The 115,343-nt window shown below is 45.7% G+C and carries 89 protein-coding genes, 13 tRNA genes, 12 rRNA genes, 1 other RNA gene and 3 other annotated features (1 of these 118 running past the window's edge); of the genes, 8 read left to right on the top strand and 107 right to left on the bottom strand.

Annotated elements, in window-relative coordinates; genetic code table 11:
• From rplJ to tilS, 50 genes are all read right to left on the bottom strand, one after another.
• On the bottom strand, nucleotides 1-247 hold the 5' end (the start) of the coding sequence (rplJ, locus tag QWY16_RS00575; protein ID WP_300990939.1) for a 50S ribosomal protein L10. Its footprint begins 254 nt before the window's first position; the window shows 247 of its 501 coding nt (coding positions 1-247); its start codon is at nucleotides 245-247; its stop codon lies beyond the left edge, outside the window.
• A 36-nt stretch (nucleotides 248-283) separates the two neighbouring features.
• Nucleotides 284-433, bottom strand: a sequence feature (ribosomal protein L10 leader region).
• A 42-nt stretch (nucleotides 434-475) separates the two neighbouring features.
• Entirely contained in the window at nucleotides 476-1,171 is a 696-nt protein-coding gene (gene rplA, locus QWY16_RS00570) for a 50S ribosomal protein L1 (protein WP_300990938.1), read from the bottom strand.
• A 105-nt stretch (nucleotides 1,172-1,276) separates the two neighbouring features.
• Nucleotides 1,277-1,702, bottom strand: coding sequence for a 50S ribosomal protein L11 (rplK, locus tag QWY16_RS00565; RefSeq protein WP_033542812.1), 426 nt, complete (start codon nucleotides 1,700-1,702; stop codon nucleotides 1,277-1,279).
• 162 nt (nucleotides 1,703-1,864) lie between these two features.
• Nucleotides 1,865-2,398, bottom strand: a complete 534-nt coding sequence (gene nusG / locus QWY16_RS00560; RefSeq protein ID WP_300990937.1) for a transcription termination/antitermination protein NusG — start codon at nucleotides 2,396-2,398, stop codon at nucleotides 1,865-1,867.
• 103 nt (nucleotides 2,399-2,501) lie between these two features.
• On the bottom strand, nucleotides 2,502-2,687 hold the full coding sequence (gene secE / locus QWY16_RS00555; protein ID WP_300990936.1) for a preprotein translocase subunit SecE: 186 nt from the start codon (nucleotides 2,685-2,687) through the stop codon (nucleotides 2,502-2,504).
• A gap of 59 nt (nucleotides 2,688-2,746) precedes the next feature.
• The gene (rpmG, locus tag QWY16_RS00550) at nucleotides 2,747-2,893 is read right to left on the bottom strand and encodes a 50S ribosomal protein L33 (RefSeq protein WP_300990935.1); all 147 of its coding nucleotides are present in this window, start codon (nucleotides 2,891-2,893) and stop codon (nucleotides 2,747-2,749) included.
• A 70-nt stretch (nucleotides 2,894-2,963) separates the two neighbouring features.
• On the bottom strand, nucleotides 2,964-3,614 hold the full coding sequence (gene sigH / locus QWY16_RS00545) for an RNA polymerase sporulation sigma factor SigH (RefSeq protein WP_300990934.1): 651 nt from the start codon (nucleotides 3,612-3,614) through the stop codon (nucleotides 2,964-2,966).
• A 70-nt stretch (nucleotides 3,615-3,684) separates the two neighbouring features.
• Nucleotides 3,685-4,194 carry an NYN domain-containing protein gene (locus tag QWY16_RS00540; protein WP_300993210.1) on the bottom strand — a complete coding sequence of 170 codons (510 nt, stop codon included), beginning with the start codon at nucleotides 4,192-4,194 and terminating at the stop codon, nucleotides 3,685-3,687.
• 4 nt (nucleotides 4,195-4,198) lie between these two features.
• Nucleotides 4,199-4,951, bottom strand: coding sequence for a 23S rRNA (guanosine(2251)-2'-O)-methyltransferase RlmB (gene rlmB / locus QWY16_RS00535; RefSeq protein WP_300990933.1), 753 nt, complete (start codon nucleotides 4,949-4,951; stop codon nucleotides 4,199-4,201).
• Nucleotides 4,948-5,367, bottom strand: a complete 420-nt coding sequence (locus QWY16_RS00530; RefSeq protein WP_300990932.1) for a Mini-ribonuclease 3 — start codon at nucleotides 5,365-5,367, stop codon at nucleotides 4,948-4,950. Before QWY16_RS00530 ends, rlmB begins: the two co-directional genes overlap by 4 nt.
• A 4-nt stretch (nucleotides 5,368-5,371) precedes the next feature.
• On the bottom strand, nucleotides 5,372-6,772 hold the full coding sequence (gene cysS, locus QWY16_RS00525) for a cysteine--tRNA ligase (protein ID WP_300990931.1): 1,401 nt from the start codon (nucleotides 6,770-6,772) through the stop codon (nucleotides 5,372-5,374).
• Nucleotides 6,769-7,431, bottom strand: a complete 663-nt coding sequence (cysE, locus tag QWY16_RS00520) for a serine O-acetyltransferase (protein WP_300990930.1) — start codon at nucleotides 7,429-7,431, stop codon at nucleotides 6,769-6,771. The genes cysS and cysE overlap by 4 nt, the downstream gene beginning before the upstream one ends.
• 52 nt (nucleotides 7,432-7,483) lie before the next feature.
• Nucleotides 7,484-7,701: a binding site (T-box leader), on the bottom strand.
• A gap of 73 nt (nucleotides 7,702-7,774) precedes the next feature.
• On the bottom strand, nucleotides 7,775-9,238 hold the full coding sequence (gene gltX, locus QWY16_RS00515) for a glutamate--tRNA ligase (RefSeq protein WP_300990929.1): 1,464 nt from the start codon (nucleotides 9,236-9,238) through the stop codon (nucleotides 7,775-7,777).
• Nucleotides 9,239-9,278: 40 nt separating this feature from the next.
• Complete coding sequence (ispF, locus tag QWY16_RS00510; protein WP_300990928.1) at nucleotides 9,279-9,779, bottom strand: 2-C-methyl-D-erythritol 2,4-cyclodiphosphate synthase; 501 nt, start codon at nucleotides 9,777-9,779, stop codon at nucleotides 9,279-9,281.
• Nucleotides 9,776-10,471: a 2-C-methyl-D-erythritol 4-phosphate cytidylyltransferase gene (gene ispD / locus QWY16_RS00505; RefSeq protein ID WP_300990927.1), complete on the bottom strand. Its 696-nt coding sequence runs from the start codon at nucleotides 10,469-10,471 to the stop codon at nucleotides 9,776-9,778. The genes ispF and ispD overlap by 4 nt, the downstream gene beginning before the upstream one ends.
• Nucleotides 10,472-10,484: 13 nt before the next feature.
• Nucleotides 10,485-11,585, bottom strand: coding sequence for a PIN/TRAM domain-containing protein (locus QWY16_RS00500; RefSeq protein ID WP_300990926.1), 1,101 nt, complete (start codon nucleotides 11,583-11,585; stop codon nucleotides 10,485-10,487).
• Between the two features lie 103 nt (nucleotides 11,586-11,688).
• Nucleotides 11,689-13,065: a DNA repair protein RadA gene (gene radA, locus QWY16_RS00495; RefSeq protein WP_300990925.1), complete on the bottom strand. Its 1,377-nt coding sequence runs from the start codon at nucleotides 13,063-13,065 to the stop codon at nucleotides 11,689-11,691.
• Between the two features lie 61 nt (nucleotides 13,066-13,126).
• Complete coding sequence (clpC, locus tag QWY16_RS00490; RefSeq protein WP_300990924.1) at nucleotides 13,127-15,574, bottom strand: ATP-dependent protease ATP-binding subunit ClpC; 2,448 nt, start codon at nucleotides 15,572-15,574, stop codon at nucleotides 13,127-13,129.
• Nucleotides 15,571-16,662, bottom strand: coding sequence for a protein-arginine kinase McsB (gene mcsB / locus QWY16_RS00485; protein WP_300990923.1), 1,092 nt, complete (start codon nucleotides 16,660-16,662; stop codon nucleotides 15,571-15,573). The genes clpC and mcsB overlap by 4 nt, the downstream gene beginning before the upstream one ends.
• Nucleotides 16,652-17,185, bottom strand: a complete 534-nt coding sequence (locus QWY16_RS00480) for a UvrB/UvrC motif-containing protein (RefSeq protein WP_300990921.1) — start codon at nucleotides 17,183-17,185, stop codon at nucleotides 16,652-16,654. The genes mcsB and QWY16_RS00480 overlap by 11 nt, the downstream gene beginning before the upstream one ends.
• Before the next feature lie 11 nt (nucleotides 17,186-17,196).
• The gene (locus QWY16_RS00475; RefSeq protein WP_300990920.1) at nucleotides 17,197-17,667 is read right to left on the bottom strand and encodes a CtsR family transcriptional regulator; all 471 of its coding nucleotides are present in this window, start codon (nucleotides 17,665-17,667) and stop codon (nucleotides 17,197-17,199) included.
• A 159-nt stretch (nucleotides 17,668-17,826) separates the two neighbouring features.
• Entirely contained in the window at nucleotides 17,827-18,072 is a 246-nt protein-coding gene (locus QWY16_RS00470; RefSeq protein ID WP_300990919.1) for a hypothetical protein, read from the bottom strand.
• 174 nt (nucleotides 18,073-18,246) lie between these two features.
• Nucleotides 18,247-18,362: ribosomal RNA gene (rrf, locus tag QWY16_RS00465) — 5S ribosomal RNA — on the bottom strand.
• 123 nt (nucleotides 18,363-18,485) lie between these two features.
• Nucleotides 18,486-21,418: ribosomal RNA gene (locus tag QWY16_RS00460) — 23S ribosomal RNA — on the bottom strand.
• Between the two features lie 125 nt (nucleotides 21,419-21,543).
• A tRNA-Ala gene (locus tag QWY16_RS00455) sits at nucleotides 21,544-21,619 on the bottom strand.
• Between the two features lie 9 nt (nucleotides 21,620-21,628).
• Nucleotides 21,629-21,705, bottom strand: a tRNA-Ile gene (locus tag QWY16_RS00450).
• 103 nt (nucleotides 21,706-21,808) lie between these two features.
• Nucleotides 21,809-23,359, bottom strand: a 16S ribosomal RNA gene (locus tag QWY16_RS00445).
• 174 nt (nucleotides 23,360-23,533) lie between these two features.
• Nucleotides 23,534-23,609 (bottom strand) — tRNA-Ala (locus QWY16_RS00440).
• A gap of 6 nt (nucleotides 23,610-23,615) precedes the next feature.
• Nucleotides 23,616-23,692, bottom strand: a tRNA-Pro gene (locus QWY16_RS00435).
• A 28-nt stretch (nucleotides 23,693-23,720) separates the two neighbouring features.
• Nucleotides 23,721-23,797, bottom strand: a tRNA-Arg gene (locus tag QWY16_RS00430).
• Between the two features lie 35 nt (nucleotides 23,798-23,832).
• Nucleotides 23,833-23,921: transfer RNA gene (locus tag QWY16_RS00425), tRNA-Leu, on the bottom strand.
• Between the two features lie 28 nt (nucleotides 23,922-23,949).
• Nucleotides 23,950-24,024, bottom strand: a tRNA-Gly gene (locus QWY16_RS00420).
• A 6-nt stretch (nucleotides 24,025-24,030) separates the two neighbouring features.
• Nucleotides 24,031-24,115 (bottom strand) — tRNA-Leu (locus QWY16_RS00415).
• 23 nt (nucleotides 24,116-24,138) lie between these two features.
• A tRNA-Lys gene (locus QWY16_RS00410) sits at nucleotides 24,139-24,214 on the bottom strand.
• Nucleotides 24,215-24,223: 9 nt separating this feature from the next.
• Nucleotides 24,224-24,299, bottom strand: a tRNA-Thr gene (locus QWY16_RS00405).
• 12 nt (nucleotides 24,300-24,311) lie between these two features.
• Nucleotides 24,312-24,387: transfer RNA gene (locus QWY16_RS00400), tRNA-Val, on the bottom strand.
• A 9-nt stretch (nucleotides 24,388-24,396) separates the two neighbouring features.
• A 5S ribosomal RNA gene (rrf, locus tag QWY16_RS00395) occupies nucleotides 24,397-24,512 on the bottom strand.
• A gap of 123 nt (nucleotides 24,513-24,635) precedes the next feature.
• Nucleotides 24,636-27,569 (bottom strand): 23S ribosomal RNA (locus tag QWY16_RS00390).
• 210 nt (nucleotides 27,570-27,779) lie between these two features.
• Nucleotides 27,780-29,332: ribosomal RNA gene (locus tag QWY16_RS00385) — 16S ribosomal RNA — on the bottom strand.
• The 16S, 23S and 5S rRNA genes sit together here with 11 tRNA genes alongside, the layout of an rRNA operon.
• A 398-nt stretch (nucleotides 29,333-29,730) precedes the next feature.
• On the bottom strand, nucleotides 29,731-31,215 hold the full coding sequence (lysS, locus tag QWY16_RS00380) for a lysine--tRNA ligase (protein ID WP_300990918.1): 1,485 nt from the start codon (nucleotides 31,213-31,215) through the stop codon (nucleotides 29,731-29,733).
• Between the two features lie 151 nt (nucleotides 31,216-31,366).
• Complete coding sequence (gene folK, locus QWY16_RS00375; RefSeq protein ID WP_300990917.1) at nucleotides 31,367-31,855, bottom strand: 2-amino-4-hydroxy-6-hydroxymethyldihydropteridine diphosphokinase; 489 nt, start codon at nucleotides 31,853-31,855, stop codon at nucleotides 31,367-31,369.
• Nucleotides 31,852-32,217: a dihydroneopterin aldolase gene (gene folB, locus QWY16_RS00370; protein ID WP_300990916.1), complete on the bottom strand. Its 366-nt coding sequence runs from the start codon at nucleotides 32,215-32,217 to the stop codon at nucleotides 31,852-31,854. Before folB ends, folK begins: the two co-directional genes overlap by 4 nt.
• Nucleotides 32,217-33,029 carry a dihydropteroate synthase gene (gene folP / locus QWY16_RS00365; RefSeq protein ID WP_300990915.1) on the bottom strand — a complete coding sequence of 271 codons (813 nt, stop codon included), beginning with the start codon at nucleotides 33,027-33,029 and terminating at the stop codon, nucleotides 32,217-32,219. Before folP ends, folB begins: the two co-directional genes overlap by 1 nt.
• A 156-nt stretch (nucleotides 33,030-33,185) precedes the next feature.
• Complete coding sequence (gene cysK / locus QWY16_RS00360) at nucleotides 33,186-34,127, bottom strand: cysteine synthase A (RefSeq protein WP_300990914.1); 942 nt, start codon at nucleotides 34,125-34,127, stop codon at nucleotides 33,186-33,188.
• Between the two features lie 131 nt (nucleotides 34,128-34,258).
• On the bottom strand, nucleotides 34,259-34,987 hold the full coding sequence (locus QWY16_RS00355; RefSeq protein WP_367281326.1) for a peptidyl-prolyl cis-trans isomerase: 729 nt from the start codon (nucleotides 34,985-34,987) through the stop codon (nucleotides 34,259-34,261).
• Nucleotides 34,988-35,186: 199 nt separating this feature from the next.
• A complete protein-coding gene (gene hslO, locus QWY16_RS00350) occupies nucleotides 35,187-36,068 on the bottom strand; it encodes an Hsp33 family molecular chaperone HslO (protein WP_300993208.1) in 882 nt (293 codons plus the stop codon).
• Between the two features lie 17 nt (nucleotides 36,069-36,085).
• On the bottom strand, nucleotides 36,086-36,853 hold the full coding sequence (locus tag QWY16_RS00345; protein WP_300990912.1) for a type III pantothenate kinase: 768 nt from the start codon (nucleotides 36,851-36,853) through the stop codon (nucleotides 36,086-36,088).
• Between the two features lie 179 nt (nucleotides 36,854-37,032).
• Nucleotides 37,033-39,042 carry an ATP-dependent zinc metalloprotease FtsH gene (gene ftsH, locus QWY16_RS00340; protein WP_300990911.1) on the bottom strand — a complete coding sequence of 670 codons (2,010 nt, stop codon included), beginning with the start codon at nucleotides 39,040-39,042 and terminating at the stop codon, nucleotides 37,033-37,035.
• Between the two features lie 120 nt (nucleotides 39,043-39,162).
• Nucleotides 39,163-39,714, bottom strand: a complete 552-nt coding sequence (hpt, locus tag QWY16_RS00335) for a hypoxanthine phosphoribosyltransferase (protein ID WP_300990910.1) — start codon at nucleotides 39,712-39,714, stop codon at nucleotides 39,163-39,165.
• Between the two features lie 31 nt (nucleotides 39,715-39,745).
• A complete protein-coding gene (gene tilS, locus QWY16_RS00330) occupies nucleotides 39,746-41,137 on the bottom strand; it encodes a tRNA lysidine(34) synthetase TilS (RefSeq protein ID WP_300990909.1) in 1,392 nt (463 codons plus the stop codon).
• Between the two features lie 203 nt (nucleotides 41,138-41,340).
• On the opposite strand from tilS, the gene QWY16_RS00325 reads away from it, so the two are divergent.
• Nucleotides 41,341-41,414 (top strand) — tRNA-Met (locus tag QWY16_RS00325).
• A gap of 375 nt (nucleotides 41,415-41,789) precedes the next feature.
• Here QWY16_RS00325 and QWY16_RS00320 read toward each other — a convergent pair.
• Together QWY16_RS00320 and QWY16_RS00315 are read right to left on the bottom strand one after the other, a co-directional pair.
• Nucleotides 41,790-42,221, bottom strand: coding sequence for a S1 domain-containing RNA-binding protein (locus QWY16_RS00320; protein ID WP_300990908.1), 432 nt, complete (start codon nucleotides 42,219-42,221; stop codon nucleotides 41,790-41,792).
• A gap of 113 nt (nucleotides 42,222-42,334) precedes the next feature.
• On the bottom strand, nucleotides 42,335-42,757 hold the full coding sequence (locus tag QWY16_RS00315; RefSeq protein WP_300990907.1) for an FtsB family cell division protein: 423 nt from the start codon (nucleotides 42,755-42,757) through the stop codon (nucleotides 42,335-42,337).
• A gap of 299 nt (nucleotides 42,758-43,056) precedes the next feature.
• Here QWY16_RS00315 and QWY16_RS00310 point away from each other — a divergent pair, with 299 nt between their 5' ends.
• From QWY16_RS00310 to argF, 3 genes are read left to right on the top strand one after another with little or no spacing between them, the layout of a single operon-like run.
• On the top strand, nucleotides 43,057-44,127 hold the full coding sequence (locus QWY16_RS00310) for a carbamoyl phosphate synthase small subunit (protein ID WP_300990906.1): 1,071 nt from the start codon (nucleotides 43,057-43,059) through the stop codon (nucleotides 44,125-44,127).
• Entirely contained in the window at nucleotides 44,120-47,215 is a 3,096-nt protein-coding gene (gene carB, locus QWY16_RS00305; RefSeq protein WP_300990905.1) for a carbamoyl-phosphate synthase (glutamine-hydrolyzing) large subunit, read from the top strand. Before QWY16_RS00310 ends, carB begins: the two co-directional genes overlap by 8 nt.
• Complete coding sequence (argF, locus tag QWY16_RS00300; protein ID WP_300990904.1) at nucleotides 47,212-48,162, top strand: ornithine carbamoyltransferase; 951 nt, start codon at nucleotides 47,212-47,214, stop codon at nucleotides 48,160-48,162. The genes carB and argF overlap by 4 nt, the downstream gene beginning before the upstream one ends.
• A gap of 65 nt (nucleotides 48,163-48,227) precedes the next feature.
• On the opposite strand, the gene QWY16_RS00295 is transcribed toward argF, so the two are convergent.
• The 18 genes from QWY16_RS00295 to metG form a co-directional block, all read right to left on the bottom strand.
• Nucleotides 48,228-48,518 carry an RNA-binding S4 domain-containing protein gene (locus QWY16_RS00295; protein WP_300990903.1) on the bottom strand — a complete coding sequence of 97 codons (291 nt, stop codon included), beginning with the start codon at nucleotides 48,516-48,518 and terminating at the stop codon, nucleotides 48,228-48,230.
• A 3-nt stretch (nucleotides 48,519-48,521) separates the two neighbouring features.
• Nucleotides 48,522-49,985, bottom strand: a complete 1,464-nt coding sequence (gene yabN, locus QWY16_RS00290) for a bifunctional methyltransferase/pyrophosphohydrolase YabN (protein ID WP_300990902.1) — start codon at nucleotides 49,983-49,985, stop codon at nucleotides 48,522-48,524.
• Nucleotides 49,986-49,987: 2 nt separating this feature from the next.
• Nucleotides 49,988-51,583: a putative polysaccharide biosynthesis protein gene (locus QWY16_RS00285; RefSeq protein ID WP_300990901.1), complete on the bottom strand. Its 1,596-nt coding sequence runs from the start codon at nucleotides 51,581-51,583 to the stop codon at nucleotides 49,988-49,990.
• Between the two features lie 27 nt (nucleotides 51,584-51,610).
• Nucleotides 51,611-55,144: a transcription-repair coupling factor gene (gene mfd / locus QWY16_RS00280; RefSeq protein WP_300990900.1), complete on the bottom strand. Its 3,534-nt coding sequence runs from the start codon at nucleotides 55,142-55,144 to the stop codon at nucleotides 51,611-51,613.
• Between the two features lie 95 nt (nucleotides 55,145-55,239).
• Complete coding sequence (gene pth, locus QWY16_RS00275) at nucleotides 55,240-55,803, bottom strand: aminoacyl-tRNA hydrolase (protein WP_300990899.1); 564 nt, start codon at nucleotides 55,801-55,803, stop codon at nucleotides 55,240-55,242.
• A gap of 103 nt (nucleotides 55,804-55,906) precedes the next feature.
• Nucleotides 55,907-56,554, bottom strand: a complete 648-nt coding sequence (locus tag QWY16_RS00270; protein WP_300990898.1) for a 50S ribosomal protein L25/general stress protein Ctc — start codon at nucleotides 56,552-56,554, stop codon at nucleotides 55,907-55,909.
• A 92-nt stretch (nucleotides 56,555-56,646) separates the two neighbouring features.
• Nucleotides 56,647-57,582, bottom strand: coding sequence for a ribose-phosphate diphosphokinase (locus QWY16_RS00265; RefSeq protein ID WP_300993206.1), 936 nt, complete (start codon nucleotides 57,580-57,582; stop codon nucleotides 56,647-56,649).
• A 51-nt stretch (nucleotides 57,583-57,633) separates the two neighbouring features.
• Nucleotides 57,634-59,007 (bottom strand): bifunctional UDP-N-acetylglucosamine diphosphorylase/glucosamine-1-phosphate N-acetyltransferase GlmU, encoded by a 1,374-nt coding sequence (glmU, locus tag QWY16_RS00260; protein ID WP_300990897.1) that lies wholly within the window; start codon nucleotides 59,005-59,007, stop codon nucleotides 57,634-57,636.
• A 194-nt stretch (nucleotides 59,008-59,201) separates the two neighbouring features.
• Nucleotides 59,202-59,486, bottom strand: coding sequence for a septation regulator SpoVG (gene spoVG, locus QWY16_RS00255; RefSeq protein ID WP_300990896.1), 285 nt, complete (start codon nucleotides 59,484-59,486; stop codon nucleotides 59,202-59,204).
• Between the two features lie 269 nt (nucleotides 59,487-59,755).
• Complete coding sequence (locus QWY16_RS00250; protein ID WP_300990895.1) at nucleotides 59,756-60,133, bottom strand: RidA family protein; 378 nt, start codon at nucleotides 60,131-60,133, stop codon at nucleotides 59,756-59,758.
• Between the two features lies 1 nt (nucleotide 60,134).
• On the bottom strand, nucleotides 60,135-60,962 hold the full coding sequence (purR, locus tag QWY16_RS00245) for a pur operon repressor (RefSeq protein ID WP_300990894.1): 828 nt from the start codon (nucleotides 60,960-60,962) through the stop codon (nucleotides 60,135-60,137).
• Nucleotides 60,963-61,018: 56 nt separating this feature from the next.
• Complete coding sequence (gene ispE / locus QWY16_RS00240; protein ID WP_300990893.1) at nucleotides 61,019-61,882, bottom strand: 4-(cytidine 5'-diphospho)-2-C-methyl-D-erythritol kinase; 864 nt, start codon at nucleotides 61,880-61,882, stop codon at nucleotides 61,019-61,021.
• Nucleotides 61,883-62,027: 145 nt separating this feature from the next.
• Nucleotides 62,028-62,291 carry a biofilm formation stimulator Veg gene (gene veg / locus QWY16_RS00235; protein WP_300990892.1) on the bottom strand — a complete coding sequence of 88 codons (264 nt, stop codon included), beginning with the start codon at nucleotides 62,289-62,291 and terminating at the stop codon, nucleotides 62,028-62,030.
• A gap of 162 nt (nucleotides 62,292-62,453) precedes the next feature.
• A complete protein-coding gene (rsmA, locus tag QWY16_RS00230) occupies nucleotides 62,454-63,332 on the bottom strand; it encodes a 16S rRNA (adenine(1518)-N(6)/adenine(1519)-N(6))-dimethyltransferase RsmA (protein WP_300990891.1) in 879 nt (292 codons plus the stop codon).
• Nucleotides 63,329-63,889, bottom strand: coding sequence for a ribonuclease M5 (rnmV, locus tag QWY16_RS00225; RefSeq protein ID WP_300990890.1), 561 nt, complete (start codon nucleotides 63,887-63,889; stop codon nucleotides 63,329-63,331). The genes rsmA and rnmV overlap by 4 nt, the downstream gene beginning before the upstream one ends.
• Nucleotides 63,890-64,094: 205 nt before the next feature.
• On the bottom strand, nucleotides 64,095-65,444 hold the full coding sequence (locus QWY16_RS00220) for a G5 and 3D domain-containing protein (RefSeq protein ID WP_300990889.1): 1,350 nt from the start codon (nucleotides 65,442-65,444) through the stop codon (nucleotides 64,095-64,097).
• 73 nt (nucleotides 65,445-65,517) lie between these two features.
• Nucleotides 65,518-66,300 (bottom strand): TatD family hydrolase, encoded by a 783-nt coding sequence (locus tag QWY16_RS00215; protein ID WP_300990888.1) that lies wholly within the window; start codon nucleotides 66,298-66,300, stop codon nucleotides 65,518-65,520.
• A 240-nt stretch (nucleotides 66,301-66,540) separates the two neighbouring features.
• Nucleotides 66,541-68,511 (bottom strand): methionine--tRNA ligase, encoded by a 1,971-nt coding sequence (gene metG / locus QWY16_RS00210; RefSeq protein WP_300990887.1) that lies wholly within the window; start codon nucleotides 68,509-68,511, stop codon nucleotides 66,541-66,543.
• 336 nt (nucleotides 68,512-68,847) lie between these two features.
• Between metG and abrB the strand changes: the two genes are divergently transcribed.
• Nucleotides 68,848-69,126, top strand: a complete 279-nt coding sequence (abrB, locus tag QWY16_RS00205) for a transition state genes transcriptional regulator AbrB (protein ID WP_036802110.1) — start codon at nucleotides 68,848-68,850, stop codon at nucleotides 69,124-69,126.
• Nucleotides 69,127-69,170: 44 nt separating this feature from the next.
• Here abrB and rsmI read toward each other — a convergent pair whose 3' ends face one another.
• The 19 genes from rsmI to ffs all read right to left on the bottom strand — a co-directional run bounded on the left by rsmI (nucleotide 69,171) and on the right by ffs (nucleotide 88,756).
• Nucleotides 69,171-70,040, bottom strand: coding sequence for a 16S rRNA (cytidine(1402)-2'-O)-methyltransferase (gene rsmI / locus QWY16_RS00200; RefSeq protein ID WP_300990886.1), 870 nt, complete (start codon nucleotides 70,038-70,040; stop codon nucleotides 69,171-69,173).
• Entirely contained in the window at nucleotides 70,037-70,306 is a 270-nt protein-coding gene (locus tag QWY16_RS00195) for a GIY-YIG nuclease family protein (protein ID WP_300990885.1), read from the bottom strand. The genes rsmI and QWY16_RS00195 overlap by 4 nt, the downstream gene beginning before the upstream one ends.
• Nucleotides 70,293-71,030 carry a tRNA1(Val) (adenine(37)-N6)-methyltransferase gene (locus QWY16_RS00190; protein WP_300990884.1) on the bottom strand — a complete coding sequence of 246 codons (738 nt, stop codon included), beginning with the start codon at nucleotides 71,028-71,030 and terminating at the stop codon, nucleotides 70,293-70,295. The genes QWY16_RS00195 and QWY16_RS00190 overlap by 14 nt, the downstream gene beginning before the upstream one ends.
• Nucleotides 71,031-71,215: 185 nt before the next feature.
• Complete coding sequence (yabA, locus tag QWY16_RS00185; protein WP_300990883.1) at nucleotides 71,216-71,575, bottom strand: DNA replication initiation control protein YabA; 360 nt, start codon at nucleotides 71,573-71,575, stop codon at nucleotides 71,216-71,218.
• 12 nt (nucleotides 71,576-71,587) lie between these two features.
• Entirely contained in the window at nucleotides 71,588-72,400 is an 813-nt protein-coding gene (locus tag QWY16_RS00180) for a PSP1 domain-containing protein (RefSeq protein ID WP_300990882.1), read from the bottom strand.
• 4 nt (nucleotides 72,401-72,404) lie between these two features.
• Nucleotides 72,405-73,397 (bottom strand): DNA polymerase III subunit delta', encoded by a 993-nt coding sequence (holB, locus tag QWY16_RS00175; protein ID WP_300990881.1) that lies wholly within the window; start codon nucleotides 73,395-73,397, stop codon nucleotides 72,405-72,407.
• Between the two features lie 106 nt (nucleotides 73,398-73,503).
• Nucleotides 73,504-73,833, bottom strand: coding sequence for a cyclic di-AMP receptor DarA (gene darA / locus QWY16_RS00170; protein ID WP_052649532.1), 330 nt, complete (start codon nucleotides 73,831-73,833; stop codon nucleotides 73,504-73,506).
• Nucleotides 73,834-73,915: 82 nt separating this feature from the next.
• On the bottom strand, nucleotides 73,916-74,551 hold the full coding sequence (gene tmk / locus QWY16_RS00165; RefSeq protein ID WP_300990880.1) for a dTMP kinase: 636 nt from the start codon (nucleotides 74,549-74,551) through the stop codon (nucleotides 73,916-73,918).
• A gap of 118 nt (nucleotides 74,552-74,669) precedes the next feature.
• Nucleotides 74,670-76,793: an RNA degradosome polyphosphate kinase gene (locus QWY16_RS00160; protein ID WP_300990879.1), complete on the bottom strand. Its 2,124-nt coding sequence runs from the start codon at nucleotides 76,791-76,793 to the stop codon at nucleotides 74,670-74,672.
• A gap of 37 nt (nucleotides 76,794-76,830) precedes the next feature.
• Entirely contained in the window at nucleotides 76,831-78,384 is a 1,554-nt protein-coding gene (ppx, locus tag QWY16_RS00155; protein WP_300993202.1) for an exopolyphosphatase, read from the bottom strand.
• 66 nt (nucleotides 78,385-78,450) lie between these two features.
• Entirely contained in the window at nucleotides 78,451-79,875 is a 1,425-nt protein-coding gene (locus QWY16_RS00150) for an aminotransferase class I/II-fold pyridoxal phosphate-dependent enzyme (RefSeq protein WP_300990878.1), read from the bottom strand.
• Nucleotides 79,876-80,031: 156 nt separating this feature from the next.
• A 5S ribosomal RNA gene (rrf, locus tag QWY16_RS00145) occupies nucleotides 80,032-80,147 on the bottom strand.
• A gap of 52 nt (nucleotides 80,148-80,199) precedes the next feature.
• Nucleotides 80,200-83,132: ribosomal RNA gene (locus QWY16_RS00140) — 23S ribosomal RNA — on the bottom strand.
• Between the two features lie 207 nt (nucleotides 83,133-83,339).
• Nucleotides 83,340-84,890: ribosomal RNA gene (locus tag QWY16_RS00135) — 16S ribosomal RNA — on the bottom strand.
• 556 nt (nucleotides 84,891-85,446) lie between these two features.
• Nucleotides 85,447-85,647, bottom strand: a complete 201-nt coding sequence (locus QWY16_RS00130; RefSeq protein ID WP_300990877.1) for a hypothetical protein — start codon at nucleotides 85,645-85,647, stop codon at nucleotides 85,447-85,449.
• Nucleotides 85,637-86,233, bottom strand: coding sequence for a recombination mediator RecR (recR, locus tag QWY16_RS00125; RefSeq protein WP_300990876.1), 597 nt, complete (start codon nucleotides 86,231-86,233; stop codon nucleotides 85,637-85,639). Before recR ends, QWY16_RS00130 begins: the two co-directional genes overlap by 11 nt.
• A 12-nt stretch (nucleotides 86,234-86,245) precedes the next feature.
• The gene (locus tag QWY16_RS00120) at nucleotides 86,246-86,566 is read right to left on the bottom strand and encodes a YbaB/EbfC family nucleoid-associated protein (protein WP_300990875.1); all 321 of its coding nucleotides are present in this window, start codon (nucleotides 86,564-86,566) and stop codon (nucleotides 86,246-86,248) included.
• Nucleotides 86,567-86,592: 26 nt separating this feature from the next.
• Nucleotides 86,593-88,326, bottom strand: coding sequence for a DNA polymerase III subunit gamma/tau (gene dnaX / locus QWY16_RS00115; RefSeq protein WP_300990874.1), 1,734 nt, complete (start codon nucleotides 88,324-88,326; stop codon nucleotides 86,593-86,595).
• Between the two features lie 164 nt (nucleotides 88,327-88,490).
• Nucleotides 88,491-88,756: signal recognition particle sRNA large type (ffs, locus tag QWY16_RS00110), an RNA gene on the bottom strand.
• 359 nt (nucleotides 88,757-89,115) lie between these two features.
• Between ffs and QWY16_RS00105 the strand changes: the two genes are divergently transcribed.
• Nucleotides 89,116-89,208, top strand: a tRNA-Ser gene (locus QWY16_RS00105).
• A gap of 207 nt (nucleotides 89,209-89,415) precedes the next feature.
• Here QWY16_RS00105 and QWY16_RS00100 read toward each other — a convergent pair.
• Both QWY16_RS00100 and QWY16_RS00095 read right to left on the bottom strand, forming a co-directional pair.
• Nucleotides 89,416-90,084, bottom strand: coding sequence for a deoxynucleoside kinase (locus tag QWY16_RS00100; protein WP_300990873.1), 669 nt, complete (start codon nucleotides 90,082-90,084; stop codon nucleotides 89,416-89,418).
• Nucleotides 90,081-90,719 carry a deoxynucleoside kinase gene (locus tag QWY16_RS00095; protein ID WP_300990872.1) on the bottom strand — a complete coding sequence of 213 codons (639 nt, stop codon included), beginning with the start codon at nucleotides 90,717-90,719 and terminating at the stop codon, nucleotides 90,081-90,083. Before QWY16_RS00095 ends, QWY16_RS00100 begins: the two co-directional genes overlap by 4 nt.
• Before the next feature lie 246 nt (nucleotides 90,720-90,965).
• Between QWY16_RS00095 and tadA the strand changes: the two genes are divergently transcribed.
• Nucleotides 90,966-91,457, top strand: coding sequence for a tRNA adenosine(34) deaminase TadA (gene tadA / locus QWY16_RS00090; RefSeq protein WP_300993201.1), 492 nt, complete (start codon nucleotides 90,966-90,968; stop codon nucleotides 91,455-91,457).
• On the opposite strand, the gene QWY16_RS00085 is transcribed toward tadA, so the two are convergent.
• From QWY16_RS00085 to pdxS, 4 genes are all read right to left on the bottom strand, one after another.
• Nucleotides 91,452-92,330: an alpha/beta fold hydrolase gene (locus QWY16_RS00085; RefSeq protein ID WP_300990871.1), complete on the bottom strand. Its 879-nt coding sequence runs from the start codon at nucleotides 92,328-92,330 to the stop codon at nucleotides 91,452-91,454. The genes tadA and QWY16_RS00085 overlap by 6 nt on opposite strands.
• 97 nt (nucleotides 92,331-92,427) lie before the next feature.
• On the bottom strand, nucleotides 92,428-93,702 hold the full coding sequence (gene serS / locus QWY16_RS00080) for a serine--tRNA ligase (RefSeq protein ID WP_300990870.1): 1,275 nt from the start codon (nucleotides 93,700-93,702) through the stop codon (nucleotides 92,428-92,430).
• Nucleotides 93,703-93,767: 65 nt separating this feature from the next.
• Nucleotides 93,768-93,974 (bottom strand) — a binding site (T-box leader).
• Nucleotides 93,975-94,006: 32 nt separating this feature from the next.
• Nucleotides 94,007-94,600, bottom strand: coding sequence for a pyridoxal 5'-phosphate synthase glutaminase subunit PdxT (pdxT, locus tag QWY16_RS00075; RefSeq protein ID WP_300990869.1), 594 nt, complete (start codon nucleotides 94,598-94,600; stop codon nucleotides 94,007-94,009).
• Nucleotide 94,601: 1 nt separating this feature from the next.
• On the bottom strand, nucleotides 94,602-95,486 hold the full coding sequence (pdxS, locus tag QWY16_RS00070; RefSeq protein ID WP_300990868.1) for a pyridoxal 5'-phosphate synthase lyase subunit PdxS: 885 nt from the start codon (nucleotides 95,484-95,486) through the stop codon (nucleotides 94,602-94,604).
• A gap of 103 nt (nucleotides 95,487-95,589) precedes the next feature.
• Between pdxS and pdxR the strand changes: the two genes are divergently transcribed.
• Nucleotides 95,590-97,011: a MocR-like pyridoxine biosynthesis transcription factor PdxR gene (gene pdxR / locus QWY16_RS00065; protein WP_300993199.1), complete on the top strand. Its 1,422-nt coding sequence runs from the start codon at nucleotides 95,590-95,592 to the stop codon at nucleotides 97,009-97,011.
• Nucleotides 97,012-97,023: 12 nt separating this feature from the next.
• On the opposite strand, the gene QWY16_RS00060 is transcribed toward pdxR, so the two are convergent.
• From QWY16_RS00060 to dnaA, 12 genes are all read right to left on the bottom strand, one after another.
• A complete protein-coding gene (locus tag QWY16_RS00060; RefSeq protein WP_367281337.1) occupies nucleotides 97,024-98,322 on the bottom strand; it encodes a D-alanyl-D-alanine carboxypeptidase family protein in 1,299 nt (432 codons plus the stop codon).
• A gap of 253 nt (nucleotides 98,323-98,575) precedes the next feature.
• Nucleotides 98,576-100,042 (bottom strand): IMP dehydrogenase, encoded by a 1,467-nt coding sequence (guaB, locus tag QWY16_RS00055; RefSeq protein WP_300990866.1) that lies wholly within the window; start codon nucleotides 100,040-100,042, stop codon nucleotides 98,576-98,578.
• 105 nt (nucleotides 100,043-100,147) lie between these two features.
• A complete protein-coding gene (locus QWY16_RS00050) occupies nucleotides 100,148-100,624 on the bottom strand; it encodes a glutathione peroxidase (RefSeq protein WP_300990865.1) in 477 nt (158 codons plus the stop codon).
• Nucleotides 100,625-100,805: 181 nt separating this feature from the next.
• Nucleotides 100,806-100,921 (bottom strand): 5S ribosomal RNA (gene rrf, locus QWY16_RS00045).
• Nucleotides 100,922-100,974: 53 nt separating this feature from the next.
• Nucleotides 100,975-103,907, bottom strand: a 23S ribosomal RNA gene (locus tag QWY16_RS00040).
• Nucleotides 103,908-104,114: 207 nt separating this feature from the next.
• Nucleotides 104,115-105,667, bottom strand: a 16S ribosomal RNA gene (locus tag QWY16_RS00035).
• 667 nt (nucleotides 105,668-106,334) lie between these two features.
• The gene (gyrA, locus tag QWY16_RS00030) at nucleotides 106,335-108,917 is read right to left on the bottom strand and encodes a DNA gyrase subunit A (protein ID WP_300990864.1); all 2,583 of its coding nucleotides are present in this window, start codon (nucleotides 108,915-108,917) and stop codon (nucleotides 106,335-106,337) included.
• Nucleotides 108,918-108,947: 30 nt separating this feature from the next.
• On the bottom strand, nucleotides 108,948-110,876 hold the full coding sequence (gyrB, locus tag QWY16_RS00025) for a DNA topoisomerase (ATP-hydrolyzing) subunit B (protein ID WP_436837157.1): 1,929 nt from the start codon (nucleotides 110,874-110,876) through the stop codon (nucleotides 108,948-108,950).
• Between the two features lie 263 nt (nucleotides 110,877-111,139).
• Nucleotides 111,140-112,252, bottom strand: coding sequence for a DNA replication/repair protein RecF (gene recF / locus QWY16_RS00020; protein ID WP_300990863.1), 1,113 nt, complete (start codon nucleotides 112,250-112,252; stop codon nucleotides 111,140-111,142).
• Nucleotides 112,242-112,481, bottom strand: a complete 240-nt coding sequence (gene yaaA / locus QWY16_RS00015; protein ID WP_300990862.1) for a S4 domain-containing protein YaaA — start codon at nucleotides 112,479-112,481, stop codon at nucleotides 112,242-112,244. Before yaaA ends, recF begins: the two co-directional genes overlap by 11 nt.
• Before the next feature lie 107 nt (nucleotides 112,482-112,588).
• Nucleotides 112,589-113,725 (bottom strand): DNA polymerase III subunit beta, encoded by a 1,137-nt coding sequence (gene dnaN / locus QWY16_RS00010; protein WP_300990861.1) that lies wholly within the window; start codon nucleotides 113,723-113,725, stop codon nucleotides 112,589-112,591.
• 171 nt (nucleotides 113,726-113,896) lie between these two features.
• Nucleotides 113,897-115,243 carry a chromosomal replication initiator protein DnaA gene (gene dnaA, locus QWY16_RS00005; RefSeq protein ID WP_300990860.1) on the bottom strand — a complete coding sequence of 449 codons (1,347 nt, stop codon included), beginning with the start codon at nucleotides 115,241-115,243 and terminating at the stop codon, nucleotides 113,897-113,899.
• Between the last annotated feature and the right edge of the window lie 100 nt (nucleotides 115,244-115,343).

The raw sequence follows: 115,343 nt of genomic DNA, 5'->3' as shown, positions 1-115,343 counted from the left end.
CAATCGCGTTTGGTCCTGTAAAGTGTTCGTTGATTGCTTCAAGTCCGTGCATTTCTGTTGCACGGCGAGTCATTGAGTTTTTGTAAACTTTGAACTCAACGCCTGCTTCACGAAGCTGTTTACGAAGTTCTGTCAATTGAGCAACATTCAAACCACGGTAATCAACAACTACAACAGAAGCTGCAGCGTTAAATTTATCAGCGATCGTTTGCACAACTACTTTTTTCGTTTCAACTGCTTTAGTCATGTGGGCACCTCCTATAGATATTTTCATTCATACCGTCCGTCCATAAGAAAAGCCTCTGGTCTTTTAACAGACACAGAGGCATAAAGTCAGCATCAAAAAGATGTTCACTGATTTCATCATGTCCTCGGCAGGGATAAATTAAGCGGCTGGCGCCCCTGCTGTCTGCGGTACAAATATACATTTCACAACTTCGCTATTATAGTGAAGCTAGAACGATTTGTCAACCTTTTATTTACCTACAGTGTTAGCATCTACTTTTACAGCAGGTCCCATTGTAGTTGTTACGTTAAGTGATTTGATATAAGTTCCTTTAGCAGCAGATGGCTTAGCTTTAAGAACTACATCGTAAATCGCTTCTAAGTTTTCGGCAAGTTTGCTGTCATCGAATGAAACTTTTCCGATTGGAGCATGGATAATACCTGTTTTGTCTGCACGGTATTCCACTTTACCTGCTTTGATTTCTTGAACAGCTTTTGTCACATCAAATGTAACCGTGCCTGTTTTAGGGTTTGGCATTAAGCCTTTTGGTCCTAAAACGCGTCCAAGTTTACCAACTTCACCCATCATGTCAGGTGTTGCTACGATCACGTCGAAGTCAAACCATCCTTGTTGGATTTTTTGGATAAATTCAGCATCGCCAACGTAATCTGCGCCAGCTGCTTCAGCTTCTTTAATTTTATCGCCTTTTGCGAAAACCAATACGCTTTGAGTTTTACCAGTTCCGTTTGGAAGCACTACTGCTCCGCGGATTTGCTGGTCGTTCTTACGAGTATCGATTCCTAGACGGAAAGCTACTTCTACTGTTGCGTCAAAGTTAACTGTGCTAGCTTTTTTCGCAAGTTCGATTGCTTCTTTTGCTTCATATAATTTTGAACGGTCAATTAGTTTTGCTGCTTCTTGCAGCTTTTTGCCTGTTTTAGCCATTTTAAAACGTCCTCCTTGTTGTGGTCTAACGGAATGAACCTCCCACGATTAAAGGCTGCGTGGTTCATGTGAACTCACGCAACCCATCCAAAAACAACTGCTGTATTAGTCTTCGATTGTAATGCCCATGCTGCGAGCAGTACCTTCAACCATCAACATTGCAGCTTCTACTGAAGCAGCATTTAGATCTGGCATTTTAGTTTCTGCGATTTCGCGAACTTTATCGCGTTTTACAGTCGCTACTTTATTGCGGTTCGGTTCGCCTGAACCTGATTCAATACCGGCTGCCACTTTAAGTAGAACAGCTGCGGGTGGAGTTTTCGTAATGAAAGTAAATGAACGGTCTTCAAATACCGAAATCTCAACTGGAATGATCAGTCCTGCTTGATCTGCCGTACGCGCGTTGAACTCTTTACAGAAGCCCATGATGTTAACACCTGCTTGACCCAATGCTGGACCAACTGGTGGCGCTGGATTAGCTTTTGCTGCAGGGATCTGCAATTTTACAACTTTAATCACTTTTTTAGCCACGAAACACACCTCCTTAAGTCCGTGATGTGGTAATAGGGTTTCCCCTCCCACTCAATATCTCTGTCAACTATGTTGATAGAATTAGTTATCTTGCACAAATTGTCCTATGACAGTCTGACCTATGAAATAATACCACTTCCACGCTGGAATAGCAAGTGGCTTTTATACTTTTTGTACTTGCTCGAAATCCAGTTCCATTTTTGTTTCGCGCCCAAAGATATCAATCGATACTTTGACTTTGCCTTTGGTCTCGTCGATTTCTTCCACTTTTCCTTGGAAGTTCGCGAATGGCCCTTCCATCACTTCCACTGTATCACTAACCGCAAAGTTGATTTCCACCTTGCGTGAAGTCATACCCATCTGTTTCAAAATGAATTCGACTTCTTCATCCAGTAGAGGCGTCGGTTTCGCGCCACCGCCTGATGACCCGATAAAGCCGGTTACACCCGGAGTGTTTCTGACCACATACCAAGACTCATCTGTCATAATTAATTCAACTAAAACATAGCCTGGGAAAGTTTTGCGCATGACTGTGCGTTTTTTGCCATCTTTAAAATCTGTTTCCTGCTCTTCTGGAATGATGACGCGGAAGATAAGATCTTCCATACCCATTGTTTCAACACGCTTTTCCAAGTTCGCTTTAACTTTGTTTTCGTAACCGGAATACGTATGGACCACATACCAATTTTTCTCCATAATCGTGCGGACTGTACGTCCATCCCTCCTTTTTTTACAAATGAAAAAACCCGTTCTCAAAAACTGACGGGCTATTTTTTACGCGATATTCTTATTGACCGCATTAAAGCGCTAAGAACCATCGGAATAATTCCGAAATAACTGTATCAATCAATGCGAAGAAAAGAGCCATGAAGATTACAGTTGAAAGAACAACGATCGTATAACGAGTCAATTCTTTCCTTTTAGGCCAGCTTACTTTTCTCATTTCCGAAACGACGTTCTTAAAGAAACTGCCAATGTTGCCCATTGTTTAAAAAACCTCCGAAATTCAAAATTACTCTATATCGTTCGGCTTTCACTTAAAATTCATAACGTTTGTTTATGCACGGTATGCCCATTGCAATGAGCACAGAATTTTTTAAGTTCCAAACGTGTGCCAGATTCCTTTTTAGCCGGAATCGTATAATTGCGGGATGCACATTTCGAGCAGCTTAAAACGATTTTTTTAGCCATTTTTCTCACCCTATTCGAGTTTCCAGCTTTTTCAAGGGTATCACCTTAAAAGTCAACTGTCAACTGCACTCTAAGACATACGCGTCTCATCAAATTGCAGGTGCCGTTCCAACTTTCGCTTCACCCGCTGCAAGGCATTGTCGATTGATTTCACATGGCGTTCCAGCTTCATGGAAATTTCCTGATAAGACTGACCATCCAAATAAAGGGCCAATACTTCCCGCTCAAGGTCGCTCAGAACTTCTCCCATTTTAGCTTCCATATACAAAAATTCTTCATTATTGATCATCATCTCTTCTGGATCATCAGCACCATTGCCAGTCAGTACATCCATTAAAGTCCGATCCGATTCTTCATCGTAAATCGGCTTATCAAGAGACACATAGGAATTTAGCGGAATGTGTTTTTGCCTGGTGGCAGTTTTAATAGCTGTAATGATTTGGCGAATGATGCATAGTTCAGCAAATGCCCGGAAAGAAGATAATTTTTCACTTCTAAAATCCCGGATGGCTTTATATAAGCCAATCATTCCTTCTTGGATAATATCTTCTTTATCAGCACCAATCAAAAAATAGGAACGGGCTTTCATACGGACAAAATGCCGAAACTTCGTAATTAAAAAATCCAAGGCTTCAGTATTTCCGCTGTGGACTAAACTAACAAGTTCTTCATCTGTCATTTCTGTGAATCGCTGGGCTTGAACTTGCTCATGATTTACCACGGCTATCCCTCCGGTTGCGCGAGCCTCGATACCAACAGTATACAGGAAGGAAAAATTGAGCGTCAACCTATCATTTCTGTCCTCGACGCCATTTTTCGAAAATTTCAGCTATTTCGTCCGAAAGTGAAATCTTGGAAAATGCACGCTCCTCCTGGATTTCTTTCACTTTTTTTGAAATATTCTGTTGAATTTCATCCATTTCAATTTTTAATTCTCTGGCGGAAATTCGTAACGCTCCTTTTCCGAAAATTACTCTTTGTTCTGTCATGTCAGATGTAGCTACATGAATCTGATCCCGCCGGTTGCTCAGGCTAGTTGCCAATTTTTCAATTCGTTCATCTGCCGTTTCGCTTTCTTTGGTATAAATCACTTCAATGTCATGCCGCATATTTTTCGCTTCGATTCCGGGAACCAAATGGGCATCAAATACAATAATGACACGCCAGCCCTTGTAGCTTTGATATTCGGCCATTTGTTCAATCAGCCGGTCCCTGGCATCTGCAAGCTTCTCTTTTTTCAGTTCTTTTAGTTCCGACCAGTCTCCAATGATGTTATATCCATCAACCAGTAGAATGTCCATGGCATCAACCGAGGGGATTGCGCTTCCGATAGACTTCATACATCAGAAGACTTGCTGCAACGGATGCATTTAATGATGTCACATGGCCAATCATCGGCAACTGGTAAAGAAAATCGCATTTATCACGTAGAATTCGGCTCATGCCTTTTCCTTCACTGCCAATAATAATAGCGAGTGGCAAGCCGGCATCCATATTCCGGTAATCCATTGATTCCTTAGCGTCTGTTCCGGCAATCCACACTCCGCGTTTTTTCAACTCATCAACAGTTTGCGACAAATTATTAACCCGGACGACTGGCACATGTTCAATTGCTCCAGTTGAAGACTTTGCCACAACGGCTGTCAGGCCAACCGCCCGCCGCCTTGGGATAATCAAGCCATGAACCCCAATGGCATCTGCTGTTCTCATAATGGAACCCAGGTTATGCGGATCTTCCAATTCGTCCAGTATTAAAAAGAACGGATCTTCCGAGCGCGCTGCTGCAGCGTTGAACAAATCATTCAATTCCGCATAGTTATAAGCCGCCACCGCAGCTGCGATGCCCTGGTGATTTGAATCCGTCAAGCCGTCAATTTTCTTTTTTGGTACAAATTGGACTAAAACACCTTTTTCTTTTGCCAACTGCAATAATTCTGTTATTCCTTTTTTCTGGACACCTTCAGCTACCCAGATTTTATTAACATCCCGGTCGGCGCGCAATGCTTCCAGTACGGGGTTTTTGCCGCCAATAATTTCCGGTGTTAAATCCTCGCTCATTTGATCACTCCTCTCAGCTCTTCTACGATATTGATGGCATACGTAATAATTTCATCCACTCGCTCTTGCTGCTCTTTTAAATACAGCCAGCCAAGAACCGCTTCAAATGCGGTACTGAAATTATACGTTTGGACATCGGTATTTTTTGGCACCGAACCCGACTTCGCGTTACGGCCTCTTCTCATAACAGCCAGTTCCGCTTCCGTCAAAAATTCCTCTTCCGTCAACCGCTTCAGTACCATCGCCTGCGCTTTAGCAGAAACGAATGCCGTCGACTGGCGATGAAGAATGTTCGGTTTGACGCGGCCTGAGCGCAAGAGATGCTCACGCACAGCCTGTTCATAAACCGCATCTCCCATATATGCGAGAGCCAACGCGTTCAATTGGTCAACGTCGCTGTTTCGTAAAACGTACACGCCGTTACCCCCTTTTCCAACGCGTGCCTTGCGCTGTATCTTCTAAAAGAATATTCTTTTCCTTAAATAAGTCGCGGATTTCATCCGCTCTTGCGAAATCACGGTTCTTGCGCGCTTCAATTCGTTCGGCCATCAGCGCTTCCACTTCCGCATCCAGCAATTCCTCTTCCCGCTTGAACGGCAAACCTAATACGCCAGCCAGTTCATCAAACATCGAAATGAACGCTTCCAGCACTTCCGTTGCTGTCTGCTTTTCCAATAGATAGGTATTAGACAATCGCGACAAATCGAATATCTTTGAAATGCCGGCTGCTGTATTAAAGTCATCGTCCATCGTTTCAATAAAAGCTTCTTTGATTTCGTTGATTTTTGACAGCCAAATATCCGAATGGTCACCTAAATCAGCAGACGTTTCCAGACGATGCTTCAAATTCGCATAAGCCGTGCGCAAACGTTCAAGGCCTGCAATCGCGTCTTCCACTAAGTTCTGTGAATAATTGATCGGATGGCGATAATGCACTGACAGCATAAACATGCGAAGAACTTGCGGATCCAGCTCTTTCAGAATGTCATTGACCAATACGAAATTATTCAACGACTTAGACATTTTCTCATTGTCGATATTGATATAACCGTTATGCATCCAGTAGCGGGCAAACGTCTTTCCAGTCAGCGCTTCGGATTGCGCAATTTCATTTTCATGATGCGGGAATGTTAAATCTTGTCCGCCTGCATGAATGTCAATCGTATCACCCAAATGCTCTCGTGCCATGACGGAACATTCAATATGCCAACCCGGACGACCTGCTCCCCACGGGCTTTCCCATGAAATCTCACCCGGTTTTGCCGATTTCCACAAAGCGAAATCCAATGCATCTTCTTTCTTGTCGCCAGTTTCAATACGCGCACCAACTTTTAGTTCATCAACCGATTGATGCGACAATTTTCCATAGCCTTCGAATTTACGGGTCCGGTAATAGACATCTCCTTGCGATTCATAGGCATAGCCTTTTTCAATCAGCACTTCGATAAACTCGATGATTTGCGGAATATGGTCCATCACACGTGGATGAATATCCGCTTCTGCACAGCCAAGCGCTTTCGTATCTTCAAAATAAGCTTTGATAAAACGTTCGGCGATTTGCGGAACTTCTTCGCCCAGTTCATTTGCCGCACGAATCAATTTGTCATCCACATCTGTAAAATTCGAAACGTAAGTCACATCATATCCGCGGTACATCAAATAACGGCGTACCGTGTCATAAACAATTACCGGTCGTGCATTGCCGATATGGATATAGTTATAGACCGTAGGCCCACATACATACATTTTTACTTTTCCCTCTTCTAACGGGATAAACTCCTCTTTTTGGCGCGTTAACGAATTAAAAACTTGAATCGTCATTTCGGGCATCCTTCTTTCTTCTGAGCATTTTTCAATTGTTCAATTTCATGCTGCAGCGCAGCGATTTTCAATTCCATCGACTCGCATTTATCCATGACCGGGTCCGGCATATTTTGGTGATTCAAATCCGGCTTCACTTTAATCCCGTCCTGGATGACCACTTTCCCTGGAACACCGACGACTGTTGCATTTGCGGGAACATTTTTCAAGACCACTGAACCGGCTCCCACTTTCGAATTGGCCCCAATAACAATGGATCCAAGAACTTTCGCTCCTGTTGCCACCAGCACATTATCTTCCAAGGTCGGATGGCGCTTCCCGCGTTCTTTGCCTGTCCCACCGAGCGTCACTCCTTGATACAGCGTTACGTTGTCACCGATGATACATGTCTCGCCAATGACAACCCCCATGCCGTGATCAATAAAAAAACGTCGGCCAATGACTGCGCCCGGATGAATTTCAATTCCGGTGAAAAAGCGGCTAATTTGCGAAATGACCCGTGCAATAAAGAATAATTTTTTCTTGAAAAAGAAATGCGCCAGCCGGTGTCCCCAAATGGCATGCAGACCAGAATACGTCAGGATAACTTCTAAATAGCTCCGGGCCGCAGGATCTTGTTCGAAGATGACATCGACATCATCTTTTAGTAATTTCCACACAATTTCCGACTCCTTTCTTGGGCAAAATAAAAAGCGCCCCTGTCAACTTAATGACAGAGACGCATCGTTGCGCGGTTCCACTCTGATTAGAAAGGCACAAAAGCCTTTCTCTCTTGACACCTTTAACGCAGGCAATACGTCTGGTCTACTTGATTCGACTCAGCACTCGGAGAGGCATTTCGATGCAGCAGCGGCCCGGATCACTTTCAGCCGGTGATGATCCTCTCTTTAGAGCTTGCTGCATGTACTTCTTCTCGTCAACGATTTCCTAATAGTAAGTCCATTTTACACTTTTGGACCGATAAGTCAATTTATCTCACTTTACTCTGCAAGAACACTCGGCTTACGCTTTTACGAATTGAGAAACGCGGGCAATCGTTTTCTCTTTCCCCAGCAAAGCAATCGAATCCGGCAATTCAGGGCCGTGTGTCTGGCCTGTCGTTACAACCCGAATCGGCATGAACAAATTCTTTCCTTTATGCCCCGTTGCTTTTTGTACCGCTTTGATAGCCGCTTTGATTTCTGCCGGTTCAAAAGCTTCCAGCGCCTCAAGCTGCTCCTTGAATGAAGCCATCACTTCCGGCACTTGCTCTCCTGCAAGCACTTCTTTTTCCGCTTCGCCGTAAGACAGTTCATCGGCGAAGAATAAATCAGACAGTTCCACAATTTCAGCACCAAAGCTCATTTGGTCGTGGTACAACGCAATCAGTTTTTCTGCCCATACGGACTGTTCTTCTGATAAAGTTTCAGGCAGTTTGCCCGCTTTCTGCAGATGAGGCAGTGACAATTTCACTACTTCTTCAAGCGGCAATTGCTTAATGTATTGGTTATTCATCCACATTAATTTCTGCTTATCAAACATGGATGGTGATTTTGACAAACGTTTCACGTCAAAAATACGAATCAGCTCTTCTTTTGAAAAAATTTCTTCTTCGCCTTCCGGAGACCAACCTAAGAGTGCAAAGAAATTAAACAAAGCTTCTGGAATATAACCCAGGTCTTTGTATTGAGAGATGAACTGCAAAATTGATTCATCACGTTTTGACAGTTTCTTGCGATCTTCATTAATGATTAATGTCATGTGGCCAAAAGTAGGATACTCCCAACCGAAAGCATCAAACACCATCAATTGTTTCGGAGTATTCGACAAATGCTCTTCGCCTCGGAAAACATGAGAAATCTTCATCAAATGATCGTCCACTACAACCGCAAAGTTATATGTGGGAATGCCGTTTGTTTTAACTAGCACCCAGTCACCAACGTCTTTCGATTCGAATGAAACCGTGCCGCGCACCAAATCTTCAAACTCATACGTTACGTCAGTTGGCACTTTCATACGGAGCGTATACGGCAAACCAGCCGCTTCTTTTTCTGCAACTTCTTCAGCCGTCAGATTACGGCAAGTGCCAGCGTATTGCGGAGCGGCAATACCAGCCGCTTTTTGTTCTTCACGTTCTGCTTCCAGTTTTTCCGGTGTACAGAAGCATTTATAAGCCGTCCCGTTTTCAAGCATTTCCTCTGCATAGCCTTTATAAAGATCCAAACGTTCCATTTGGCGATAAGGGCCATACTCGCCGCCGATATCCACTGATTCATCATAATCAATGCCCAGCCATTTTAGATTATCCAGCTGCGACAGCTCACCTGCTTCAATGTTCCGGGCAATGTCAGTATCCTCGATGCGGACGATGAATTTGCCGTTATGATGGCGGGCAAACAAATAATTGAAAAGCGCAGTGCGGGCACCGCCGATATGTAAATGGCCAGTTGGGCTCGGTGCATAGCGTACTCGTACTTCTTGTGTCATCTTTTTTCCTCCTAAGTGAATAACAGTATCTCTTATTCTATCACTCTGGTACATCCAGCGAAAGCGGACGTTGTACCAATAAAATCACAGCAAGCGCTGCAATTCCTTCTTCGCGTCCTACAAACCCAAGATGTTCAGATGTCGTTGCTTTGACATTGACTTGGGAAACATCAGCTTCTAATAACTTGGCAATTGACTCACGCATTTCTTCAATATAAGGAGCCAGTTTCGGTTTTTGGGCAATCACTGTGCAATCCACGTTGCCTAATTCATAGCCTTGCTCCTTTACGTATTGCCAAATATGCGTCAATAATTTTTTTGAATCCGCATCTTTAAACTCAGGATCGGTGTCCGGGAAATGTTTGCCGATATCGCCGCCGCAAATCGCTCCGAGTGCAGCATCCGTAATCGTATGAAGCAGGACATCTGCATCCGAATGACCAAGCAACCCGCGGTCATGAGGAATTTCAATCCCCCCTAAAATGAAAGGTCTCCCTTTCGCTAATTGATGTACGTCATATCCTTGTCCAATTCTAATCATCTTTGCCCCTCCTGTATCTGGCTTTCCAAAATAGCTTTGCCATAAATCAAATCTTCCGGCGTTGTCATTTTTACATTTTCATAGGTGCTTTCTACAATTTGCACCGGATGGCCCAAGCGTTCCACAAGCATGGCTTCGTCTGTCCCAAGGAAATCATCTTCAACTGCCGATTTCGCAGCTTTTAAAATTAAGTTATAATCAAACGCTTGTGGGGTTTGAACCATCCACAATTGGTTGCGGTCCACCGTTTCGGTAATAATGCCATTTGCCGCTTTTTTAATTGTGTCTTTTACCGGTACTGCTGCAATCGCTGCACCGCAAGTTTTCGCGGTTTCAACTAGTCGCGTAATAACATCACGTGAAATGAATGGCCGTGCCGCGTCGTGCACCAGCACAACGCCACAAGGCGGAATCGCTTCAAGACAAGCTCTTACACTGTCTTGCCGCTCCATTCCACCGTCTGCGTAGCCATGAACTTTGGTGATGCGATATTTAGTAACATAATGATCGATGATCGAACGTTCTTCTTCTTTTACCGCAAGCCAAATAGCCTCACACTGTGGGTCTTGCTGAAATACTTCCAAAGTGTAAAGGAAAATTGGCTTGTCAAAAAGCTCAAGCAATAATTTATTTTTATTTGCTTTCATCCGTTTCCCGCTGCCCGCAGCAGGCAAGACGACTGTATATTTCATATTGTTACATCCTTTATCCATTCATTGAGGCTTGGCGGCCTTCCCGAGGCTTGGCAAAAATCATCCGTCCTGCAGAAGTTTGCAGCACGCTAGTAACCGTAACATCAATTGCCTGCCCAATAAAGCCTTTGCCATCTTCGATGACAATCATTGTACCATCATCTAAATACGCAACGCCTTGATTTTGCTCTTTGCCGTCTTTGATGACGACAACATGCATATCTTCACCAGGTATAACTACTGGCTTCACTGCATTTGCTAAATCATTAATATTCAAAACAGGGACATTGTGCAGTTCACAGACTTTATTCAAGTTAAAGTCATTGGTCACCACTTGGCCTCCCATTTTCTTAGCAGCGCGCATTAATTTCAAATCCACTTCACTGACTTCATCAAAACTTTCTTCTGTAATCATAATAGCACCTTCGCGTTCACTTTGGAGACGTTTTAAAATATCCAAACCTCTTCGGCCGCGCGTCCGCTTTAATGTGTCGGATGAATCGGCAATATGCTGCAATTCAGACAAAACAAATTGTGGAACTACAAATGTACCTTCCATGAAACCAGTGGCTGAAATATCAGCGATTCGTCCATCGATAATAACGCTCGTATCCAGTAATTTATACGACACTTTTTCAACCGGCGCTTCAATCTCCGGCTTTTTATTGGCCACAGCCAGCCTTTGGGGAACCAGCATGGAGATAATTTCTTCCCGCTTTTGAAAGCCTACCGCAAAACCTAAGTAACCAAGCACTACCGACAGAATAATAGGTGCAGCTGTAGCAACAATCGGAATTTCAATGGTATTTAAGGCAAACCCAATAAGGAACGCTACCACTAATCCGATGATCAACCCGATCGTTCCGAACAACAAATCCGGCGTCGGGGCATGGAGCAGTTTTTCTTCCATCCATTTCATAAACTTAACAATTAAATCAGCAAATAATAGAGATAATAAAAAGAAAATAATTGCGCCAATAACAGCTGATACGATTGCATTATTGACCCATGGGCTGTCGAGAATAGGGATAAGTTCAAATACGTAAGGTAAAAATATGATTCCAACTGCAGCGCCAATTAGTAAAAACAAAATTTGGATAATCTTCTTTAACATATACTCCACCTCCTTTTTTATAATTATACACATTTTGCATGAGAAACGCTTTTATGACCCCTGTTATAATTAGGAAAACAAAAAGGAAGCACCAAGTGCCTCCTCATTGTGGAAAAATTTCTTTTAATGCATCATTTACACTTTCAACACCAATTACCCGTATTCCTTCTGGGTAATCCCAGCCTCCTAAATTAGAAGCTGGCACTATTGCCCGTTTAAACCCTAACTTAGCCGCTTCCTGGACGCGTTGTTCAATCCTCGATACACGGCGAACTTCACCAGTCAGCCCAACTTCACCGATAATGCAATCATAGACATTCGGCGCTTTATCCCGGTAACTTGAAACAATGCTTGCGAGCACTGCCAAATCAATTGCCGGTTCATCAAGCTTTACCCCACCCGCGACTTTGATATAGGCATCTTGGGCCTGTAACAACATGCCGACTCGTTTCTCTAGCACCGCCATCAACAGCGATACGCGGTTTTGATCAATTCCTGTCGCCATCCGTTTTGGATAGTTAAAGCTCGAAGGCGTGACGAGCGCCTGGATTTCCACCAAAATTGGGCGTGTCCCTTCCATTGAAGCCACTACCGTTGATCCGGCTGCTCCGCTCGAACGTTCCTGCAAAAACAATTCAGATGGGTTCAGCACTTCCTTCAACCCGCCTTGTAGCATTTCAAAGATTGCAATTTCGTTGGTTGAACCAAAGCGGTTTTTCACACTTCGCAAAATGCGGTAAGTATGATGGCGTTCCCCTTCAAAATACAGTACCGTATCCACCATATGCTCGAGAATACGTGGTCCCGCAATTTGTCCTTCTTTAGTTACGTGCCCTACCAAGAAGATCGCGATATTTTTTGTTTTTGCAATGCGCATCAATTCCGCTGTGCTTTCCCGGACCTGTGTCACGCTTCCCGGAGCTGAAGTCACTTCTGGATGGTGAACTGTTTGAATCGAATCCACAATAACAAAATCAGGTGCAACATCTTCAATTGTATGATGAATCAATTCCAGATTGGTCTCTGCATAGATGAACAATTCTGAAGAAGAAGCATTTAAACGCTCTGCCCGTAATTTAGTTTGGCGAATAGACTCTTCTCCGGAGATATACAATACGCGGCTGCCGCTATTGGCAAGCATGGCAGACACTTGGAGAAGCAAGGTGGACTTCCCGATTCCCGGGTCTCCTCCAATCAAAACGAGAGAACCTGGTACAATACCGCCGCCCAGCACCCGGTTCAACTCGCCCATCTCAGTCTCTACGCGTGGTTCTTCCTCTGTTTTAATGGAATTAATCGGCGTCGCTTTTTGGGAAACAGCAGCGGAATGCTGAAACGCACCACGTGTCCCTTTAGGCGCCGCTACTTCCACTTCTTCTACCATCTGATTCCATTCTCCGCATCCTGGGCATTTCCCCATCCATTTTGCAGATTCATAACCGCACGACTGACAAATAAACTTCGTCTTTTTCTTAGCCATGGGGGCCTCCTTTTTCAAATAAAAACGCCCGCCGGAGTCCGGCGAGCGGATTTTTATATAGTTATTTTACTTCGGTTGTAATTGGTTCATTTGTCCGGATGACAAATTCATCATCTTCTACATCAAAAACAATCCGTTGGCCGGCAATCGCTGTGCCTTTTAATAATTCTTCAGACAAACGGTCTTCTACGTGTTTTTGAAGAGAACGACGAAGTGGACGTGCTCCGTATTCCGGATCATACCCTTCTTTTGCTACTTTTTCAAGCGCAGCTTCTGTCAATTCCAACTCGATATTTTGCTCTTTCAAGCGATCTGTCAATTGTTTTGACATCAAGTTGACGATCTCTCTTAAGTTTTCTCTTTCAAGTGAATGGAACACAATCATGTCATCGATACGGTTCAAGAACTCAGGGCGGAAGGCTTTCTTCAACTCAGCCAACATTTTGCTCTTCATGTCTTTATAATCTGTTTTCGAATCATCCAAGTTGAAACCAACATATTTATTGTATTTCAGCTCTTCAGCACCAACGTTCGAAGTCATAATGATAACCGTATTGCGGAAATCAACTCTGCGTCCTTTAGAATCTGTTAAACGTCCGTCTTCAAGCACTTGCAAAAGGATGTTGAAAACATCTGGATGCGCTTTTTCAATTTCATCTAGAAGTACAACAGAGTAAGGTTTTCTGCGGACTTTCTCAGTCAACTGGCCGCCTTCTTCATACCCCACATAACCTGGAGGTGAACCTACAAGACGTGAAGTTGAATGTCTTTCCATGTACTCAGACATATCAATACGGATCATTGCATCTTCATCACCAAACATCGATTCAGCAAGCGCACGTGCAAGTTCCGTTTTACCAACTCCAGTAGGACCAAGGAAGATAAATGATCCAATCGGACGTTTTGGATCTTTCAATCCTGCACGTGCACGGCGAATGGCTTTAGAAATCGATGTGACTGCTTCTTCTTGGCCAATTACACGGTTGTGAAGAATTTCTTCTAAGTTCAACAGTTTTTCAGACTCAGTTTGCGCTAGTTTAGAAACTGGAATTCCAGTCCACATAGATACCACTTTCGCAATGTCTTCAACAGTTACTTCGGATTCTTCTTTACCTTGTTTTTCTTTCCATTCTTTTTTCGTTTTATCTAATTGATCTTTTAATTTTTGTTCTGCATCACGTAAAGAAGCTGCTTTTTCAAACTCTTGGCTTTGAACCGCTTCATTTTTCTCAGAACGCGCTGCTTCTAATCTTGTTTCAAGCTCTTTCAAATCTGGCGGAGTTGTATATGAACGAAGTCTTACTTTTGAACCCGCCTCATCTATCAAATCAATCGCTTTGTCCGGCAAGAAACGGTCAGAAATATAACGATCCGACATTTTTGCTGCCGCTTCAATCGCTTCATCTGTAATTTTTACCCGGTGATGCGCCTCGTACCGGTCTCGCAATCCTCTGATGATAAGAATTGTTTCATCAACAGATGGCTCATCTACTTGAATTGGCTGGAAGCGGCGTTCAAGTGCAGCGTCTTTTTCAATATATTTCCGATATTCATCTAGCGTTGTAGCTCCGATACATTGCAACTCACCACGCGAAAGAGAAGGTTTTAAAATATTTGAAGCATCAATTGCTCCTTCAGCTCCACCTGCTCCAATTAATGTATGGAGTTCATCGATAAAGAGAATGACATTGCCAGCTTGGCGAATTTCATCCATTACTTTTTTCAAACGATCTTCAAACTCACCGCGGTATTTAGTGCCCGCTACAACGGTTCCCATATCCAAGACCATAACGCGTTTATCGCGCAATGTTTCCGGAACTTCATTATTTACAATTTGTTGTGCCAAACCTTCAGCAATAGCTGTTTTACCAACGCCTGGCTCCCCAATCAAAACAGGGTTGTTCTTAGTCCGGCGGCTTAATACTTCGATAACACGAGTAATTTCCTGGCTTCTTCCAATAACCGGATCCAGGCTGCCTTCACGCGCTACTTGAGTTAAATCTCGTGCCAAACCATCAAGTGTTGGTGTATTTGCAGAAGCGTTCGGGCTGCTTCCAGTAGAAGCTTGCTCATTGCTTCCTAATAGCTGCAAAACTTGCTGACGTGCTTTATTTAAACTAACACCTGCATTTCCTAAAACACGGGCAGCTACGCCTTCTCCTTCACGGATTAGTGCAAGCAGCAAATGCTCTGTTCCGATATAGGAATGTCCTAATTTACGTGACTCATCAACAGATAATTCAATGACTTTTTTCGCTCTTGGCGTATAATGAACGATTGGACCGACATCTTTTTCACCTACCCCAACAAGTTCTTTAACACCTTCTTCGATTAATTGAGTATTTACTTCGATAGCTTCTAAAGCCTTTGCAGCAATTCCGCCACCTTCACGAATCAATCCAAGCAAAATATGCTCCGTTCCTATTGATTCATGTTTCATACGAATAGCCTCTTCTTGAGCTAATTGAAGCACTTTCTGTGCGCGTTGTGTAAATCGATTAAACATCATGCGAATTCCTCTCCTTCATTAGTTGCATTTTCTTTATTTAAACGCTCACGGAATAATTTCGCGCGGGCAAAATCACGTTCTTTTGGTTGCAGCGGTTTTCCAGCATATTGCTGAAGAAAGGCCGGCTGCATAAAAATCATCAATTCATTCAGAATCGACATATCCATATGGGCAATCATTTTTAAATCAATACCTAACCGAACATCCGATAAACAAGTTGCCGCTTCTTCTGTAGTTAACAATCGGGAGTGAGTCAGCGTACCAAGTGAACGGTAAATACGGTCCTCTAAAACGATAGGAGAATTATTTAAAATCGCTTCTCGTGCCAGGCGCTCTTGTTGAATGATCTGTTCCGTCATATTCTGTAAATCTTGTAAAATATCATATTCTGACTTTCCAAGAGTCATTTGATTAGAAATTTGATACACATTGCCAAGTGCTTCACTACCTTCTCCGTAAATACCTCTTACAACCATTCCTAAACGTGAGATCGCTGGAATGATACGAGCAATTTGATGTGACATCGTAAGTGCAGGCAAATGAAGCATGACTGAGGCTCTCATTCCTGTCCCTGTATTAGTAGGGCAACTAGTTAAATAACCAAACTTTTCGTGGAAAGCATATGAAAGATTTTTTTCAAGCAATGAATCCAATTGGTTGGCTACTTGATAAGCTTCTTGTAGATGAAAACCTGATTGCAGACTTTGGATCCGCAGATGATCTTCTTCATTAACCATAACACTGAGCTCTTCGTTCTCTGACAATAGCACTGATCCCGAATGAGTGCCTTTCGCTAAATAAGGGCTGATCAAATGCTTCTCAACCAATACCTCTCTTTGCAGCTTAGGGGTTTCCTGTATATTAATATGGGTGAACGAATGATTCAACTCATGACCCTTATCAAGCAATGCAGAGGAAACTTCTTTATCTACTTTTAGTGCTTCATCTTCCGAAAACGAATAAGGAAATTGAAAATCACTCAAATTGCGAGCAAGCCGGATACGCGTACTCATAGCAATATCGACATTTTCGCCATCATTCGCCATCCAACTACTGGCTCTAGGTTGAAGAAAACGTTCAATTGCCATCAGAAGCACCCCCTTCAAGCTGCAGATTTAATTCTTTTATTTCATCTCGAAATTTTGCAGCTTCTTCAAAATTCTCATCCTCTATAGAAACTTGCATTTGTTTACGTAATTCTTCTATTTCTTTTCTTATTTTCAGAGTGCTTCCATAAGATGCAGGTATTTTTCCTGCATGTTCGAAATTCCCATTATGCAGTCTCTTAAAAATATTTTCTAACTGTGAATCAAAAGCGTCATAGCAAGTTGCACATCCGAATTTACCTAATTCCAAAAACTTAGTAAATGTAAATCCGCAAGAAGGGCAAACGGCCACTTCTTTTTTAACTGGACTCATTGATGTTTGTTGCTTAGGGAACCAATTAGATAACAATTGATGAATGGCTAAAGGATCTTGCTCGAAAACGAAATTTAAATTGTGGTTTTCAGCGGCACAGACGTGACATAAATGACGTTCCGTCATTTGTCCTTGCACTTTTTGTTTTACTATTACCGATGCAGGACGTTCTCCGCATTGATCGCAAATCATTTTATCACCCCTTATGTGTTCGACTGATACTTTAAAGTAAAGAGCATAGCAATAAGAATTCTTGCTCTTACTTCATCGCGTACCGGTAATGGCAAAAGTAAAGTTGAGCGGTCGATTGCGCTAAAAATTAATTTCGCTTCTCGTTTAGAAATAATTTCTTCATCTAAAAGCCGAAAAATAATATCTTCAGCCATACTTTGAGTAGCTCCATTTTCTAAACGGCCAATTACTTCTGAAATCACATCAGACTTCTTATGAAGCCTAATACGCTTGATGCGAATATAGCCGCCCCCACCTCTTTTGCTTTCTACCAAATAGCCTCGATCTACAGTAAACCTTGTGTTAATTACGTAATTTATTTGAGAAGGCACACATTGAAATTTTTCTGCCACTTCGTTTCGCTTAATTTCAATATGGTCTCTCTCGCTTAATTCGATAACCTCTTTTAAATAACCTTCAATCACATCTGAAATATTCCGCATCGCCTTCACCTCTTCGATACATAATACGTCAAAAGCTGACTTTGACTATATTTGACTTAATTATACACCATGCTTTTTAAGGATTTCAAATAGTACGATTTGGAAAAGGCGTTCTATAAAAAAAGCCTCGAGAAAGAACTCCCGAGACATTCATACATATTACTCTTGTTCCATTATTCTTTTTAAAAAGTCTTTTGCATGACTCGAGATTGATTTAGTTTCCTCTTCCCGGTATTTAGTCATCCATTTTGTTCCTTCCCGCCATACCTCTACAACATCACCTTCTGTTACATCATGCGTAAAGTCAGATACCGGAAAAGTGTACTGATCACGATCTTCATTGAGAGGTATTAATAAAGCGGTTCTTTTATCAATGGTTTCTACTTTATACAATCCAGGTTTCATACTTAATCACCTCTTTATAGCTTTTCCCTTAAACAAGAACGTTCAATCCTTTAAAGAAAATTTTTCGAAAATGATTACTTCGGCTTATATAGATATTTTTCTCTCTAGAACTTATTTAACGAAAACACAAAAAAGCCGTTGCCGGATAAACCGGCAACGGCTTCTTCTTACAGGGCCCAGCAATGTCCTACTCTCGCAGGGGGAAACCCCCAACTACCATTGGCGCAAAAGAGCTTAACTGCCGTGTTCGGGATGGGAACGGGTGTGGCCTCTTTGCCATCATCACTGGACTGTTTGGTTTTTAAAAGACAAGGTTTATTATACCAATCCCCGATGGGATTGCAAGCTTTTTTTGAAAAAAACTTGTGCCTTGCGCCTTCAAAACCGGATATGCGACAGTTGAAACAAACAGTTTGGTTAAGTCCTCGATCGATTAGTATTCGTCAGCTGCACGCGTCGCCGCGCTTCCACCCCGAACCTATCTACCTCATCGTCTTTGAGGGATCTTACTTGCTTGCGCAATGGGAAATCTCATCTTGAGGGGGGCTTCGTGCTTAGATGCTTTCAGCACTTATCCCGGCCACACATAGCTACCCAGCGATGCCCCTGGCGGAACAACTGGTACACCAGCGGTGTGTCCATCCCGGTCCTCTCGTACTAAGGACAGCTCCTCTCAAATTTCCTGCGCCCGCGACGGATAGGGACCGAACTGTCTCACGACGTTCTGAACCCAGCTCGCGTACCGCTTTAATGGGCGAACAGCCCAACCCTTGGGACCGACTACAGCCCCAGGATGCGATGAGCCGACATCGAGGTGCCAAACCTCCCCGTCGATGTGGACTCTTGGGGGAGATAAGCCTGTTATCCCCGGGGTAGCTTTTATCCGTTGAGCGATGGCCCTTCCATGCGGAACCACCGGATCACTAAGCCCGTCTTTCGACCCTGCTCGACCTGTCCGTCTCGCAGTCAAGCTCCCTTGTGCCTTTACACTCTGCGAATGATTTCCAACCATTCTGAGGGAACCTTTGGGCGCCTCCGTTACTCTTTAGGAGGCGACCGCCCCAGTCAAACTGCCCGCCTGACACTGTCTCCCACCCCGATCAGGGGTGCGGGTTAGAATTTCAATACAACCAGGGTAGTATCCCACCGACGCCTCCCCCGAAGCTGGCGCTCCGGGCTCAAAGGCTCCTACCTATCCTGTACAAGTTGCACCAAAAGTCAATATCAGGCTACAGTAAAGCTCCACGGGGTCTTTCCGTCCTGTCGCGGGTAACCTGCATCTTCACAGGTACTATAATTTCACCGAGTCTCTCGTTGAGACAGTGCCCAGATCGTTACGCCTTTCGTGCGGGTCGGAACTTACCCGACAAGGAATTTCGCTACCTTAGGACCGTTATAGTTACGGCCGCCGTTTACTGGGGCTTCAGTTCGCACCTTCGCTTGCGCTAAGCACTCCCCTTAACCTTCCAGCACCGGGCAGGCGTCAGCCCCTATACGTCACCTTACGGTTTGGCAGAGACCTGTGTTTTTGCTAAACAGTCGCCTGGGCCTATTCACTGCGGCTCTCTCGGGCTTTTCACCCTACCAGAGCACCCCTTCTCCCGAAGTTACGGGGTCATTTTGCCGAGTTCCTTAACGAGAGTTCACTCGCTCACCTTAGAATTCTCTTCTCGCCTACCTGTGTCGGTTTGCGGTACGGGCACCTCCCGCCTCGCTAGAGGCTTTTCTTGGCAGTGTGAAATCAGGGACTCCAGGGCATACGCCCCTTGCCGTCACCGCTCAACGTTATGGAAATGGGATTTGCCTCATTTCCCGCCTCACGGCTTGGACGCGCTCAACCAACGGCGCGCTCGCCTTATCCTTCTGCGTCCCCCCATTGCTCAAACGGCGGGGAGGTGGTACAGGAATATCAACCTGTTGTCCATCGTCTACGCCTATCGGCCTCGACTTAGGTCCCGACTGACCCTGAGCGGACGAGCCTTCCTCAGGAAACCTTGGGCATTCGGTGGACGGGATTCTCACCCGTCTTTCGTTACTCATACCGGCATTCTCACTTCTAAGCGCTCCACGAATCCTTCCGGTTCCGCTTCAACGCCCTTAGAACGCTCTCCTACCACGGACATCGTTGATGTCCATCCACAGCTTCGGTAATCCGTTTAGCCCCGGTACATTTTCGGCGCAGTGTCACTCGACCAGTGAGCTATTACGCACTCTTTAAATGATGGCTGCTTCTAAGCCAACATCCTGGTTGTCTAAGCAACGCCACATCCTTTTCCACTTAACGGATATTTGGGGACCTTAGCTGGTGGTCTGGGCTGTTTCCCTCTTGACTACGGATCTTATCACTCGCAGTCTGACTCCCAAGCATAAATCACTGGCATTCGGAGTTTGTCTGAATTCGGTAACCCGGGATGGGCCCCTAGTCCAAACAGTGCTCTACCTCCAGGATTCTCAATCTTGAGGCTAGCCCTAAAGCTATTTCGGAGAGAACCAGCTATCTCCAGGTTCGATTGGAATTTCTCCGCTACCCACACCTCATCCCCGCACTTTTCAACGTGCGTGGGTTCGGGCCTCCAGTAAGTGTTACCTTACCTTCACCCTGGACATGGGTAGATCACCTGGTTTCGGGTCTACAACTGCATACTCATTCGCCCTGTTCAGACTCGCTTTCGCTGCGGCTCCGACTTCTCATCTTAACCTTGCATGCAATCGTAACTCGCCGGTTCATTCTACAAAAGGCACGCCATCACCCATGAACGGGCTTTGACTAGTTGTAGGCACACGGTTTCAGGATCTGTTTCACTCCCCTTCCGGGGTGCTTTTCACCTTTCCCTCACGGTACTGGTTCACTATCGGTCACTAGGGAGTATTTAGCCTTGGGAGATGGTCCTCCCGGATTCCGACGGAATTTCACGTGTTCCGCCGTACTCAGGATCCACTCAGGAGGGCACGCCTTTTCGGCTACGGGGCTGTTACCCAGTGTCGCGGACCGTTCCAGGTCGCTTCGCCTAACGCGTGCTTTTGTAACTCCGTATTGAGTGTCCTACAACCCCAAGAGGCAAGCCTCTTGGTTTGGGCTGTTCCCGTTTCGCTCGCCGCTACTCAGGGAATCGCATTTGCTTTCTGTTCCTCCAGGTACTTAGATGTTTCAGTTCCCTGGGTCTGCCTTCTCATGTGCTATGAATTCACACATGGATCCTGCCCCATTACGGGCAGGGGGTTCCCCCATTCGGAAATCTCCGGATCAATGCTCACTTACAGCTCCCCGGAGCATATCGGTGTTAGTGCCGTCCTTCTTCGGCTCCTAGTGCCAAGGCATCCACCGTGCGCCCTTTCTAACTTAACCAAGTTGGTTACATAGAAAGTCGACCGATCACTCGGTCTCATCACTTGTGTTGCTTGTTTCGTTTGTTTCAATGTCGTCATATCCAGTTTTCAAAGAACAAGGTCATTCCAACGGTATGGAATGATTGGTGGAGCCTAGCGGGATCGAACCGCTGACCTCCTGCGTGCAAGGCAGGCGCTCTCCCAGCTGAGCTAAGGCCCCAAGAAGGTATGGTGGGCCTAAATGGACTCGAACCATCGACCTCACGCTTATCAGGCGTGCGCTCTAACCAGCTGAGCTATAGGCCCTCTTGGGAATTCAATTGAGATAAAGAAGGGTTCAACGAACCTTCAAAACCGAACGCAAAACGTCAACCGGAACCCGCAGGTTCCGTTCCGAAGTAATCCTTAGAAAGGAGGTGATCCAGCCGCACCTTCCGATACGGCTACCTTGTTACGACTTCACCCCAATCATCTGTCCCACCTTCGGCGGCTGGCTCCACAAGGGTTACCTCACCGACTTCGGGTGTTACAAACTCTCGTGGTGTGACGGGCGGTGTGTACAAGGCCCGGGAACGTATTCACCGTGGCATGCTGATCCACGATTACTAGCGATTCCGGCTTCATGCAGGCGAGTTGCAGCCTGCAATCCGAACTGAGAACGGTTTTCTGGGATTGGCTCCCCCTCGCGGGTTGGCGACCCTTTGTACCGTCCATTGTAGCACGTGTGTAGCCCAGGTCATAAGGGGCATGATGATTTGACGTCATCCCCACCTTCCTCCGGTTTGTCACCGGCAGTCACCTTAGAGTGCCCAACTGAATGCTGGCAACTAAGATCAAGGGTTGCGCTCGTTGCGGGACTTAACCCAACATCTCACGACACGAGCTGACGACAACCATGCACCACCTGTCACCGCTGTCCCCGAAGGGAAAGCCTTGTCTCCAAGGCGGGCAGCGGGATGTCAAGACCTGGTAAGGTTCTTCGCGTTGCTTCGAATTAAACCACATGCTCCACCGCTTGTGCGGGCCCCCGTCAATTCCTTTGAGTTTCAGCCTTGCGGCCGTACTCCCCAGGCGGAGTGCTTAATGCGTTAGCTGCAGCACTAAGGGGCGGAAACCCCCTAACACTTAGCACTCATCGTTTACGGCGTGGACTACCAGGGTATCTAATCCTGTTTGCTCCCCACGCTTTCGCGCCTCAGCGTCAGTTACAGACCAGAAAGTCGCCTTCGCCACTGGTGTTCCTCCACATCTCTACGCATTTCACCGCTACACATGGAATTCCACTTTCCTCTTCTGCACTCAAGTCCCCCAGTTTCCAATGACCCTCCACGGTTGAGCCGTGGGCTTTCACATCGGACTTAAAGGACCGCCTGCGCGCGCTTTACGCCCAATAATTCCGGACAACGCTTGCCACCTACGTATTACCGCGGCTGCTGGCACGTAGTTAGCCGTGGCTTTCTGGTAAGGTACCGTCAAGGTGCCGGCAGTTACTCCGGCACGGTTTCTTCCCTTACAACAGAGTTTTACGATCCGAAAACCTTCATCACTCACGCGGCGTTGCTCCGTCAGACTTGCGTCCATTGCGGAAGATTCCCTACTGCTGCCTCCCGTAGGAGTCTGGGCCGTGTCTCAGTCCCAGTGTGGCCGATCACCCTCTCAGGTCGGCTACGCATCGTGGCCTTGGGAGGCCGTTACCCCCCCAACTAGCTAATGCGCCGCGGGCCCATCCAGCAGCGACAGCGTGAGCCGTCTTTCCGTCGGCTCCCAGGCGGGAGCCGAACCTATCCGGTATTAGCCCCGGTTTCCCGGAGTTATCCCGAACTGCAGGGCAGGTTGCCCACGTGTTACTCACCCGTCCGCCGCTGAAAACTTGGAGCAAGCTCCAAATTTTCCGCTCGACTTGCATGTATTAGGCACGCCGCCAGCGTTCGTCCTGAGCCAGGATCAAACTCTCCATTATAGAAGAAATTGATTGCTCAATGTTCTGCTGGCGTCTCGCCATTCCGAAGAATGCGCGAGTCGCTTTGATCTAGCACGCTTGATCAGTAAATTTTTGCGCGGGCCGTTTTGCGCGGCCGTTGCGATTTCGTTGACGTTTTGCTGTTCAGTTTTCAAGGTTCATTGAATATATAGTTGGTGGAGCCTAGCGGGATCGAACCGCTGACCTCCTGCGTGCAAGGCAGGCGCTCTCCCAGCTGAGCTAAGGCCCCATTGAATGGTCGGGAAGACAGGATTCGAACCTGCGACCCCTTGGTCCCAAACCAAGTGCTCTACCAAGCTGAGCTACTTCCCGAACTGAATTGCTGAGTGGTGAAAAAATATGGCGCGCCCGAGAGGACTCGAACCTCTAACCGCTTGATTCGTAGTCAAGTACTCTATCCAATTGAGCTACGGGCGCATATGATGAAAACCTACGGTTTTTGCAAAACCAAATGGTGCCGAGGACCGGAATCGAACCGGTACGGTAGTCACCTACCGCAGGATTTTAAGTCCTGTGCGTCTGCCAGTTCCGCCACCCCGGCATAGGGTCGGCTATTGGTGCAAAAAAATTGGAGCGGAAGACGAGGTTCGAACTCGCGACCTCCACCTTGGCAAGGTGGCGTTCTACCACTGAACTACTTCCGCAAAAAATGGTGCGGGTGAAGGGAGTCGAACCCCCACGCCCGAAGGCGCTAGATCCTAAGTCTAGTGCGTCTGCCAGTTCCGCCACACCCGCGTGGCAATGAAATTGTGAAAAAATGGTGAGCCATGAAGGATTCGAACCTTCGACCCTCTGATTAAAAGTCAGATGCTCTACCAACTGAGCTAATGGCTCGAACAGGAATGGTGCCGGAGAAAGGACTTGAACCCTCAACCTACTGATTACAAGTCAGTTGCTCTACCAGTTGAGCTACTCCGGCGACAGAGAAAAATGGTGGAGGATGACGGGATCGAACCGCCGACCCTCTGCTTGTAAGGCAGATGCTCTCCCAGCTGAGCTAATCCTCCGTTATGTATGCCCAGCAATGTCCTACTCTCGCAGGGGGAAACCCCCAACTACCATCGGCGCAAAAGAGCTTAACTGCCGTGTTCGGGATGGGAACGGGTGTGGCCTCTTTGCCATCATCACTGGACTGTTTGGTTTTTAAAAGACAAGGTTTATTATACCAATCCCCGATGGGATTGCAAGCTTTTTTTGAAAAAACTTGTGCCTTGCGCCTTCAAAACCGGATATGCGACAGTTGAAACAAACGTATTTGGTTAAGTCCTCGATCGATTAGTATTCGTCAGCTGCACGCGTCGCCGCGCTTCCACCCCGAACCTATCTACCTCATCGTCTTTGAGGGATCTTACTTGCTTGCGCAATGGGAAATCTCATCTTGAGGGGGGCTTCGTGCTTAGATGCTTTCAGCACTTATCCCGGCCACACATAGCTACCCAGCGATGCCCCTGGCGGAACAACTGGTACACCAGCGGTGTGTCCATCCCGGTCCTCTCGTACTAAGGACAGCTCCTCTCAAATTTCCTGCGCCCGCGACGGATAGGGACCGAACTGTCTCACGACGTTCTGAACCCAGCTCGCGTACCGCTTTAATGGGCGAACAGCCCAACCCTTGGGACCGACTACAGCCCCAGGATGCGATGAGCCGACATCGAGGTGCCAAACCTCCCCGTCGATGTGGACTCTTGGGGGAGATAAGCCTGTTATCCCCGGGGTAGCTTTTATCCGTTGAGCGATGGCCCTTCCATGCGGAACCACCGGATCACTAAGCCCGTCTTTCGACCCTGCTCGACCTGTCCGTCTCGCAGTCAAGCTCCCTTGTGCCTTTACACTCTGCGAATGATTTCCAACCATTCTGAGGGAACCTTTGGGCGCCTCCGTTACTCTTTAGGAGGCGACCGCCCCAGTCAAACTGCCCGCCTGACACTGTCTCCCACCCCGATCAGGGGTGCGGGTTAGAATTTCAATACAACCAGGGTAGTATCCCACCGACGCCTCCCCCGAAGCTGGCGCTCCGGGCTCAAAGGCTCCTACCTATCCTGTACAAGTTGCACCAAAAGTCAATATCAGGCTACAGTAAAGCTCCACGGGGTCTTTCCGTCCTGTCGCGGGTAACCTGCATCTTCACAGGTACTATAATTTCACCGAGTCTCTCGTTGAGACAGTGCCCAGATCGTTACGCCTTTCGTGCGGGTCGGAACTTACCCGACAAGGAATTTCGCTACCTTAGGACCGTTATAGTTACGGCCGCCGTTTACTGGGGCTTCAGTTCGCACCTTCGCTTGCGCTAAGCACTCCCCTTAACCTTCCAGCACCGGGCAGGCGTCAGCCCCTATACGTCACCTTACGGTTTGGCAGAGACCTGTGTTTTTGCTAAACAGTCGCCTGGGCCTATTCACTGCGGCTCTCTCGGGCTGTAACACCCTACCAGAGCACCCCTTCTCCCGAAGTTACGGGGTCATTTTGCCGAGTTCCTTAACGAGAGTTCACTCGCTCACCTTAGAATTCTCTTCTCGCCTACCTGTGTCGGTTTGCGGTACGGGCACCTCCCGCCTCGCTAGAGGCTTTTCTTGGCAGTGTGAAATCAGGGACTCCAGGGCATACGCCCCTTGCCGTCACCGCTCAACGTTATGGAAATGGGATTTGCCTCATTTCCCGCCTCACGGCTTGGACGCGCTCAACCAACGGCGCGCTCGCCTTATCCTTCTGCGTCCCCCCATTGCTCAAACGGCGGGGAGGTGGTACAGGAATATCAACCTGTTGTCCATCGTCTACGCCTATCGGCCTCGACTTAGGTCCCGACTGACCCTGAGCGGACGAGCCTTCCTCAGGAAACCTTGGGCATTCGGTGGACGGGATTCTCACCCGTCTTTCGTTACTCATACCGGCATTCTCACTTCTAAGCGCTCCACGAATCCTTCCGGTTCCGCTTCAACGCCCTTAGAACGCTCTCCTACCACGGACATCGTTGATGTCCATCCACAGCTTCGGTAATCCGTTTAGCCCCGGTACATTTTCGGCGCAGTGTCACTCGACCAGTGAGCTATTACGCACTCTTTAAATGATGGCTGCTTCTAAGCCAACATCCTGGTTGTCTAAGCAACGCCACATCCTTTTCCACTTAACGGATATTTGGGGACCTTAGCTGGTGGTCTGGGCTGTTTCCCTCTTGACTACGGATCTTATCACTCGCAGTCTGACTCCCAAGCATAAATCACTGGCATTCGGAGTTTGTCTGAATTCGGTAACCCGGGATGGGCCCCTAGTCCAAACAGTGCTCTACCTCCAGGATTCTCAATCTTGAGGCTAGCCCTAAAGCTATTTCGGAGAGAACCAGCTATCTCCAGGTTCGATTGGAATTTCTCCGCTACCCACACCTCATCCCCGCACTTTTCAACGTGCGTGGGTTCGGGCCTCCAGTAAGTGTTACCTTACCTTCACCCTGGACATGGGTAGATCACCTGGTTTCGGGTCTACAACTGCATACTCATTCGCCCTGTTCAGACTCGCTTTCGCTGCGGCTCCGACTTCTCATCTTAACCTTGCATGCAATCGTAACTCGCCGGTTCATTCTACAAAAGGCACGCCATCACCCATGAACGGGCTTTGACTAGTTGTAGGCACACGGTTTCAGGATCTGTTTCACTCCCCTTCCGGGGTGCTTTTCACCTTTCCCTCACGGTACTGGTTCACTATCGGTCACTAGGGAGTATTTAGCCTTGGGAGATGGTCCTCCCGGATTCCGACGGAATTTCACGTGTTCCGCCGTACTCAGGATCCACTCAGGAGGGCACGCCTTTTCGGCTACGGGGCTGTTACCCAGTGTCGCGGACCGTTCCAGGTCGCTTCGCCTAACGCGTGCTTTTGTAACTCCGTATTGAGTGTCCTACAACCCCAAGAGGCAAGCCTCTTGGTTTGGGCTGTTCCCGTTTCGCTCGCCGCTACTCAGGGAATCGCATTTGCTTTCTGTTCCTCCAGGTACTTAGATGTTTCAGTTCCCTGGGTCTGCCTTCTCATGTGCTATGAATTCACACATGGATCCTGCCCCATTACGGGCAGGGGGTTCCCCCATTCGGAAATCTCCGGATCAATGCTCACTTACAGCTCCCCGGAGCATATCGGTGTTAGTGCCGTCCTTCTTCGGCTCCTAGTGCCAAGGCATCCACCGTGCGCCCTTTCTAACTTAACCAAGTTGGTTACATAGAAAGTCGACCGATCACTCGGTCTCATCACTTGTGTTGCGTTGTTTCGTTTGTTTCAATGTCGTCATATCCAGTTTTCAAAGAACAAGTTGCTTGAAAGTCACAAAAAAAGGCATCGCTGCCAAGGTGTGAACCTTCAAAACCGAACGCAAAACGTCAACCGGAACCGTGAGGTTCCGTTCCGAAATAATCCTTAGAAAGGAGGTGATCCAGCCGCACCTTCCGATACGGCTACCTTGTTACGACTTCACCCCAATCATCTGTCCCACCTTCGGCGGCTGGCTCCCACAAGGGGTTACCTCACCGACTTCGGGTGTTACAAACTCTCGTGGTGTGACGGGCGGTGTGTACAAGGCCCGGGAACGTATTCACCGTGGCATGCTGATCCACGATTACTAGCGATTCCGGCTTCATGCAGGCGAGTTGCAGCCTGCAATCCGAACTGAGAACGGTTTTCTGGGATTGGCTCCCCCTCGCGGGTTGGCGACCCTTTGTACCGTCCATTGTAGCACGTGTGTAGCCCAGGTCATAAGGGGCATGATGATTTGACGTCATCCCCACCTTCCTCCGGTTTGTCACCGGCAGTCACCTTAGAGTGCCCAACTGAATGCTGGCAACTAAGATCAAGGGTTGCGCTCGTTGCGGGACTTAACCCAACATCTCACGACACGAGCTGACGACAACCATGCACCACCTGTCACCGCTGTCCCCGAAGGGAAAGCCTTGTCTCCAAGGCGGGCAGCGGGATGTCAAGACCTGGTAAGGTTCTTCGCGTTGCTTCGAATTAAACCACATGCTCCACCGCTTGTGCGGGCCCCCGTCAATTCCTTTGAGTTTCAGCCTTGCGGCCGTACTCCCCAGGCGGAGTGCTTAATGCGTTAGCTGCAGCACTAAGGGGCGGAAACCCCCTAACACTTAGCACTCATCGTTTACGGCGTGGACTACCAGGGTATCTAATCCTGTTTGCTCCCCACGCTTTCGCGCCTCAGCGTCAGTTACAGACCAGAAAGTCGCCTTCGCCACTGGTGTTCCTCCACATCTCTACGCATTTCACCGCTACACATGGAATTCCACTTTCCTCTTCTGCACTCAAGTCCCCCAGTTTCCAATGACCCTCCACGGTTGAGCCGTGGGCTTTCACATCGGACTTAAAGGACCGCCTGCGCGCGCTTTACGCCCAATAATTCCGGACAACGCTTGCCACCTACGTATTACCGCGGCTGCTGGCACGTAGTTAGCCGTGGCTTTCTGGTAAGGTACCGTCAAGGTGCCGGCAGTTACTCCGGCACGGTTTCTTCCCTTACAACAGAGTTTTACGATCCGAAAACCTTCATCACTCACGCGGCGTTGCTCCGTCAGACTTGCGTCCATTGCGGAAGATTCCCTACTGCTGCCTCCCGTAGGAGTCTGGGCCGTGTCTCAGTCCCAGTGTGGCCGATCACCCTCTCAGGTCGGCTACGCATCGTGGCCTTGGGAGGCCGTTACCCCCCCAACTAGCTAATGCGCCGCGGGCCCATCCAGCAGCGACAGCGTGAGCCGTCTTTCCGTCGGCTCCCAGGCGGGAGCCGAACCTATCCGGTATTAGCCCCGGTTTCCCGGAGTTATCCCGAACTGCAGGGCAGGTTGCCCACGTGTTACTCACCCGTCCGCCGCTGAAAACTTGGAGCAAGCTCCAAATTTTCCGCTCGACTTGCATGTATTAGGCACGCCGCCAGCGTTCGTCCTGAGCCAGGATCAAACTCTCCATTATAGAAGAAATTGATTGCTCAATGTTCTGCTGGCGTCTCGCCATCCCGAAAGATGCACGAGTCGCTTTGATCTAGCACGCTTGATCAGTAATTTTTTGCGCGGGCCGTTTTGCGCGGCCGTTGCGATTTCGTTGACGTTTTGCTGTTCAGTTTTCAAGGTTCAGGTTTTCTTTTGTGAACGCCGCGCTCATTGGCGACTTTTCAATATTACCAACTTCTCATTTAAAAGTCAATAACAAATTTAATATTTCTTTTTGTGCGTTTCACTTACGAAAAACACGACATCAATTATTGTATCACCACTTCATAGGTTATGCAACACTTTATTAATAAAAATTAAATCGACTCAAAACTAAATTAGTTTTGAGTCGATAGTTTCTTCCATAGAACTAATTTGCAATCAATCACGCGGACGCATTTGAGGGAATAAAAGAACGTCTCTGATGGAAGCAGAATTAGTTAACAGCATTATCAAGCGGTCAATGCCGATTCCAAGACCACCCGTAGGAGGCATTCCATATTCTAACGCTTCAATAAAGTCATCATCCATTTCATGGGCTTCATCATTACCTTCAGCTTTCTCGACAAGTTGTGCTTCAAAGCGCTGTCGCTGATCAATCGGATCATTTAACTCTGTGAAAGCATTCGCATGTTCACGGCGTACAATAAATAACTCAAAGCGATCAGTAAAACGTTCATCCTCTGGATTTTTCTTTGCCAAAGGAGAAATTTCTACAGGGTGTCCGTAAACAAAAGTAGGCTGCACTAATTCCTCTTCTACTTTTTGCTCGAAAAATTCGTTTAAAATATGTCCTGTTTCCATAGTAGGTTTAATTTCAACGTTATGTTCTTTGGCTAACGCTTGTGCTTGTTCTTTTGTAAGCTGCTGCCAGAAATCTACACCTGTGTACTCTTTTACTGCATCTGCCATATGAAGACGTCTCCAGCCTGGAGCTAAATTGATTTCATCTTCTCCATATTGAACAGTAGTTGTGCCAAAGACTTCCTGGGCAACATGTGCAATCAGATTTTCTGTTAAAGCCATAATGTCATTATAATCTGCATAGGCTTCATACAGTTCAAGCATGGTAAATTCCGGATTATGCCGAGTAGAAATTCCTTCGTTGCGGAAAACACGGCCAATTTCATAGACTTTCTCCAATCCGCCGACAATTAATCTCTTCAAATGGAGTTCAATTGCAATACGGATATATAACTCCATATCAAGAGCATTATGATGAGTAACGAAAGGACGCGCTGCCGCTCCCCCTGGAATTGAATGCAACATCGGGGTTTCAACTTCTAAGAATCCCTGGTTATCCAAGTAGCGGCGCATTGATTGAATGATGCGGCTGCGAAGAATGAACGTTTCTTTGCTGGACTCACTCGTGATCAAATCCAAATAACGCTGACGGTAGCGCTGTTCAATATCTTTTAAGCCGTGGAATTTTTCAGGCAGCGGCCGAAGAGCTTTAGTTAAAAACGCTACTTCTTTCGCTTTAACCGACAATTCGCCTACATTGGTTTTGAAGACAGTCCCTCTTATTCCAAGAATATCTCCTAAATCCACAGTGTTGTAAAACTCATAAGCTTCGTCACCAATTGCATCTTTGCGAACGTAAATTTGAATTTGCCCTTTTAAATCTTGTACGTGCGCAAATCCAGCTTTTCCTTTTCCTCGTTTCGTCATAATACGGCCAGCAATTACAACTTCATGAGGATTTTCTTCAAGCTCTTCTTTTGATAAGTCTCCATATTGGTTGATAATTTCTTCTGAAGAATGAGTTCGTTCGAAACGAGCGCCAAATGGATCTATTCCTTGATCACGGAAAGCTTGCATTTTTTGACGTCTCACCAATATTTGATCATTTAACTCTTCTGACATGTCCTACACTCCTTTATCTATAAAAACCATTCTCGTTCGTGTATTTCTCTATTGTACACAATTTCTGTTGGCTCTACATAAAAAAGCTGCCACAAATTTGTGACAGCCTGTCTATCTAATTAAACTGCACTGCTCACAGCCTCATGTTAAATCAATTTTGTCGCAAAAATGTGTCGACTCCGTCGTAGGATTTCCAAAGCTGGACGCCTTGTGGATCCGGAAGATTAAAACCTTTTAGTGACGGGTTCACTTCCAATAATGGAATGAGAACAAAAGCCCGTTCGTGCATCCGTGGATGCGGAACGATTAGTCTCTCTGTTTCCATAGCGTCTTGATTATACAGCAAAATGTCAAGATCTATTGTCCGGGGACCCCACCGCACGAGTCGTTCGCGATGCAGTTCCAGTTCTATCTCTTGGCACACATCCAATAATTCAAGTGCAGATAATGTAGTACGGATACGGACGACCATATTGAGGAAGGGATCCTGTTTGGTAAATCCCACAGGTTCCGTTTCGTATAAAGAAGAAATCGCCACTACTTCAATCGACGTGTGTTCCGCAAGTATTCGGACAGCTTGCTTCAACATTTCTAAACGATTTCCCATATTGGATCCCAGCGACAAATAACTTTCGTTCATGCAAATTCTCCTCGCGTCAGTTCAATAGCAACTGACTTGTAATGGCCAGGGATTGGCGGATCAGGTTTGATCAGTTGCACCCGGACACCTTTCACAAGCGGAAATTGAGTTAAGAGGCGCGCAGTTACTTCTTCAGCGACTGCTTCCACTAGTTTTTTCGGTTCTCCTTCCACGATCGCCTTACACGCTTCATAGACTTCTCCATAGTGGACAGTGTGCTTCAAGTCATCCGTTTCTCCAGCAATCTTCAAATCGACCGCGAGTGAAACAGTCATACGGAAACGCTGGCCTAATTTTGTTTCTTCCGGAAATACCCCGTGGTACCCGTAGAACTCCATATCATTTACATGAATAAAATCCATTACTCCACCCCTTTATAAATTTGCTTGCCAGTCAAGATGTCCATCATACGGACAGCGCGGCTTGTTTCTTTCACATCATGAACACGGACAATATGGCAGCCTTTTTCCAATCCATAACATACAGTCGCAAGAGACCCTTCCAATCGTTCGTTGACCGGGACATCAAGGACTTTGCCGATTAACGACTTTCTCGAAGTACCGAGGAGGACCGGGTAACCAAGTGCCACAAATTGATCTAAGTGCTGCATCATCTCGATATTCTGAGAAGTTGTTTTCCCAAAGCCAATACCCGGATCCAACCAGATCTGTTCACGGCTAACGCCTGCATTTAACGCAATTTTAATACTTTCATCCATATCCCGCTTGAAATCTTCCCAAAAACTCGTGTATGACGTATCGTTACGGTTATGCATCAAAATAATAGGAACATTCCACTTTGCTGCTACTGCGGCAATTTCCGGCTCGTACTTCGCTCCCCAAATGTCATTAATAATATGCGCACCCGCTTCAACCGCTGCTTCAGCAACAGCTGCTTTATATGTATCAATTGAAATCAAGGCACCCACTTCTTCCACGAGCGCCTTTATCACAGGAACAATCCGCGCGATTTCTTCTTGATCTGAAATTAACGAGTAACCCGGCCGAGTTGATTCACCGCCTACATCGATGATATTTGCTCCATCTTCAACCATTTTCTTAGCATGAACCACTGCCTGCTCGACCGTAGTATAGCTTCCGCCATCCGAGAAAGAATCCGGCGTGACATTCAAGATGCCCATTATCCATGTTTTTTCATTAAAGTTGATTTTCATCAGGTACACTCTCCGTTCTTTGTTCTGGCTGCTAACAAACTATTTCCCAGGAAATAGTGCAGCTTTGTAATTAGACTGCCTATATCTTAACGCGTATTAATGGTTTCTTGCCACAATAAAAGAGTATGCACGAGGCATACTCTTTTAAAAAACCATTTAGTTGTTTTCTTCAAACTGATAAAGTGGTGTGCTGAGGTAGCGCTCTCCGTTTGAAGGGATAATCGCTAATACTTTTTTGCCTTTTCCAAGGCGTTTCGCTACTTGTAATGCAGCATAAATAGCCGCTCCTGATGAAATGCCGCCTAAAATTCCTTCTTCCCGCGCCGCTTTGCGGGCTGTTTCGAAAGATTGATCATTGGTCACTTGAATAATTTCATTGTAAATTTCCGTATTTAAGATTTCCGGAACAAATCCAGCGCCAATTCCTTGAATTTTATGAGGCCCTGGCTTTCCTCCAGAAAGCACTGGGGAGTCGGTCGGCTCCACTGCGACAATATGGATATCCGGATATTTTTCTTTCAGCACTTGTCCGGCTCCTGTAATTGTGCCTCCTGTACCAATCCCGGAAATAAAAGCATCCAGTTGATCTCCCATCGCTTCTACGATTTCAGGCCCTGTAGTTAAACGGTGCACTTCTGGGTTCGCTTCATTTTTAAACTGCTGTGGCATGAACCAGCCGTTTTCAGCAGCTAGTTTCTCAGCGGTTTTGATGGCGCCGTTCGGACCGTTCATGCCGTCTGGTCCTGGAGTCAATACAAGCTCTGCCCCGTAAGCACGCAGCAGATTGCGGCGTTCTGTACTCATTGTTTCCGGCATAACAAGGACTGATTTATAGCCTTTTGCAGCTGCAATCATAGCAAGCCCGATTCCAGTATTTCCGCTAGTAGGCTCGATAATGGTGTCGCCTTCTTTTAAATCCCCCGCTTTTTCCGCAGCTTCGACCATCGCTAAGGCAATACGGTCCTTTACACTGCTGCCAGGGTTAAAGTATTCCAATTTCAAATAAACTTCAGCATCTTCAGCACCGGTCATACGGTTCAACTTTACAATAGGTGTTTGCCCGATTAAATCAATTACGGAATTTCCAATACGCGCCATTTTTCAACACTCCTAATCCCTAGTAATTTTATCTGTATTATGTTCTCTTTATGGTATCAATGTTCTTTAAACCTTGTCAAATTGTACGAATTATTTAAAAAAAGACATTTCCAAAGGAAATGTCTTAGCTTTTATTCACCATAAAACCATTCGGCATCAAATTCTTTCCAAAAGGCTTCTGGCGTGACCGACTGTGGCAACTGCTCCAGGGCAAGTTCCCGGCTGATATGGCCTTTCACTTCTTCAAATGAAAATTTTTGCCCGTCCGCTTTTTCTGTAACTGAAATGATGGCTTTCCGTCCGTCTTTCAATGTCAGAGGAGCAGACCAATCATTTACGTCAAGGGAAGCTGCTGCTTTCGCAATAGCTGGATCTATAGAAGATTGACCAGCAGAAACATAGCCGACATCGCCGCCTAAACTTCCGGTGGCTGTATCAAGGGAACGTTCACGTGCCAGCGCTTCAAATGAAGAACCATTTTCCAGCTCTGCCATCGCGTCTTTCGCTTCTTTGTCTGAACCCACTATAATCATGCGTGTCCGGTAAGCATCTTTAATGTCGTAAAGCGCCTGGTTTTGTTTATAAAACTCTTCGATCTTGTTTTTTTCAATAACAATATCTTTAGTCAGAACTTTTTCCAAAATCAATTGTGCTTTCACTTTATCTTTCAGCCGCTTAGGATCGGCCGCATACAAAGTTGTTTCTGTATCATCCTGCACCGAGCGAAGCATAGCCAGCTCCAACTCTATTTCTTCTTCACTTACTTTAATATTGTATTCTTTCGCTGCAGTTTCCATTACTTCTTGATTGACCAGTTCAAGTAGCATATCGCGGCCATGCTGCTCTTCCATAGCAGCCATCCACTCTCCTCGTGTGATGGCTTTGCCACTGACCGAAGCTACTTCTTCGCCGCTTTCTGGACTATCTGGAATCAGCCATGCTATTAACCACAGAAGGTTTCCAATTAGCAAAAGAAAGATTAGAAACAGCAGCGGACCTGATTTAAGTTTTCTTTTAGGGCGTCCCACATTTGCCGGTGGTGGGGTGGGACGCCGGCGATTATTGTTGGAGTTCATCGATGAACGATTTTAACTCCTCTTTAGAATAGCGGTAGGTTTCCAAACAGAAATGGCATTGCGCTTCCGCCATCCCATCCTCTTTAATCATTTCCCGAATTTCCTGTTGCCCTAATCCAAGAATCCCATTGGCAAACCGTTCTTTCGAGCAATTGCATTCAAATTTCACCGGCATTGTATCTAAAATTTTCACATTTCCTTTTCCAAGCACTTCTTCCAGGATTTCTTCAGGCGACAAGCCGCGCTGAATCATTTTTGAAACCGGCTCTATATTGGAAAGGCGTTCTTCAATTTTCAAAATGGTTTCGTCATCCGTGTCCGGCATTAATTGAACAATAAAACCGCCGGCAGCCAAAATGGAATTGTCTGTGTCTACTAGCACACCGAGACCTACCGAAGAAGGCACTTGTTCAGAAATCGCCAGGTAATACGTAAAATCTTCAGCAATTTCACCTGAGACGATAGGCGTTTGACCAGTGAAGTTATCGCGGAGCCCTAAATCTTTAACAACCGAAAACATTCCTTCAGTTCCTACAGCGCGACGCACATCCAGCTTGCCTTTTTCATTTAAATCAAAATGAACATGCGGATTCGTAACGTATCCCCGCACTCCGCCTCCGGCATTGCTGTCCACCAATATGGTGCCAAGAGGACCGCCACCGTCCACCTTAATAGTCACTTTGTTGTCCCCTTTTAACATTGCGCCCATCATAACGCCGCCAGTCATGGCTCTTCCTAATGCTGCAGAAGCAGTCGGCCATGTTATATGGCGCGTTTGCGCTTCGGCTACAGTTTGAGTTGTATCTACTGCAAAAGCGCGGACACTGCCATTAAAGCCGAGTCCTCGCACTAAATAATCTCCCACGTCCATCGTTCCTCTCTTTACGCTTGATTGCGTTTATAAATTAGATAAAGTCCTTTTAAAGTTAGAAACGGGTCTACTTTATCAATCACTGATGATTCATTGGCGATTAATGCAGCCATTCCACCCGTTGCAATGACTGTCGGTTTTTGCCTACTCTGGGCCTTCATGCGTGACACTATGCCTTCAGCCTGCCCTACATAACCATAGACAATGCCGGACTGCATAGCGGATACAGTATTTTTCCCCACAACACTAGAAGGCCGTGCAATCTCAATTCGCGGCAACTTTGAGGCCCGGGTGTACAAAGCTTCCGTCGAAATATTTATTCCAGGAGCAATGGCACCACCCATGTATTGCCGATGCTCATCGATGTAACAATATGTAGTCGCTGTGCCGAAATCCACAATGATCAATGGCGCTCCGTATTCATGGATTGCAGCGACTGCATTGACAATGCGGTCTGCCCCCACTTCGCGGGGATTTTCATATTTGATATTCAGCCCCGTTTTAACTCCCGGTCCTACAATCAACGGTTTTACATGAAAGTATTTTTGGCACATCTGTTCCAATGCATACATTATGGGCGGAACAACTGATGACATGATAATGCCATTTATCGAGGCAAAGCTTAAATCGGCATCGTTTAACAGCGCCTTAACCTGCATACCAAATTCATCTTCAGTTTTATGGCGATCCGTTTCCAGCCGCCAGTGATACAAAAGTCGATCTTGGCCATAAATCCCCAAAATAATATTAGTGTTTCCGACATCCATTACTAAAATCATGATTGGCCCCTCACTTATTCAGGTTTTTCCAAAATATCATACCATATATCCAAAGAAATAAGAAAAACGTAATGACCACTTACGGCTTACTCACTTCGAAAAGCAGTAAAAATAAGTTGAACAATAAAAAAAGCTGCCCATTTCCTAAAGGAAACAGGCAACCAACTTTTTAAGACTACTTATTTGTGTTCTTCTTGAATCGGACCAGAACCACGTCCAGAAACGGTGCCTTCTTTCGGCAAGTCACCTGCTGAAGGATCGTTCGGTGCACCTGTTACATCAGGCGTTACGTCCTTCTTCAAATCAACGCTTTCTTTTTCAAAATCGCCATTCAACGCTTCGTATGAACGTTCAGGAAGTGTGCCATGCTCTTTCAAGTGAAGAATTTGGCCAGCATCCAATGTTTCAACTTCAAGCAATGTCGTTGCGATCAAGTTAAGAAGATCTTTGTTTTTAGTGAGAATCTCTTTTGTACGAATGTACTGTTCTTTGATAATGCGTTGGATTTCTTGGTCGATTTCGAACGCAATAGCATCTGAATAGTTTTGTTCCGAGTTAAAGTCGCGGCCCAAGAAGACATTTCCGCCTTGTGCCTGACCAAACTGAATCGGTCCAATCTTGTCACTCATACCGTATTCGGTAACCATGCTGCGGGCAATTGCTGTTGCACGCTGGAAGTCATTGTGGGCGCCAGTTGATACTTCGCCAAAAATGATGTCTTCCGATACGCGTCCGCCAAGCAAGCCAGAGATTTTATCCAGCAATTCAGGTTTTGTCATAAAGTAACGGTCTTCTTTCGGCAGCATCACTGCATAACCGCCAGCTTGTCCGCGTGGAACAATCGTTACTTTATGCACAGTTTCTGCATCATCCAGCACTAAGCCTATAACGGTATGACCCGCTTCGTGGAATGCCACGATATTGCGTTCTTTTTTCGAAATGACACGATTCTTTTTAGCAGGACCTGCAATAACGCGGTCTGTGGCTTCATCGATATCTGACATGTCGATTTTGAGTTTGCTGCGTCGAGCTGCCACAAGGGCCGCTTCGTTTAATAAGTTTTCCAAATCCGCACCCGAGAATCCAGGTGTGCGCTGGGCAATTGCTTTCATGTCCACTGTCGGATCAAGCGGCTTGTTGCGCGCATGCACTTTCAATACTTCTTCGCGACCTTTAACATCTGGACGGCCAACTGTGATCTGACGGTCGAAACGGCCAGGACGCAGAAGGGCAGGATCCAAGATATCTGGACGGTTTGTTGCTGCAATGATGATGACGCCTTCGTTAGCTCCGAAACCATCCATTTCAACAAGCAATTGGTTCAATGTCTGTTCACGTTCATCATGTCCGCCGCCAAGGCCAGCTCCACGCTGACGTCCAACCGCATCAATTTCATCAATGAAAATAATACAAGGGGAATTTTTCTTAGCATTTTCGAAAAGATCACGAACTCGGGAAGCCCCGACTCCAACGAACATCTCAACAAAGTCCGAACCACTGATAGAGAAGAATGGAACCCCTGCTTCGCCCGCGACTGCGCGCGCCAGCAAAGTTTTACCAGTACCCGGCGGTCCAACAAGCAAAATCCCTTTTGGAATGCGTGCGCCGATGTCGGCAAATCTGCGCGGATCTTTTAAGAAATCAACAACTTCCACAAGTTCTTGTTTCTCTTCGTCTGCTCCAGCAACATCGTTGAAGCGGACTTTATGTTTTTGATCGTCATACAGCTTCGCTTTACTTTTCCCGAAGTTCATCACTCGGCCGCCACCGCCGCCTTGTGATTGGTTAAGTAAGAAGAAGAAGAGGATGAAGATAATGATGAATGGAATGATCCCCGTGAAGAAAGAAACCCAGCCGCTTGTTTGCGGAGCTTTCAGGTAATTTACCTCAACACTTTGATTTGCCGCAACTTCATCAATCCGTGCAATCAACGCTTCGTTTTCCATCGGAATATTCGTGACAAACGACTCACCTTCTTCATAGCCGGTAAGCTTGCCTGTTACTTCATAAACCTCAGCATCTGGCTGGATGGTCACTTCAGTGACGGTCCCATCTTCCAATGCCCCCAAAAACTCGTCATATCCTATATTTTCAGTCGGTTGGGCGCTGTTATTGAACGTTCCCAAAATCCCGATAATCACTAGGAAAATCAGTAAATAAAATATGGTGTATCGAAATATTCGATTCATTCCAAGCCTCCTCACAAAGTTTCCCAAAACTATACTAAATACTAACATAGGAACATTTCAGCATACAACGAAAAGCTCTCAGCTTCCCTGCTGAATTAACGGTTTGTGAACTTCTGTTGACTATTCTTGATCTTCGCTATACACCGACGGTTTCAAAATTCCAATATAAGGCAAGTTACGGTATTTTTCTGCATAATCCAAGCCATATCCGACAACAAATGCATCCGGGACTTCAAATCCGATATAATCCGCTTTCAAATCTACTTTTCGACCAGAAGGCTTGTCTAGAAGTGTAACGATTTTGATCGAATTCGCTTTACGGTATTTAAACAGGTCCACTAAATAACTAAGTGTCAATCCACTATCAATAATATCTTCGATAATGAGAAGATCGCGGCCTTCCACGCTGGCATTTAAATCTTTAATGATTTTTACTTCTCCTGAAGAAACTGTCGCATTGCCATAGCTTGAAACATCCATAAAGTCCATTTCAACATAGCTATCCATGCGCTTCATCAAATCTCCCATAAATGGCATAGCGCCTTTCAATACCCCAATTGCTAACGGGTATTTGTCCTGGTAATCACGGGTTAATATAGCTCCTAGTTCCCGTGCTTTCTCTTGCAGGCGTTCTTCTGAGATTAATATTTCTTCAATGTCTTTCTGTAGCATGGTGGACCTCCTATAATCCTCTTTTTGCGATCTAAACTTTCTGTTCTATCAATACCCAATTATCTTCATCGCGTTTTATACGACTAAAGAAATTTGACGGCCGCAAACCTGGCAGAAACAAAACTTCATCATTCTCTGCTGCAATGACCGGCCAATCCTTTCTTAAAGGGACAGGTACTTTTTCATCAATCATCAAACGCGCCACTTTTTTTGAACGTTCCATACCCGCCAGCTGTATGCGATCTCCCGGCTTGCGGTTTCTTACCAGCAACTTCATCTTTTCAGATGCAGAAAAATACCAAAACCTACTGTTTTTTTCAAGTTTAGCTTGGGATAAAGGGACTGCTTTGTATCGAAAACCGTTCATTTCCTTTGACCATTCATTTGAAACGATTGAAACATTTTTTACAGCGGCTTCACCAATCGGTTTCATGCTTAAAAGAACAGAGTCGTATTGGCGAACTATCATACAATTTTGCGGCAAATGTAAAAAAACGGTGCCGGCTGAACTTTGCATCATTTCCTGCACTTGCTCGACCAACTGTTTTGTTATTTCCACTTGCCGTTCATTATATAGATAGTTTAATAGTATTAGAACCATTCTTTTTTGTAAAGCAAGTGCTTCTCGGCTGAAACTTTTAGCTGACAAGCTGATGCCGGTTTCCTCAAATCGGATTATCTGCTTCACTTTTTCTCCTGCCAAGTCCATTAAAAATTGCTGGTCTTGCTGCATTGTTTCAGCTAATTCGCCAAACTGCTCCGACACCGTATTGTTTTCCATTTTTAATAAAGGAACAATTGTTTGACGAACACGGTTTCTCGTATAAACTTTTTCTGCGTTGCTGGAGTCTTCTCTATGCACGAGGCCGTTTTCCTTAGCATATTGTTCAATTTCTTCCCGTGTCACGGCCAGCAATGGGCGAATCAATTCACCCTTGCCAAATGATCGGCGCACCGGAATACCAAAGCTCCCAAACTGCAAGGTCCCTCTTATGCCCGACATTAGAATAGTTTCCAGCTGGTCATCTGCATGATGAGCTGTAACAAATTTTCCAGCTTCAGTCTGCCACATCACTTCCTCGAAATAAGCATAGCGCTGTTCCCTGCAAACTTGCTGTTTATTGCCGCCCCTTGCTACTAGAATTTCAGGGATGGGTATATCCTGGCTATGACACGGGATTTTCCATTGCCGGCAAATTCCCTCTGTAAATAAGCGGTCCTGCCGCGATTCTTCTCCGCGCAGCATGTGGTTAACGTGGACCCCGTGTACCGAAACGCCGAGATAGTCTTCATTTGTTTTGAGGAAATGCAATAGAACCAGCGAATCGATTCCCCCAGAACATCCGGCAAGCACCCGATCACCCGGTACAAGCAAACGATGCTTTTTGATATACTCCATCATTTTCTTGTGAAACGTCTTCATTTGCACACCTCATTTAGCTTTTCTTGCAGTTATCACGCTTTAAGAGAAAACTGGGCTCCCATTTTCCAAGTAAAAACTTGCGGATTAAATTTCTGCTGATCAAAATTTCTTTTTAATTATATGCTTTCTTAAAAATTATTTTCAAATTGTAATTGACACTTTATCAGTTCAATAGTATGATTTAAAATGTTCGTTTGAACAAGGGCGGCGTAGCTCAGCTGGCTAGAGCGTACGGTTCATACCCGTAAGGTCGGGGGTTCGATCCCCTCTGCCGCCATTTATGAATATGAATAGGTATTAAAAGCAGCATCCTTTTTAAGGATGCTGCTTTTTTTTATGCAAAAATCCATTGAGTTGGCTGTAGTGATAAGCATTAGGCAACACTTCTTCAAAATCAGAAGCTGCTATGTTGAATATGCCTGCATAAAAAATTTCAGTCTTAGGATCTTTTGCAATCGGCTTTATCGGTGGGTTCAAAGAGGCTGAATAACTTGCATACTTCTCAATACACGTTTAGAACTTGCTCCTTTTCAAGAATCATCACTTTCTTAACATTTTATAAAAAAAACGCTTCCCAGGTGAGAAGCGTTCTAAATTTAAATTGTTAAGCTGTGCTGAAGCATTTTCCTATGCTATTGAAACAGCTAGCAAGTTATCCTCTTCTTGCGCCGCGGCCACCGCGCTTCGATTCTGTTGCACGTTTCAATGAAGTCATGTTTTCTTCACTTTCCTTCAGGAACTTCGCCATTTTTGTCTCAAAGTTCTCTTTAGGCGCACGCTCGAATGAACGGTTACTGCTTGGGCGAGGACGCTGCGGGCGATCTGGACGCTGGGGTGCGCCTTCCGGCTGAGGTTTCGCTTTACGGATGGAAAGGCCGATTTTGCCATCAGCTTCTACATTCATCACTTTCACTTCAACCATTTCGCCTACTTTTAGATGATCGTTGATATCTTTGACATAATTGTCGGCGACTTCACTAATATGCACAAGGCCAGTTGCACCAGTTGGAAGCTGAACAAACGCTCCAAAATTTGTAATACCTGTAACTTTACCTTCTAACTTGCTGCCTACTTCAATCGACATAAAAAAAATGCTCCTCCTTAAAAATTAAGATGACTCCAATTTGGGCCATTTGCTTGTAATAGCGGGACTCTTCCCACTTTTATTATAACCATCAAAAAAAGAGTGTCAACTGACTACTCTTTTTCTTCATCGTTTTCTTTGCTTTTTTCTTTGTCTTCTGGAACCGTGAAAATGATATCGCCTTCCTCAGACAAGAAATAATCTTTGCGTGCCAGCTTTCCGACATACTCGTTGTCATTCAGCAAAAGAATCTGTTCTTGCAGCTTCGCTTGCTCTTTTTCGACTATCTGAAGTTCCGCCAGCGCTTCTTCACGCAGCTGTTCTTTTTCTGAAATGGTTTGTGATTGGGCATAAATAGTAGTACCGACCCAGATGCTCACCATGGCCACAAGAACTCCAAAGACTGCTAATCTCCTGAACAAACGGACCTTATGTGCCTGGTGGCGTTTTTCCTGCTGTTCCACCGAGCGGACATAGTCATTGCGAATTGAAGTGACTTCACTATTGTCCGCCTGTTTTTCTCTCTTCGAATTCAAGACCTGTTTCCCCCCTTCGGCTTACTTTGTTGTCATTATACATGAAAACATGCTGAGGGGAAAACCCTAAATCCAATAAGGCTTGCTGCAATTTGCATTCTTTCGCTCTCTGTCATTTAGAATCGTGGTGATTTTATTCACCAGAATTAATAAAAATACTATTGACTTAATTTTTATGCAGTTTATAATATGAGTTACTATCTTAAAAATCTAGCTTTCAGTAGCTAAATTCAATATTTTCTTTTCAAACTATTAATAAATATACATTTTGAACGCATAAATGAATGGAGTGTGAAGTTATGGCAGGTATGTTATCACTTTCGAGCGGAGAATCATTTAAAGGGGAATGGCACGGCGGCATGAGCGGCGTTCAAGGAGAGATTGTATTTTTCACCGGGATGACCGGCTATGAAGAAGTGCTAACAGACCCTTCTTACAAAGGGCAAATTGTTGTATTTTCGTATCCTTTGATTGGCCAATATGGCATTCAAGCAGCCCATGTCCAATCAGACAAAATTCAGGCGGCCGGCATTGTGGTGGCAGCGTTATACGACGGTCCTGTCGAAAAAGGGGCAATGACCTTGGCGGAATTTGCGGAAGATAACGAAGTTCCTATTTTAAGCGGAATTGATACACGGTCCGTCATCCAAACAGTCCGGGAATTCGGGACAATGCAGGCGTTTATCGGCCCCGGCCATTCTTCCCCCGCTTTCTGGAAGCCGATGAAAACCAATTTCTTTTCCACTGAAGCAACGGAAAAAGCAATAACAGCAATCGGCGAAGGCGACATTCATATTGGCTTGGTTGATTTTCAATATAAATCTTCTATTTTGGACGAGCTGCTGAAACGGAATTGCAAAGTGAGCATTATTCCGCATACGGCATCAACAGAAAACTTGGATGCTCTCCAATTAGACGGCTTATTATTCTCAAACGGGCCTGGTGATCCTGCTGCTCTTGCACCCTTGTTTCCTACATACCGCGATTGGGCAGAACGGTACCCGACATTTGGCATTTGCCTCGGCCATCAAGTATTGGCTTCCGCATTTGGAGCAAAGACGACAAAACTTGCATACGGACACCGGGGAGCCAATCATCCAGTCATCAATTTGAAAACGAAAAAAGTCACCATGAGTTCCCAAAACCACAGCTATGTAGTGGAAGGTGCGAGTATCGAAAAAACTCCGCTCTCCATTCTTTACAAAAACGTCAACGATGGCAGCATTGAAGGACTCCTGCATCCATCGCTTCCCATCACGACGGTCCAGTTTCATCCAGAGGCAGCCCCAGGACCTGCCGAGCACCTTGAATTGTTCAATCAGTTTCTTACAGTAATCCAACAGAAAAAGAAGGTGAAAATCCATGCCTAAAAAGCAGGACATTAAAAAAGTACTGGTTATCGGCTCAGGGGCCATCGTTATCGGCCAAGCAGCTGAATTTGATTATTCCGGCACGCAAGCTTGCCTTGCTTTAAAAGAAGAAGGCATTCAAGTCGTTTTGGTCAACAACAACCCAGCCACGATCATGACGGACAAAACCGTTTCAGACAAAGTTTATTTTGAACCACTCACTGTAGACAGTGTTGCAGCCATCATTGAAAAAGAACGGCCAGACGGCTTGCTGGCAACAGTTGGCGGCCAGACCGGTTTGAATTTGGCGATGGCTCTGTCCGATTCAGGAATTTTAGCGGAATACAACGTATCGCTCCTCGGCACCAATATTAAATCAATCAAACAAGCAGAAGACCGCGAACAATTCCGGTCATTGATGAACGAGCTTGGTGAACCGGTCCCGGACAGCGACATTATTTATTCAACAGACAGTGCATTGGCATTTGCCGCACATGCAGGATATCCGCTGATCGTTCGTCCCGCTTATACATTGGGCGGCTTCGGAGGCGGCATTGCCCAAGACGAAGCGGCGTATTTGTCGCTCGTCATGCAAGGTCTCAGCGCCAGCCCGATTAACCAATGCCTGGTTGAGAAAAGCATCGCCGGCTATAAGGAAATTGAATATGAAGTGATGCGGGATGCGAACGGCACATGCATTACCGTCTGCAATATGGAAAACATGGATCCGGTCGGCGTTCATACAGGTGACTCCATCGTAGTAGCGCCAAGCCAAACGATGAATGACCGGGAATACCATATGCTGCGCACCGCTTCGATTAACATTATCAATGCGCTAGGGATTGTCGGAGCCTGCAATGTGCAATTTGCTCTTCATCCTGAAACGTCAACGTATTATTTGATTGAAGTAAACCCGCGGGTCAGCCGTTCTTCGGCACTTGCTTCTAAAGCAACGGGGTATCCGATTGCTAAAATCGCGGCAAAGCTGGCCCTTGGCTATACGCTCGATGAGTTAAAAAACCCTGTGACTGGCACCACTTTTGCAAGTTTTGAACCCGCTTTGGATTATGTTGTAGTGAAAATTCCGCGCTGGCCATTTGATCAGTTCCACAAAGCGAACCGCAAGCTTGGAACGCAAATGAAAGCAACTGGAGAAGTGATGGCGATTGAACGCAGCATGGAAGCGGCTTTCCAAAAAGCCATCCGTTCTCTGGATATCCCGCTTGACGGGTTTCGCTTGCCTGCTCTTTCCGGCATGCCGCAAGCCCAATTGGAAAAACTGGCAATTGAAGCAGATGACCGCCGGCTGTTTGTCTTATTCGAGTTATTGATCCGAGGCAAAAGCATTAAAGAACTGCACAGCATGACTACCATTGCTCCTTATTTCCTGTTTGTGCTGAAACGCATTGTAGATGAATGGCATAAACTGCATTTACTGACTTGGAATGATATGACTCAAGAACGCTTGCTGATTGCCAAAACGCTTGGCTTTAGTGATCAGCAGCTGGCTGATCTCTGGTCGATTCCGGTTTCTGAAGTTTGGGGACAGCGGAAAAGCTGGGGCTTGCTTCCCGCTTATCGCGTGATTGATACTTGTGCAGCAGAATTCCGTTCACAAACGAATTATTTATATTCCACTTGGAATGGGTCTTCTGATGGACGCGCGCTCAATGCTAAAAAAGTGGCAGTGATCGGCTCCGGCCCCATCCGCATCGGCCAAGGAATTGAATTTGATTATTGCTGCGTCCATAGTGTATTGGCATTGCAAAAATTCGGCTACGAAGCTGTGATGATCAATAACAATCCGGAAACCGTCAGTACCGACTATGAAATTGCCGATGCGTTGTATTTTGAACCGTTGACTGCAGAAGATATTTTGAATGTGCTGGATTTCGAAGGCATTACGCAAGTGATCGTTCAATTCGGCGGCCAGACTTCGTTGAATGTGGCGGCCCAGTTGGAACAAGCAGGCATCACTATTCTTGGCTCAACGGTAGAACTGCTGGATCAAATGGAAGATCGCGATCGTTTTTATTCTTTTTTGGAGTCGATCGGCCTTCCGACTATTCCAAGCTATACAGCAGCAAAACCGGAAGAAGTTCCGCATTATGCAGAGCTGCTGGGCTACCCTATACTCATTCGCCCTTCTTATGTAATCGGCGGCAAAGGGATGACGGTGCTGCATAATGAACAGGATTTGCAGCACTGGCTGGAGAATACGAAAATGGCTTTCCCGGTGCTGGTGGACCATTTCGTTACCGGCAAAGAAGTGGAAGCGGATATTTTAACGGACGGTGAAAATGTCTGGGTGTCTGCTATTTTTGAGCATATCGAAGGTACGGGCGTCCATTCAGGCGACAGCATTTCCATTACGCCTCCTGTTTCCCTGACAGCTGATGCATTGGAGAAATTGACTGATACCGCCAAGCATATCGCCCGCAATATGGATTACACCGGGTTATTTAATATCCAATTCGTTTATGAGCAAGATCAATTGTTTGTCATGGAAATCAATCCACGGGCTTCTCGTACGGTGCCAATCAGTTCGAAAGCAACAGACGTCCCGCTTGTCCAGCTGGCTACTGCATTGATGCTCGGCGTACCGTTCAATGAGCTGGGAATTGAAGAGCAGTACAACGGGCAGCCGGATTATACAGTCAAAGCACCTGTGTTCTCCCATATCAAATTGCCTGGCTTATCACCTATCCTGTCTCCCGAAATGATGTCGACCGGAGAAGTGATCGGCCAAAGCCCGGATTCCGTCATCGCCATGCAAAAAGCCTTGGACGGAGCTTCCCAGCAGCTGGCCGCTTTGCAGGGCGGAGGCACGGTCTTTATAACAGAGCTTTCGCTGCCGCTCATTGATCAGGCCTTTTGGAAACAGCATGGTTTCACATTCTGCACGGAAGCCTCTCTGCCTTTTGAACAATGGTTAAAAACTGATCATAAAAAAGCTTATATCGATTTGACACCGGACCCGGATTCCATCCAAGCAGCACAAGCGGCTATCCACCGGCTTCATGTATGGACTCGCCAAGAAACCATTGCCGCTTTTCAAGAACATGTCAAGGCCATTCATGGACCAACGAAAGGAGTGCTTGTTAAATGACAATAGCTTTACCGATAGCGCCGCAGCTTGTTCAAAAGCATCTTTTATCTTTAAAAGATTACAGTTCCTCGGAAATCCTGGATTTGCTGTCTTTGGCGGCAGAATTGAAAAAACCGGAAAACAAATACCTGCCTTTATTGGAAGGCAAAGTACTTGGCATGATTTTTGAAAAATCTTCGACTCGCACACGCGTTTCCTTTGAAGCGGGCATGCTTCAGCTCGGCGGGCATGCGATGCATTTGAGCACGCGTGATATCCAAATGGGGCGCGGGGAAAGTATCGCCGATACAGCGAAAGTTTTGTCCGGTTATTTGGATGGCATCATGATCCGCACATTCCATCAAGCGACTGTTGCAGAACTCGCGGATAATAGCAGCATTCCGGTTATTAACGGCCTGACCGATGATTTCCACCCTTGCCAGGTGCTTGCTGATTTACTCACCATACAGGAACATTTTGGAACAGTGGCCGGCAAAAAAATGGCTTATATCGGCGATGCCAACAATATGGCCAACTCGCTGATGATCGGGGCGGCTAAAGTGGGCATGGACATTTCCATCGCCGCTCCGGCCAAATATGCACCGAAAGCTGAAATGGTGGCACTAGCCAAGGAAATCGCTCATCATACCGGCGCCAACATTCACGTAACGGAAGACCCTGTTGAAGCCGTGAAAGACTGTGATGTCATCTATACGGATGTATGGGCCAGTATGGGGCAGGAAGCTGAAGCGCTTGAACGCATGGAGCATTTTAAAGGCTTCCAAGTGAACGAAGCACTTGCAGCGCATGCGAACGAAAATTACATCTTTATGCATTGTTTGCCGGCACATCGAGAAGAAGAAGTGACAACCAGCATATTAGAAGGCCCTCATTCTGTAGTCTTCCAAGAAGCTGAAAACCGCCTGCACGCACAGAAAGCCTTGCTTGTTGCACTTATGGCTAATTAATTCCATACAGAAAAAGCTGTTCCGGGAGCATAGGCTCCGGAACAGCTTTTTGTTTTTATCAACGCTCACGATTCGTCATCGATAAATTCAGGTTCTACTTTATCCAGTTTCTCTTCTTTCAAGATAGTATACATATTGGCGGTTTCTTCTTTTTTTGCATTTTCTTTTAATTGGTCTACCCGTACTGTTACCACTTTTTGGCCAAAACGAATTTGCAGTTCATCGTTTTCTTTTAAGACCGAACTGGCTTTTGCTTTGCCGCCATTCACGGTGATGCGGCCTTGGTCAGCTACTTCTTTTGCCAGCGTCCGGCGTTTGATCAATCGTGATACTTTCAAGAATTTATCAAGTCGCATAAGTCAGTCTTCCTTTCTTGCCATTTCTTTGGCTTCATTCCAAAATTGGTCAAGCTGTTCGAGCGAATAATCGCTGAAATTGCCGGTTCCTTCATTGACGCGTTTTTCCACATGGCGGAAGCGCTGCTGGAATTTGCGGTTGGCATGCACCATCGCTTGTTCCGGAGACAACTCATAGAAGCGGGCAATATTCACTAAAGTGAAGAGCAAATCGCCGAGTTCATCCAATTGGCGGTCTGTAGAACCTTTCGCCAATTCCGCTTGAAACTCCTGCAACTCCTCTTGGAATTTCGCCCATGCCCCCTCTGCATCCGACCAGCTGAAACCAACCTTCGCAGCTTTCTTCTGGAAGTTATAAGATGTAATCAGCGAGGAACTGAAGCGCTCCTGGTCATCTAATATTGACCCGGCTGCCGGTTTTTCCTGCGCTTTGATGGCTTGCCAGTTTGCCATCACTTCATCGGCATTATCCACTTCTACGTCTCCAAAAACATGCGGATGGCGGCGGATCATTTTTGAACTCACGGCCGACAAGACATCTTCAAGCTGAAAATAGCCATTATCCTGGCCAATCTGTGCATGCAGGAACACTTGCAGCAACACATCCCCAAGCTCTTCGGCAATCGCTTCGTCATCTTGCTCTTCAATCGCCTGGAGAAGCTCATGAGCTTCTTCCAGCAAATAAGGCCGCAGCGACTCATGTGTTTGCTCACGGTCCCAAGGACAGCCTTCAGGGCTTCTCAGCTGAGCCACGATGCTGCGGAACGTCTGCCATTCCTTTAAACGGTCCAGCTGGTCTTTTGCCGGCGGCACATAAACCGTCGTTAAATTATTGACTTCCGCTGCACGGTCGAGCTCATAAAGCGGAACTGTACGCAACACTTCGTCCGCAGAACCAGCGGCAGTGACAATCGTCACCGGGTAATCTTCCGGGTATTTTTCCATCAGTGTCAGCTTTACTTCAGAAGCGCTGAAGGAATCGTATACTTGGGCGATCAAAATATGCTGGGTCATGTTGACATGGTCACTTTTCATTTCAGTTCCATCAAGCAGCTGAAAGCCTTCGATCGGATCGATGCGCAGCGCGCCAAATAGGGCGTCCAGAAAACTATGTCCGCCTTCAATCGACAACTGGCATGATCCAGCCTCTTCAGCTTTGATCAAATTTTGGACCGTCTGTTCGGCAACAAGCGGATGTCCCGGCACGGCGTAAATGACAGATTGTTCATTTGCCAGTGCCATCAATGTATCGGCAATTTCCGCATATACCGGTGCAAACGTATCGTGTTTTTCGTAAACCGCATCGAAAGACGTGAACTCCACACCTTCTGCTGCCAGTTCTTTTAGCACTGGATGATCGTTGGTCCGTACATATAAATTAGCTGCTTGTTTCAGTTTTTTATAAACGCCGAGCGGCAATTGATCCAAGTCTCCTGCACCCAGTCCGATTACATGTATGGTATTCATCTTTACCCTCTTTTCTGTTGTCTGATTCTTAGCTGGAGGCCGGCCAATTTCCGGCCGAACGGGATAATATACCACTCTTTTTCAGTAATGATCCGGCTCTTTGCAATCAGCAGCAAAAACACAGCTGCCCCGAGCGGCACGGCGGTCAATGAAGTCAGCATAGCCGAAATTCGGCTCGCTGCCCCGTCAAACAGCACGATGTCCGAAAAAAGAGCCCAGCCGGCAACGACAATGCCCATAGCAGCAGTGGAAACGGCGATCCAGCCATAATAACGGGACGGGGCAAAACGGATCGGCCAGACTTTTTTAAAGTATTGAAGCAACCCGATCACAATAAAAGCCAATCCCAAGTTTCCGGCAACCGCCGCTCCCGTCACATCCCAAATCGGCACCAATAGCCAATTGCCGAGTATTTTAATCAACAAACCGCCGGTCAAAAGCAGCGCCGGCACTTTTACTTTTCCTAAGCCATGCAGCATCGCAGTCATGACCAGAAGCAGCGACATCCAGACAATCTGCCAGCTGAAAATAATCAGCGTCAGTGATTCATCCCGCGTCTGAAACAGCATTTCATTCACATATGGCATGACGAACGTCAAGCCGGCTGCCGCTGCGAAAGCAAATAAAAACGAAATGCGGAAAGCGAGGCCGGCATACATCTGTGCCGAACGGCCGCTTTCTTTTTTTGACATATGGGCAACAAGCGGCACAATTGTCAAAGCGAGTGATGTGGCGATCAGAATGCCGAACTGGACAAGTGGCTGGCCACGGTCATAAACCCCTTTTTGCTCCATCGCTAAAGTTCGTTCTATTCCGCTTTCTGTCAATAGCCGGAAAATGGTAAAAGAATCAGCCAGTTGGAAAAAAAGCAAAATCAATGAGCTCATGCTGATACTAAGTGAAATGGCCGTCATATTTTTAATGACTGGCCAAACACGCAGCTTGGATGGTGAATTGAATTTGAAAAGGCGTTTGCGGAAAAAGGTGACCAGCAGGATAACACCGGCTATTTCACCGGCAACAGCCCCAAACATTGCCATTTGTCCTGCCGCATATAGTGAAAAACCGCTGGAGATTACAATCCACGTGCCGAGCAAAATGATCGTCACCCGGATTCCCTGCTCGGTTATCTGGGAATAAGCGACCGGCGCCATTTCATTATTCGACTGGAAAAACCCTTTTAAAACTGCAAGCGGCGGCATCAGCAGCACTGCGAAGGCACCGACTTGCAATAAACTGCTCAACTGTCCGTCTCCCATCCATCCGGCAAGAAAATCCGCTCCAAAAAACAGAACCAGAAAGAACAACGTGGATATTACGGCAATAAAACCGAAAGCAATCTGCAAAATAGAGCCATGATCCCGCTCTTTAGAATCGGCCATCAGTTTAGAAACCGCAACGGCAAAGCCGTACGATGTCCATGTACTGAAAATGCCGATAAAAGGATAGACTTGCTGGTAAATATAAAATCCTTGGTCGCCTACCATATTCTGATAAGGCACCCGGTAGACGGCGCTGAGCAATTTTACAATCAAGCCCGCCATCGTCAAAAGGACAGCGCCTTTCATGAATGTCTTCATCGTTCCTTCGTTGTTCAACGGGCTTCACTCATTCCCTCTTCAAGATTAACTGACCGTTTTTTCTTCGCGGAGCGACTCGGGCAGCAGTTTCACCATGCCTTCAAGCACATCGAACGGATGGTGTTTGCCAGTTTTGTTTTCATCGATGGCCATGACTAATTGCTGGCCCGATATACTGAAGCCGACAGCACGTCCGAAAGCAGCTGATTCTTCCACCAGTTTTCCGCCATTGACAGCAGATGTCCCATTCTCAGACAACCGGATGGAAATCACCTTGCCATTTTGTTTGATGGACTCTACACCGACTTGGCGTGCCCATACTTTCATGCGCGCGATGCGCAGCAAGCGATCGGTTTCAATTGGCATATCGCCGAAACGGTCGATCAATTCATCTTGCAGTTCTGCCACTTCTTCCACACCTTCAATGCCTTTGACGCGTTTATACATCTGGATTTTTTGATAACCATCGCCAATATAGCTGTCTGGAATGTAAGCATCAACATTAAGCGAGATTTCAATTTCCGGAATCTCTTCTTTCTTGATGCCGGTGCGCCGCTCTTCGATCGCTTGTTCAAGCATCTGTGAATACAAGTCGAAGCCGACCGAATCAATAAAGCCATGCTGCTGCGAACCGAGCAGATTGCCCGCCCCGCGAATCGATAAATCGCGCATGGCAATCTTGAAGCCCGATCCAAGTTCAGTAAATTCCTTGATAGCCATCAAGCGTTTTTCTGCGACATCTGTCAGCACTTTATCCCGCTGATACATGAAATAAGCATAGGCCACTCGGCTTGAACGGCCAACGCGCCCACGCAATTGATAAAGCTGCGACAAGCCCATGCGGTCCGCATTATGGATGATGAGCGTATTGACGTTCGGGATATCGATGCCGGTTTCAATGATGGTCGTCGTCACTAAGACATCGTAATCACCGTCAAGGAAACCAAGAATCACCGATTCCAGTTCCGACTCCGACATCTGTCCATGGGCATAGCCCACTCGGGCTTCCGGCACTAATGCTTGGATTTCTTCTACTTTACGGGTCATGTCATCCACCCGGTTGTACAAGAAAAATACTTGGCCGCCGCGAGCCATCTCCCGTTCAATTGCTTCACGGACAAGCGCGCCGTTGTATTCCATGACATAGCTTTGCACCGGGAATCGGTTTGCCGGCGGTGTTTCGATAACGGACAAATCGCGGACTCCAATCATCGACATATGGAGCGTCCGCGGAATTGGAGTAGCTGTCAGCGTCAATACATCGACATTTGTTTTCATTTGTTTGATCTTTTCCTTATGGGTAACGCCAAAACGCTGTTCTTCATCTATGATCAACAAACCTAAGTCTTTGTAAGCCATGTCTTTTGATAAAATCCGGTGTGTTCCGATCACCACATCAACTGAACCGTTCTTCAAGCCCTTAACGGTTTCCGTCTGTTGTTTTTTCGAACGGAAACGGCTCATGAGGCCGACTTCTAGCGGGTAATCTTTAAAACGTTCACTCATTGTTTCATAATGCTGCTGTGCAAGGATCGTCGTCGGCACCAAAAATGCTACTTGCTTGCCATCGAGCACCGCTTTAAAGGCAGCGCGAATTGCCACTTCCGTCTTGCCATAACCTACGTCTCCGCAAATCAAGCGGTCCATCGGCCGTTCTTTTTCCATATCCCGCTTTACTTCATTGATCGAGCGCAGCTGATCGACGGTTTCTTCATATGGAAATTCGGCTTCAAACTGCCGCTGCATGTCTTGTTCTTCAGAAAATGCATAACCTTTTAATGCTTCGCGTTCGGCATAAAGTTTAATGAGATCATCCGCTATGTCCTGAACGGCAGCTGAAACTTTCCTGTGTGTCTTTTTCCATTCCGCGCCGCCCATTTTATGCAGCTTCGGCTCTTTTTCTTCTGAGGCAATGTATTTTTGGATGAGATCAATCTGGTCGACCGGCACGAACAATTTATCATCTGCTTTATAGACGATGTGCAGATAATCCTTGTGGACTCCGCCGATTTCCAGTGTCTCGATTCCGATATACCGCCCGATTCCGTGGTGGATATGGACCACATAATCCCCCGGTTTGATTTCCGAATAACTTTTGATCCGCTCGGCGTTGGTCAATTTTTGCGGACGCGTCTTTTTCTTCGCCTGCTTTTGGAACAATTCACCGTCGGTAATAATGGCCAAGCGCTGCAGCGGCATTTCAAAACCAGCAGACAAATCGCCATCAATCAAATACATGTTGCCGCCTTGGGGCTGAGTGGATGAAGTAATGATTTCTGCTTCCATGTTATAGTCTTCCAGCACCGAACGGACTTTTCGCAGCCGCTCTTCACCTTCCGCTACGATAAACACCTGGAACTTCCCTTGTTCCCAGCGTTCCACTTCCGCTTTCAATAAATTCATCTGGCCATGGAAAGATTGCATAGGCCTGCATGAAAAAGTAATGGAGTTCTTAATTTGGACTATTGGAAAAGTCCGGACGAATAGCGACAGAAATGCCATCTTTTGCTTGGTTTTAGCAAGCACTTCCCGAAAAGCATAAGACAACCGGACCCCTTGAAGAAATTTTCCTTCTTCCAGAAGTGAGACGATCCAGTCGCCTTCTTCACGTTCCAGCGTTTCAGTCATTTCCTGAATCCGTCCGAGCTCATCAAACAGAACAATGCCCTCGGCCGGGAAATAATCACCTAAAAAAGCGGATTGGGATTCGACCAGCGCCGCATACTTAGCCACTTGGTCCGGCATATTGCCTTGTCGCAGCATATCGATGTCATGCTGAATATGCTGCAGCAACGCTTCTTTTGTATCTTCCGCTTTGATTTTCTTCAAAGAAGCCGCCAGCTGCTCTTCCAGCTCGTCAGCTAAATCCAGCTTTTGCTCTCTCGATAGCACCAATTCAGTTGCCGGCAAAATGCATAGCGACTTCATTTTTTCGAGAGAGCGCTGATCTTCCGCTGAAAAAAGACGAATTGAATCCACTTCGGTATCAAAAAGCTCAATACGTGCCGGATGCTCAAAATTTAGCGGATAAATATCAAGGATACCGCCGCGCAAGGCAAATTCGCCCGGCGTTGTTACCATCGGCGTACGGGAATAGCCCATCGCCACTAATTTCGACAGCCATTGCTGAGTATCAATTTCTTCACCTTCTGCTACCCGCAGCGTTGATAACTCCCATTGGTCTTGAGTAGGCATCAATTTTCGCATACCTGCGACTGGCGTGATGTAAATTCCTTTTCCGACACTGTACATATGATTGAGCGTATCGATGCGGTGAGCTCTTAGTTCTGGCCCTGAAAACGAAACATCTGCCGCTATCAGCTCATCCGCCGGATAAAGATGAACGAGCTCTTCTCCCATCAGTTTGACCAAATCATCATAGATGCGCTGTGCATTCAATAGATTAGGCGTTACAACCAATAATGGCGACCGGGAATCGGACCAGACAGTTTGATAAAAAACCGGCCGCGCACTGCCAGTAAGTCCGGAAATCAACTGATGGTCACGGCCTTTTTTCAAATCCGCTATGAATTTCTGTATATGGGAATCCTCTGAAAACGTCTGCAAAATCTGTTCCATTAAGATTCCTCCCTTCAAATTAAATAAGGTGGTGTCATTATTTATCATACAAGAAACAGAAAAAAGCCCTGAACGCCCTCAGCGCCAAAGCAAGTTTATGATCCATTAAAATTATTCATTACTTCCAGATACGGTTTCGACAGCCATAACTCACATGCTTCCGCACTTTGTTTGACCGCTTCTGCAACTTCCGGAATTTCACTTTCCGAAAAGCGCGACAGCACGTAATCCGGCACTTTCATGCCTGCAGGAGGGCGGCTGATGCCAATGCGGATGCGGTTGAATTGCTGAGTCCCTAAATGCTGGATCAGTGACTTAATGCCATTATGGCCTCCCGCACTGCCTTTTTGGCGGAGCCGCAGCTGGCCAGTCGGCAAATCCAAGTCATCATAGATGACGACAATATCGTGGATGTCTATATCGTAATAGTCCATTAAAGCCCCGACACTTTCACCCGATAAATTCATATAAGTGAGCGGTTTTAACAGCATCACTTTTCCTTCAGGGCGGTGGATGATGGAATACATGCCTTTAAACTTGTTTTGCGTCAAAGGCGCATTCCACTTAGAAGCCAGGTAATCAATCACTTTAAAGCCGATATTATGCCGTGTCTGCTCATAGGTTTTGCCAGGATTCCCCAAGCCGATAATCAGTTTCATAAGAATCTTCCTTTACTTTTTCGCTGCTTTTTATTTTACCATATTGGTACATGAAAACAGAAAAATAGGGGCTGTCCTGAGACAGCCCCTTTATTTTGCTAACTTAATCCTTCTTCTGGTCATTCGCTGGCTCGCCGCCGATTACTTCTGGTTGAGCGCCTTCACCGGTCGGTGCTTCAAGCTCATCCAATTCATCCTGCGTACGAGGAGCGGTTACGGATACAAGGATAAAATCATCTTCATCCAAAATTTCATAAGAAACAGTTCCGCGAATGTCGCCGACTGTCAAGTGGTCACCAATGGCAAGATTGGATATATCCACTTCAAGCGCATCGGGAATATCAGCAGGTTTAACTTTAATCAAGACTTCACGATTCGGCTGGTTAACGACTCCGCCTTCTTTTTCTCCCGGAGATTCACCGATTACATGAACAGCTACGGAAATTTCAAGCTCATCTGACATATTGACTGCCAAAAAGTCTACATGTTTGAAACTGCCTTTTAACGCATCGCGTTGGAAATCACTTAATACGACATTCAGTGTTTTTCCTTCTACTTCAAGGTTAATGACCCCGTTGCGTCCAGATTCGCGCAATGTTTTAATCAAATCAATTTCTGAAACTGATACAGGAATAGTTTCTGTCTGATAGCCGTAAACGACTCCAGGTACGATTCCTTTATTGCGTAGTTCCGTTAATGCAGAGTGAGGTGTAGCGCTGTCTCTTTTTTGTACCGATATTTTTGACGTCATATATTCTCATCCTCCAGTATAATTGTCCATAACAAGTATTTACCCTACTCCAGGAAAAACAAACCTAAAGGAATTTTAAGTATTTATTCAGATCAATCAAACAGCGTGCTGACTGATTTTTGTTCATGTACGCGGACAATTGTTTCCGCCATTAATTTTGCAACAGAAAGCTGTTTGATCTTCGCAGTTTTCTTTTCTTCCGGCAACGCGATTGAATTTGTCACAATCAATTCTTTGATGACAGACTCGTTGATCCGTCCGACTGCAGGGCCTGAAAGCACAGGATGTGTACAGCAAGCATACACTTCTTTTGCTCCGCTCTTAACCAGCGCACTGGCTGCAATGGTAATGGTGCCGGCTGTATCGATGATGTCATCGATGATGATAGCCGTTTTTCCTTCCACGTTCCCGACAATATTCATGACTTCTGCTACGTTCGGACGTGGACGGCGCTTATCAATAATAGCGATCGGCGCTTTCAAACGGTCTGCCATTTTACGTGCACGTGTTACACCGCCGTGATCCGGTGAAACGATAATGACGTTATCCAAATCGATGCCGCTGTCATTCAAGAAATAATCCGACAGAAGAGGCACTGCCAGCAAGTGATCAATCAAAATATCAAAGAACCCTTGGATTTGAGGCGCATGCAGGTCCAGTGCGATGACACGTGTTGCTCCTGCTGTTTCCAGAAGGTTTGCTACCAATTTAGCTGTGATTGGTTCACGTGAACGCGCTTTGCGGTCTTGGCGGGCATAGCCGTAATAAGGCATTACAACGTTCACAGTACGGGCAGAGGCACGTTTTACTGCATCAATCATGATCAGCAGTTCCATCAAATTCTCATTGACCGGCTCGGAAGTTGATTGCACGATAAAAACGTCACAGCCACGGATACTTTCTTCAATATTAATCTGGATTTCACCATCACTGAAGTGGGTAACTGAACTTTTTCCAAGCGGTAAACCGACGTGCTTGGCAATTTCTTCCGCCAGTTCCGGGTTTGAATTTAATGCAAAAATTTTCATCTTAGTGGTTGCTGCATCAATTTGATAACTCATTTCGTGTGTAGCCTCCTATTATTTTCTTGAATTTAATTTGTTTACATAGCCTTCTTTGTTTTCTTGACGTGCGCGTGCAATCGCTAAAGCATCGCTCGGCACATTTTTAGAAATGGTAGATCCTGCGGCTACGTATGAGCCTTTACCAATAGTAACAGGGGCAATCAGGTTTGAATTACACCCGATAAACGAGTCATCTTCAATCGTAGTGAGAAACTTGTTCTTGCCATCGTAATTGACAGTTATGGTGCCACAGCCGATATTGACGTTTGTGCCAACATTTGCATCTCCGATATAGCTTAAATGCGAAACTTTACTGCCATTTCCAAGCGCCGATTTTTTCACTTCAACAAAATTGCCGATTTTCACTTCATCGCCTAATTGCGACTGCGGGCGCAGATGCGCGAAAGGTCCTACTGCTGTATCATTTCCGACCGTGCTGTCGTAAACATGCGATGAACGGATAACCGTCCGGTCGCCGATGATACTGTTTTCAATATGGCTATTTGAAGAAACGAGGCAGTCTTCTCCAATTTTAGTGTTTCCTTCGATAATTACATTTGGCTGAAGAACTGTATCTGCGCCGATCTCTGCTTCGGCACTGATATAAGCTGTAGCTGGATCGATAATGGTAACACCGGCACGCATGTGTTTTTTCGCGATGCGTGCGCGCATGATGCGTTCCGCTTCACTTAAAGCTACACGGTCATTGACGCCCAGCGTTTCATCAAAACTGTCTGTGGCATAGGCAGCCACTGTTTCTCCCTGCTTTTGCAGAATTTCAATGACATCCGGCAAATAATACTCGCCTTGAGCATTATTGTTCGAAACCAATTTTAACGCTTCGAATAGTGCCTGGTTGTCAAAACAGTAAGTGCCTGTGTTGATCTCTTTCACTTTTTGCTCTTCGGCAGAAGCATCTTTCTGTTCAACGATTTTTGAGACGCTTCCAGCTTCATCGCGCAAAATCCGCCCGTAACCTGCTGGATTATCCGCAATAGCTGTCAAAATAGTGGCTTTTGCGTTTGTTTCTGCATGGTGGCTAAGCAAAGCCTCCATCGTTTCAGGGCGGATCAAAGGAGTATCCCCGCACACCACTAATGTCGTGCCAGGCAGCCCTTCAATCAATGAAGCAGCTTGCTGTACCGCGTGCGCCGTTCCCAATTGCTCTTCCTGAAGCGCATACTCGCTTTTCGATCCAAGTTGTTCTTGCACTTTTTCAGCACCGTGGCCAACAATCGTCACAATTTTTTCAACGCCCAGCTGTGCTACGTTATTGGTGACGTGTTCAACCATCGGCATGCCGCAAACAGGGTGAAGCACTTTATAAAGTTTAGACTTCATTCGCGTCCCTTGTCCGGCGGCTAATACTACTGCGTATGTATTCGTCATGTCATCCGGTCCTCCAATCGATTCGTCTGTTATCTATTTCATTATAGTAATGGATATTTTAGCTTTTCCTTATTGACTATATCCGAAAAACCTTGATTATTCAAGGTTTCCGAGCATGACAATACCATGACATTATCAATTGGCCATAAAAAAAAGAGCCCTATCTATAATAGAAGGCTCGTGAGGTGGCGCGTTTAAACTCCAGCTTCTTCAAAGACCGGGTCATTTTCGCTTTGGTGATATGCAGTCAAAATAGCTTCTTGAAGCTTGTTGCGTGTGCCCGAATTGATTGGATGCGCAATGTCCCTGAATTCTCCATCAGGTGTCCGCTTGCTTGGCATAGCGACGAATAATCCCTCATTGCCGTCAATCACCCGGATATCATGCACAACAAACTCGTTGTCCAGTGTGATGGAAGCGATTGCCCGCATCCGGCCATCTGTTTGTACACGCCGAAGCCTTACGTCAGTTACTTCCATTGTGTCACCACCTTTCCTCTTAGATGCTTTTTATGTTGCTAATATATGTAATTCGCCGCAGGGGCCTAATCTCCTTCATAAATTACATAATTTATTAGAAAATTTACTTAATGGCTTTTATATAAAAAGAATTAAAGGAATCGACTTTTAATACCGTTTTGGGCATGGCTCTCTTCCGCGGCAAGCGGAGCTGTTTTGCGAAATAGCAACAAGTGAAGCTAATTAAGTCAACATATAAAATAAAAAACCACCCCGAAGGATGGTTTGGTTTACTCTGTGATTTTTGCAATAACTTCAATTTCCACTTTTGCATCTTTCGGCAGACGAGCCACTTCTACGGTAGAACGAGCCGGCTTATGATCACCGAAGTAAGAAGCATAGACTTCGTTCAGTGCTGCAAAATCGTTCATGTCTTTAATGAACACGGTTGTTTTAATGACGCTTTCCAAAGAAGAACCTGCTTCGGCCAGAATGGCTTTGAGATTCGCGAAGACCTGGTGCGCCTGATCAACGATTGAGCCTTCAACCATCTCTCCTGACGGCGTCAACGGAATCTGCCCTGAACTGTAAAACAATTCCCCAAAAATAACACCTTGTGAATACGGTCCGATAGCTGCTGCTGCTTTGTCTGTTGCTACAAATTTCATGTTAAAACCCTCCATTAGTAAAGTAGTTTCCTTCTTCCAACGCAATGGTCCGCTCTTTTTCGCTGACTTCATGCAATTTGACAAGTGACAAGTATTTTTCAACGAGGCGCTCGTCGGAATGCTCCGCTTCTACCAACACGGCTACTCCTGCAAGTGTGCATTCGAATTCTTCGAGTAAATTTTTCATGCCGTTCATCGTGCCGCCGACTTTCATGAAGTCATCGGTAATTAATACCCGCTGACCACTCTTCATGCTGCGCTTAGACAGCACCATGGTCTGAATGCGGCGCGAAGAACCGGAAACGTAGTTGATGCTCACAGTCGAGCCTTCCGTCACTTTGCTGTCTCTTCGGACAATGACGACTGGAACATTGAGATGGCGGGCAATGGCATGGGCAATCGGAATCCCTTTGGTGGCGACAGTCATGATAACATCAATTTTTTTATCCGCAAAAGCGGTAGCAAAAACCTTGCCGATCCGGTTCATGATATCAGGATTGCCCAGGACGTCCGTCATGTACAAGTATCCGCCCGGCAAAAGCCGGTCTGATTGGCTTAACTCTTTTATTAGTTCAGCCATAATGCCTTTGATTTCTTGTTGGTGAAGTTTCGGTATATACTTCACGCCGCCGGCCGCTCCCGGTACGGTCATCAATAACCCAATCCCTTTTTCTTCAAACGTCTCTTTGACAATTCCTAAGTCTTCACTGATTGAAGACTTGGCCGATTCATAGAGATCTGAAAAATATGTAAGGGGAATCAGTTTATGTGGATGGTCCAAAAGATAATGTGTCATATCAACTAACCGTTCACTGCGCTTCCACTTCATCTTACCCTCTCCTAAACACGAATGATTTATAGAAAATTTACCATAAATGTACGTATTTAAGCAAGTGACTCTCGTTCTCCAATCAAACGCACCGCATAAACTTCTGTACAGAATCCTCTTAATCCATTGTAAATACGGGGGATCCGGGCTTCTTGCTGGACTAGCCCAAAAACTGTTGGACCGCTTCCGCTCATCAACACCGCATCTGCTCCAAATTTCTTCATCTGGTCTTTGATCTGGGCTACTTCCGGATACAGATTCAACGTCACACTTTCCAAAGCATTGCCTAAATTAGCACACATGGCATTGTAATCGCCTTTAGCGAGCGCTTCAATCATTTCTTCTGTATTAGGATGCTGGGCGTTTTCCACATCAAAGGCACCGTAAACTTCCGCTGTGGAAACACCGATCGTCGGTTTGGCCAGAATCACCCAGCAATTAGGCGGAACGGGCAGCTCCTGGATAATTTCCCCGCGTCCTTTTGCAAGTGCTGTACCGCCATAGACACAAAAAGATACATCCGAACCGATTTTCGCACCCAGTTCAGCCAGTTCATCGAGCGACAAATTCAATTGCCATAATTGGTTTAATCCTTTTAAAGTGGCAGCCGCATCGCTGCTCCCTCCTGCCAGTCCAGCCGCAACCGGAATTTGTTTGTCCAAGGAAATAATGACTCCCGATTTAATGCCGTATGTTTCTTTTATCAACTGAGCTGCCTGGTAAGCTAAGTTGCGGGAATCATTCGGAACAAAGCGATCAGCGGATTCAATATAGATTCCGCTTTCCGTTGCTTTCAACCCGATCCGATCAGCCAAGTCGACTGTCGTCATGATCATTTCAATCTCATGATAGTTATCGGGGCGCTTATGTAAAACATCTAACGTTAAATTGATTTTGGCAGGCGCCTTCACGTAGAGCATCCCACTGCCTCCTTTTTATATTCTGATGAAGACTATTTTAACACACACAGGGCGCTACGGGAAAAATGGCGAAAATAAACAAAAAAACTCACAGTCCGTTAAGCCAACGGGCTGTGAGTTCCAAAAATCATATAAATGCCGTTCATTATTTAACAAAAAGTGCTTCTTCTGTTCCTTCATGCACAATAATTTCTACTGCTTCTGTTAGAATGTCTGCGTAGCTGTAAGACACGCGTTCAAATGAATGCTCATCTTGATCAAGTTCAATTACGAACACCGAGTGATACGTTTCTCGTAAGATTCCGGCGCGTTCGACCGTTTTCTTACGTCCTCCATTTGCCTTTAAAATCAATCGCTTTCCCAAATGCAGGTCCAACGACTTTTTAATATCCGCCAAAGTTTTGGGCATCTTGTCTACACCTCACTATAGACAAAGTCTACCAGAATTTGACCCTACGGTCAAGTAAATTCCTAATTTTATCAGCGTTATATAGCAACTGTCAATATTTTTTTATTCGAAATATCAGGATTGCTCAAAAAACAGCTTAAAATTGTAACATAATGTTAAATATTACCCGAAATAAGCATGCAGTTTATCGGCAAGCAAACCGAATTCTTTTATAGAAAGAGTTTCTCCTCGGCGTGATGGTTCAATTTCTGCTTCTTCCAACGCTTTTAAAATCAGCTCTTTTTTTTCTTTGCCAAGAGGCATCGCCGACTGTAAATTGTTCAAAATGGTTTTCCGGCGCTGAACAAACGACCCTCTAGTTACCGTGAAAAAGAAATCTTCATCAATCACCTTTACTTGCGGTTCCGGGCGTTTAATCATCCGAATAACAGCGGAATCAACATTTGGTTGTGGCATAAAGACGGTCTTCGGTACAGTCAGAGCCATTTCTGCTTCGGTGTAATACTGGATAGCAATCGACAACGATCCATAGGCTTTTGTGCCAGGCTTTGCTGTGATGCGCTCCGCTACTTCTTTTTGGAGCATAACCACTAAACCTCGAATTGGCAGTTTTTCAAGAAGCAGCTTCATAATAATCGGTGTTGTGACATAATAAGGCAAATTTGCTACCACCATGATGTCTTCATATCCTGCAAGTTCTTCCTCAATGGCTGTCTGAACATCAGCTTTTAAGATATCTGAATGAATAATGGAGATATTGTCGTATGGAGATAAAGTGTCTTTCAACACCGGCAAAAGGCGCTGATCAATTTCAAACGCCAGCACTTTGCCTGCTTCACGAGCCAAATGTTCTGTCAAAGCTCCGATTCCAGGTCCGATTTCAATAACGGCTGACTCTTTTGTTAGCTTTGCCTTGCCGACAATTTTCCGGAGAATATTTGGATCAATCAGGAAATTTTGGCCGAGGCTTTTCTTTACAGTCAGGCCATGTTTTACCATGATTTCCTGAGTGCGTATAGGTGTGGCAATATCTTTAGTCATGAAAGTTCCTCCTGGTTTAACGCTTGTACAGCTTCGATAAATTGAGTTTTGGAGATTCCAAACATATGAAGCCTTTTTTGAAGCTGTTTTCCATTGGTATAGCCTATTTGGAGCAGAGCTCCTAGGCGGATTCGGCGCATTTTAGCTTGAGGGTGCGCAACTAATGCTGCGTCCATCAAATCCTCCATGGTAATTTCAACCGCATCTTCTGTTTGACGTGGCGTATACACAGCGGATAATGCTTCTCGGATATCTTCGTCTTTGGCATGTTCTATCCCAAGCCCTTTGCCGTTTTTCGCAATGGTCTTTTCTTTTGCTAAAAAGGCATGTTTTACACCCGGCACATGTTCTTCAATAATAGCACGGATTCGCTGTCCAGGATAATCAGGGTCTGTAAAAACGATGACTCCCCGTTTTTGCTGGGCATGGGCAATGCGCACCAGCGTTTCTTTAGAAATTGCAGAACCGTTTGTCTCTAGCGTATCTGCATTTATAGCACGTTTGACTGCTACTGTATCGTCTTTTCCTTCAACTATGATTATTTCTTTGATTTTCACTTTTGTTCCTCATTTCCAGCACTTCTTGTTTTCTCCCACTTTAACGGATGTGGCTTTAAAGTTCCGTTTAGCCAAGCTACTACTCACAACACATAAAAAGCTTCCCTGAGTAAAGTATCTCTTTATTCTACACGCAGCCGGGCACATAAGTAAAAGGCTTTCCCGGGAACTCCCAAGAAAGCCTTTGCTGGTACCGCTATCTTCATTAGTTAAGGACTGTAACTTTTAGCTGCTGGCGTCCAAATGCGACAGCATCTGAATGATTGGCCATAAACAAATCAATCTTGTTTCCTTTGATCGCTCCGCCTGTATCTCCAGCAACCGCATAACCATATCCTTCTACGTAAACTTTAGAGCCAAGCGGAATGACATTCGGGTCTACCGCGATGACTTTAAGACCTGGATTCGCCATTAAGTTAATGCCAGTAGCGGTAATGCCTGAACAGCCTGCACAGCTTGCTGTATACGCTGTAGCGGATACATAGAACTCTTTGCCGCTAGTTGGCGCAGCCGCTTTAGTTGAAGCAGCCGCTGCTTTTCTTGAAGGTTCAGCTTTTTTAGCCGGTGCTGCTTTAGGTGCGGCCGCTTTTTGAACTGGCGCAGCTGAAGCTTGTTGAACCGGTGCTGTCGCAGCTTTTTTCTCGGGAGCTTTAGCAGTGGCACCGCGTGAAACGCTGGCAACAACTACTTTTGTTCCAACTGCTGTAACTTGTTTCGTCGGTTCTTTAACCGTTTTTTTACTCTTAAGATCGCGTTTTACTTCTTTGCCGTTTTCTTTCACAACTTCATAAGTTTTAGAAACGACACCATTCTGGCCTTTTTGGACAAGTTTTTCCTGCCCTTTTAAAAGCTTAGAATCTTTTTTCGTTTCTGCTGCGAATTTCACAGAATCCTCCACTACATCGGTGACCTTTTCTACACGAACCACTTGGACTTTGGAATTCGGAACAACTTTTTCATCCATTCCGTTTTCAACCCGGTCAAGTTCGCCTAGCTTAATTTTGTTCTGTTTTAAAAAGTCAGCGACCGTAGTCGAAGTGGACCATACTTTTTTCTCTTCCAAGCCATCTAGCAGAGTTACCTCATATGCTTTTTCAACAGAAATCGCTGTATCCTCATCTACTTCTTCATTCAATGCGGGTGTAACTTTATCATGTTCTGTAACTTCAACATTCGCTTTCGCTAAAATATCTTTTACTGTATTGGCTGTAGTCCAGGCAGCTGTCTCTTTGCCATCAACCGATACTTTATATTGCTCTGCCTGATCCCATTCAAGTGCAGTGTCTTCTTTAATAGCGCTATCTGCAGATTGGCTTAAATAATCATCTTTAGCCACTTGTATTTGTTGTTCTTCTAAAAACGCTCCTACTGTATTAGCGTGCGTCTTAACTTCTGTTGTTTCACCGTTTGCCGTCATCTTCACCGTATTTTTCGTTCCTTCGTAAATAGCGAACGTCAAAACAGCAGCAAACATCAATACAGTAGCAATTGCAACAAGCAAAGATTTTCCTTTATATATATTAACTGGCTTGCTATTTTTTTCTTGTTCTGTCAAAAATAACTCCTCCTCATTCACTTGAGTGATTATATAGACTCGATTTCCTTGTGTCAACTTAAATAGGCTTTTCTTATTTTGACTCTTGCTCTGTTAGTTTGAAAAACTGTTCTGCGTTCCGTGTCGTAATTCGGGCAACTTCTTCTATGGAGATGCCTTTCAAGCGGGCAATCTCAGCTGCGACAAGAGGGACATAGGCTGGTTCATTCCGTTTTCCGCGATAAGGATGCGGAGCCAGGTACGGTGCATCCGTTTCAATCATTAAATGATCGAGGGGAATTTCTGCTGCGACTTCTTTCGGCTTTTTGGCATTTTTAAAAGTGACTGGTCCGCCAAGGGAAATCATGAAGTTCATGGCAATGCTTTCACGTGCTGTTTCTACACTGCCGCCGAAGCAATGCATCACGCCACCGACTTCATGTGCTTCTTCTTCTTTTAGTATGCGCAGCACATCCGATGTCGCATCCCGATTATGGATAATGATCGGCAATTTGACTTTTTTGGCCAGTCGAATTTGTTTGCGGAATACTTCTTGCTGCACTTCTTTTGGAGATTTGTCCCAGTAATAGTCCAAGCCGGTTTCTCCAATTCCCACCACTTTTTCATGAGCCGCCAACTCTTCAATCCACTTTAAGTCTTCTTCTGTGCAATCAATGGCATCTACTGGATGCCATCCAACTACGGCATATATAAAATCATGTTTCTCGGCAAGCTCGATAGCACGTTCGATCGTTTTTCGATCGAACCCAATGACAACCATTTTTGTAACATTGTTTTCTAAAGCTCTGTCGATTACTTCATTTAAATCTTCATCATACTGGTCTGTATTTAAATGCACGTGGGTATCTATGAACATCAGGCATTCTCCTCACATTACACCTTATTCTAATCGTTTCCTTCGTTTCTTTCTTCACACCAATATTACAGTTGTATAACAAAACATGTTATTTGTATAACAATTCAATCCATTTATTGGCATATTGAGCCAATAAAATACAAAATAAAAAAGGGCCTGTAATTTCTTACAGGTCCTTTTAAAATCAAAACATCCTTTTTTCACTCTATGGAATGAACTATTATGGATAATTATTTCTCTTTATTTAATTTGAGCGCCATTTGGCAATTTCTCGTCCACTGCCGCTAAAGTCAAATATCCGTTTTTCTCCCCAGCCAAAATCATCCCTTGAGAAAGCTCGCCGCGCAGCTTAACCGGTTTCAAATTGGCCACGACCACTACTTTTTTGCCGACTAAATCTTCTGGTTTATAATGCTCTGCAATTCCAGAAACCACTTGGCGCTGCTCATAACCTAAATCCAGTTGCAGTTTCAGCAATTTCGAAGTTTTTGGAACTGCTTCGCTGGCAGTTACCGTCGCTACCCGCAGATCCACTTTCATAAATTCATCAATTGTGATCTCTGGGACATCGGGTACTTCTTCAATAATCTCTTCCACCAGTTCTTCTGTTTCTGCTGGGGCATCAGTTCCCCGCATTTGCTCGCGGATATAGGCAACTTCTGGTTCTACTTCAAGACGCGGGAAAATCGGTGTACCTTTTGATACCACTTTAATGCCTTCTGGGATCTTACCGAATTCCTGCAATGTGTCCCATGCTAAAAATTCTTCAGACAAGCCCAGTTGTTCAATAATCTGCTTTGGTGCATTCGGCAAGAATGGCTGAAGCATGACGGCGGTCATCCGCAGGCTTTCAGCTAAATGAGCCATAACCGAAGCCAGTTTGCCAACAGCGTCTTCATCTTTTGCCAATACCCATGGCTGTGTTTCATCGATGTATTTATTGGTGCGTGAAATCAATGCCCATACTTCACTTAGCACAATGCTGAATTGCATTTTTTCCATATGCTGCTCATAAACTTCCACTGTATGTTTAGCTACTTGCTGGAGTGTCGCATCAAACTCCGTTTCTTGCCCTTTCACTTGCGGAACTTGTCCGTCAAAGTATTTATTGATCATCGATATCGTACGGTTCAACAAGTTGCCTAAGTCGTTGGCCAAATCAAAATTTGTGCGTTCCACAAACGATTCAGGCGAGAAGACGCCATCTGAACCAAATGGCAGCTCACGCAGCAAGAAATAACGGGTCGCATCGAGTCCGTAGCGCTCTACCAGCATTTCCGGATAAACCACATTGCCTTTTGATTTCGACATTTTGCCGTCTTTCATCATGATAAAGCCGTGGGCGAAAACTTTCTTCGGCAATGGCAACTCCAAAGCCATCAAGAAAATCGGCCAATAAATGGTATGGAAGCGGACAATGTCTTTGCCGACTACGTGGACATCGGCTGGCCAATATTTATTAAATGCTGACTCGTCATCTGAACCGTAGCCAAGCGAAGTAATATAATTCGATAAAGCATCCACCCAAACATAGATTACATGTTTGGGATCTCCAGGAACCGGAATTCCCCAGTCAAATGACGTTCTTGAAACGGATAAATCTTCAAGACCCGGTTTGATAAAGTTATTGATCATTTCATTTTTGCGGGATTCAGGTTCAATAAATTCGACATGGTTCTCATAATAATCAAGAAGGCGATCCGCATATTTCTTCATATTAAAGAAGTAGGACTCTTCTTTAACTTTGTGGACTGGCCGGCCGCAATCTGGGCAATTGCCATCCACTAACTGTCCTTCAGTATAGAAAGACTCGCACGGTGTACAATACCAGCCTTCATATTGTCCTTTGTAAATATCGCCATTGTCTAAAAACGTTTTAAAAATCTTCTCGACGCCTTTTTTATGGCGATCTTCAGTAGTTCGGATAAAATCATCATAAGTAATGTCCATAGTGGACCATACCTTTTTAGCAGCGTCAGCCATTTCATCCACATATTGCTGAGGGGCTTTTCCAGCTTCTTGAGCTTTTTCTTCGATTTTCTGGCCATGTTCATCCATGCCAGTCAAGAACCGAACGTCAAAGCCGCGCAAACGTTTGTAACGGACCATAGCATCCGAAGCCACTGTAGTATAAGCAGTTCCAATATGGAATTTTCCGCTCGGATAATAAATCGGTGTTGTCAGGTAAAAAGTATTGTTGTTAGCAGTCACGAAAAATTCCTCCAGTTTCTTTGTATAGTTCTTATTTTAACGAAGTCGCCAATATTGTACAATCTTTCAATTCCAAGACCCTTTTTTCGACATTGACGAAGTAGCGTAAATATTTAAAAAAAGACCCGGTTTTTTTCATATCTCCTTAGTCTGGCAGATTAACAATAAAAATAACTTTAAACATCAATTTTGCGTCATATAATGTAAAAATTTATTATAATTTCGATAGTTTTATATTGACCAAATTGCCAGTACTTGGTATGATTTATGACAGGAAGTGGTAAATGTCGAATTTTGACGAAAAACATCCGACAAATTTGAAGGGAGATTATTATTATGAAATCGACAGGTATTGTACGTAAAGTTGATGAACTAGGCCGAGTGGTAATTCCAATTGAATTGCGCCGCACTTTAGGAATCGCAGAAAAAGATGCTTTGGAAATTTACGTTGACGACGATAAAATTATTCTAAAAAAATATTTACCTAATATGACTTGTGCTGTGACAGGAGAAGTATCCGATGACAACATGCAGTTGGTTGGCGGTAAGCTGATTCTAAGCCCAGAAGGCGCAGAAATGCTAGTAAAAGAGATTCAAAACAACTTGAAAAAATAAGTCAAGACGGTAAAAAACCGGAACGCTTCCAGCGCTCCGGTTTTTTATATATGATATGCCTGATAAACATCCCGTTTTGCTAGATTGCGTTCCTGCGACACTTCTTTAATTGCTTCTTTAGAAGTCAATTGTTTCTTCTCCATCAGTTCATCTACATGAGCGGCAATCGATAAATGCTCCCACCATTTCTCTTGTTCAACGATATCGGGAGAATCGTTTCCTTCTATAATAATGCAAAATTCTCCTCGAATAGTATTCTCTTCTGCCCACTCTACAGCCTCTTCAATGGTGCCGCGTAAAAACTCTTCAAACTTCTTTGTGATTTCACGGGCTAAGGTAATTTTACGTTCATTGCCGAAAGTTTTTTGCACGCTTTTTAAACTGTCTTTTAATCTATGAGGCGCTTCGTAAAAAATCAAGGTTTCTTCTTTTTGGCTCAGTGTTTCCAGTTCAGCATGGCGCTCTTTTTTATGGCGTGATAAAAATCCATAAAAAAGGAAAGGCTGCGGGCTGATGCCAGAGGCAATCAATGCACTAAGCGCGGCATTGGCACCAGGAACTGGCACTACCGGAAAGTCTTCTTCTACCACACGCTGCACGATATCTTCTCCTGGATCTGAAATGCATGGCATACCGGCATCACTAACCAATGCCACCGACTTTCCTTCATGCAAATAAGAAAGAATTTTATAGCCGCCGCTGTCTTGATTATGCTCATGATAGCTGACGAGCTTGGTTTGAATATCAAAGTAATTGCATAAATTTTTCGTGTTGCGGGTGTCTTCCGCTGCAATGATGTCCACTTCTTTTAAAATGCGGATGGCTCTTACGGTCATGTCTTCCAAATTGCCGATCGGCGTTGCTACTAAATACAGTGTCGCTTTGTTTTCCACAAAACTTTTCTGGGACTTCATTTGCCATCTTCCTTTCCTTCAGCAATATAGCGGATTTTTTTCGGTTTCGATAATTGCTTGAAGGCATATTCCGCTTTCATCGCTGCGGGCTTTGCATCAAAACTTTCATGGTGAATCATTTTGACCGGACCTTTGGCTCGTGTATATTTCGCGCCCTTTCCACTGTTATGAGCTTCCAGCCGTTTCTGCAGGTCATTGGTATAACCGGCATAGTAAGAACCGTCGGCACATTCAAGCACATAAAAATAATGCTTATTCGCTTCCATAAAGCAATTCTCTCACTTCTTCTGTATATTCCCCGTTCTCTCCATAAACAATCAGCGGCGGCAGGATTTTCAAATCCGGCTTGCCGTCTTTTATGCCTTCAATTAACAGTGTATTCGCTTCTTTCCCGGCTTTTGGGTAAACCAAACGAACCCTTTTCGGCTCCAGCCGATTCGCACGCATGGCTGTGATGATATCAATGAGGCGTCCAGAGCGGTGCACAAACGCTGCTTTCCCGCCTTGTTTCAGAAGCTTGCTGGCGGCCTCGACAGATTCATCCAGGGTTAAATAGAGTTCGTGGCGGGCAATTGCCATATGTTCACTGAGGTTTTTATCACTCATTTCATGCGCAGGAAAATAAGGAGGATTACAGGTTACTACATCGAATTTCTCAATTCCAAGCTGAGCCGGGATTTCCTTTACATCGCCTTCAATAATGCTGATTTGCTGGTGCAAACCGTTATATTCCACGCTTCTGCGTGCCATGTAGGCAAGCCGTTCCTGAAGTTCCACCCCAATGATGGAAGATTCCGTTCTAGCGCTTAAGAACAACGGAATGGCTCCATTGCCCGTACATAAGTCCACGATTTTTCCGCGTTTTAGCGGCACATAGGCAAACCGAGCAAGAAGTACCGCATCCAGCGAGAATGAGAACACGGATGGACTTTGGATGATCCGCAAATCTTCCGCCAATAAATAATCCAGTCTTTCGTCATCCAATAACATCTTTCCACCTCCTTATACATAATAAAAGGCTGCCGCCACAAAAAGTGTCGGAGCCTTTTTTTATTGTTGTCCAGCTGCAAGAGCCAGTCTCTCGGGTCATAAGCAGCCCAGTTATGCAGCAAAGAACGCCGCTTCACTGGTCTGTCTTATACTTATCAGAGCTGAACAGGCGCTTCCGCTTTCTTTCAGTTTTGCTTGTTTAAAAACGACAGGCAAAACAGGCAATCATCGCCTTTTCGTGAACTGCCAAAATGCACATGGCATACATGGTAACCTTCATGGTATAAACGTGCCAAGTTATCGTAGCCTTCTCCGATATCCATAGCTGCTTTTTTCAGTTTTACCGGATCCACAACTGCTGTTTCCGGAACCGCTTTATGAAGTTCATCCAAACGTGCCCGCAAATGATGATTTTCAAGCTGCAGGGCATGATGTTCTTCCATCGTATGGGCCACTACCGCTTTCAATTCACGAAACTGCTCTTGCATCGATTCTAATTGCTGTTCAAAATCCATGACCGTGTCTAAAAAGTTCTTCTCTTTCACTTAAAAACCACCTCACGCTCTCGTTCCTTGGCCCATTATCTCACTTAATGAGTATTCTAATGTCTGTTCTTGCTCAGCTAAGCGAATTTTTAACACACGCTCTAAAATATTCATGCCAACAACGCGGCCTTCCCCGTCTGGAGTTGTGACACGGGCACCAACATCCGGCATTTCTTTTTTAGCAGTTTCATATTCGTCGTTCTCGTATTTCAGGCAGCACATCAAACGTCCGCATAACCCGGAAATTTTCGATGGATTCAGAGACAGATTTTGATCTTTTGCCATTTTAATCGATACCGGCTCAAAGTCGCCCAGGAATGTTGAGCAACAAAGCATCCGGCCGCAAGGGCCAATACCGCCCAGCATTTTCGCTTCATCTCTTACCCCAATTTGCCGAAGTTCAATGCGAGTCCGGAAAATGGAAGCTAAATCCTTAACCAAATTGCGGAAATCGACGCGTCCTTCTGCTGTGAAATAAAAGATGACTTTATTGCGGTCAAATGTATATTCCACATCTACTAATTTCATCTCCAAGCGATGCTCTTCGATTTTTTGCGTGCCCATTTCGAAAGCACGTCCTGCTTCCAAGCGATTTTCTTCTACTTGCTGGCGGTCCCGGTCAGTCGCTACGCGTACCACTTGTTTCAATGGCAGCACAACATCATTTTCCTCAACCGTTTTTACCGGCACAACAACTTTTCCGTATTCTATACCCCTTGCAGTTTCTACGATGACATAATCGTCTTTTTCAATCGCAAATTCTCCTGGGTCAAAATAATATATTTTACCCGCCTTTTTAAAGCGGACACCAATGACATTATACAATTGCTTATCCCTCCCGCAGGTTCAGCATTAACTGCTCCATGAGCAGCGTTCGATTCATATTGCGCGGCAATTGCTGTTTGGCTTGTAAAATCGCCTGCAATTGCTTAGATAATACTGGAAACGAACGCTGAAGCGCCAACTGCTTCCATGTTTCTTCCATATCTGGATATGTTCGCGCAGTTTCAAGACCCGCTTTTACCGAAGCGATGTCCCGATATGCAAATAATAACATGTCGAGCCCTCTTTCGGTATCCTCTTTTTCTTTAAATACTGGAAGCCATTCAGATTGCAGCAATAAAAGAGCCTCGTGGACATTGCTGTTAATGGCTTCCATTAATTTTAACACAATTTTGCGCTGTTGGATAAAAGCTTCATCCGAACTTAAGCGCACCGCCTCTTCGGTATTTTGTGTCACCATGCTAACAGTCGAAGCCATTGAAGCAGTCATGCCACCGATAAGCAACTGCTCCATCATTTTCGGCCGCGACAGCGGCTGAAACGATACAATCTGGCAACGCGACCGGATTGTCGTCATGATGGCATTGAGTCGTTCCGTCAACAAAATGGCGGTAACGTTCATTTCGGGTTCCTCTAAAAATTTCAATAACGCATTAGCTGAGGCATTATTCATTCGGTCTGCATCTTGAATTACATATATTTTACGGCCGGTACTAAAGCCCGTTTTATTCATATTAAAAATCAATTCACGGATCTGATCGATTTTGATATTTTGTCCATCCGGCTCAATAAAGACGATGCTTGGGTGGTTGCCTGTATTATAGAGATGGCAACTATGGCATGTTTCACATGGAACATTTTTTATAGGAGCTTCGCAAAGCAGAAGCTTTACAAAAAAATGAGTCACTTCTGTTAATCCGGAACCGGCTGGCCCTTCAAATAAATAAGCATGCGCCAACCGATCTTTTGCATAGGCACCTTGCAGTCTTTTCATCACAACCGGCTGCATTTCCTGAAACTCTTCGATTGTCTTTTGCATATTTTCACCTTCATTCAGCCTTTGTAAAAAACCCCGTGTTCCAGTGGGAGCACGGGTATCTCATCTAACATATATTACTTAACGCGTTTTGCGTCTTAAGGGATGTTTAAAAATGATGGAACTGTTCAATTGGCAAGACAAAAATTGTCGCGCCTCCTACTTCCACTTCAACCGGATATGGAATATAAGAATCTGCATTGCCGCCCATTGGTGAAACAGGAGCAACCATTTGTTCACGTGAACGGCAATTATCCCGGATTAAATCCATCAATTTCGGTACGAGGCCATCCTCGACACCAATCAAAAAAGTGGTATTCCCTGAGCGCAAGAACCCTCCAGTACTGGCAAGTTTGGTAGCCCGAAAATCATTTTTTGTCAACGCGTTGGATAAGCGATTACTATCTTGATCCTGCACGACTGCAACGACGAGTTTCATCAGCACTCACTCCTTTTCTGTATTCCTTCTATATAAGTATACCATGAAGAAAAGCCTACACTGCATATCTTCCCAGCGTTTATCAAATTCTGGGTGGATTTATAAAATCAGTGACTGTCTGGAAAGCGTACTGGAACACCGTCTCGATATCCCTTTCAGCATCAATCACTTGAATCCGGTCTGGATACTGTCCAACAAGCAATTGATAGCCTTCACGCACCGCTTCATGGAATTTTAACGATTCCACATCCAAACGGTTGACTTCCCGGCCTGCATCTTTTTCAATGCGGGCAAGCCCTACTTTGGGGTCTACATCAAAATAAAGCGTTAAATCCGGCATGTATTCATCTATGGCAAACTTATTGATAGCATAGATTTCTTTTATGCCAAGGCCTCTCGCATGTCCTTGATACGCCAAACTGCTATCTATGTAACGGTCACATAAAACCACTTTTCCAGCTTCAATGGCTGGAATAACTTTCTCGACTAAATGCTGCCTTCTTGCTGCGGCATATAGCAAAGCTTCTGTCCGTGCATCCATTTTGACATTGTCACGATCCAAGATGACTTTCCGGATTTGTTCTGCAATATCAATCCCGCCCGGTTCTCTTGTACAGACAACTGAAAGTCCTTGTTGCTCCAATGCAGAAGCCAGACGTTTTAAAATACTGGTTTTTCCGGATCCTTCTCCGCCTTCCAGCGTAATCAAATAACCCATTCTTTTCTTCACCTGATTTCTTCATGTTTAATCCCTTTAACTATACAGGAAATGAATCTCTTAGAACATGGTAGACACAGCCCGGCTTCGAGCATCTCAAAGAGGCAGCAGTACGAGCTTATTCCTCATCTTCTGCCACTTGATATGCTTCTTCATACAACACAAGCTGGCTATTGATTTCCGGTTCTCCGTCTTTCTTTTTGACATAACGGTACTGCCCTGTTGCATCTTGTTCCCGCGCCTTCATATTATCTTTTAACGCAATCTCCAAAACATGCTCTATTTGAGCTTTGATTCGATCGCTGTAAACAGGGAATAAAATTTCAATGCGGTTTTCCATATTTCGCGTCATCATATCCGCCGAAGACAAAAACGTCTTTTCTTCTCCATTATGGTAGAAATAATAAATTCGGCTATGTTCCAAAAGGCGGCCGACAATGCTTCTGACACGGATGTTTTCACTCACGCCTTTAATCCCTGGGCGCAGGCAGCAAATTCCCCGGACGATCAAGTCAATTTTCACTCCCTCGATCGACGCTTCGTATAATTTCTTGATGAGTTCTTTATCGGTCAAAGAATTCATTTTAGCGATAATGCGGCCATTGCCAAATTTCTTATGGGATTGAATTTCCGCTTCGATCAATTCAAGAAAGTCTTTTCGAATGCTGAACGGTGCTACGGATAAATGATGGAATTCCGGCTTTTCGGTATAGCCGCTCAAAAAATTGAAAAAGTTGGTCGCATCTACCCCGAATTCCCGTACGGAAGTGAATAGGCTCATGTCCGTGTAAATCTTCGCTGTCTGATCGTTGTAATTGCCCGTCCCCAGATGTACAAAACGAGCTATTTCTCCATCCTTTTTGCGTACAACCAAGGTAATTTTGCTGTGAGTTTTAAGATGGGTCATACCATAAATCACATGGCATCCAGCTTGCTCCAGCTCTTTTGCCCATTGGACATTGTTCTCTTCATCGAAACGCGCTTTGAGTTCCACCAAAACAGTGACTTGCTTGCCATTTTCAGCCGCTCTTTTTAATGCTTTAATAATCGGTGAATCCCCACTAACCCGGTACAGGGTTTGTTTAATCGCCAATACATCCGGATCATCAGCCGCTTTTGACATAAAATCCACGACCGGTTCAAATGATTCGTATGGATGATGAAGAAACACGTCTTGTGCAAGCACTTTATCAAAAATGTCTTCATGAGAAGACAAGTCGCGAGGCGGTTGAGAAATCCGGCTTTCGTAGACAAGTTTCTTATGCGTTTTAGCCATTTTTTTATAAAAATTGAAAAACAGCGTTAAATCCAATGGACCTTCAATTTCATACACATCTTTTTTGCTAATTTCCAAGGCTTCTGTTAAATAAGCCAGCATTTCGGGATCTATGCCTTCTTTTTGCACTTCAAGACGGACCGCTGCCCCCCATTTACGCTTCCTCAGCTCTTCTTCAATCTCTTTCAATAAGTCGCGGGCGCCTTCCTCATGAATTGTCATGTCGGCATTGCGAGTGATACGGAAAATCGATGTAGAAGCCACTGTAAAGCCTTGAAACAGCTTGCCAATAAAATGCCTAATAACATCTTCTAATAAAACAAAGCGCTCCTTGCCTGCCTTGGTGTCCAAATAAACAAAACGATCGAGTACTGCCGGCACTTGAACAATCGCTGTTTTAAATTGATTTTTTGCTTCTTCATCTTGATCTTTTAGCAGGACTGCCAAATTGATGCTTCTATTCAAAAGCATGGGAAATGGCCGATACGCATCAATTGCTAATGGCGTAAGGACAGGAAAAATCTGCTCATCGAAATATGTTTCTATTTCTTTAAGCTCCCGGTCCGCCAATTCCGCCATTTTGAAAATCCGGACTCCTTCATGCCTCATTTTTGGAATCAATAAATTGCGCAATGTCTGATACTGCAATTCTACTAATTGATGAGTTTTATTGCCGATTTCTTTCAATTGCTGCCTCGGAGTCATGCCGGCTTTATTTTCCGGCCCTGCAAAACCTACTTTTACTTGATCTTGGAGACCAGCTACTCGTACCATAAAAAATTCGTCGAGGTTCGAACTGAAAATTGACAAAAATTTGAAACGCTCCAGCAATGGATTGCGTTCATCTATTGCTTCTCTCAGCACCCTTTCGTTAAAAGCAAGCCAGCTAAGTTCTCGATTGTTGTAATAAGAAGGATTATCCAGATCAACGGTATTTTTTTTCGTCGTAATCACATTCTCCGCCATCCTTTGTCTTCAAATTCTCGGCCATTTTTATACTTGATTACTGTGGCTGCCGGGCTAATTCTTCATGGAATTGCAGTTCAATGGACTTTTTCAAGTGCTTTTCAAGATGTTTTTTCTGTTTTTCTGCCTGGTATTGTTCCGGCATCCAGTCACTATTGCACTCTATTTCAAACACAAGTTGTCCTGCTGTCGGCTCTTCAATTCGAATGGCTTCAATAATATTCCGCTTGGTTGCATTCAAACTGTAAGCAAGTTTGACGATGGCTCCAAACAGACTGTATTTTGCCAGTTCATCTTTCGTGAACCAGTCTTCATAAAGCGAGGCATTCCGTTTGAAAACTTCCCGGTTTTTAAAAGAAGCAATTAATGCTACTGTCATGCGGTCTTTATGCAATAACCCATCAATTGTGCGGTTTGCCAATAAATAAAATGTATGTTGATGGCTTGCTTCCGCGTCAATATAGGATCCAAGATTATAAAGTGCGCTGCCCAAACGAAGGTACTTCAGATCTTTAGAATCCAGAACAAAGACTTTGCACTTTTCCAGTTCATTGAAAATCATCATGGCATTCTTGCTGACATGAGAAGCATGATTCAAATTGATGTCAAAATCACTTGCCAATTCATAAAAACTTTCCTCCAAAACGTTCGGGAAAATGGAAAGCTCAAATTCTTTCGTCATTTCTTCATAAAATACGCCGTCTCTAAGCCCTTTTCTGCTTAAAGCAAATTTATTTGTTTCGATATAATCCATCAAATAAGAAAAAACCTCAATAGCCGGTATAATGATGTCTGCGCGGTCTCTTGTCAGGCCTTCCAAGCGCTGGATTTCAGGAAAATCCATGCTCAACAGCAGATTTTGCACACCTTTAACGTTTTTAGCCGTCATCATATATTGGTGAATACCTGCAACCGGGTAGCCGATATATTCCTGATGGATCTGGGCTAGGTTCCGTGCACTTCCCCCTATTCCAATCAGCGGCAGCTTTTTATTAGCAAGCCATGGCAAGGTTTGGAACTGTTCTTTTAAAAATTTGCGAAGCGTCTTTAGTTCTTGCGAAGTGGGGAGGTCCTCTTTGATAAATTGCTGTTTTAAAGACAATGCTCCAAACGGAAAACTATAGAAAAAGATTAATTTCCGATTTTGAAAATAAGTGATTTCCGTGCTTCCTCCACCAATATCCACTGTAATGCCATTTTCAAAAGGCGTAGAATTTACGACTGCCAGAAAGCCGTAATTTGCTTCCTCATATTCAGACAAAATCCGCATCGAGAAATCTGTTTCTTTTTCAACACGCTCTAAAATTTCCTCTTGATTAGTAGCTTGCCGAATCGCTGCAGTAGCTACACATCTAATTTCCTTCAATTTATGATGTCTCGTTACTTCCTGGAAACCTTGAAGAGTATGTATCAATACATTGATTCCTTCAGTTTCCAGATGTCCATTCTCCGACAAATAATTGCGCAAACGGGCAACAGCTTTAACGTTTTCACTTTCTGTCAATTTCCCACTTTTGTCGCGTGTGTAAATGACAAGCCGCATTGTATTTGAGCCGATATCTACAATTGCATACTTTTCCTGATCCAACATAATTTCCACATCCCGCCCCTGTAAAATTTCGTATACTATATCATACCCATTTTTCAGAAATTATGACTAATTTGTTGCAGGCAGTACACAGATTAATTTTTCTTCTAAGCGAAGGTCTCCTTGAATCTGAGCCCCTGTCGACAGATAATCCATCAATCCTTCCAGTTTATCCATGGTCCATTTTTCACCAGGAACAATCAAAGGCACGCCAGGCGGATAAGGAATCACCATGCCAGCCGAAATCCGGCCAAACGCTTTTGTATAAGAAATCCACTCCCGTGCTTCCATATCGAGTTGCGCATAAGAGATTTCAGGAACGCTGATATTCTGTTGGATGGGCATTTTCACTATAACCGCTTCACGAGGTGCTTGTGTTAAAGCTTGCACCGCTTCTTTTATACGGCTGCGGACCTCTGCAAAAGGATAGCTATGCGGCTGTTTTAATAAAGGCAAAATCAGCAGAACCTGATAAGGATCTGCCAGTTCTGCATGGATTCCCACCTTTTCCAATTCTTTTTTTAATTGAAAGCCGCTATTATATTCGCTTCTAAGCATCAGTTTTAAAGGATCGTCCGATTCAAAAACTCCAAGTTTTGGAATGCTCTTTAACCCCTTCACAAACTGTTCTCTTTTATCTTCAAAATGCCGCATGTCCGGCTGCGTATAATTTTGAACAAATGCCCGTGCATCGTCCAGCGAAGCCATAATAAGATAAGAGGGGCTGCTGGATTGCAGCATTCTTAAATACTTCTTGATTTTTTCTGCATTTACTAAATTCCCTTTTACATGTAAGAATGACCCCATTGTCATAGCTGGCAAAGTTTTATGCGCTGAATGCACCACTACATCCGCTCCAAGCGCCAACGCTGAAGCAGGATAGGGTTCGCCGATTTGAAAATGGGCACCATGCGCTTCATCGACTAATACCGCGATGCCTTTGGAATGGCAAAGAGCGATAGTTTCTTTTAGTCCTGCTGTTGCCATACCGTAATAATTAGGATAAGTCAGAACCACCGCCTTTGCTTCCGGGTAAGCTGTTACCGCTGCTGCAATATCTGCAAAGGCTACTCCAACAGCAGTCAACGATTCATCGTCCCATTCAGGCGCTACATAAACCGGCCGTGTTTTTGCTAATTCAAGTGCATGAAAAACTGATTTATGGGAATTTCGCTGAACAATTACTGTATCGCCTTCTTTGCAGACGGCATGTATCATTGCCAAATTGCCTACTGTCGACCCATTAACGAGGAAAAAGCTTTCATCCGCTCCGTAGGTGGCTGCCAGCAGGCTCTGTGCGTCACGAATAGCTTCTTCGGGATAATGAAGATCATCTAAACCGGTAACTTCTGTTAAGTCATAAGAAAGGGCTGTACGGATTGCTTGTGGCAAGCCAGATAACTCGCCGTTCTTATGGCCTGGCACATGAAATGAAATCGGCAGTGGCTGCTGAAATGCAGTTAAAGCTTCTACTAAAGGTTTTCGATGCGTCATGATTTTCATCCTTACGTTTTTTTTCATTATGTTTAGTATATATGAAAGCAATAAGTTACGCTGTGCATCTGATGAGCGTCAATCAAAAACTTATTTAACGAAAACACAAAAAAGCCGTTGCCGGGAATGCCGGCTACGGCTTTTTCTTCTTACAGGGCCCAGCAATGTCCTACTCTCGCAGGGGGAAACCCCCAACTACCATTGGCGCAAAAGAGCTTAACTGCCGTGTTCGGGATGGGAACGGGTGTGGCCTCTTTGCCATCATCACTGGACATGAGTGCTTGCGCCCTCAAAACCGGATATGCGACAGTTGAAACAAACAGTTTGGTTAAGTCCTCGATCGATTAGTATTCGTCAGCTGCACGCGTCGCCGCGCTTCCACCCCGAACCTATCTACCTCATCGTCTTTGAGGGATCTTACTTGCTTGCGCAATGGGAAATCTCATCTTGAGGGGGGCTTCGTGCTTAGATGCTTTCAGCACTTATCCCGGCCACACATAGCTACCCAGCGATGCCCCTGGCGGAACAACTGGTACACCAGCGGTGTGTCCATCCCGGTCCTCTCGTACTAAGGACAGCTCCTCTCAAATTTCCTGCGCCCGCGACGGATAGGGACCGAACTGTCTCACGACGTTCTGAACCCAGCTCGCGTACCGCTTTAATGGGCGAACAGCCCAACCCTTGGGACCGACTACAGCCCCAGGATGCGATGAGCCGACATCGAGGTGCCAAACCTCCCCGTCGATGTGGACTCTTGGGGGAGATAAGCCTGTTATCCCCGGGGTAGCTTTTATCCGTTGAGCGATGGCCCTTCCATGCGGAACCACCGGATCACTAAGCCCGTCTTTCGACCCTGCTCGACCTGTCCGTCTCGCAGTCAAGCTCCCTTGTGCCTTTACACTCTGCGAATGATTTCCAACCATTCTGAGGGAACCTTTGGGCGCCTCCGTTACTCTTTAGGAGGCGACCGCCCCAGTCAAACTGCCCGCCTGACACTGTCTCCCACCCCGATCAGGGGTGCGGGTTAGAATTTCAATACAACCAGGGTAGTATCCCACCGACGCCTCCCCCGAAGCTGGCGCTCCGGGCTCAAAGGCTCCTACCTATCCTGTACAAGTTGCACCAAAAGTCAATATCAGGCTACAGTAAAGCTCCACGGGGTCTTTCCGTCCTGTCGCGGGTAACCTGCATCTTCACAGGTACTATAATTTCACCGAGTCTCTCGTTGAGACAGTGCCCAGATCGTTACGCCTTTCGTGCGGGTCGGAACTTACCCGACAAGGAATTTCGCTACCTTAGGACCGTTATAGTTACGGCCGCCGTTTACTGGGGCTTCAGTTCGCACCTTCGCTTGCGCTAAGCACTCCCCTTAACCTTCCAGCACCGGGCAGGCGTCAGCCCCTATACGTCACCTTACGGTTTGGCAGAGACCTGTGTTTTTGCTAAACAGTCGCCTGGGCCTATTCACTGCGGCTCTCTCGGGCTTTTCACCCTACCAGAGCACCCCTTCTCCCGAAGTTACGGGGTCATTTTGCCGAGTTCCTTAACGAGAGTTCACTCGCTCACCTTAGAATTCTCTTCTCGCCTACCTGTGTCGGTTTGCGGTACGGGCACCTCCCGCCTCGCTAGAGGCTTTTCTTGGCAGTGTGAAATCAGGGACTCCAGGGCATACGCCCCTTGCCGTCACCGCTCAACGTTATGGAAATGGGATTTGCCTCATTTCCCGCCTCACGGCTTGGACGCGCTCAACCAACGGCGCGCTCGCCTTATCCTTCTGCGTCCCCCCATTGCTCAAACGGCGGGGAGGTGGTACAGGAATATCAACCTGTTGTCCATCGTCTACGCCTATCGGCCTCGACTTAGGTCCCGACTGACCCTGAGCGGACGAGCCTTCCTCAGGAAACCTTGGGCATTCGGTGGACGGGATTCTCACCCGTCTTTCGTTACTCATACCGGCATTCTCACTTCTAAGCGCTCCACGAATCCTTCCGGTTCCGCTTCAACGCCCTTAGAACGCTCTCCTACCACGGACATCGTTGATGTCCATCCACAGCTTCGGTAATCCGTTTAGCCCCGGTACATTTTCGGCGCAGTGTCACTCGACCAGTGAGCTATTACGCACTCTTTAAATGATGGCTGCTTCTAAGCCAACATCCTGGTTGTCTAAGCAACGCCACATCCTTTTCCACTTAACGGATATTTGGGGACCTTAGCTGGTGGTCTGGGCTGTTTCCCTCTTGACTACGGATCTTATCACTCGCAGTCTGACTCCCAAGCATAAATCACTGGCATTCGGAGTTTGTCTGAATTCGGTAACCCGGGATGGGCCCCTAGTCCAAACAGTGCTCTACCTCCAGGATTCTCAATCTTGAGGCTAGCCCTAAAGCTATTTCGGAGAGAACCAGCTATCTCCAGGTTCGATTGGAATTTCTCCGCTACCCACACCTCATCCCCGCACTTTTCAACGTGCGTGGGTTCGGGCCTCCAGTAAGTGTTACCTTACCTTCACCCTGGACATGGGTAGATCACCTGGTTTCGGGTCTACAACTGCATACTCATTCGCCCTGTTCAGACTCGCTTTCGCTGCGGCTCCGACTTCTCATCTTAACCTTGCATGCAATCGTAACTCGCCGGTTCATTCTACAAAAGGCACGCCATCACCCATGAACGGGCTTTGACTAGTTGTAGGCACACGGTTTCAGGATCTGTTTCACTCCCCTTCCGGGGTGCTTTTCACCTTTCCCTCACGGTACTGGTTCACTATCGGTCACTAGGGAGTATTTAGCCTTGGGAGATGGTCCTCCCGGATTCCGACGGAATTTCACGTGTTCCGCCGTACTCAGGATCCACTCAGGAGGGCACGCCTTTTCGGCTACGGGGCTGTTACCCAGTGTCGCGGACCGTTCCAGGTCGCTTCGCCTAACGCGTGCTTTTGTAACTCCGTATTGAGTGTCCTACAACCCCAAGAGGCAAGCCTCTTGGTTTGGGCTGTTCCCGTTTCGCTCGCCGCTACTCAGGGAATCGCATTTGCTTTCTGTTCCTCCAGGTACTTAGATGTTTCAGTTCCCTGGGTCTGCCTTCTCATGTGCTATGAATTCACACATGGATCCTGCCCCATTACGGGCAGGGGGTTCCCCCATTCGGAAATCTCCGGATCAATGCTCACTTACAGCTCCCCGGAGCATATCGGTGTTAGTGCCGTCCTTCTTCGGCTCCTAGTGCCAAGGCATCCACCGTGCGCCCTTTCTAACTTAACCAAGTTGGTTACATAGAAAGTCGACCGATCGCTCGGTCTCATCACTTGTGTTGCGTTGTTTCGTTTGTTTCAATGTCGTCATATCCAGTTTTCAAAGAACAAGGTTGAAAGTCACAAAAAAAGGCATCGCTGCCAAGGTGTGAACCTTCAAAACCGAACGCAAAACGTCAACCGGAACCGTGAGGTTCCGTTCCGAAGTAATCCTTAGAAAGGAGGTGATCCAGCCGCACCTTCCGATACGGCTACCTTGTTACGACTTCACCCCAATCATCTGTCCCACCTTCGGCGGCTGGCTCCACAAGGGTTACCTCACCGACTTCGGGTGTTACAAACTCTCGTGGTGTGACGGGCGGTGTGTACAAGGCCCGGGAACGTATTCACCGTGGCATGCTGATCCACGATTACTAGCGATTCCGGCTTCATGCAGGCGAGTTGCAGCCTGCAATCCGAACTGAGAACGGTTTTCTGGGATTGGCTCCCCCTCGCGGGTTGGCGACCCTTTGTACCGTCCATTGTAGCACGTGTGTAGCCCAGGTCATAAGGGGCATGATGATTTGACGTCATCCCCACCTTCCTCCGGTTTGTCACCGGCAGTCACCTTAGAGTGCCCAACTGAATGCTGGCAACTAAGATCAAGGGTTGCGCTCGTTGCGGGACTTAACCCAACATCTCACGACACGAGCTGACGACAACCATGCACCACCTGTCACCGCTGTCCCCGAAGGGAAAGCCTTGTCTCCAAGGCGGGCAGCGGGATGTCAAGACCTGGTAAGGTTCTTCGCGTTGCTTCGAATTAAACCACATGCTCCACCGCTTGTGCGGGCCCCCGTCAATTCCTTTGAGTTTCAGCCTTGCGGCCGTACTCCCCAGGCGGAGTGCTTAATGCGTTAGCTGCAGCACTAAGGGGCGGAAACCCCCTAACACTTAGCACTCATCGTTTACGGCGTGGACTACCAGGGTATCTAATCCTGTTTGCTCCCCACGCTTTCGCGCCTCAGCGTCAGTTACAGACCAGAAAGTCGCCTTCGCCACTGGTGTTCCTCCACATCTCTACGCATTTCACCGCTACACATGGAATTCCACTTTCCTCTTCTGCACTCAAGTCCCCCAGTTTCCAATGACCCTCCACGGTTGAGCCGTGGGCTTTCACATCGGACTTAAAGGACCGCCTGCGCGCGCTTTACGCCCAATAATTCCGGACAACGCTTGCCACCTACGTATTACCGCGGCTGCTGGCACGTAGTTAGCCGTGGCTTTCTGGTAAGGTACCGTCAAGGTGCCGGCAGTTACTCCGGCACGGTTTCTTCCCTTACAACAGAGTTTTACGATCCGAAAACCTTCATCACTCACGCGGCGTTGCTCCGTCAGACTTGCGTCCATTGCGGAAGATTCCCTACTGCTGCCTCCCGTAGGAGTCTGGGCCGTGTCTCAGTCCCAGTGTGGCCGATCACCCTCTCAGGTCGGCTACGCATCGTGGCCTTGGGAGGCCGTTACCCCCCCAACTAGCTAATGCGCCGCGGGCCCATCCAGCAGCGACAGCGTGAGCCGTCTTTCCGTCGGCTCCCAGGCGGGAGCCGAACCTATCCGGTATTAGCCCCGGTTTCCCGGAGTTATCCCGAACTGCAGGGCAGGTTGCCCACGTGTTACTCACCCGTCCGCCGCTGAAAACTTGGAGCAAGCTCCAAATTTTCCGCTCGACTTGCATGTATTAGGCACGCCGCCAGCGTTCGTCCTGAGCCAGGATCAAACTCTCCATTATAGAAGAAATTGATTGCTCAATGTTCTGCTGGCGTCTCGCCATCCCGAAAGATGCACGAGTCGCTTTGATCTAGCACGCTTGATCAGTAATTTTTTGCGCGGGCCGTTTTGCGCGGCCGTTGCGATTTCGTTGACGTTTTGCTGTTCAGTTTTCAAGGTTCAGGTTTTGTCGTTTTCTTCAGCGACAACTTTATTAGTATAACTTATTTCGAAATCATTGTCAACCACGAATTTCGTTGTATGTTTGATTTCATTAGCCGCGTTTCTTAGAAGTATTATTGTTACTTCAAACGACAACTATATTAGTATAACTTAATTACTCATCAATGTCAATTGCTTTTCACACATTTTTATTCCCTTAGTTTTTTGGGACGCTTTTTAATATACCAGGCATGAAAAGCTGAGTCAAAGATTTTGATTTATCCATTTCAAATAACTTGCCTTCTTTTAAGTTCCTTCTATAAGAAGAGCCCAATTCAATCCATAAATAAAAAGCAATGCTGGAGGAGCCATTGCTTTTATTGGAATTTCAAATTACGGATTCGCGCTTCCTTTAATTAAGAAAAGACATTTGCTTTCAGCAATCTTCGGGTCGACACTGCCAAACACTTCATGGTTGCCCCCAGCTTTTCTAATGCCAGCGCACTTCCCCGTTCTTCTTTTGTTTCAACAAACCGGCGAATCAATTGTTCATCAAACTCTTTTTTCAATTCCCTCTTTTTGAAAACACGCTTGTCGATCTCTTCTTTACAACTCACGTCTGCCTTCCATTGCTTTAGATAGCGTAACTTCATCCGCATACTCTAAGTCTCCCCCAACTGGCAGGCCGTGAGCGATGCGTGTAGTTTTGATCCCGGAAGGTTTGACTAGGCGGGAAATATACATGGCCGTTGCTTCTCCTTCGATTGTCGGGTTCGTTGCCAAAATCAACTCTTCCACAGTTTCATCCTGCAGCCGCTTCAATAGAGAAGGAACGTTGATGTCTTCCGGGCCAATTCCGTCCATTGGAGAAATTGCTCCTTGAAGAACATGATACAGACCTGTGTAATCGCGCATTTTTTCCATTGCGATGACATCCTTTGGATCCTGCACTACACAAATCGTTGTCCGGTCACGTGATTGGTCTTGGCAAATCATGCATGGATCAACATCGGTGATATGCCCGCACGTTGAACAAAAACTCAAATTCCTTTTCGCATCCACTAACGCTTTAGCGAAATCAAGAACCGTGTCTTCTTTCATCCCAAGCACAAAAAATGCCAGCCGGGCAGCTGTTTTCGGCCCGATTCCTGGCAATTTCATAAAGCTTTCCATAAGTTTCGATATTGGCTCTGGGTAATGCATTCTGTTTACCTCCTAGAACATGCCAGGAAGATTTAACCCCTTAGTGAATTTCCCCATCGTGGAATTCGCATGTTCTTCCGCTTTTTTAAACGCTTCGTTTGTCGCAACGATCAATAGATCTTGAAGCATTTCTACATCTTCCGGGTCTACTACTGATGGATCTAAAACTACATCAAGCACTTCTTTGTGTCCGGATACAGTGACTTTCACCATTCCGCCGCCAGCTGATCCTTCAAATTTCAATGTTCCCAGTTCTTCTTGGGCTTCCGCCATTTGTTTTTGCATTTTCTGCATTTGTTTCATCATGCCTTGCATATTTCCGCCACCGCGCATAATAGTTTCCTCCTTTAGGTTGTTTATTAATCGTCGTGAATTTCAACAAAGTCTTTGCCAAATAACCGCTCTGCTTCAGAAATAAACGGATCTTCTTCCGCCACTGATCCATCAGCAGAGAAAGGATGCTGTTCTTCAGCTTCCGAATGCTTCTCTTCTGACCCTGATTTCAATCCGCTGTTTTTAATAAACTCTTCACGGATTTTCAACCAGCTTTCATCCGGCACAAAAATTGGTGTGTAAGCCTTACCCGTATACTGTTGAAGAAGCTGGCTAAAAGCGACAGCAAAAGTCTGATTATCTGAAGCCATCTGGCAATGAATATCATACTTGAATTTTAACACAAAAGCATCTGCTGAGGCCGCTACTGGCTCCGCTTCATTCAATAAAGCCGCATGTGATTTCTGCAATTGCCCCATGACCGTCGACCAGTTGGTTTTGATCGCTTGGATATCCGGCTTCGTCGCATTCTTCAATACATCCTGAATGCGGCCCACCGGGATTTTATAACTGCTTTGAGACCGCTGCCGGCGCTTTGGTTCAGCGCCTGCCGCTGGAGTTGCCGCAACAGCCCCATTTTTCAATTGTTGTTGAAGTTGAATAATCAGTTGCTCCAATTGATTAACTTTTGCTTCCAGTTCCGGAGATGCTGATCCTGAAGAAACGGCGACCGGTGCATCTGCCTGCACCATTTTCAATAATGCTGTCTCCAAATAGATTTTTGTATGATTGGAGAACCGCATTTCCTGCTGAGTTTTCGTCAATACATCAATCCATGCATAGAGAGTTGCTGATTCGAATTGCTTCGCCAACTCTTCAAACCGTTCTTCGTGCGTAGCAAGCTCCAGCATATCGTGCAAATCCGGAGCCGTTTGAATCAATAATAAATCCCGGAAAAAAGTGATGAAATCTTCTACCAGCCGGACTGGGTCTTTCCCGTCACGGACCAGCTGTTCCAGTAGAGTCAACGCTTGGCCAATATCTTTTTCGACCAATGCTCCCGCCATCTCATAGAATACATCCTGGCTTATGGAGCCGGTCACAAGCAGTGCATCTTCAATCGTCATTTCATCACCGCTGAATGATACTACTTGATCCAGCAAGCTGAGTGCATCCCGCATTCCGCCCGCTGCTGCTTGGGCAATAACTTTCAACACTTGCTCGTTATAAGGAAGGCCTGCGTCCGTTAATACTTCAATCATCCGTTCCACAATATCCGCTTGCGACAACCGTTTAAAATCAAAGCGCTGACAACGGGAAATAATGGTAAGCGGCAGTTTATGCGGCTCTGTAGTCGCCAAGATAAATACAACATGCTCCGGCGGCTCTTCAAGCGTTTTCAATAAAGCGTTAAAGGCACTATTGGAGAGCATATGCACTTCATCAATAATATAAATTTTAAACCGGGAATTTGCCGGAGAAAACCGGACTTTTTCAATGATTTCCCGCATTTCTTCCACTCGGGAGTTGGATGCGGCATCAAATTCAATGACATCTGTATTGGATCCTTCGGTAATGCTTTTACAAGAACTGCATTCATTGCAAGGTTCTGCCACAGGTGCCTGTTCACAGTTGAGTGCTTTCGCAAAAATTTTAGCTGCACTCGTTTTCCCTGTCCCCCGCGGACCTGAGAATAAATAAGCATGAGTTGTCTTATTGTAAAGGAGAGCATTTTGAAGGGTTTGTTTAATATGCGACTGACCTGACATTTCAGAAAAGGACTGCGGCCGGTACACACGATAAAAAGCTTGATACGCCAACGTTTTTCTCTCCTTTTGTTAAAAGTGTTTTCCGTCCTTCAATTATATCATAAATGGTGGTTCCTTCTGAATGATTACTTCCTGGCTAATATACTGGCATGAATAAAACGCCAGTAAAAAACCTGTCCGCATATTTGCGGACAGGTTTTATTTTAAAGTTAATGCCGTGCACCTTTCTTTGACTGCTGCACACAAGCGTTACCCTTGTCGTTAGCTCGATCTAGGCAATCCCGCGGCACATGAAAAGTTCCACTTAATGCTGCTTCCTTCCGGACCTGACATGGTTCATGGGTTTCCATTGCGCAGGACCCAAACGTCAACACTACGTGCAAGGGGCAGACCCTGCACACAAACAGCCTAGGAAAGGGATTCAGTCCTGCTAAAGCGGATTGCAGGTTACAGGACACCGCTATCTTCCCACCTAGCACGGCATTTATTAGTATACGAATGTTTTCTGAAAAAATCAATCCGTAAGCCTTAAAGAATATAAATTCATTTTAAAGCTGGGCTCCGCATAAAAAACAAGCTTATATAAGTTGGACTAAAATATCCTTTTATACACTGCTTTGGCCGCTTTGTGCAGGGCAAAGACTCGTGCTCCCGCGATAAGCCGGCGCTGGATAAGCTTTCTAAAAGAGAAGACCATTTGATTGCTCACTTAAATATGGAGTTGTTTTGCGGAATACCAACGGCTACAACTTATACCATTAAAAAATTCTTTTTTAAAAAGATTACCGAAAGTGTTGACAGCAAGTTTCTCTTTATGATAAATTAATTCTTGTCTGATACGGAGGAATACCCAAGTTTGGCTGAAGGGATCGGTCTTGAAAACCGACAGGGGAGTCAAATCCCGCGGGGGTTCGAATCCCTCTTCCTCCTCCATTTTTTGAATTTACACGCGCATATAAATTCGAGATTGGATTCGTTACGAAAGTAGCGAATTTTTTTAGGACTTACATGTCTGAAGATTTCGATACATAAAAGATGACTTAACAAGCAGAAGGCTTACCGCCTTCTGCTTTTTTTATTGCCTTTATTATTTCCCGGGAAATAATAATACCCCAGCCTACAATAGACTGGGGTATTAGCTTATTTTTTCAATAAAGATGTTTGCTGCATGAAGTTGCCGATTCGTTCTACGATGCGTTCCTTGCAGTCTGGATCATTCATTAAGTCATATTCATTAATGTTTAAACGCAGAACCGGACAGCCGTTAAACGAGTTAATCCACTTCTCATAGCGCCCGTGCATTTCAATCCAATATTCAACCGGCGTCTGCTGCTCCATCAGACGGCCTCGTTCCTGGATGCGGCCTAAAATATCTTCAATCGACCCTTCTAAGTAAATCAACAAGTCCGGGTGCGGGAAATAAGGAGTCATAACCATCGCTTCGAACAGATTCGTATACGTTTCATAATCCACGTCATTCATTGTGCCTTTTTCCCAGTGCATTTTTGCAAAAATGCCAGTATCTTCATAAATCGAACGATCTTGGACAAAACCGCCGCCGTATTCAAACATGCGCTTTTGCTCTTTGAAGCGTTCTGCCAGGAAATAAATTTGAAGATGAAAACTCCATTTCTCAAAATCATCATAAAATAAATCCAGATAAGGATTGGCATCCACTTTTTCAAAAGAGGTGCGGAATTGAAGTGCGTCTGCTAACGCCTTAGTCATCGTTGATTTGCCGACACCTACCGTACCGGCAATTGTAATTACGGCATTTGCCGGAATACCGTATTTTTCACGTAAATTCATATTGTTAAACTCCTTTGTTTTAAGGTTTCATCCACTTTGCTTAAAATCAGACGTAAATCTGGTTCATTCTGGACGAAATCCATGTCATCGCCATTAAACCGCAACACCGGAATTTCCGGATGTTCGCGTTCAAAACGTTCAATAAATTCATGGTAATCAGCCAGCAGCTGTTCCATATAGGCCGGGGTAATCATTTTCTCGAATTCACGCCCACGCATTTTGATGCGTTTCATCAGTGTTTCAAGGCTGGCATGCAGGTAAATCACCATATTGGGTGCTGGCATATCTGCTGTTAGGATCTTATAGATGGCTTCGTATTTGGCATACTCAGCTGCCGGCAATGTGCGCTTCGCAAAAATCAAGTTCTTGAAAATATGATAATCCGCTGCGACAGGCTCACGTTTAGAGATGAATTTCTTTTGAATATCAGACAACTGCTTATAGCGGTTGCATAAAAAGAACATTTCAGTCTGGAAACTCCATTCCTCAATGTCTTCATAAAATTTAGTAAGAAACGGATTTTCATCGACAATTTCTTTTAACATCTGAAATTGATGGTGGTCAGCAATTGCTTTTGCCAGTGACGTTTTGCCAACGCCAATCGGACCTTCTACCGTTATAAATGGCACCGGCATGGGAAGTTCCCCTCTTTCTGTTCAAGTGTTGTACAGTGCCATTCATTTTAACACAGACTTCCTTTTAAAAATAGAAAAAAAGCATGCCCTAATTTAATGGATAGACGCTTTCAAAGTTTTCCCTCGCTGATCTTAGGCTTTGCTTAAGTGGCCAACACTTTTTATTCTTTTCCCCTCTGTAAGAGAAGACTTCTTTATTTTTGCTGTTCAAAAAATGATACACTTGCAAGTAAGGAGAGATGAATGATGAACGGAATTGAACAAGACCATTATTATATGGGCCTCGCGATTGAAGAAGCCCAAAAAGCGGCAGCAAAAGGAGAAGTCCCGATTGGAGCGGTTATCGTGCATGAAGGAAAAGTGATTGCACGGGCACATAACTTGCGGGAAACTACCCAAAACGCAGTAACGCACGCCGAACTTTTAGCTATTCAAGAAGCCTGCCAGCAAATTGGCAGCTGGCGCCTGGAGAACACCAATCTTTACGTAACGTTAGAGCCATGCCCAATGTGTGCAGGTGCCATTTTGCAGTCCCGCATTCCAAGGGTCATCTACGGGGCACGCGATGCCAAGGCCGGCAGCGTCGATTCACTGTACCGGCTGCTTAACGATGACCGCTTCAACCATCAATGTGATGTTACTGAAAATGTAATGGCTGAGGAATGCGGAGGGTTGCTTACCCAATTTTTCCGTACACTTAGGGAGCATAAGAAAAAGAAAAAGCGGGAGCTCTTATAGGGCTGCCGCTTTTTCTTTGGTTAAAAACTGCTCAATAAGCAGATTGAGGATATAAGCTTGTTCATGATGGATCCAATGGGTCGCTTCTCCGACAAACACCAATTCAGCGTCTTCGCAAAAGTTCAGGCTTTCCTTTGCCAGTTCCGTTGACAGGAATTGATCGCCGATCCCCCAGATGATGCGAACAGGGACGCTGATTTTTTGTTCCGGTACTTGCAGGACGTTGCCTTGCCGGATCGCCCGGTACCAATTGAGCATGGCCGTCAACGCACCTGGCTGATCCCATGCCTCCTGATAAGCGGCCAGCTCTTCCTCACTAAATGTATCCGGATTGCTTGTTGATACCAAGCTCCCTACCATCGTCTTGAAATAATCCGCAGCCAGCATTTTCTCCGGTAAATCCGGTAATTGGAAAAAAGCGATATACGAGCTTCTTGCCCATTGCAATGGATTGCGCTTCAGTACCCTCGGCATAGCCTGGGGATGCGGAATATTGACTGCAATCATTCTTTCAACGTACTGCGGCTTCGTAGAGGCCAAATGCCAGGCTACTGCCCCTCCCCAGTCATGGCCGATGATGGCCGCATTGGTTCTGCCGAAATGCTCGATTAATCCAACTACATCGTCCCGCAGTAAATCCAAGCTATAGCTTTCGATGTCTTGGGGCTTGTCGCTTAAATTATAACCGCGCTGATCCGGTACTGCGACGCGGTAGCCCTTTTTGGTGAGCGGTTCAATTTGCTTTTTCCAGCCAAACCAAAATTCCGGAAAGCCGTGCAGTAAAATGACAAGCGGCCCCTCTTCAGGACCCGCTACTGCCGTATGCAAGGTAATGCCGTTCGTTTTAATCCATTGAAATGATAGGTCCTCCATATCAACAACTCCTCTCAAATGGCTTTAGCTGTTCTTTACCCGTTCTGGCGAAAAATAAAAAAAGACCCAAAAGCATTTTGCTTTTGAGCCTCAGTTTTTATTTAATAACGTCTTTGCCGCCCATATACGGACGCAGTATTTCCGGAATTAAAATCGATCCGTCTTGTTGTTGGCAATTCTCCAGCAAAGCCGCTACTGTCCGCCCAATAGCTAACCCGCTGCCGTTCAAGGTATGCACAAATTCCGGCTTGCCATTTGGTTCGCGGCGGAATTTGATATTGGTGCGGCGTGCCTGGAAATCTTCGAAATTACTGCAAGAAGAAATTTCCCGGTACATTTCCTGACTTGGTATCCAAACTTCAATATCGTATTTTTTTGCAGCGGTAAAGCCCAGATCCGCGGTACACATTTTCAAGACGCGGTAAGGCAATCCAAGAAGCTGCAATACTTTCTCAGCATGTCCCGTCAATTTCTCCAATTCATCATAAGAATCCTCCGGCTTTACAAAGCGCACCAGTTCGACTTTATTGAATTGATGCTGTCTGATTAACCCGCGCGTGTCACGGCCCGCAGAACCTGCTTCAGAGCGGAAATTCGCGCTGTAAGAGGCAAAGGCCTGAGGCAGAATTTCCCCATCTAGAATTTCGTTGCGGTAAAAGTTTGTAACCGGCACTTCAGATGTCGGAATCAGGAAATAATCTTCTTTTTCAATCAAGAAAGCATCTTCTTCAAACTTTGGAAGCTGGCCCGTTCCAGTTAAGCTTTCGCGATTAACCAGATACGGCGGCAGCATTTCTTCGTAGCCGTGTTCTTCCTGATGCAGATCCATCATGAAGTTGATGAGTGCGCGTTCCAAGCGTGCACCAAGACCGCGGTAAAACACGAAACGGCTGCCCGTCACTTTTGCGGCCCGTTCAAAATCGATGATGTTCAAATCTGTTCCGAGATCCCAATGCGGTTTGATTTCGAACCCAAACTCCGGTTTAGTGCCCCAAGTGCGGATTTCCACGTTATCGTCTTCAGAATCGCCGACCGGCACACTGTCATGCGGAATGTTCGGCACGCGCATCATGATGTAATTCAAGCGCTCTTCCACTTCCCGCAATTGATCATCAATCACTTTGATTTCGTCGCCGACTGCACGCATCTTCGCAATGGCTTCATCCGCATTTTCTTTATTGCGTTTCATGGTCGCGATGTTTTGTGAAGCTTCATTGCGTTCTGCCTTTAACTTTTCTGTTTGGGCAATCAATTCACGGCGCTTTGCGTCCATTTCTTCGAAATCATTAAGAACGGAAATATCTTCCCCGCGTTTCGCTAGTTTTGTTTTTACTTCTTCAAAATTGGCACGTACGTATTTAATGTCTAACATGCTGGTTCCTCCTTCAATTTTCGGTTAATGGAAAAAAGACAACAAAAATAGCCCTCATCCCTTGGTAAAGGGACGAGAGCTACCCGCGTTGCCACCCTGATTGATCGGCAAAAGCCAATCCTCTTCATTACATAACGGCCTTTAAACCGGCAATGGCTTGTGTCGCCATGCAACTCAGGAGTGGATTCACACGCGCTTTTCACCGGTTTGCACCAATCACCGGCTCTCTTTGGAAAAACAGACGTATTACTATTCCCCATCAACGTTTCTACTTTTAAATTAATCATACTTTACTATAAACTGATTAATTTGGCAAGAGAATACCAGTTTCTGAAGGGATCATGCTTAAAAAGTATTCGGTAATCCGGTGATCCTTTGTCAACTCCGGATGGAATGAACAGCCAAGAAACTGGCCGCTTCTTGCCATGACGATTTTCCCATCATGTTCGCACAACACTTCAGTGGTTGGACCAGCGCTGACAATATGCGGTGCCCGGATAAAGACCGCTTCAAACGGATTATCAATGCCTTTAATGGATAAAGATGCTTCAAAACTGTCGACTTGGCGGCCGAACGAATTGCGCTCTACGATGACATCCATGACGCCCAGATGAGGTTCGTCATATCCGACGACCTTGCCGGCGAGCAAAATCAACCCTGCGCAAGTGCCGAACATCGGTTTTCCAGAAGCTGCAAATTCACGTAACGGCCCCATCAAGCTATAGCGGTCGATCAAGCGGCGCATCGTCGTACTTTCTCCACCTGGCAAAATCAAGGCATCCAAAGCTTCCAGATCTTTTGGCCATTTCACCAAGACCGCTTCCGCTCCACTTGCTTCAATTGATTGAACATGCTCGCGTACAGCTCCTTGCAATGCCAGCACTCCGACTCGTTTCATCTTACCAGCCCCGCTCCTGCATGCGGTCTCCTGCTGCAATCGTGGAAATTTCAATGCCTTTCATAGCAATGCCCAGGTCTTTCGACAATTCAGCGATTAATTTGTAATCCTGGTAATGCGTCGTCGCTTCCACAATCGCACGAGCGAAGCGTTCCGGGTTTTCCGATTTGAAGATACCGGATCCGACAAACACGCCGTCTGCCCCAAGTTCCATCATTAACGCAGCATCGGCAGGCGTCGCAACACCGCCGGCCGCAAAGTTGACGATCGGCAAACGGCCAAGGCGTTTCACTTCTTTCAGGAATTCGTAGGAAGCACCTAAATTGCGCGCTTCCGTCATCAATTCATCATCGCTCAGCGTCACGACTTTACGCACTTCTGCGTTTACTTGGCGCAGATGGCGGACCGCTTCTACAATATTGCCGGTTCCCGGCTCGCCTTTTGTACGAAGCATCGAAGCCCCTTCACCAATGCGTCGCGCCGCTTCGCCCAAATTGCGGCAGCCACAGACAAATGGCACGGTATAAGTGTCTTTTAACAAGTGGAATTCTTCATCGGCCGGCGTCAGCACTTCACTTTCATCTATGTAATCAACGCCCATCGCTTCTAGTATACGCGCCTCCACAATATGGCCAATGCGTGCTTTGGCCATCACCGGAATGGATACAGCTTTCATCACTTCTTCTGTAATGCGCGGGTCTGCCATGCGGGCTACACCGCCGTCTCTGCGGATATCAGAAGGGACACGTTCCAGTGCCATAACAGCAGTAGCACCAGCAGCTTCTGCAATACGCGCTTGCTCTGCATTGACCACGTCCATAATAACACCGCCTTTTTGCATTTCTGCCATTCCTCGTTTGACACGATCTGTTCCATGTTCACTCATCAATAATTCCCCCTTTTCATAATATTTTCAGTATAATAGAGTTTGACCATATAGAAATACTCAGATTCATATTAATTCATAAGGTCAGTTAGGAGAAAGAATGATGGATATGCTCATGTTTCAACTTCAACGGCAGAATAGCACCCCTTTATATAAACAGCTTTACAAGGAAATAAAACAAGCCATTATTTCTGGTAAAATTTCCGTCGATACCAAGTTGCCCAGTAAACGGAAGCTTGCTGAGTTCCTGGACATCAGCCAAACTACGGTTGAACTCGCCTATGGCCAGCTGGTTGCTGAAGGGTTTATTGAGTCAAGAGCCCGTAAAGGATTTTATGCACAGCCGGTAGAAGAATTGGCTTATCTGGACATGCCGCAGGATGAACCGTTGGCTAATGAACGTCTTGAGTACCGGTACGACTTTAATCCAGGAAAAATTGATACCCATTCGTTTCCTTTTTCCACATGGCGTAAATTGTCAAAAGTTGTGCTGGATGAGATAAACCATGAATTGCTATTGACGGGGCATCCTCAAGGTGATGAAGCATTGCGCCATGAAATTTCCCGTTATTTATTTCAATCACGGGGAGTAGTGTGTAGTGCGGAGCAAATCATTATTGGCTCCGGAACCGAACAATTGATGCCTCTGCTGATCCGTTTGCTTGATAAAACGGTCGTGTTTGGCTTTGAAAATCCGGGCTATCCATTAACCCACAGCATTTTTGCGCACCATGACCGAAAAGCAGTGCCAATCAGCATAGAAGACGATGGCATTAATGTTATGGAACTGGAGGCTTCAGAAGTGGATATCGCCTATGTCACACCATCTCATCAATTTCCAACAGGCTCTGTGCTCAGCGCTACTAAACGCGCCCAATTATTGAACTGGGCAGCTGCAAAGCCGGAGCGCTATATCATTGAAGACGACTACGACAGTGAATTCCGTTACACGAGCCGTCCTATCCCCGCCCTCCAGAGCATGGATTTAAGCGGCCGGGTCATTTATATCAGTACGTTTTCTAAATCGCTCATGCCATCTTTGCGGCTTGCTTATATGGTTCTGCCAAAACGCTTGCTGCGCGCTTATCAGCGGACTTTCCTTCATTATTCTTCGTCCGTGCCGCGTATGGACCAGCAGCTGGTATCGGAATTCATGAAAGAAGGGCATTTTTCCCGCCATTTGAACCGGATGCGCAAACTTTACAAAAAAAAGCTTGAGCATTTAACATCGCTTTTGCTGTTATTTGCACCAGCTGTGACCGTATCCGGGCAGCAAGCCGGCATGCATATTGTCTTAACCATTCAAACCTCTATCACAGAAAGAGAATTGGTTGAACGAGCTAAACATGCAGGCATTCGCGTCTTTGGCTTAGGTTCATACGATGTCGAAGGGAAAACAGTTTCTCCTCCGCAAATTGTCCTGGGGTTTGGTGGATTGACGGAAGATGAAATTGAACAAGGCATCCTGCAGCTTATGGAATGCTGGAACATCCCATTGAAAAAAGCAGTTCATCCCAAAAGATGAACTGCTTTTTATTTAGAATAATCCTTTTACAAAATCAAGTGCGCCTGTCCACATACTGCCCATAAAGCTGCCGACAGCTTGCATAGACAACGAGAACCAGTTGGCCCGTTCTACTTTTTCTGTCGCAATCACTTCTACAGCATCAGTGGTTTCATTCAAATAGCCGTAATCCTTGCCTTCTTCTTTTACAAGCTTCACAGTTCCAATCACTTGGTCTTTCTCAATTTCAGCTTCAATCTTGCCATCTGTCATTAACGATTCATCAATGACTAATTCAGGCTTATACGAATCTTTATCACTTGTGCGGATCATCATCGTAATTGGTTCTTTAACCGCAATCTTAACTTCATCTTCTTTTCCTTTGATTACCGGCAAAGTTTCTTTTCCTTTAAACTGATAACCTGCAGGAACAACTTCCTCTGTTTTAAACTGGCCGAAACCAAAATCGAATAATACCCGGGTGGCATCAAAACGTGCTTTATAAGAACCGATGCCTTTATCATCAACTGCTTTCATGACAACGGCGATCAGGCGAGTGTCTCCGCGTTTTGCAGTGCCGGCAAAGCTATGGCCAGCAAAATCCGTACTGCCGGTTTTTAAACCATCAACACCTTCGTATTCATAAGCCAGACCTGGAAGCATTGAATTCCAGTTCAACATGCCTGTTGCATCGGCCGTTCCTTCACGGAACACCTTATAAGGAATTTTTGTCGTCTCTAGCACTTCCGGATACTTGTCCAACAGCGCTTTAGTTAATTTCGCCACGGACTTGGCCGACATAACGTTTTCATCATTAGGACCCGTATTTTTCGGGTGCATTCCCATCAAAAGCGAATTGCTCAAACCGGTTGAATTGACCAATTTGGCATCTGTCAGACCCAATTCTTTCGCTTTCTCATTCATCAGCCGGACGAATTCTTCTTCAGTCCCAGCGATCGTTTCAGCAATTCCAATTGTAGCCGCATTTGCAGAATAAATAGCCAGCGCTTCATACAGCTCTTGAATAGTGTACGATTCCCCTTTTCGCAACGGCACATTGCTTAGGCTCATGTCCTGTGAAATTTTATAAGCATAATCTGTTACCGTATACTCCTGATCCCAGGACACTCGGCCATCTTCAATCGCTTCAAATAACAGGTATTCTGTCATCATCTTGGTCATACTGGCAATACCTAAAGAAGCCTCAGCATTTTGTCCATATAATATTTTGCCCGAATCAGCATCTACTAAAATGGCAGCATCTGCCTTTATATTCAAAGAATCTGCCGCTTTGGTTGGCTGCGGTATCCCAACAGTTAAAAATACAGCCATTACAGTCAATAAAATCGTTATTTTAACTACATTTCTCACTTAATTAAATACCTCCATCTGTAAGTTTCCCCATGCCATTTTATCATATTATATAAGTCCCGTAGCAAAAATATGAAAAAAGCACCCTTCACGCCTAAATTTAGGCGATTAAGGGTGCTAAAAGGTACGATTCAGATTTAACTTCTTCATTAGGAAAATTCCTTCTTTAGAAAAGTTGGCAATCTACTATTTTTTAAAGACTGATTTCAAGTTTTTATGAAATCGAATAGTTTGGAGATTCTTTCGTGATTTGTACATCATGTGGATGGCTTTCACGAAGCCCTGCGCCAGTCATACGGATAAATTGTGCTTCCTCGCGCAATGTTTTCAAATCCGGGGTGCCGCAGTATCCCATTCCGGCACGGATGCCGCCAAGCAATTGATGGATGGTATCTGCTAATGGCCCTTTATAAGGCAAGCGGCCTTCAATTCCTTCTGGAACCAATTTTTTCGCTTCATCTTGGAAATAACGGTCTTTAGAACCTTTTTCCATAGATGCAATAGAACCCATTCCCCGATAATTCTTAAATTGGCGTCCTTGGAAGATTTCTGTTTCTCCCGGGCTCTCAGTTGTTCCGGCAAGAAGACTTCCAAGCATTACCACATGTCCGCCTGCTGCCAGCGCTTTAATGATATCACCGGAATATTTAATCCCGCCATCTGCAATAATGGTTCTGCCATGTTTGCGAGCTTCTGTTGCACAGTCATAGACCGCTGTAATTTGCGGAACTCCTACACCTGCTACCACGCGTGTTGTACAAATCGAACCTGGTCCGATCCCTACTTTAACGACATCTGCTCCAGCGTCAATTAAAGCTTTTGTGCCTTCAGCAGTAGCCACATTGCCTGCAATAATAGCCAATTCCGGATACTCTGCACGGATCTGTTTAACCATTTCCAGCACGCCTTTTGAGTGACCATGAGCCGTATCCAGAACAATCACATCTACAGAAGCTTTAACCAAGTATTCTACCCGTTTCATTGTATCTGAAGTAACACCAACCGCTGCACCGACAAGTAACCGGCCATGAACATCTTTTGCTGCATTTGGAAACTCGATTACTTTTTCAATATCTTTAATCGTGATTAAGCCTTTTAAGATGCCGCTGTCATCGACGATGGGCAGTTTTTCAATTTTGTATTGCTGCAAAATCTTTTCTGCATCTTCCAGCGTAGTGCCAACTGAAGCAGTAACTAACTGTTCTTTCGTCATAACATCATCAATTTGCAGGGAATAATCTTGAATAAAACGCAAATCACGGTTGGTAATGATACCGACTAATTTTTGCTCTTCTTCATTATTAACAATTGGAACTCCAGAAATGCGGTATTTCCCCATTAAATGTTCAGCATCAAAAACCTGATGTGTAGGAGTTAAGAAGAAGGGATCTGTGATAACGCCGTTTTCTGATCGCTTAACAGTCGTTACTTGTTCCGCTTGTTCTTCAATGCTCATATTTTTATGAATGACTCCAAGACCGCCTTGACGAGCCATGGAGATTGCCATTTTCGCTTCTGTGACAGTATCCATCCCTGCACTAATAATAGGAATGTTCAATTTGATGGTTGGCGTTAATTCCACTGATAAATTTATATCCTTTGGCAAAACTTCCGATTGCGCTGGAACTAACAAAACATCATCAAATGTTAAACCTTCTTTTACAAATTTTGACTCCCACATTATTGACACGCCTCCTGCTTCCTTTTGAATATTATTGTAAGGTTATCAGCGTCGGTATACGGTGTCAAGAAAACATGAATAAGAAAAAATATTCCGAATAGTGCATTACAAAAGCTTTTTAATATCTTCTTCCATCTTCTTTGGTGTTGTTTGAGGAGCATACCGTTTTACTACATTTCCTTCACGGTCTACAAGAAACTTCGTGAAATTCCATTTGATGCTGTCCGTCAGTAAACCCTTTTGCTTAGAAGTTAAATATGTGAATAAAGGATCGGCATCGCTTCCTTTTACATCTACTTTTGCGAACATCGGAAAAGTGACTCCATAATTCACTTTGCAGAACTCCATTGTTTCATCTTGGTTGTGGAACTCCTGATCATTAAATTGACCGCTTGGAAAACCTAATATTTGGAGGCCTTGATCTTTGTATTTTTCATAAAGGCTTTGCAATTCTTCAAATTGAGGAGTAAGCCCACATTTGCTGGCAGTATTGACAATAATTAAAGGCTGCCCTTTAAATCTTGCTAATGATTCCTTTTCCCCATTTGCTTTAGTTACTTCATATTCATAAAGAGCGCTCATTCAATCCACCCTTTCAATTTTCTTTAGATTATAACTTAGAAGATAGATATACAAGAAATATGGTCATGTAGCTAGTAAAATATAAACAGTTTAATATTTTTTAAGCCTTAGCTCTGTTGTAAAAGAAAACACAAAAAAGCCGTTGCCGGGAATGCCGGCTACGGCTTTTTCTTCTTACAGGGCCCAGCAATGTCCTACTCTCGCAGGGGGAAACCCCCAACTACCATTGGCGCAAAAGAGCTTAACTGCCGTGTTCGGGATGGGAACGGGTGTGGCCTCTTTGCCATCATCACTGGACATGAGTGCTTGCGCCCTCAAAACCGGATATGCGACAGTTGAAACAAACGTATTTGGTTAAGTCCTCGATCGATTAGTATTCGTCAGCTGCACGCGTCGCCGCGCTTCCACCCCGAACCTATCTACCTCATCGTCTTTGAGGGATCTTACTTGCTTGCGCAATGGGAAATCTCATCTTGAGGGGGGCTTCGTGCTTAGATGCTTTCAGCACTTATCCCGGCCACACATAGCTACCCAGCGATGCCCCTGGCGGAACAACTGGTACACCAGCGGTGTGTCCATCCCGGTCCTCTCGTACTAAGGACAGCTCCTCTCAAATTTCCTGCGCCCGCGACGGATAGGGACCGAACTGTCTCACGACGTTCTGAACCCAGCTCGCGTACCGCTTTAATGGGCGAACAGCCCAACCCTTGGGACCGACTACAGCCCCAGGATGCGATGAGCCGACATCGAGGTGCCAAACCTCCCCGTCGATGTGGACTCTTGGGGGAGATAAGCCTGTTATCCCCGGGGTAGCTTTTATCCGTTGAGCGATGGCCCTTCCATGCGGAACCACCGGATCACTAAGCCCGTCTTTCGACCCTGCTCGACCTGTCCGTCTCGCAGTCAAGCTCCCTTGTGCCTTTACACTCTGCGAATGATTTCCAACCATTCTGAGGGAACCTTTGGGCGCCTCCGTTACTCTTTAGGAGGCGACCGCCCCAGTCAAACTGCCCGCCTGACACTGTCTCCCACCCCGATCAGGGGTGCGGGTTAGAATTTCAATACAACCAGGGTAGTATCCCACCGACGCCTCCCCCGAAGCTGGCGCTCCGGGCTCAAAGGCTCCTACCTATCCTGTACAAGTTGCACCAAAAGTCAATATCAGGCTACAGTAAAGCTCCACGGGGTCTTTCCGTCCTGTCGCGGGTAACCTGCATCTTCACAGGTACTATAATTTCACCGAGTCTCTCGTTGAGACAGTGCCCAGATCGTTACGCCTTTCGTGCGGGTCGGAACTTACCCGACAAGGAATTTCGCTACCTTAGGACCGTTATAGTTACGGCCGCCGTTTACTGGGGCTTCAGTTCGCACCTTCGCTTGCGCTAAGCACTCCCCTTAACCTTCCAGCACCGGGCAGGCGTCAGCCCCTATACGTCACCTTACGGTTTGGCAGAGACCTGTGTTTTTGCTAAACAGTCGCCTGGGCCTATTCACTGCGGCTCTCTCGGGCTTTTCACCCTACCAGAGCACCCCTTCTCCCGAAGTTACGGGGTCATTTTGCCGAGTTCCTTAACGAGAGTTCACTCGCTCACCTTAGAATTCTCTTCTCGCCTACCTGTGTCGGTTTGCGGTACGGGCACCTCCCGCCTCGCTAGAGGCTTTTCTTGGCAGTGTGAAATCAGGGACTCCAGGGCATACGCCCCTTGCCGTCACCGCTCAACGTTATGGAAATGGGATTTGCCTCATTTCCCGCCTCACGGCTTGGACGCGCTCAACCAACGGCGCGCTCGCCTTATCCTTCTGCGTCCCCCCATTGCTCAAACGGCGGGGAGGTGGTACAGGAATATCAACCTGTTGTCCATCGTCTACGCCTATCGGCCTCGACTTAGGTCCCGACTGACCCTGAGCGGACGAGCCTTCCTCAGGAAACCTTGGGCATTCGGTGGACGGGATTCTCACCCGTCTTTCGTTACTCATACCGGCATTCTCACTTCTAAGCGCTCCACGAATCCTTCCGGTTCCGCTTCAACGCCCTTAGAACGCTCTCCTACCACGGACATCGTTGATGTCCATCCACAGCTTCGGTAATCCGTTTAGCCCCGGTACATTTTCGGCGCAGTGTCACTCGACCAGTGAGCTATTACGCACTCTTTAAATGATGGCTGCTTCTAAGCCAACATCCTGGTTGTCTAAGCAACGCCACATCCTTTTCCACTTAACGGATATTTGGGGACCTTAGCTGGTGGTCTGGGCTGTTTCCCTCTTGACTACGGATCTTATCACTCGCAGTCTGACTCCCAAGCATAAATCACTGGCATTCGGAGTTTGTCTGAATTCGGTAACCCGGGATGGGCCCCTAGTCCAAACAGTGCTCTACCTCCAGGATTCTCAATCTTGAGGCTAGCCCTAAAGCTATTTCGGAGAGAACCAGCTATCTCCAGGTTCGATTGGAATTTCTCCGCTACCCACACCTCATCCCCGCACTTTTCAACGTGCGTGGGTTCGGGCCTCCAGTAAGTGTTACCTTACCTTCACCCTGGACATGGGTAGATCACCTGGTTTCGGGTCTACAACTGCATACTCATTCGCCCTGTTCAGACTCGCTTTCGCTGCGGCTCCGACTTCTCATCTTAACCTTGCATGCAATCGTAACTCGCCGGTTCATTCTACAAAAGGCACGCCATCACCCATGAACGGGCTTTGACTAGTTGTAGGCACACGGTTTCAGGATCTGTTTCACTCCCCTTCCGGGGTGCTTTTCACCTTTCCCTCACGGTACTGGTTCACTATCGGTCACTAGGGAGTATTTAGCCTTGGGAGATGGTCCTCCCGGATTCCGACGGAATTTCACGTGTTCCGCCGTACTCAGGATCCACTCAGGAGGGCACGCCTTTTCGGCTACGGGGCTGTTACCCAGTGTCGCGGACCGTTCCAGGTCGCTTCGCCTAACGCGTGCTTTTGTAACTCCGTATTGAGTGTCCTACAACCCCAAGAGGCAAGCCTCTTGGTTTGGGCTGTTCCCGTTTCGCTCGCCGCTACTCAGGGAATCGCATTTGCTTTCTGTTCCTCCAGGTACTTAGATGTTTCAGTTCCCTGGGTCTGCCTTCTCATGTGCTATGAATTCACACATGGATCCTGCCCCATTACGGGCAGGGGGTTCCCCCATTCGGAAATCTCCGGATCAATGCTCACTTACAGCTCCCCGGAGCATATCGGTGTTAGTGCCGTCCTTCTTCGGCTCCTAGTGCCAAGGCATCCACCGTGCGCCCTTTCTAACTTAACCAAGTTGGTTACATAGAAAGTCGACCGATCACTCGGTCTCATCACTTGTGTTGCGTTGTTTCGTTTGTTTCAATGTCGTCATATCCAGTTTTCAAAGAACAAGGTTGAAAGTCACAAAAAAAGGCATCGCTGCCAAGGTGTGAACCTTCAAAACCGAACGCAAAACGTCAACCGGAACCGGCAGGTTCCGTTCCGAAAGAATCCTTAGAAAGGAGGTGATCCAGCCGCACCTTCCGATACGGCTACCTTGTTACGACTTCACCCCAATCATCTGTCCCACCTTCGGCGGCTGGCTCCCACAAGGGGTTACCTCACCGACTTCGGGTGTTACAAACTCTCGTGGTGTGACGGGCGGTGTGTACAAGGCCCGGGAACGTATTCACCGTGGCATGCTGATCCACGATTACTAGCGATTCCGGCTTCATGCAGGCGAGTTGCAGCCTGCAATCCGAACTGAGAACGGTTTTCTGGGATTGGCTCCCCCTCGCGGGTTGGCGACCCTTTGTACCGTCCATTGTAGCACGTGTGTAGCCCAGGTCATAAGGGGCATGATGATTTGACGTCATCCCCACCTTCCTCCGGTTTGTCACCGGCAGTCACCTTAGAGTGCCCAACTGAATGCTGGCAACTAAGATCAAGGGTTGCGCTCGTTGCGGGACTTAACCCAACATCTCACGACACGAGCTGACGACAACCATGCACCACCTGTCACCGCTGTCCCCGAAGGGAAAGCCTTGTCTCCAAGGCGGGCAGCGGGATGTCAAGACCTGGTAAGGTTCTTCGCGTTGCTTCGAATTAAACCACATGCTCCACCGCTTGTGCGGGCCCCCGTCAATTCCTTTGAGTTTCAGCCTTGCGGCCGTACTCCCCAGGCGGAGTGCTTAATGCGTTAGCTGCAGCACTAAGGGGCGGAAACCCCCTAACACTTAGCACTCATCGTTTACGGCGTGGACTACCAGGGTATCTAATCCTGTTTGCTCCCCACGCTTTCGCGCCTCAGCGTCAGTTACAGACCAGAAAGTCGCCTTCGCCACTGGTGTTCCTCCACATCTCTACGCATTTCACCGCTACACATGGAATTCCACTTTCCTCTTCTGCACTCAAGTCCCCCAGTTTCCAATGACCCTCCACGGTTGAGCCGTGGGCTTTCACATCGGACTTAAAGGACCGCCTGCGCGCGCTTTACGCCCAATAATTCCGGACAACGCTTGCCACCTACGTATTACCGCGGCTGCTGGCACGTAGTTAGCCGTGGCTTTCTGGTAAGGTACCGTCAAGGTGCCGGCAGTTACTCCGGCACGGTTTCTTCCCTTACAACAGAGTTTTACGATCCGAAAACCTTCATCACTCACGCGGCGTTGCTCCGTCAGACTTGCGTCCATTGCGGAAGATTCCCTACTGCTGCCTCCCGTAGGAGTCTGGGCCGTGTCTCAGTCCCAGTGTGGCCGATCACCCTCTCAGGTCGGCTACGCATCGTGGCCTTGGGAGGCCGTTACCCCCCCAACTAGCTAATGCGCCGCGGGCCCATCCAGCAGCGACAGCGTGAGCCGTCTTTCCGTCGGCTCCCAGGCGGGAGCCGAACCTATCCGGTATTAGCCCCGGTTTCCCGGAGTTATCCCGAACTGCAGGGCAGGTTGCCCACGTGTTACTCACCCGTCCGCCGCTGAAAACTTGGAGCAAGCTCCAAATTTTCCGCTCGACTTGCATGTATTAGGCACGCCGCCAGCGTTCGTCCTGAGCCAGGATCAAACTCTCCATTATAGAAGAAATTGATTGCTCAATGTTCTGCTGGCGTCTCGCCATCCCGAAAGATGCACGAGTCGCTTTGATCTAGCACGCTTGATCAGTAATTTTTTGCGCGGGCCGTTTTGCGCGGCCGTTGCGATTTCGTTGACGTTTTGCTGTTCAGTTTTCAAGGTTCAGATTTTCTTTTGTGAACGCCGCGCTCATTGGCGACTTGATTAATATACCATGCTTAACTTTCCGCGTCAACTGTTTTACGAAAAAACTTCTGCTTAAAGTAAATTCTTTTTCTTTCGAGAAACTTTTTGGATTTTATGAGCGTTTTTCTTTAGCGGCTGCGATGAAATTCTCAAGCAGATTTGCTTAAGCCCAATAGTTGAGCTGCAATAAAACTTTCATCTGTAAAATTCCGCCTATGCCTATAATAGAAGGAAGAGCGCAGAACATAAATATATCATTCAAATTTACCGGTGCAGATACTATTCGCTAACTCTGTCATTCTATTGCATCTTACTCGCCCTTTCGCAAAAAAGACTTGGGTTAGCTGCTTACAGGAATTTAGATACTCTTTCGTGGTATCACCAAAATCACAAAGACATAACCAATTAAAATACCGTCACTGAAAAAGAGAAGAATTCATTTTGCCCAAATAAAAAAGCCCGCTGACAAATCAGCGGGCCGAAAATTATTCTGCGTCTTCTTCAATTTCTTCTTCTACATGATCGATCTCTTCATTAGCGACAACTTCATCTTCAGTATAGACATCCGCTCCAGCACTTTCTTCAATCAATGCTGCATCGGCATCTCCTTCAGCTTCTTCTTCCTCTTCAGGAATTTCAATATCTTTTTTCACTCGTGCTACTGTTGCAACCGTTTCTTCTTCAGCCAGTTTGATCAACCGGACGCCTTGCGTGCTTCTGCCAGTCTGTGAAATATCATTAACATCCATACGGATCAAAATACCATTGATGGTGATCAGCATAATGTCTTCTGTTCCATTGACTGTCCGCACAGCTACAAGCGGTCCGTTTTTGTCTGTAATCTGGCAAGTCTTGATACCCATACCGCCTCTGGACTGAACACGGTACTCGGATTCTTTCGTCTGTTTGCCATAACCTTTTTCCGTGATGACCAGAATATTATCTCCTGGATTCAAAACTTCCATTCCCACAACACTATCGCCTTCACGCAATCGGATACCACGCACACCGCTAGCTGTCCGTCCCATGCTGCGAATATCGGTTTCAGGGAAACGGATCAGTGCACCATCACGGGTACCGATGATCATTTCCTGGTTGCCGTCTGTCAGTTTAACAGAAATCAGTTCATCTTCTTCACGCAGACCGATGGCAATCAAACCATTTTGGCGGATATTGGCATAATTTGAAACCGGTGTCCGCTTGCTTAGGCCTTCACGCGTTGTAAAGAAGAAGAACGCATCTTCCTTAAACTCTTTGACACGGATTACGGCTGTTACTTTTTCATCTTTGCTGATTTCCAGCAAGTTGACTAATGGAAGGCCCTTCGCTGTTCTTCCATATTCTGGAACTTGGTAGCCTTTTTTGCGATATACTTTTCCTTTGTTCGTAAAGAACAGGATTGTATCGTGCGTAGACGTATAAAGCATGTGCTCAACGAAATCGTCTTCATTGGTGCCCATTCCCTGTACGCCGCGGCCGCCGCGATTCTGGCTGCGGAACGTGTTTGCCGGCATCCGTTTCACATAACCGTTATGAGTTAATGTCAATACAGAAGCTTCTACCGGAATTAAATCTTCATCTTCAAACATCTCAGTTCCGCCTGTAGTGATTTCAGTTCTGCGGTTATCGCTGAAACGCTCTTTCACTTCAGTCAATTCTTCACGGATAATTTCAAGAATCCGATATTCATTCGCTAAAATTTCGCGCAGCTCATCAATTAACTTAACCAGACCTTGATACTCTTCCTCAATCTTGTCGCGTTCCAAACCAGTCAAACGCTGCAGGCGCATATCCAAAATCGCTTGGGACTGGCGCTCTGACAAATCAAAATTACTCATCAAGCCGTTGCGGGCTTCTTCTGTCGTTTGAGAACTGCGGATCAACGCAATAATTGCATCGATATGATCCAAGGCAATGCGCAAACCTTCTAAGATATGAGCGCGGTCTTCCGCTTTTGCCAAATCAAATTGCGTACGGCGGCGGATAACTACTTTCTGATGTTCTAAGTAATGAAAAAGCACTTCTTTTAAGCCGAGAACTTTCGGATGGCCATCTACAAGCGCCAGCATATTGATTCCAAAGCTTGTTTGCATCGCCGTTTGTTTATATAAATTATTCAACAAAACACTTGCGCTCGCATCTCGGCGGACTTCAATAACAATGCGCATGCCGTTGCGGTCAGATTCGTCCCGCAAGTCCGTGATGCCGTCAATTCGTTTATCGCGCACAAGTTCCGCAATCTTTTCAATCAAGCGAGCTTTATTCACTTGGAATGGGATTTCATTGACAATGATGACTTCTTTGCCATTCGGTTTTGTTTCGATATCAACCACTGAACGGATCATGATGGAGCCTTTGCCTGTTTCATAGGCACGGCGGATACCGCTTCGCCCTAAAATAATGCCCCCTGTCGGAAAATCAGGGCCAGGGATAAATTCCATTAATTCTTCTGTAGTAATCGCTGGGTTTTCAGCTAGAGCTAAAACTCCATCAATGGTTTCTCCCAAGTGATGCGGTGGAATATTTGTAGCCATTCCGACGGCAATACCAGAAGTTCCGTTAACCAATAAATTTGGGAATCGGCTTGGCAGAACAACAGGTTCTTTTTCTTGGCCATCGTAGTTATCTCTATAATCAATTGTATTTTTATTCAGATCCCGCAATAATTCCATCGAAATTTTCGACATTCTGGATTCCGTGTAACGCATCGCAGCTGCTGAATCTCCGTCGACTGACCCGAAGTTTCCGTGTCCATCAACCAGCATATAGCGGTAACTGAAATCCTGGGCCATGCGGACCATAGTTTCATACACAGCTACGTCACCGTGAGGGTGGTATTTACCAATAACATCTCCGACGATACGTGCTGACTTTTTATAAGCTTTATCTGAAGTAATCCCTAAATCATGCATTGCATATAGAATGCGGCGATGTACAGGCTTTAGACCATCACGCACATCCGGTAAGGCACGGGATACGATAACACTCATGGCATAATCCAAGAATGACGTACGCATTTCCGTACTTATATTTATTTCTTCAACACCACTGCTAGGCCGTTCAGCCATATCCGCAGCCTCCTCTCAACTCTACATCGCTTAAACGTCTAGATTTTTAACGTATTTCGCATTTTCTTCGATAAAATTACGGCGCGGTTCGACGTCGTCTCCCATTAAAATATGGAAAGTTTCATCTGCCACCATTGCATCGGTTAACGTAACTTGCAGCAATGTCCGGACATCCGGATCCATTGTCGTATCCCATAGCTGTGTAGCGTTCATTTCTCCTAACCCTTTATAGCGCTGAATATTCGGCTTTGGTGTTGGAGACAATTTTCCAAGCGCTTCTTTCAATTGCGCATCGGTGTACACATAATCCACGTGCTTACCTTGCTTGATCTGGAACAATGGCGGCTGGGCAATATAGATATAGCCTGCTTCAAGCAATGGCCGCATGTAACGGAAGAAGAACGTCAGCAGAAGCGTACGGATATGGGCACCATCAACGTCAGCATCCGTCATGATCACAACTTTATGGTAACGCGCTTTCGCCAAATTAAACTCTTCACCGATTCCAGTACCAAGTGCTGTAATGATATTTCGAATTTCAGCATTGGTAAGGATTCTGTCAAGGCGTGCTTTTTCAACATTCAGGATTTTACCGCGCAGAGGCAAAATCGCTTGGAAATGCCGATCACGGCCTGATTTCGCCGAACCTCCCGCAGAATCACCCTCAACGATATAGATTTCACTGATTTTCGGATCCCGAGAAGAGCAATCCGCCAGTTTACCAGGCAAGCTTGATACTTCAAGGACCGACTTCCGGCGTGTAAATTCACGGGCTTTTTTAGCAGCCATGCGGGCATGGGAAGCCATAATGCCTTTATCGATAATTTTGCGTGAAACAGATGGATTCTCCAAAAGGAATCGCTCAAAACCGCCTGAGAACAAGTTATTGACGATTGTGCTGACTTCCGTATTGCCAAGTTTCGTCTTAGTTTGGCCTTCAAATTGAGGATTCGGGTGTTTAATCGAAATGATAGCAGTTAACCCTTCCCTAACGTCATCACCTGTCAGATTGGCGTCTTGTTCTTTCAGCATGCCATTTTTACGGGCATAATCGTTCACAACGCGAGTCAAGGCAGTTTTAAAGCCGGATTCGTGCGTTCCGCCTTCATGGGTATTGATATTATTGGCAAATGAAAAAATATTGGCAGCGTAACCTGCATTGTATTGCATGGCCACTTCTACAGAAATGCCGTCTTTTTCAGCTTCCACGAAAATCGCTTCATCGTGGAAAGGATCTTTGGATTTATTTAAATGCTCGACATAAGATTTGATGCCGCCTTCAAAATGATAGACTTTCTCTTTCTCTTCGCCTTCGCGTTCATCTCTTACAATAATTTTCAAGCCGCGGTTCAAATAAGCGAGTTCCCGCAGGCGGTGGTCCAGAAGATCAAACTCATAAACAGTGGTTTCTTTGAAAATATCGGCATCTGCTTTAAACCGGATCGTCGTTCCTGTAGTTTCGGCTTCGCCGATCACGTGCAGCTCTTCAGTCACCGCTCCGCGTTCAAACTTGATGTAATGCCGTTTCCCATCACGGTTAACGTAAACTTCTGTCACTTCAGACAATGCGTTTACAACCGAAGCACCTACACCGTGCAAGCCGCCGGATACTTTATAGCCGCCGCCGCCGAATTTACCGCCTGCGTGCAGAACAGTCATAATGACTTCTACTGCCGGACGGCCCATTTTTTCCTGCATGCCGACGGGAATTCCACGGCCGTTATCTTCTACGCGGATCCAGTCACCGGGTTCAATTGTCACTTGGATTTCGTCACAATAACCTGCCAGCGCTTCATCGATACTATTGTCTACGATTTCCCACACTAAGTGGTGAAGCCCTCTTGAACTTGTTGAACCGATATACATTCCGGGTCTTTTGCGAACAGCTTCCAATCCTTCTAAAACTTGAATCTGATTTGCATCATATGATGGTTGAAGATCTTTTTCTTCCATTGCCATTGCGTTCACCTACTCTTCCTTACAACATTCTATTTCTACTGGCTAACTTATAATTTGTGTTGCTGAATTTTTTTCAAGATGGCTTGGGCCCGCAAAGGCGAGCCATAAGTAAAATCATCCGTGACAATATATGATTTTACTTTCTCTATAGGGACAAGCAGCTGGACAAAAGCAGCCGGCACCCGGTTTTCATAAGTAATGACAGCAATTATGTCGATTATGCGGATGGTCTGCTTTTTTCCAATCTGGATGTAAATAGCCGGTCACTCCTTAACCATCCCTTGTGCCACTTCGAAAAGACGGGCATTTTGAATGGTTTCATGCTGGATTCCGTCTACACTCGTCGTTGTGACAAAGGTCTGGACAGAACCATGGATGGTGTTCAACAAATGAGATTGCCGATAATCATCCAATTCCGATAAAACGTCATCCAAGAGAAGCACCGGTGCTTCTCCGACTTCCTGCTTAATCAATTCGATTTCCGCTAGCTTTAAAGACAGCGCAGTGGTTCTTTGCTGGCCTTGCGAACCGTAAGTCTGGACATCATAGCCATTGACAAAAAACTGTAATTCATCACGGTGCGGACCGACAAGTGTCAAACCACGCTCTATTTCCCGTTTTCGTACTTCAGCCAGTTTTCGCTCTAAAAAAGACGCCATCTCTTCAGGCGTCCATTCGGGCTTTAGACCGCTGATTGGTTGATAGCGGATTTGAAGTTGTTCCAGCCCGCGAGAAATGCCGTGATGGATGGGTTCAGCCCATTTCTGCAATAACTCCATGAACTGATAGCGTTTTCGGATAACTTTCACAGCTGCTTCGATAAACTGATCCGTGTAAACATCAAACATGACGTCATTAATGGCTTGTTTACCGTAGTTTTGTTTCAATATATGATTTCGTTGCTTTAAAAGTTTTTGATACATTGACAAGTCATGCAAATAGACGGGTGAAATTTGGCCGATTTCCATATCAATAAAGCGCCGACGAACTTGTGGACTCCCTTTTACTAAATTCAAGTCTTCGGGAGCAAACATCACTACGTTCAATTGGCCAATATAATCACTGAGCCGCCGTTGTTCCAAGTGATTGACTTTTGCCTTTTTCCCCTTTTTGGACAAGATGATTTCCAAAGGCAGTTTACCGTATTTACGGAAAACATCAGCCTTTATTTTACCATAATCCGCTTCCCAGCGTATCAATTCTTTATCATTGGTTGTTCTGTGGGATTTCGCCATAGATAAGACATACAATGATTCCATTATATTGGTCTTTCCTTGAGCGTTCTCTCCAATAAAGACATTGATTTCTGGGGAAAAAGACAAATCCAATGTTTCGTAATTCCGATAATTCAAGAGTTCAAGGCGGTCAATCCACATCGAAGCTCATGCCTTCGGCTACAACTATACGAAACTCCCCGTTTTCAGGAATGTTTACCGTATCGTTTGGACGCAGCTTGCGGCCTCTCCGATCTTCAGCTTCTCCGTTCACAAATACTTCATGTTCACTGAGAAACCATTTTGCCATTCCTCCCGAACTAATAATATCGGTCTTTTTAAGTAGTTGGCCAAGTGTGATAAATTCTGTGTCAATTGCGATTTCTTTCAAAATGCACTCATCCTTCAATTCGTAGTCTATCCCTCTACTTTACCCTATTTAGGGTAAAAAGTAAAAAGGATAGCCTGTATGGCTATCCTAGAGGGTGGTTTCTCTTTTTAATATGTTCGGACAGGAAGTATTAATTGCAAAATGGAATCATCCAATGCCGATTTCAAAATGAAGGGACGCATAGCCCCAGTAAATTGAATTAGAACGTCCTGGCCATCGATTGCTTTTAAAGCATCCATCATAAATTTAGCGCTAAAAGAAATTTTCAGCTCTTCGCCTTCAATGCTTTGTGCTAGAAGCTGCTCTTCTACTTTACCGACTTCCGGAGAATTAGAAGAAACTTCTACTTCGTTGCCGGAAGTGGTGGAAAAACGCACCACGTTATTGCGTTCTTCGCGGGCTAATAGTGAAGCACGGTCAATCGCTTGAAGCAATGAACGTCCATTAACGGTCACTTCTGTTTTGTATTCAGATGGGATCAGGCGGGATGTGTCCGGATAATTGCCTTCAAGCAGCCGGGAGAAGAACAAAATGTGTTTGGATTTAAACAACACTTGCTGATTCGTCATAACGATTTCAACAGGGTCTGAGTTGTCATCCAGAATTTTATTCAATTCAGTCAAGCTTTTCCCAGGAATTACAACACTGTATTCCCCTTCAGGCAATGTTTCCAATTTTGTTTTGCGGCGTGCTAAACGGTGGCTGTCTGTCGCTACACAAACCAATTCCCCTTCTTTTACTTCCCAGTGAACACCAGTCAATACAGGGCGGGTTTCTGAACTTGATACTGCAAATACCGTTTCACGATTGATTGTTTTTAATAAGTCAGCTGGAATGGTGAACAAACGGTCATCTTGTATGTCCGGAAGCTGTGGATAATCCAGTGCATCCAAACCGATCAAGTGGAATTCAGATTTTCCAGAACGAATATGTGTTTGGAAATTCCCTGTAATTTCAATTTCCACTTCATTTGTCGGCAGTTTGCGAATAATTTCTCCAAATACTTTTGCCTGGAGTACAATGCTTCCGCCTTCAGTAACACGAATGATTTGTTCTCCATCTTCTTCAGCCGGGATGAACGTCTGGATGGTGATATCTGAATCACTGCCAGTTAATCTCATACCTTCTGAAGAAACGTCCATTTTAATTCCCGTTAAAATCGGAATTGTTGTTTTTGAACTTACCGCTTTCATTACATCATTTAAACCTTCGACTAAACGTTCACGCATTATCTCGAATTTCATTCTCGAACCTCGCTTATATATATATTTTATTTAGAGATCTTTAAGTAATAATAGTAGTAGGGGCTGTGAATATGTGGATAACCCCGATTTACTGAATAAAGGCAGCTTATCCACATGTAGATAAGCTGTGCACAAGCCGCCCTTTAAAATATTGGGTTATCCACAAGTGGATTACCCTTTGCCAAGCGCACTTCTGATATCTTTTACATCTTGCTGGAGCTGCTGATTGTCTTTCAACATTTTTGAAATCTTCTCATGGGCATGAATGACCGTCGTATGGTCGCGTCCCCCGAATTCTTCTCCAATTTTAGGCAAAGAAAAATCCGTCATTTCACGGGATAAATACATAGCCACTTGACGAGGGTATGCAATATCTTTCGTGCGGCGTTTTGTTTTGAAATCCTCTAATTTAACATTAAATTGATCTCCGACTGCATGCTGGATGTCCAAAATCGTGACAACTTTAGGCTTGGAGTTCGGCATAATATCTTTTAGCGCTTCCGCAGCAAGTTCTGCACTCATATCACGGTTTATCAAAGAGGAATAAGCTACAACACGGATTAAAGCCCCTTCAAGTTCACGGATATTCGAGTCGATCGAATTAGCGATATACGTCATAACATCGTTCGGGATATCAAGGCCGTCTGCTTTCGCTTTTTTGCGCAGAATTGCAATCCGCGTTTCCAGATCCGGCGGTGTAATATCTGTGATTAATCCCCATTCAAAGCGGGATCTTAAGCGATCTTCCAACGTCGGAATTTCTTTTGGAGGCCGGTCGCTCGAGATGATGATTTGCTTTGATTCTTCATGCAGTGTATTAAAAGTATGGAAAAACTCTTCTTGCGTCTGTTCTTTACCGGCCAAAAATTGAATATCATCAATCAAAAGAATATCGACACTGCGGTACTTATTGCGGAAATCAACGGTTTGGTTATCACGAATCGAGTTGATGAATTCGTTCGTGAATTTCTCCGAAGACAAGTAAACCACTTTGGCATTCGGGTTGTGTTCGAGGACATAATGTCCTATTGCGTGCATTAAATGTGTCTTGCCAAGTCCTACTCCTCCATAGATAAACAGCGGATTATACGCTTTTGCAGGGGCTTCAGCTACTGCCAATGAAGCAGCGTGAGCAAAGCGGTTGCCGGATCCAATAACAAATGTGTCAAATGTATATTTTGGATTCAACATGCCAGGAAGAAATTCCTGATGCTCATTTTGCCCTGGTTTTATGCGAGGGGCAGGAAGTTGAAAATCGTCCATATCCTGATCTTTTGGCACAACAAATTTTATCAGCAGATCATTGCCTGTAGAATCCGAAAGAATTCCAGTAATTAAATGCACGTAATGGTTTTCCAACCAATCACGTGCAAACGAATTAGGCGCTGAAATTGTCACTGTGTCATTCTGATAGGATAAAAGTTTTGTTGATTTTAACCATGTTTCAAAACTGGGTTTGGAGATTTTAGTTTCAACTTGGGCTAAGACACTCGACCAAAGTTCGTCTAAGTGTTCCAATAGCTCTTCTCCTTTATATGTAAAATATTTTTTAAGTATATCATACACAAAATCACAGCTTGTGGATAACCTTTATAAACAAGCCCGTGAATAACTATCC

The organism is Planococcus shenhongbingii, from assembly GCF_030413635.1.
Classification (GTDB): Bacteria; Bacillota; Bacilli; order Bacillales_A; family Planococcaceae; genus Planococcus; species Planococcus shenhongbingii.
Note: the sequence above shows the minus strand (reverse complement) of the source record. Positions and strands in the feature narration are given on the sequence as shown.

Excerpts from the sequence above, each read along its gene's own strand:
- rplA (WP_300990938.1), bottom strand. The coding sequence starts at position 1,171 with ATGGCTAAAACAGGCAAAAAGCTGCAAGAAGCAGCAAAACTAATTGAC.
- nusG (WP_300990937.1), bottom strand. The coding sequence starts at position 2,398 with ATGGAGAAAAATTGGTATGTGGTCCATACGTATTCCGGTTACGAAAAC.
- secE (WP_300990936.1), bottom strand. The coding sequence starts at position 2,687 with ATGGGCAACATTGGCAGTTTCTTTAAGAACGTCGTTTCGGAAATGAGA.
- rpmG (WP_300990935.1), bottom strand. The coding sequence starts at position 2,893 with ATGGCTAAAAAAATCGTTTTAAGCTGCTCGAAATGTGCATCCCGCAAT.
- QWY16_RS00540 (WP_300993210.1), bottom strand. The coding sequence starts at position 4,194 with ATGGACATTCTACTGGTTGATGGATATAACATCATTGGAGACTGGTCG.
- rlmB (WP_300990933.1), bottom strand. The coding sequence starts at position 4,951 with ATGAGCGAGGATTTAACACCGGAAATTATTGGCGGCAAAAACCCCGTA.
- cysS (WP_300990931.1), bottom strand. The coding sequence starts at position 6,772 with ATGACGATTCAAGTTTTTAATTCGTTAACGCGCCAAAAAGAGGAGTTT.
- gltX (WP_300990929.1), bottom strand. The coding sequence starts at position 9,238 with ATGACACAAGAAGTACGAGTACGCTATGCACCGAGCCCAACTGGCCAT.
- ispF (WP_300990928.1), bottom strand. The coding sequence starts at position 9,779 with ATGATTAGAATTGGACAAGGATATGACGTACATCAATTAGCGAAAGGG.
- ispD (WP_300990927.1), bottom strand. The coding sequence starts at position 10,471 with ATGAAATATACAGTCGTCTTGCCTGCTGCGGGCAGCGGGAAACGGATG.
- QWY16_RS00500 (WP_300990926.1), bottom strand. The coding sequence starts at position 11,585 with ATGTTAAAGAAGATTATCCAAATTTTGTTTTTACTAATTGGCGCTGCA.
- radA (WP_300990925.1), bottom strand. The coding sequence starts at position 13,065 with ATGGCTAAGAAAAAGACGAAGTTTATTTGTCAGTCGTGCGGTTATGAA.
- clpC (WP_300990924.1), bottom strand. The coding sequence starts at position 15,574 with ATGATGTTTAATCGATTTACACAACGCGCACAGAAAGTGCTTCAATTA.
- mcsB (WP_300990923.1), bottom strand. The coding sequence starts at position 16,662 with ATGGCAATTGAACGTTTTCTTCAACCTAGAGCCAGTAGTTGGATGGCG.
- QWY16_RS00480 (WP_300990921.1), bottom strand. The coding sequence starts at position 17,185 with ATGATTTGCGATCAATGCGGAGAACGTCCTGCATCGGTAATAGTAAAA.
- QWY16_RS00475 (WP_300990920.1), bottom strand. The coding sequence starts at position 17,667 with ATGCGGAATATTTCAGATGTGATTGAAGGTTATTTAAAAGAGGTTATC.
- QWY16_RS00470 (WP_300990919.1), bottom strand. The coding sequence starts at position 18,072 with ATGAAACCTGGATTGTATAAAGTAGAAACCATTGATAAAAGAACCGCT.
- lysS (WP_300990918.1), bottom strand. The coding sequence starts at position 31,215 with ATGTCAGAAGAGTTAAATGATCAAATATTGGTGAGACGTCAAAAAATG.
- folK (WP_300990917.1), bottom strand. The coding sequence starts at position 31,855 with ATGAACGAAAGTTATTTGTCGCTGGGATCCAATATGGGAAATCGTTTA.
- folB (WP_300990916.1), bottom strand. The coding sequence starts at position 32,217 with ATGGATTTTATTCATGTAAATGATATGGAGTTCTACGGGTACCACGGG.
- folP (WP_300990915.1), bottom strand. The coding sequence starts at position 33,029 with ATGAAAATCAACTTTAATGAAAAAACATGGATAATGGGCATCTTGAAT.
- cysK (WP_300990914.1), bottom strand. The coding sequence starts at position 34,127 with ATGGCGCGTATTGGAAATTCCGTAATTGATTTAATCGGGCAAACACCT.
- QWY16_RS00355 (WP_367281326.1), bottom strand. The coding sequence starts at position 34,987 with ATGGCTGCTATGGAAGAGCAGCATGGCCGCGATATGCTACTTGAACTG.
- QWY16_RS00345 (WP_300990912.1), bottom strand. The coding sequence starts at position 36,853 with ATGATTTTAGTAATGGATGTCGGAAACACTAATATTATTTTGGGGATT.
- ftsH (WP_300990911.1), bottom strand. The coding sequence starts at position 39,042 with ATGAATCGAATATTTCGATACACCATATTTTATTTACTGATTTTCCTA.
- hpt (WP_300990910.1), bottom strand. The coding sequence starts at position 39,714 with ATGCTACAGAAAGACATTGAAGAAATATTAATCTCAGAAGAACGCCTG.
- tilS (WP_300990909.1), bottom strand. The coding sequence starts at position 41,137 with ATGAAGACGTTTCACAAGAAAATGATGGAGTATATCAAAAAGCATCGT.
- QWY16_RS00320 (WP_300990908.1), bottom strand. The coding sequence starts at position 42,221 with ATGTCGATTGAAGTAGGCAGCAAGTTAGAAGGTAAAGTTACAGGTATT.
- QWY16_RS00310 (WP_300990906.1), top strand. The coding sequence starts at position 43,057 with ATGGCAGGTATGTTATCACTTTCGAGCGGAGAATCATTTAAAGGGGAA.
- carB (WP_300990905.1), top strand. The coding sequence starts at position 44,120 with ATGCCTAAAAAGCAGGACATTAAAAAAGTACTGGTTATCGGCTCAGGG.
- argF (WP_300990904.1), top strand. The coding sequence starts at position 47,212 with ATGACAATAGCTTTACCGATAGCGCCGCAGCTTGTTCAAAAGCATCTT.
- QWY16_RS00295 (WP_300990903.1), bottom strand. The coding sequence starts at position 48,518 with ATGCGACTTGATAAATTCTTGAAAGTATCACGATTGATCAAACGCCGG.
- yabN (WP_300990902.1), bottom strand. The coding sequence starts at position 49,985 with ATGAATACCATACATGTAATCGGACTGGGTGCAGGAGACTTGGATCAA.
- mfd (WP_300990900.1), bottom strand. The coding sequence starts at position 55,144 with ATGGAACAGATTTTGCAGACGTTTTCAGAGGATTCCCATATACAGAAA.
- pth (WP_300990899.1), bottom strand. The coding sequence starts at position 55,803 with ATGAAACTGATTATCGGCTTGGGGAATCCTGGCAAAACCTATGAGCAG.
- QWY16_RS00270 (WP_300990898.1), bottom strand. The coding sequence starts at position 56,554 with ATGACGTCAAAAATATCGGTACAAAAAAGAGACAGCGCTACACCTCAC.
- QWY16_RS00265 (WP_300993206.1), bottom strand. The coding sequence starts at position 57,582 with ATGAAAATTTTTGCATTAAATTCAAACCCGGAACTGGCGGAAGAAATT.
- glmU (WP_300990897.1), bottom strand. The coding sequence starts at position 59,007 with ATGACGAATACATACGCAGTAGTATTAGCCGCCGGACAAGGGACGCGA.
- spoVG (WP_300990896.1), bottom strand. The coding sequence starts at position 59,486 with ATGGAAGTAACTGACGTAAGGCTTCGGCGTGTACAAACAGATGGCCGG.
- QWY16_RS00250 (WP_300990895.1), bottom strand. The coding sequence starts at position 60,133 with ATGAAATTTGTAGCAACAGACAAAGCAGCAGCAGCTATCGGACCGTAT.
- purR (WP_300990894.1), bottom strand. The coding sequence starts at position 60,962 with ATGAAGTGGAAGCGCAGTGAACGGTTAGTTGATATGACACATTATCTT.
- ispE (WP_300990893.1), bottom strand. The coding sequence starts at position 61,882 with ATGCTCTACGTGAAGGCGCCTGCCAAAATCAATTTAACGTTAGATGTT.
- veg (WP_300990892.1), bottom strand. The coding sequence starts at position 62,291 with ATGCCCAAAACTTTGGCGGATATTAAAAAGTCGTTGGACCTGCATTTG.
- rsmA (WP_300990891.1), bottom strand. The coding sequence starts at position 63,332 with ATGACTAAAGATATTGCCACACCTATACGCACTCAGGAAATCATGGTA.
- QWY16_RS00215 (WP_300990888.1), bottom strand. The coding sequence starts at position 66,300 with ATGTTCATAGATACCCACGTGCATTTAAATACAGACCAGTATGATGAA.
- abrB (WP_036802110.1), top strand. The coding sequence starts at position 68,848 with ATGAAATCGACAGGTATTGTACGTAAAGTTGATGAACTAGGCCGAGTG.
- rsmI (WP_300990886.1), bottom strand. The coding sequence starts at position 70,040 with ATGAAGTCCCAGAAAAGTTTTGTGGAAAACAAAGCGACACTGTATTTA.
- QWY16_RS00195 (WP_300990885.1), bottom strand. The coding sequence starts at position 70,306 with ATGGAAGCGAATAAGCATTATTTTTATGTGCTTGAATGTGCCGACGGT.
- QWY16_RS00190 (WP_300990884.1), bottom strand. The coding sequence starts at position 71,030 with ATGTTATTGGATGACGAAAGACTGGATTATTTATTGGCGGAAGATTTG.
- holB (WP_300990881.1), bottom strand. The coding sequence starts at position 73,397 with ATGCAAAAGACAATCGAAGAGTTTCAGGAAATGCAGCCGGTTGTGATG.
- darA (WP_052649532.1), bottom strand. The coding sequence starts at position 73,833 with ATGAAACTCGTCGTTGCAGTCGTGCAGGATCAAGATAGTAATCGCTTA.
- tmk (WP_300990880.1), bottom strand. The coding sequence starts at position 74,551 with ATGGGTTATTTGATTACGCTGGAAGGCGGAGAAGGATCCGGAAAAACC.
- QWY16_RS00160 (WP_300990879.1), bottom strand. The coding sequence starts at position 76,793 with ATGGCGGAGAATGTGATTACGACGAAAAAAAATACCGTTGATCTGGAT.
- ppx (WP_300993202.1), bottom strand. The coding sequence starts at position 78,384 with ATGTTGGATCAGGAAAAGTATGCAATTGTAGATATCGGCTCAAATACA.
- QWY16_RS00150 (WP_300990878.1), bottom strand. The coding sequence starts at position 79,875 with ATGACGCATCGAAAACCTTTAGTAGAAGCTTTAACTGCATTTCAGCAG.
- recR (WP_300990876.1), bottom strand. The coding sequence starts at position 86,233 with ATGCATTACCCAGAGCCAATATCGAAACTTATGGAAAGCTTTATGAAA.
- QWY16_RS00120 (WP_300990875.1), bottom strand. The coding sequence starts at position 86,566 with ATGCGCGGTGGCGGAAATATGCAAGGCATGATGAAACAAATGCAGAAA.
- QWY16_RS00100 (WP_300990873.1), bottom strand. The coding sequence starts at position 90,084 with ATGAATTTACGTGAAAAATACGGTATTCCGGCAAATGCCGTAATTACA.
- QWY16_RS00095 (WP_300990872.1), bottom strand. The coding sequence starts at position 90,719 with ATGCCGGTGCCATTTATAACGGTAGAAGGTCCGATTGGCGTTGGCAAA.
- tadA (WP_300993201.1), top strand. The coding sequence starts at position 90,966 with ATGAACGGAATTGAACAAGACCATTATTATATGGGCCTCGCGATTGAA.
- QWY16_RS00085 (WP_300990871.1), bottom strand. The coding sequence starts at position 92,330 with ATGGAGGACCTATCATTTCAATGGATTAAAACGAACGGCATTACCTTG.
- serS (WP_300990870.1), bottom strand. The coding sequence starts at position 93,702 with ATGTTAGACATTAAATACGTACGTGCCAATTTTGAAGAAGTAAAAACA.
- pdxT (WP_300990869.1), bottom strand. The coding sequence starts at position 94,600 with ATGAAACGAGTCGGAGTGCTGGCATTGCAAGGAGCTGTACGCGAGCAT.
- pdxS (WP_300990868.1), bottom strand. The coding sequence starts at position 95,486 with ATGAGTGAACATGGAACAGATCGTGTCAAACGAGGAATGGCAGAAATG.
- pdxR (WP_300993199.1), top strand. The coding sequence starts at position 95,590 with ATGGATATGCTCATGTTTCAACTTCAACGGCAGAATAGCACCCCTTTA.
- QWY16_RS00060 (WP_367281337.1), bottom strand. The coding sequence starts at position 98,322 with ATGGCTGTATTTTTAACTGTTGGGATACCGCAGCCAACCAAAGCGGCA.
- guaB (WP_300990866.1), bottom strand. The coding sequence starts at position 100,042 with ATGTGGGAGTCAAAATTTGTAAAAGAAGGTTTAACATTTGATGATGTT.
- QWY16_RS00050 (WP_300990865.1), bottom strand. The coding sequence starts at position 100,624 with ATGAGCGCTCTTTATGAATATGAAGTAACTAAAGCAAATGGGGAAAAG.
- gyrA (WP_300990864.1), bottom strand. The coding sequence starts at position 108,917 with ATGGCTGAACGGCCTAGCAGTGGTGTTGAAGAAATAAATATAAGTACG.
- gyrB (WP_436837157.1), bottom strand. The coding sequence starts at position 110,876 with ATGGCAATGGAAGAAAAAGATCTTCAACCATCATATGATGCAAATCAG.
- recF (WP_300990863.1), bottom strand. The coding sequence starts at position 112,252 with ATGTGGATTGACCGCCTTGAACTCTTGAATTATCGGAATTACGAAACA.
- dnaN (WP_300990861.1), bottom strand. The coding sequence starts at position 113,725 with ATGAAATTCGAGATAATGCGTGAACGTTTAGTCGAAGGTTTAAATGAT.